This window comes from Rhizobium sp. SJZ105, assembly GCF_007828365.1.
Taxonomy (GTDB): Bacteria; Pseudomonadota; Alphaproteobacteria; order Rhizobiales; family Rhizobiaceae; genus Agrobacterium; species Agrobacterium tumefaciens.
Genome location: NZ_VIUP01000011.1, coordinates 1 through 115,343, shown reverse-complemented (window position 1 = coordinate 115,343; position 115,343 = coordinate 1). Strand labels below are relative to the sequence as shown.

Below are 115,343 nucleotides of genomic sequence, written 5' to 3'. Positions count from 1 at the left end.
GCCAGTTTCTCCGGCACCCGGGTGGGCGGACATTCTTTCAGCTTTACCAGCAATACGCTCGTCGTACGCGCCGTAGCAGGCGGGCCTGTCGTCCTGTCGGTAACGTCTTCGCCCAACCCATCCTTGCCCGGCCAAGAGGTGGAAGTCACGGCAACCGTCTCCTCCATGGGCTGCAATGCCGGCCAGTCGCCTCCGGGGAGCGTCAGCATTTCCATCGGTTCCCAATCGGCCAATCTCGGCCTGGCGCCGACCGGGCCGGTGAGCCCGGCATCTTCCGCCACCTTCCGGACGACGAGCCTGTCATCCGGAACATATCCGGTAAGCGCGTCCTACACAGGAGGCAGTGGCTGCAGCACATCTTCCGCAAGCGGCTCCAATCACACGGTCGAAACCAAACCCACTGTGACGATCAATCAGGCAACAGCGCAGGCGGACCCGACGTCTCGGTCGCCGATCCTGTTCGACGTCGCTTTCGACAAACCCATTGTTGGTTTTTCCGGCGCCGATGTGCAGCTGTCCGGCACGGCCGGCGCCACCACGGCCACGATTTCTGGTTCCGGTGCAACCTATCAGGTGGCGGTGTCGGGCATGAATCGGGCCGGAACCGTTGTCGCAACGATCCCAGCCGGAAGTGTCACGACACCGGCCGGCCTCGCAAACGAGGCGTCCACGAGTTCGGACAATTCGGTCTCATACGACCCGGTCAAAATCACCCCGGTCGCGATTGCCGATCCAGCCTATCAACAGGTCTATGGTCCGGTGGGCCTGACCGCGAGCGGCGGTAGTGCGCCCTACAACTTTGCGGTCTCAGCAGGCACGCTGCCGGGCGGGCTTTCTCTTTCCAGCAACGGTGAGTTGACCGGCACTCCAACTCAGACCGGCAATTTCAGTTTTACCGTGACGGCAACCGACTCTGGTGGGGCGACCGGAGAACAATCCTATTCCGTTTCCATCGCGGCACCCGTGATAGATATAAGTCCCACTTCCATCCCCAATGCGACGTATGACATAGCCTACAACCAGACCCTAACAGCCTCGGGCGGTGCATCACCACACAGCTTCTCAGTGAGCACGGGCTCGCTGCCGCCGGGCCTTTCATTGGCTGACTCAGGCGAGCTTTCCGGCACGCCGATCTTGTCGGGCACCTATAACTTCACAGTCACCGCATCCGACGTAAATGGCCAGACGGGCAGCCGCGCTTATTCCATCAGTGTCGCATTCACTCTGCCCGATGCGCCGGTGGGTCTGATGGCAACCGCTGGTGACACCCAGGCGGCCGTGTCCTTCCAGCCGCCGCCACGCAATGGTGGTGTGGCGATCACGGGTTATATCGTGACTGCGACCCCCGCAGATGTCGCGCCGGTAGCAGGGGTGAACAGCCCCATCGTTGTCACAGGCCTAACCAACGGCCAAAGCTACACGTTCGCGGTTACCGCCGAAAATGCTGCCGGTCAGAGTGTCGCCTCCGTTCAATCAAACAGCGTCACTCCGAAAGCGTCACAGACGCTCACGTTCAACAATCCGGGGCCGCAGACATTTGGAACGACGCCCACGCTGACGGCTAGCAGCGATTCCGGATTGACTCCGATTTTTACTTCCCTCACGACCGGCACCTGCACAATTACAAGCAGTGGCCTTCTGACCTTTGTTTCTACAGGCACATGTACGATCAATGCGGATCAGCCCGGCGACAGCGATTATCTTCCTGCGGGCCAGATCACGCGCTCGTTCACCGTCAATCCACAGGCACCTGTCGCCAACGCGGTCTCGGTCAGTGTCGCACCTGATTCGTCCGACAACGTCATCGCTCTCAATGTGACGGGTGGAGACCCGGCCAGCGTCGCCATCGCCACGGCTCCGTCCAATGGCAACGCGACAGCAACCGGAACCATGATCACCTATACGCCAAGATCGGCATATACGGGTCAAGACAGTTTCACCTATACGGCAACGAATGTCAGCGGTGTGTCTGCGCCTGCAACCGTCACGGTTCTGGTCACGGCCACGACACTCGTCTTCTCTCCCCCCGCAGGACGGCTGACGGATGCATTCGTCGATATGCCCTATAGCCAGACCGTCACAGTTTCAGGCGGCAATGCACCCTATCAATATACGAGCAGCGGCGCGCTGCCCGATGGCCTCAACCTGAATTCCGCCACCGGAGAGGTCACGGGCAATCCGACGACGGAAGGAAATGCGAGCTTCAATATCACCGCACGCGACACCAACGGCGTTACCGCTTCTGCTGCCTACACCATAGCTGTCCTGGTTGCCGCGCCTGTCGCAAGCGACAGCACAGTAACCGTCGTCGCAGATAGTACCGGCAATCCCGTACCTCTCGGTATATCGGGAGGCAGGCTGGACACAATCGCTGTTATCACCGGCCCATCACACGGAACTGTGAGCGTGATCGGCACCAGTGTTACCTACACGCCGAGCAGCGGCTATTCCGGCACCGACAGCTTTACCTATTCGGCGAGCAACTCTTCGGGCAATTCGTCCGCCACGGTCACGATCACAGTTACACCGCCAGCGGGCGCCCTCGCCCTTTCACCCCCAGGCGGAGCTTTGACGGAAGCGATGGCAGGAGAAGCTTACAGCCAGTCCATCACGGCTTCCGGCGGCACCAACCCGCTGCTCTACAGCCTTGCCGGCGGTATATTGCCAAAAGGTATGATCCTCAATCTTTCAACCGGCGAACTCACAGGTCCGCTGGAGACCGAAACCGAGGGCGACTATAGCTTTACCGTTCAGGTGCGGGACGCTCGAGGGGCAACCGCTGCAGCAGCCTATACGCTGAAAGTGAAGACCCGCGAAATCAACGTCGCCAACCGGGAGATCAGCGTAGCGCCGGGCGCAACACCGCCGAATATCAATCTCGCCACAGGCGCCACGGGCGGTCCCTTCACCGGCGCCGATCTCACCTTTGTCAGTCCTGCCAACGCCGGTCGGGCAAGCATCGTGAACGGCGAATTCGCTCAGGCCGGCGGTACGCAGGCGACGGGATTGTACCTCAAATTCATCCCCAATCCCGCATTCTCGGGTCAAGCCCGGGTGGGTTTTCGTCTCGTCAGTGCACTGGGTGCCTCCAACCAGGGGACCGTCACCTATAATCTCGGTTACGATGCTGCACAGGTGGCAGACGAGATAAATGATCTCGTGCATGGATTTGTCCGCGCCAGACAGAACATCATCGCGTCAACGATCAAGGTGCCGGGCCTTCTTGAACGGCGACAGATGGTCAACGCCACCAGTGCCGTCACTTCACGTGCAATGCCTTCCGGAGAGGGCATGGTTCTGAGTTTCGCCACCAGCCTTGCGCAGATCGAAGCTGCCCGAAACAACGCCGATGGCGTGACGAGAACGGAAATGCCGCTTTTCAACATCTGGCTTGACGGCTCGTTCCTTGTCCACAACCGGGATGAATCGGGAAGCAAATGGGGCAGCTTCGCCATGGTTTCAGCAGGTGTGGACTATTTGCTTTCCGACAAGGCACTGCTTGGTTTTTCCTTCCATTTCGACCGCATGACGGATCCGACGAACGGTGACAACAAGTTGACCGGTAACGGCTGGCTCCTTGGCCCCTATGCCTCGTTTGAAATCGCCAGAGGCGTTTTCTGGGACACCAGCCTGCTGTATGGCGGCTCTGCGAACGACATCGATACACCCTTCTGGGACGGTTCCTTCGATACCAGCCGTTGGCTTTTCGACACGTCGATCTCGGGACGCTGGGACATCAATGACGTCACGACCTTCACGCCCAGATTTCGAGGTGTTTATCTATCCGAGACTATCGAAAACTATACGGTCGGCAATGACGTTGGTGACCTGATCGAGCTGCGCGGTTTCAAGGAAGAGCAACTGCGTGTCAGCCTCGGCGCCGAGATTGCGCGCCAGATTTCCCTTGAAAACGGTTCCATCATGACACCGAAATTCGGCGGAACAGTTGGCATTTCGGGGCTGGATGGAGAAGGCGCCTTTGGCTCCCTCAGCACGGGAGTAACATTTGAGACTGCGGAAAACTGGTCCATTGACGCCGGCCTCCTTTTTAACATTGAAGGCGATGGGGAAACCTCGGCTGGTGCAAGAGTGGGTGTCAGCAAAAAGTTTTAGACCAGAGGCGTCGTCACCATCACAATCGTCGGATAACCCCTTGCAGACGATGGCACTCACCATTCGATCCTTGAACCGTCATAGGCAAAAAACTGCCCTGTTTGTGCCGGTGTGAGACCATCGATTGTTTCCATCAGGCGCGCGGCAGACTGCTGCGGGGTGAACAAGTCTTTGCCCTTCGAAAATTGCTGGGACAGCTCTGTTTCGACTGTTCCGGGATGAAGTGCCACGATGATGGCCTGTGGGTTTGTGCGGGCGATTTCGATGGCTGCGGTTCGGATGATCTGATTTTGAGCGGCCTTGGATGCTCTGTAGGAGATCCATCCGCCCAATCTGTTGTCGCCAATCGAGCCAACGCGCGCGGACAGGGAGGCGAAAATGCTTCGCCTGTCTCTGCGCAGAAGCGGGGTGAAATACTTGAGCAGCAAAGCGGGGCCTATGGCATTGACCGCAAACTGCCTCGCCATTTGAACTTCGTCGATCGCCCTTATCGATTTTTCAGGACCGGCACCATCGACCGTCAAGGCACCGGTTGCATTGAATATCAGGTCGAAGGAGCCGCGCTGAGCCTCCAGACGGGCGGCAACTTCGCGCACTCTGGTTTCGTTCGTTATGTCGAGACCATCGACGCTTCGCGAGAGCGGCAAGGCGAACGCGCAACGAGGGTCGGCCTCGAAGTACGACAACAGGGCTCCACCAATGCCGCCGGATGCGCCCAAGACGATCGCCCTGTAGCCATTTTCAAGCGACTGCATAATCGGTGCGCTCCATCAGCTGTTATTTCTGGACCGGGAATTCGAGCTTGCTGACGTCGTAGCCAAGCTCACGTGCTTTCGTGATCATTTTATTGAGCTTCGTTTTGGACGGGATGTTGCGGGCGTAGATCCACACATCGCCGGTCGACGGGTTGGCGCTGATGAACCAGGACTTATCAGGCGATTTGTAGAAAACCCAATAATTGAATGTGATGAAAAGAGGGTAGCGAACGCGCATCTTCGCATTGGTTGATCCGAAATCCTCGATCTTGCCGACGCCGTTCACCGTCTTGAGGCGACCATTCGGATTTCCTGCTCGACAGCCATCTTCTATCAGCACTTCATCCGCCGATGCTCCCTGCCGATAGGTGGAATATCCTGCAACACATCCATCTGTCAGCAACATGGGTGTACGGCCGATTTCAAGCCAGGTACCGCGGTAATGATCGAGACCCACGGCAACTGGTTTGGGGGCTGCGGAAACCGCAAAACCGGCAAACAGAAACAGCGAAAATGTCAGGGCACCAATCACGCGGTTACAATATCTAAGCATAAACTCCTCCTGTCGATGGCACGGCTCTTGTTCAGATTTCGGATCGCCGTGAAATGCCGGCATATCTAAGGGCGATAAAGACCATGAGGCTGGCGGCAGAGAACGCATTCAGATTGAGAAGCGTTGCAAGATCGTCTGCCGACCAGGATTGCAGCGGCGCGCCCAGAAACGTCCGCGAGAAAAAGAAAGCGATGAAGACGAGGATTGCCATCGCATATTGCCAGAGCTTCTCGTCTGCGCGGAACGACATGGCTGCAAGCATGATGCAGGCTGCGAAGAAAAATTCGGTGCCAGAAGCCTGGCCGAATAGTTTGGTTTCAAACAGCGTGTCGATTGTTCCCACCAAAGGGAGAGCGAGGCGCGCGGCCAACGGGGATTTTTTCGCCAGGAATGGTATCGCGAGAAAGAATGGCACCGACAATAGGGTGACAAGCGATGCCGCAGCTCCGTCATCGACCAGATACCACACGTAAAGCGGATAAAATGGCTTGTTGAGGATGATGACCCAGGCAACGGTTATGGTTGCTCGCGTCAGATCATCTCTTGCAGCAGACCCTGCATTTGCGGGCTGGCTAGCGCGGCTTTGAATCTCCATCGGACCCAGATTCGTCTCCCTTTTCGCCTGAACATTGAAGGCGCAAGCCATGTACGAAAGGCGAGCCAATTTGGTTTCATCCTGCCAAGAAAACTTTAGTCATCCTGTTCGTCACCATTGTTGCGACGCTGGGACCATACCCCGCCAATGAACCACGACTGAATAATCTCTTCAGCTTCCGTTCCAACGGGACCGTCTACAACAAAGACGTTCAACCGCGGTCTTATCCGCCTGAGGAGACAGTCATGATCCGTACGTCTTTCGTTGCAATTGCACTCTCCGCTCTCGTTGGCTTCACCGCCACGGCTCCCGCCATGGCCAACGATGTGCGCATCGAACAATATGGGTGGTCGAACTCTGCCGGTGGTGCACAGGAAGGTTATGGCAACCGGATCCGCACCTACCAGAACGGCGGCTATAACCGGATCGTCGGCCATCAATATGGTCGTCACAACCTTTCGGCTGTCGGTCAGGAGGGGCATGACAATTACGGCTCAACCTATCAGAACGGCAGCCGCAACGTGGCGGGCATCGGCCAGTTCGGCTCAAACCACACCACCATCCTGACTCAGGACGGCAACGGCAACATCGCGGCCGGTGTTCAGGTTGGCCGTGGCTGCAGCGCCAATGTGAACCAGGGCGGCAATGACAATGTAGCGGCTTTTGTGCAGGCCTGCCCTTAAGCCGCCGCAGGCCTTGACGTGCAACTGGTCGAGATCAAGTCAACAGATCATCAAGGAGACTAGCCATGCCCCATAGCGTCACACATCCACGCCGCCTGGCGGCTATCCTTGCCGTTGCATTGCTTCCCTTCGGCGCCATTGCAGCCATGTCGACCGCAAATGACCTGAGCGAAGGCAAGCTTTGCGAGATCAAGGCAACACCACAGGCGGGCATGGTCAGGCTGGAGGCCTTCGCAAAGGGCAATACCGGTGCTGGAGGTACCTATGCCTTTCACGTCGAAAATTCAGGAGGCAGCGGGAGTTCCGTCATCAACCAGGGCGGCGGCTTTGATGCCGCTGCCGGGCGTTCGCAACTTCTGAGTTCCGTAACGCTTGGCGCGAAGGGAGCGCAGTACAAGGCAGTGCTGGATCTCGAAATCGATGGCAGGCGCTTCAGCTGCACGAAGCAGGTTGGCGGCGACTAGGCTGACCTCAACTATACATTTCCACCAGAGAGGGCGCCAGTTGAGCGCCCTTTTCTTTGATCCTCGTGCAGCGACTGAACGACATGTGAATGGGCAATTCCGTTCGGGTTCAGTTGCAGGATGCGAGAGTGGATCATCGGCAAAGGCACTGACAGAATGGAGATCAGAATGACCCGCAACGTGTTGAAACTTCTCACCGTTACTCTGCTTGTCGGAGGCCTTGCGCCGCTCGGATTTACGGCTCCCGCCCATGCCGGTGGCCGCATTTCCTTTGACCTCGCGCCCGGCAATTCCGGGGATGGGGATCTGTTCTCAACCGGTCTGCGCGCCTACTCGCTTTATCGCGATCTGAAAGACGCAGACATCCGGCAATTGGGCCGGGGAAATGCGGCAGGCATCGCCCAGAACGGTCGCGGCAATCTCGGCTTTATCCGGCAGCGGGGCAACGGCCATTCCGCAACGCTGCAGCAAAACGGCAATAACAATGCCTATGGCATTTTCCAGTATGGGCGGAACACCGAAACCAACGTGGAGCAGAACGGAGACAACGGCAGCGGCCTGACATTCAGCTACGGCTGGTAAGTGATAGTTTAAAGTAAGCTGAGAAACGCGGCAGGCTTCACGTCGTTTCCGATAGCTCGCTTTCGTCGCTCTTATCATTGGCACTATTGCCGCATGGACCGGCGGCGCTGCCGGCACCACGCGGAGCTGGGTTTACGAGCCACGTCATGACCGAGACATGCGCAGGGACAGCTCTGATCGCGTATCCCGCCGTCGGCAAAAGCAGAGAAAGGGCCGCGTTAGCTCAGGCGGTTCAAAAACAGAGCCGCCTTTGCCCTGATATCATGGCGGACGTCTTCGCTCATCCGGTACCATGTGGCATAGGGCTGCGCCAGCCGATGGTTGGATTTCAGCCTTTCACGGTTGCGGGCCAGAAAATCCCAGTATAGCGCGTTGAATGGACAGGCCTTGTCACCGAGACGCTCCTTGGGATCATAGCGGCAACTACTGCAATAGTCCGACATGCGATTGATGTAGTTGCCACTTGCGGCATAGGGCTTTGTCCCGAGAAAGCCGCCATCGGCGAACTGGCTCATGCCGATCACATTCGGCAGCTCAACCCATTCATAGGCATCCGCATAGACCTCCAGATACCATTGATGAACGGCGTTCGGATCAATGCCGGCGAGAAGGGCAAAATTTCCCGTGATCATCAGGCGCTGGATATGGTGAGCATAGGCATTTTCGATGGTTTCCGTAATTACGGTCGCCATGCAGTTCATGTGGGTTTTGCCCGTCCAGTAAAAGCCCGGCAGCGGCCTGTCGTTTTGGAAGAAATTGCTGTCGACATAGTCCGGCCCCGCAAACCAGTAGATGCCACGCATATATTCCCGCCAGCCGATGATCTGGCGAATGAAACCCTCGACGGCATTGAGCGGTGCCGCGCCCTCGTAGTAGGCGCGCTCCGCCGCCCTGCAGACCTCCAGCGCGTCCAGCAGCCCGCAATTGATGTAAAAAGACAGAAGCGAGTGGTTGAGATACGGGTCATCCTGCAGCATGGCATCTTGCGTGGCGCCGAAATTCATCAGGAAATCGTTTATGAAGGCACTGAGCGCCCGCTCGGCATCGGCGCGGGTGACGGCGAAACCAAAGTTCTCAAGCTTGCCGAAATTGTCGGGAAACAGCCGCTCGACGGTGTCGATGACATCCCTTGTTATCCTGTCCGGTGCGAAGACAGGGTGTCTTGGCCTCAGCAGGTCCGGCTTGGCGGGGCTGCGGTTTTCCGAGTCAAAATTCCAGCGTCCACCGACCGGCTCTTCGCCATTCATCAACAGGCCAGTCTTGCGACGCATTTCCCGGTAGAAATATTCCATCGTCAGGCTTTTGCGCCCGGCCGCCCAGCGCTCGAACTCCTCATGGCCGGCAAGAAAGCGCCGATCAGGGCGGATATCGACCTCGATGTTGAAGGCACTGGCGAAGTGCTCGATCTCTGATTTGACGCGCCATTCTCCAGCTTCGGTGACGCAAATCCTGGAAGGGGTCAGGTCGTTTAACGCCCGCTGCACCTCGCCGGAGAAGGAGCCCGCATTGTCGCGATCATCAATCCGCGTGTAGCGAACCCGGTATCCTTCGCCACGCAGTTCCTCGGCGAAGTGGCGCATGGCGGAAAAGATGAAGGCGATCTTCTTTTTGTGATGGCCGACATAGGTAGCCTCCGCCATTACCTCGCAAAGCAGGATCGTGTCGCGCGTCTTGTCGACACCATCCAGCGAAGATAGGGAGAAAGATAATTGATCGCCGAGGATCAAGACCAGTTGAGACACCGACAATTTCCTTCAAACCCGACATAATCATCACCTGCGCAAGATCACGGGCTAGACGCCCACTCCCTCTTCAGGGTGGCATAGATGAATTCATCCCCCCAGGTGCCGCCAAACCGGTCATTCTCGATCAAATGCGCTTCTTTGCGCAGGCCAAGGCGTTCAACAACGCCGATCGATCCGTGGTTCAGGGCATCCAGCCGCGCGAAAATCCGGTGATATCCGAGCGTCTCGAAGCCGAGGCTTATCATGGCCCGGACGGCTTCCGTCGCATATCCCTTACCTGAAAAATCAGGATTGAAGACATAACCGACTTCCGCTTGCAAAGCCGCCTTGCTCGCGATTTTAAGCAGGACTTCGCCGATCAACGTGTCGTCGTCGCTGCGCGTAACGGCAAGTCGCAACGTATCGCCGTCCTCTGCGAACGGAGCCTCGAGCAGCGCTGCGAATTGCGTTTTCACCGCATCATCCGAAGGCGGTGCGGCATAGAGGAAACGGTAGACGTCATCGCGCGTGTGGTAATCGGCGTATGATGCGAGATCAGCGGCCTGGAATTTACGAAGGATCAGCCGGTCGGTCTTTATCGGTAGGTAGTTCTCAGGGTTCATTTATGCGCACTTTCAATAATGCGCGATATCTGGGGTCGCGGGCACCTGATCGCAAGAGAGACCTCCATCGAGATCGTTCAGAGTATCTGGTCCACCAATGCGCTAGTCGGAAAGGGTGGCCAGAAGCTTTCCGCCTCTGTTCAGCACGCTTGATCGAAGCGACACCGGTTCAGAACCGGACGCGGAAGATGGTGTTATCAACCATGCACCGGGATAATCAGTCCGGATGTGCCGGGGATTGAGGCGAATTCCACTGCCGGCTGCGAAGTGGAGCGCGCCCGCTGTTGCTTCCTTCGACAAAACCGCGCTTCGGATTTCATAGAGTTTTCTTTCGCCATCAAGGGCGAGCGTGACATCCTCAAGAGCGAAATCATCAATGCGGATAGCCTGGCCCGTGGGCGTGTCGAGAACCCACCTGTCGGAATCGATGAAACCGTCAGTATAGACATTGCCGGTGGAGGCACGCAGAAACGTCCCCTTCGGCAAGCCAATGCCATCGACGATATTCCCGTCGGCAAGGACACATCGGCTGAAAGCGGATACATCCCCGTCAGCCTTCAGGTCGAACTCCACCGGTTGTGCCGCATCGCAGCGCCAGCCGCTCTGCAGGGTCACGCCGTTGCCCGTCACCCGCATCGTCTCTGGAACAAAGCCGACGGTCTCATAATTCCCGTTGGTTTTTATCGCGATATAGCGTGCGATCTCGACGGCATCGACATTCGCGACCCGCACGGGATGGGGGAAGACCGCGCGGTTGAAGGATTCCCTGGTGTCGGCCACGGCCAGTTCAAGTTTCGTGCCTTCGGGCATGTCGATCTGGCCAAGGCGCACCGGCTCCCCAAGCTCCGGGCGATAGCTAGACGCCATTTCCCTGTCATAGGCACGCATCTGGAGATAGAAATTACCGAACTGCCAAAGTGTAAAAATCGCAATGGCGGTCGCCAGGCCATAGGGCAGCATCATCGGGCGCGCCCAGCGGCCTCCTGCGTATCGTGCAATCAAAACCATTGTCCAGATACCCCATACAAGTGTCGTGGCAAGAAGGAAGGCAAGCAAAAGCAGCGTTTCGACGGAGGGTAGTGCAACTGGGATCATGCGAACCAACGAAATGATGTGGATCGATTGCGATCCTGACAGGCAAGATAGCTCTATCCGACGAATGGTGCATTGTTCAACGGCCTGATCTGCCGGCAGGCACGCCATTGAATTCGATCCTGATGCCTCAGCCTATCGCAAAACGTCCGGTCAGGACGATGGGCGGGCGGCATATTGCTCGAATTCGACGAGGCTCGTCGGCCTCGCAAAAAGATAGCCCTGAAACAATCGGCAGCCGTAGGACAGCATCATCCGCAGTTCCGCCTCGGTCTCCACGCCTTCGGCCAGAACTTCCAGTGAAAGGTCGTGCCCCATCTGGACGATGTTTCGCGTGATTGTCGCCATACGCCCGCTTTCGGTCACCCCCGTCACGAAGCTGCGATCAATCTTGATCTGTTTGAGCGGCAATTGCCGCAGGTAGCTCAGTGAGGAGTAGCCAGTGCCGAAATCGTCGAGTGAAATCGTGAAGCCGGAACGATCAAGGAGCTTCATTTTCGCGATCGCTGCTTCTATGTCGAATAGGAAAACGCTCTCGGTCAGCTCCAGCTTGAGAAGCTGTGGCTTGATGCCCTGAGACGAGGCGGCATCAAGAAGCTGCCCGGAAAATCCCGCGTCGACGAAATGATCGGCAGTGATGTTGATCGACAAGGTGAGATTCTGGGTTGCCGGGTTCTCCTGCCATCTCGCAAGTGTCTTGCAGGCTTCGGCAATGACCCAAGCGCCGATTGTCGGCATGAAACCGGTTTGCTGCGCAAGCGCGATGAAATCGGCTGGCGGGATGTATCCCCTTTTCGGGTGGTTCCACCGCAACAGCGCCTCTGCGCCAAGCAGCGTGCCGTCTGCGCGGACCTGCGCCTGGTAGAAAAGTTCAAACTGGCCATTCGAAAGCGCGGAGCGCAGTTCCAGGGCTTTTTTCGTATGACTGCGAAACTGCGCCTGCATGGCGGCGACACCGCCACACAGCATCAACGCTGCGAAAACGCTGTTGAACCAGGCGCTGATGCTGCGCACATCCTGCGGCATGGGAGTGCTGAACGAAAAACGCGCGGCGGACGCGCAGAAATAAACAAAGGCCGCGAGACTTGCCGCGATGACCAGAAACTGGGTGGCGGAACGCTGGCGTTGAAAATTCATGTAGCCGACGAAGATGATGACGAGCAGGTAGAGATGCGTCGTCCTCGGTACGATATCGTCGGAGACATCGATAGCGACGGAATACCAGCAGACGAACAGGATGCAGGCGCTCTGAGCCAGGATGAGTCCGAGGGAAAAGTGGCCCATCAGGCAAGTCAGCCAGCACGGCACGATCGCAACCCCCAGAATGAGGAGGCTGAGCGCAATGCCCCATCTTTCCGTGAGAATGAAAAACACGAACCAGCCAGTCGCCAGCGCCACGCCCATCCAGGCTGCAACTCGACACAGGAGAAGAAGATGCTGCGAATATTCCTCTCGGTCTTTTGTTTTCTGAAAAGGCATGCTGACCCTTGGCTTGGACTACGGGGCGAGCCCGCTCCTTGATGCAAAAGCCTAACGGAAGCTAGACGAGGTCGCCGAACTTCGCAGATTTCAAAAAACGGGGTTAAGCAAACAGGAATGAAATACACAAATTTTGCACGATCAAATCATGCACAATCACTCGCATATCCATTTTTCCCGCTTCGCCGGCCTCAGCGGCCTGCGCCAACCGAGGAGACACCTTCGCCGCATCTCACCCAAGGGCGCAGCGGCGCCAGATTGGTTCACATGCGCGTGTTTGCGCGATCTAGACGCGCGCCATGAGGTAGTGTCCAACGCCCCAGACCTTACCGTCTTCGTGCCCGAAAAGACCTGCCGTCGCGAGGAAGAACAGTCTCCAACGCCGTTCCCACAAGCGCGCATCGTTGCCATAGACCCTCTGCAGGATCGGTCGGATACGGTCGATCTCCCGGTCGAAATTTCCAAGCCAGTCGAGGGCCGTCCGGCGATAATGTGATCCCGACCAGCGCCACTCCTGTTCCACGGTGAAAAGCGCCGGGAAACGGTGAGGAAGATCGAAGGCAGGCATAATGCCGCCGGTGAAGAAATGCTGCGCGATCCAGTCCGCCCGGTTGCCATGGTCGAAACGATAGGATCGATCCCGGTGATTGAAGACATGAAGGAAGAACTTGCCCTCGGGCGTCAGCCACGAGCGGACGCGCTCGAACAATGCCTGCCAGTTCGACATGTGCTCGAACATTTCTACCGATACGACACGGTCGAAACGCTCATCAGTTGTGAAATCATTCATATCGGCCGTCACCACCGAGAGGTTCGACAGGCCACGCTCATTTGCACGTTCGATTATATATTCGCGCTGCGAAGCCGAGTTCGAAACGGACGTGATCCGCGCATTGGGAAACCGGCCGGCCATATAAAGGGAGAGCGAACCCCAGCCGCAGCCGAGTTCGAGAATATTCATCCCGTCCTGCAATCGGGCATGGGAAACAGTCTCCTCCAGCGCCAATGTTTCAGCCTCATCCAGCGTTGTCTGAGCATTGGGATAAAAGCAGCAGGAATATTTTCTTTGCGCGCCAAGGACGATTGCAAAGAATTCAGCCGGCACCTCGTAGTGCTGCCTGTTCGCCTCGTCGGTGTGCGTGGCGACGGGAAATTTCGCCATATCAGACACAAAAGCGTTTTCTTCCGCCGCCGGAACGCCGGCAAGTCGCCGTTTGGTGCGCGCGCAGAGCATGTCGATGCCGGCAAGCGTCATATTGTCACTCAGCGGTGCGCGTTCGGCAGCATTGATGGCGAATGCGAGCATGTTCATGGCGTGTCCTCATTCTTGCGTGGCCCCGGAAAGAAGGCGTTGACGCGGTTTTGCAGGGCGCGGAATTTCTCTCCGCGTGATTTCAGCATGTGCTCTTCGAGCGGGGGAATGCCGGAGACGTGGACGAGCAGCCAGTACATCATGGCTGGCGCAGCAAGCGACAGCCATGACCACGGCTGCGCATGGATGGCCAACAACGGAAAGCCGCACCAGAAAAGCCACTCGAAAAAGTAGTTGGGATGACGCGAATAACGCCACAGACCAGTCTCGCAGACGCCGGTTTTGGCCTCCGGGGTTTTTCTGAACTGTGAAAGCTGTGCATCGGAGGTCGCTTCTCCGACAAGCGCACCAGCCGCGACGATCAACGCTATCACATCGATAATGCTTGGAAATGGCAAAGGATTGCTGGCGGCAAGATAGACGGCGAGAACCAGCACAAAGGCGGCAACGGCCTGGATCTGGAGAAAAGCGAAAAGCCGCCACGAGGCATTGCTGCCCCATTCTTCTATAAGCTTCGCGTAACGTGGATCTTCGCCACCTCCCCTCGTCCGCATGCCGATGTGTCCCGCGAGCCGCAGCGACCACACCAGTACAAGAAAGAGAACCGCTCCCCGGCGCCAGCTATCTCCATCGGAAAACGAGACGGCAACCACGCCGCCGAGCCCGACACTCGCAGACCAGACGGTGTCAATCCAGCCACTCGATCCTGTGTAACGCTGCAACGCCCAGGCTGCCGCCATCAGAAGCGACATCAGCACGGCAAGGGCCACCACAACAGACATCATCACCATTCCGCTCACTGTATTCGAAGGACTTCAGACCAAGTTTCCAGTGGCAACTACGGGCGAGACGGCAAAAGAGTTTCAAGCGCCTGACAAAATTCTGAAAAATTTGCGCGCCGCTGAAACTTATCGATCCGCTCCTTCGTATCTGTCGCAGGCCGTAAAACTGAATTGTGAATGCAATAGCGAGGAACCATGTTCGATACCGAAGCCAAAAGAAAAGACAGCCGGCGAAACATCGCCGTGATCGGAACAGGCATTTCCGGTCTGTCTGCGGCCTGGCTTTTGTCGAAACGGCATGATGTCACGGTTTTCGAGGCTGCGGACCGCGTCGGCGGCCACAGCAACACTGCGACGTTCAAAACTGAACAGGGGGCGGTGTCTGTCGATACGGGGTTCATCGTCTATAATGAGGTGACGTATCCCAATCTGACGGCACTTTTCAAAACGCTGGGAGTGACGACCGCAGCCTCCGACATGTCCTTTGCGGTTTCGCTGGATGATGGCGGTTTCGAATATTCCGGCGGCTCTGGCTTTGGCCTTTTGGCGCAGAAGAGAAATGCCGTGAGGCCGCGCTTCTGGGCAATGCTTGCCGACCTCTTGCGCTTTTATCGCAATGCCCCGCGCGATCTGCCGATGATGGGCGATATGTCGCTCGATGAGTATCTTTCTCAAAACAACTATGGCGACGCCTTTCGCAACGATCATCTTTACCCGATGGCAGCAGCCATATGGTCTACCCCGGCCATGGAAGTAGGCCGTTACCCGGCAGCACATTTCGTGAAGTTCTGCAGCAATCACGGCCTGCTGTTGCTGCGCAACCGGCCCGTCTGGCGCACCGTTGTCGGCGGCAGCCAGGAATATGTGAAACGACTCACTGCGCCATTCGCCGATCGCATTCGGCTCTCGACACCCGTGACACGCATCCACCGCCTGGCGGACGGGGTCGAGATCGCCAACACTAACGGCGAATTCGAACGGTTCGACGATGTGGTGATTGCCACACACGCAGATCAGGCGCTGGAGATGCTGACGGACGCGACGCAAGCCGAACGGCGCATTCTCGGCGCGTTTGGCTATACGAAAAACAGGGCGGTACTGCACACGGACAGCAGTTTCATGCCCCGCAGGCGCACCGCCTGGTCAAGCTGGAACTATGTGGCCGATACACGCATTGAAACGGGGCAGCCGAGCATCACCTACTGGATGAACAAGCTTCAGCCTCTGGGTGCAATCCCTGACACCTTCGTAACGCTGAACCCGACGCGCGAACCGGAAAAGGGAAAAATCATCACCGAGGAAACCTACCACCATCCTGTTTTTGATGCCGGCACCGAGCAGATGAGGCAGGAACTTTGGGCCTTGCAGGGTTTGAGAAACACCTGGTTCTGCGGCGCCTATTTTGGGTCGGGTTTTCATGAAGACGGCATTCAGGCAGGGCTTGCCGTCGCCGAGGATCTGGGCGGCCTGTCGAGGCCCTGGAAGGTTGCCGATGATAGCGGCCGGATCGTCCGTCTGAATTTGGCTTCGCGGAAAAGAACGATCAAACTCGTTGAGGCGATCCCATGACGTCTCATTTTTCCTCCGCCCTTTTTCCGGGACATGTCATGCATGCGCGCTTCAAGCCGAAAGCGCACCGGCTCGCCTATCGCATTTACTCGCTGCTTCTCGACCTTGATGAACTTGATGCGCTTGACCGTAAGCTGCGGCTGTTCTCCGTCGATCGTTTCAACCTGTTTTCCTTTCACCGCCGGGACCGCGGCGACGGGAGCAAGATGGAATTGCGCAACCAGATCGAGAACGCCATGACGGCCGCAGGCATGACCGTCGATGGTGGTCCGATCCGTCTGCTCACCATGCCGCGCATCCTTGGCTGGGCCTTCAATCCACTCAGCGTGTTTTTCTGCCACGGCCGGAACGGGTCTCTCAAAGCCATTCTCTGGGAAGTCGACAACACGTTCGGCGAGCGGCACTCCTACCTTATCCCGGTGGAGACAGAAGGTGCGGCCGAGATCGTCCAGCGCTGCGACAAGGCCTTCTATGTCTCGCCCTTCATGGACATGGATCTCCGTTATGTATTCCGTGTCATTCCACCCGGCGACAAGCTGAAGATCGTTATCGATACATTTGACGACGAGGGGCCAGTCCTGACTGCAAGGCATCTGGCGCGGCGTGTCGAGCTGACCGATGCCGCGCTGCTGAAGGCTTTTGTCACCATTCCCTTTCTTACCCTCAAGGTTGTTGCAGGTATCCATTGGGAAGCACTTAAAATATGGCTCAAGGGTGTGCGGTTGAGAAAACGACCGCGTCCACCGTCTGCCCCTGTCTCCTTCATTCACCCATCACCATCGCAAATCGAGGCCAAACTTCATGACCCCGTTTGACAATCTCAACGAACTATCGCTGGAAAACACGCAGATGCGGCAACGCACCGGTCCCGAAGGCTGGCTCATGGCCAAGCTCTTGAATAACGTCTCCAAAGGCAGACTGCGCGTCATGCTGCCAGGTGGCGGCGTGATTGAGAAATCCGGGGAACATGAGGGCACCGAGGCGACGCTTGTTCTCCATCGCTGGCGCGCGCTACGGCGGCTTATCCTCAATGGCGACATCGGTTTTGCCGAGGGTTACATCGAAGACGACTGGTCCACACCGGATCTGACGGCCCTGATCCGTTTTGCGGCACAGAACAACGACGCTTTCGGGGGATCGACGCGCGGTAGCTTGCCCATGCGCCTCATCAATCGTCTTGGCCACCGGCTGAACGCCAATACAAAGCGCGGCAGCCGCCGCAACATCGAGGCCCATTACGATCTCGGCAACGAATTCTACCGGCAATGGCTCGATTCCTCGATGCTCTATTCGTCGGCGATTTTCGACGATACGACGCCGACGCTTGAAGCGGCCCAACTCAAAAAACTCAACCGCATCGTCGACAAGCTGCAATTGAGCGGCGGTGAGAGCGTATTGGAGATTGGCTGCGGCTGGGGCGCGCTTGCAATCCACCTCGCGACCCAGGCGGATGCCAACGTTACCGGCCTCACCCTTTCGCCCTCACAGTTGAATTGGGCAAAGGCGGCAGCGGAGAAAACCGACAAGGCTGAGCATATCGATCTCAGGCTCGAGGACTACCGCGATGTCGAAGGCAAGTTCGACCGCATCGTTTCCGTCGAGATGTTCGAAGCGGTCGGTGAGGCCTATTGGCCGAGCTATTTCGAAACACTGAAACGCTGCCTGAAACCCGGCGGGCGCGCGGTGCTGCAAATCATCTCCATTGAACCTGCCCGGTTCGATAATTACCGGCGAAACGCGGACTTCATCCAGAAATACATCTTTCCGGGCGGCTTTCTGCCATCTGACGAAGCCCTTGAAAGAGCAATCGGCAGGGCGGGTCTGAGCCTCACCGATACCGAGCTTTTCGGCCAATCCTATGCCCGCACGCTGGCGGAATGGCGGCAGCGTTTCCATGCGCGCTGGCAGACAATCTCGCTGCTGGGTTTCGATGACCGCTTCAGACGGCTCTGGGATTATTACCTCTGCTACTGCGAAGCCGGCTTTACCGAGGGAACCATCAATGTTGGCTTCTACACGATCGAGCACAAATAAGGCGGGGCAACAACTGCGGAGAAAGACGATGAAAATCAATCCCTTGATAATCGCATCCGTCCTGGGTCCGATGCTTGCGGCCTCTGCTGCCGGAGCAGCCGACATCGACGGAAACTGGGCGCGCGGCGACGGCAACGCGAAAGTGCTGATCGCGCCATGCGGCGACAATATATGCGCCACCAATACCTGGATCAAACCGGGCACGCCCGAGGAAAAGACCGGTGACCGGCTGATCATGACCATAAAGCCAGATGAAACAGGCGTCTATTCGGGCACTGCCTTCGATCCGCAACGCGACAAATCCTACAAGATAACCGTGACGGTTGATGGCAACAGCATGACCACCAAGGGCTGCATCGTCGCTGGTCTCCTGTGCAAGGGCATTACCTGGGCCCGCATCAACTAGACTCTGGAAAGGACATACCGATGAAGACCTATATCTCAGCCTACTTCTTCACCCTCATCGCCTTTCTGGTGATCGACTTCATCTGGCTAAGCACCATGGCGTCGCGGCTTTATCGCCCGGCGATCGGCGATCTTCTGGCTGAGAACTTCCGGCTGGCCCCGGCGATAATCTTTTATCTCATCTACGCGGCAGGACTGACCTTTCTTGCGGTTCGTCCGGCCCTCATATCAGGCCAGTGGACGACCGCGTTGGTTTATGGTGCAGCCGTCGGCTTCATGGCCTATGCCACATATGATCTTACCAATCAGGCAACGTTGAAAAGCTGGTCCACGACATTGACCATCGCAGATCTTCTGTGGGGCACCTTCGTCTCCGCAGCCGCTGCCATCATCGGTTACCTCGTCACCGTACGGCTGGTCGGTCCACTGCAAAATCCGGCAGGTGTGTTATGACAGCGACCATCCCTGCCGGCTGCTTCCACCCGGCCAATTTTTGGCCGGGAAGACGTGAACTTCATTTCGCGCATGCCTTGCCTTCCCACAAAGGACAACCCTATATAGGAGGCGCAAGAAGGGATGTTCGAATGCAGGGTACAGAGATAGCAACGCTCATAAACCGCGTCGGCATGGGCGATCGCTCGGCATTCGTTTCCCTCTATCAAGCCACCAGCCCGAAGCTTTATGCGATCTGCCTGAAAATCCTGCGTGACAGGACCGAAGCCGAAGAAGCGCTTCAGGAAGTCTATATCAAGATCTGGCAACGAGCCCTCACATTTGCAGCAAGCGCCGGCACACCGTCGACGTGGCTCGCCGCAATCGCCCGCAACCATGCGATCGATACGATCAGGGCGCGCAAACCCGTGGGCGACGACATTGACGAAGCCTATGACCTTGCCGATGACAGCATCCGCAATCCGGAGCAGCAGGTCGTTCTGGCCGATGAGGGTCGCAGGATCGACAATTGCATGCAGGAACTTGAAACGGTTCATGCGCAGGCGGTGCGTCGTGCCTATATCGAAGGGCTGAGCTATATCGAACTCGCCAAAGAATTGCGGGTGCCACTCAACACGGTCAGAACCTGGCTGCGGCGAAGCCTTCTCAAACTCAGAGAGTGCATGCAGCGATGACAACGAGCGAAAACAGCGAGGGCATGCATTCGCGCGACGAAATCCTCGCTGGCGAATATGTGCTCGGCGTGCTGCCGTTTGAAAAGCGTCGTGCGGTCGAGCGGCGCATGCAGGACGACAGGGTCTTCGCGCAGCTGGTCCACCGTTGGGAAAGCGAATTTTCAGACTTCAACGTGGATTATGAAGAACAGGCGCCGAGTGCGGCCATTCTCGCCCGCATTGAAGAACGCCTGTTCGGCAGCAAGACCAGCAACGCCAATGGCAGCCTGTGGAGTTCCGCATCCTTCTGGCGATGGATATCTGTCGCCACGAGCGCGGCTGCCGTGGCAGCGATCGTTTACGCCGCATTTCCCGAAAAATGGCAGGGCACAGCTCCGCTGGTAGCCGAACTTTCGACAACGGACAGCCAGGTCAACCTGCTTGCATCCTATGATGCAGAGACCGGCAGGATGCACATTATACCGGTTGCGACCGGCAAGGCCGATGAGAAATCACTGGAATTGTGGCTTGTGATGGATGGCGGCAAGACCCGCTCGCTCGGTGTCTTCCAGCCCGGAACGAATGGCGATCTCATTATCCCGGCGGATATGCGTAACAACATTTCGGAAGGCACGACCTTCGCGATCAGCGTGGAACCCTTCGGTGGATCACCAACTGGTCAGGCAACCGGCCCTGTTATCGCAATCGGTACCGCACGAAGGCAGCTTTAAGGCGTCACGCCTTCATGCGCTTTTGCCAACTGCTGAAACATGATTTCAGTCTGCGCACCGTTTAGTGGTTGCGCAATCATCGAGCATTGCCAGCGCGTTCTTTATTGCGGCACCGGAGGCGCTATTGTCGAAAACGCACCAGGATTCGGCGGAAAGGCGTTTTCTAAACGAGAGGATTTCGCCGGCGCTGTAGTCGGAATAATAAATCCGGGGAGCGCCGTGCAGCCGGACATATTTGGGCGGCTCGGAGAAATCACTGGCCGGCCAGACCGGTGCAGGATCGGCCAGCACACGATCAATGGCATAGCGTTGCAGAACCTCTTGCGCTGAATGCGTAGCCCAACTTGTGTGACGCGGTTCGAGTACGAGCATGCCGGGAAAGGTCTGACGCATAGTATCAAACGCAGCCTCCGCGTCGGAGACATCAAATGCGAGATTGGGTGGCAACTGGCACAACAAGGGTCCAAGCTTGCCATCCAGCGCCGCAAGTTCCCCAACAAATGCCTTGAAGACTTGTCCGATTCCCCGCAACCGGCGCTCATGCGTGATCTCGCGCGGCAGCTTCACGGCGAAGCGGAAGTCATCGGGCACCGAATTTGCCCAACGCTCGAACGTCGTTGGCCGGTGGTGGCGATAAAAGGTGGAGTTGATCTCGACGCCGTTGAATACGGTAGCATATCGGCTAAGCCCACTTCCCGTTTCGGGAAAACGGTGCGCCACAGTCTTGGGGATCGACCATCCAGCTGTTGCAATGACCGGCACTTTCACCTGCCCCGAGGTTATCAAAGAGAAGGCCGGCATATGCCGACCTTCCCTATTTCTAACGCTTAGCGTCTGTAACGCAGACGTTCCTGTTCGATTTCAGTGGGCTCATAAGGATCGAGCGTGTCGTCAAACCGTGACCAACCGTCTTCTGCATAGGCCGCGCGCCGCTTGTCCGGATCAACCCAGTTGGATTGGCGCAGGACTTCTTCGGCGTCCGTGTAAAGGCTGTCCTCGACCTTCGCGGTCACGAGCGTGCCACCCCGGCGAACGCCTTCTGCGTAAACATGGGCATGGTCTTCGGAAACGCCGGCGTCCGTCAGCGCGCCGATAAGGCCGCCGGCGGCACCGCCTGCAACGGCACCGGCCACAGCGCCTGCCGCCGTCGCGGCAAGCCAGCCTGCCGCAACCACCGGTCCGACGCCGGGAATTGCCATGATGCCAAGGCCTGTCAACAGGCCACCGACACCACCGACGGCAGCGCCGATGCCGGCACCCGTGCCTGCGCCTTCGGCAGCTTTTGTATCATTGCCATGGCGTTCGTCTGCATTGTTGGAAACAATGCTGATATCTTTAGACGGCACGCCACGCTGTTCCAGCGCAGTAACGGCGGCGCTGGCATCGGAGTAGTCGTCGAAAAGTCCGGTAACGGTCTTCATAGGATTCTCCCAAAGATTGAATTAGTTAGCGACAATATTGCCCTGATAGTCGAGCGCCACGTTTACGGACTTGCCGTCCTTCGAGGCCTTGGCCTGCCACACGCCCTTGTCGTCGAGCGTAAGACCGGTCACTTCGGCATATCCGGCGTCCATAAGACGTTTGTTCGCCTGTTCCTCGGTAAAGCTGTTTGCGCCTTCCACAGGCGCAGTCGCATTCTTGGTGTCTGGCGTGGCGACGGCAGGCTTGCTGCCATCGGTGGCTGGAGCGGTGGACGTCTGAGCGAAGGCGCCAAGGGTCGACGCGCCGAGAAGCGCGGCGGCTAAAAGAAGCTTTTTCATGATTTTTCCTCGTTGTAGCCTTCAGTGCAGGCTCGACAGGGAAACAACATGTCGGGCCTCATGGTTCCGCCAATCTGAAAATAGAATTTGCAGGCCTTGCCGTTCCACCATCGTCGAAACGCCACCGAACTATCTCTGCCGGATGAGGAACGTCCGCCTATTCAACCGGTTACTGGCATCGCTGTGATGCCACCGCGAACCGGAATGTGAATTCTTTTCCGGGAGCAGGAACATCGTCTCCACTCAGGGGTTGTCCAAGTACATCATTCAAAGTTGATCGGATTCCCACATGCCTGCGGAAACTACATTGCATGACCTGTTCCTCGATACGCTCAAGGACATCTGTCTCGCCGAACAACAAGTGCTGAAGGCTCTGCCGAAGACCGTGCGGGGACCCTTCCAAGCTAAGGCCGCCTTTTAGGGCGGCTTTTTCATTTCCGGGTCGGATAGGCCCCTTCCAATTTCAGGAGCCACACCATGGCCAAGACCACCTCCACATCAACAAGCGACAAGACCGAAACCGTAACGATCCATGACCAGAAGCTGGAGCGCGGTGCTGGCGGCGAGCTGCATCAGACAGCCGAAAACGACGCGCCGGTGCTGACGACCGCTCAAGGGGGGCCGGTCGCGGACGACCAGAATTCTCTAAGGGTCGGGCCGCGCGGGCCGCTCGTCGTTGATGATTTCCATTTCCGCGAAAAGATCTTCCATTTCGACCATGAGCGCATTCCCGAGCGCGTCGTGCATGCGCGCGGTTACGGCGCGCATGGCTTCTTCGAAACTTACGAGTCCTTCTCCGCATACACAAAGGCGGATTTCCTGCAGCGCGCCGGGGAAAAGACACCAGCCTTCGTCCGTTTCTCGACGGTTGCGGGCAACAAGGGCTCGGCTGACCTTGCGCGCGACGTGCGCGGTTTTGCAGTGAAGCTCTATACACAGGAAGGCAACTGGGATCTCGTCGGCAATAATATTCCTGTCTTCTTCATTCAGGACGCCATCAAGTTTCCCGACCTGATCCACGCCGCCAAGCAGGAACCTGACCGGGCTTTTCCGCAGGCGCAGACGGCCCATGACAATTTCTGGGACTTCATCAGCCTGACGCCGGAAAGCATGCACATGGTCATGTGGGCCATGTCGGATCGTACGATACCGCGGTCTTTCCGCTTCATGGAGGGTTTCGGCGTTCATACCTTCCGTTTGGTCAATGCCAAGGATGAATCGACCTTCGTCAAGTTCCACTGGAAGCCGAAGCTCGGGCTTCAATCGGTCGCCTGGAACGAGGCGGTCAAGATCAATGGCGCCGATCCCGATTTCCATCGTCGCGATCTGTGGCAGGCGATCCAGTCCGGCAACTTCCCGGAATGGGAATTGCAGGTGCAGCTCTTCGATCAGGAGTTTGCCGACAGCTTCGATTTCGACGTGCTCGATCCGACAAAGATCATCCCCGAGGAAATCCTGAAGCCGCAGCCGGTCGGACGACTGGTGCTCGACCGCATGCCCGACAACTTCTTTGCCGAAACCGAGCAAGTTGCGTTCATGACGCAGAACGTGCCGCCGGGTATCGACTTCAGCAATGATCCGCTGTTGCAGGGTCGCAACTTTTCCTATCTCGACACCCAGCTGAAACGCCTTGGCGGGCCAAACTTCACCCATCTGCCGATCAATGCACCGAAATGTCCCTTCGCGCATTTCCAGCAGGATGGCCACATGGCGATGCGCAATCCTGTTGGCAGGGTGAATTACCAGCCGAACTCGTTCGGTGAAGGCCCGAGAGAGTCGCCGAGCCGCGGCTATCGCCATTTTCCGGCAGAAGAACAGGGGATCAAGGCGCGGCTGCGCCCCGAGAGCTTTGCCGACCACTACAGCCAGGCACGGCAATTCTACATCAGCCAGACCCCGCCCGAACAGCGTCATATCGCGGCAGCCCTGACATTCGAACTGAGCAAGGTGGAAACAGCCGTGATCCGCGAACGCATGGTGTCGCATCTCATGAACATCGACGAGACGCTGGCAAACACCGTCGCGCAGAAGCTAGGTTTCAAGTCCATGCCGAAGCCGGCGGATGCGGCCATGCCGACACGTCAGGATCTGGAACCCTCGCCGGCGCTCAGCATCGTCGAGCGTGGTCCAAAACGCTTCGAAGGCCGCAAGCTTGGTATACTCGTCACCGATGGTGTCGACGCCAAATTGCTGAACGGCCTGATGTCGGCGATCACCAAGGAAAAAGCCGTCTGCGAATTGATAGCCCCGAAGGTCGGTGGCGTCACCGCCTCAGACGGGAGCTGGTTTGCGGCCCATCACATGATCGACGGCGGGCCATCGGTTCTCTTCGATGCAGTTGCACTGTTGACTTCTGCCGAGGGGATAGACGATCTGGTCAACGAGGCGACGGCGCGTGACTTCGTGGCCGACGCTTTCCAGCACTGCAAGTTCATAGGTTACGACCAGTCGGCTCTGCCATTGCTGGAAAAGGCCGGTATCGCAGGCGATCTTGACGAGGGCACGATTATCCTCCCAGGTGAGGAAGGCCTCGCTGGCTTCGTGTCGAACCTTGGCAAGCTGCGTGTCTGGGGACGGGAACCTTCCGTAAAACTCGGCAAGGCTTCACCGCCAGTAAAGTGAAATCACAGGCGGGCGCGGCTACAATGCCGCGCCTTGATGACGCACGATCGCCCGCCCGAGGGCGTGAAAACGTTTCAGCGTGAACAACATCAAGATGGCTCATAAAGGATGTACTGAATGAAGATTCGCGCCGGGTTCGATATTGCTTATGAATGCGAGAATGAGACGGCAATGCTGCTTGTTCTCAATCTCCACCCCAGCCGGCGCGCAGATCTGCTCACCGAACAGGTGCTGACCTTCGACAGGCCGATCGAGGCCTGGGGTTATATGGATATCTTCGGGAACGCCTGCAGCCGCATAACCGCACCGCCAGGCGTGACGACGATCTCGACGCGGTTCGACATATACGACGGCGGGCTGCCAGATCCCGTTCCTGAAAACGCTTTCCAGCACGATATCAAGGATTTACCAGACGATGTTCTAGTGTTCCTGCTAGGCAGCCGTTACTGCGATACCGACCGCCTGGCGGACTTCGCCTGGAAAAACTTCTCGGCAACACCGCTCGGCTGGCCCCGTGTGCAGGCGATCCTCGATTTTGTGCATTCCCATATTGTCTTCAACTACGAGAAAGCCGATCCGCTCAGGACAGCATATGGCGGCTTCATCGACCGGACCGGGGTTTGCCGCGATTTCGCACATCTTGCGATCACACTCTGCCGTTGCATGAATATCCCCGCTCGCTATTGCACCGGCTATCTCGGTGATATCGGCGTGCCGAAAGACCCCAACCCGATGGATTTCAGCGCCTGGTTCGAGGTCTATCTCAGCGGCCGCTGGTATACGGTCGATGCCCGTCACAACAGGCCCCGCATCGGACGCATCTTGATGGCGACAGGACGAGATGCGACGGACGTCGCCCTGTCCACCGCCTTCGGGCCGGCTATCCTGAAGCGGTTCGAAGTCATTACGGAAGAACTGGCCGGATAGCGACGGGTAGCGTCAAGACGCTCAGGTCTCGCTAGACCTAGACAGAGGCGACCTGAATGACCTCGGGAGCGGAACCGTATGTCGACTTGTTCTGACGGTGAAAGGCGATGAATTCATCGGCTGGAAGCGGCTTGGAAAACAGCCACCCCTGACCAAAATCCACCCCATGTTCCCGCAGATAGGCCGCCTGCTCCGGCCTCTCGATACCTTCCGCAACGGAAAACAGTCCAAGCTCGCGCGCCATCTCGATAATATGGAGCGTCACGGTGCTGGTTGCCGTGTTCCTGCCGATCGTATCAACGAAGGACTTATCGATTTTCAAGGCGTCCAACGGCAGTCCCTGCAAATACTGAAGGCTGGAATAGCCGGTTCCGAAATCGTCAATTGCCACGGAATGCCCGGCCTTGCGTGCTCTGTCCAGCGTCACGCGCGCCGCGTCAATGTCGATGAAACCGCGCTCGGTCGCTTCAAGCCATATCTGCTCCTTGCGTATATCCGCGCGGACAAGGCGTTGATCGATGAAGTCTAATATCCGGCCTGATTTTACATCGTCGGCGCAGAGATTGATGGCGATATGTGCGCTGCGATCCCCAACGAGCATGGTACCAAGATCTGCAATAATGGCTTCAACGACCTGATCGGTGATGGGCTGTATCAGGCCTGTTTCTTCCGCTAGCGGAATGAAGAGGTCTGGCCTCACCAGCGTGCCATCAGGCCGCCGCCAGCGGACAAGCGCTTCGGCGCCCACGCATATATTGGTCTTGAGTTCGATGATTGGTTGATAGTGGACGATGAATTCACGGTTCTGGACTGCGATTTCCAGTTCCGTTTCCGGCGACAACCGCTTGCGCGACATCCAGATGACGATGCCGACGATAAAGAGCGCAATGAATGCGCCAATGGGCAAAAGGATAGTCAACTCCCGCACCAGCCTCGTTCGCAACGCCGCCCTTGGCTCGAGAACCACCGCCGTCAGCGCATTCTCCTTTACCACCGAATAAAGCCATGCGTCCGTCGTGCCCTGTCCCTCTTTTGTCGGCAACGTGGCCAGAACCCCTGTATCGGGAAGGTTCTGCGTGCTGATGACCGCAGCTTTATCGTTGAGGATCGCGAGAGACATCCCGTCCCGCAGCACAATATCAGCAAATCTGGAAGGTGCGACGAGCGCGTTGTGGTGGCCGAGATGCAGGCTCGTCATCTGGTCGCCGTGGCTGATGCCGGGTTGGATACGCAACGTCACTTCAAGGCCGTCCGGTGTGACGTAGTCGACATGGGATTTGGCTACGTCGCCAGCGGCGCGGCCCCAGGAGGTGCATTTGATGAAGCCGTTTTCGAAATAGCCAATCTCCTCGATTGAGGGGACGTTGATCGTCACCATCCGCATTTGTGCAATATGCTGATCCGAACATGCGGGAGCGTGCGCCGTTTCAATTGCTTCCAATGCCCCTTGCGCTTGCCTGAATGTATTTCCGGCACGAACAAGCGATCTTTCGGCGACGAGGTCGAGAATGAAGAGTTCTTTTTGAATGGCGACACGCCATGACGTCCAGGCCATGGCGGCAATGGGCAGCGCGGCGCCAACTATGGCCAGAAATATCCCCGCGGCTATCACACGCCAACGTCGTGACTGCATCATCACTCTCCAAAAGGTAGTCGAGACATCAGTGTCGCAATCTCCTTAATTTTTGCTGTGTGCGGAACGGTGAAAACCGGGTGATGCAAATTATGATTTCTGCCGTCGACGCAATCTGAACATCACCGTGACGGCAGGAACGCGGGGCCGATAATCCAGTTACCCCGAGAGGGCATCACGCCCCTGTTGAAGTTCAGTCCCGGTGCGATTACGATGCGAAAACAAAGCGTTCCAGTTTGCCGAGCGTCTGCTGACCCAGTTCGATAGCCCCAAAACCCTTCGCGTCCTGGAACTCGGCTTCCGTGCTGAACACCATGCCGAGCACGACCTTCGTCGCGCCGTCCTGATCCTCGAACGAAGCCCAGGCGTCGGCATGTTTCGGCCCGTTTTCGCCCCAGAGCAGCGTGTAGCCGATCCTCTCCTCAGGCCTGACCTCGATATATCGATGATGGTTCGGGAAGACAGTGCCGTCAGGTCCGATCATGTCGAACACCCACTCGCCGCCGGTTCGCAGATCGATCCTCTTCGTGCGACACGAAAACCCTTCCGGTCCCCACCATTGCGGCAGCGTCTCGGAATTCATCCAGGCCTTCCAGACGACGTTGCGCGGCGCCCTTATCGTTCGCTCCAGCACCATTGTCCGTTTGCCCACCTCGGTCAGATTGTTAAGACCAGCACCGAAGCCCTGCCGGTAACCCGCCTGCATATCCGCAGCCAAGGAGGAAAGCTGCACGGTTACGACAACGCGACTGCCCTGCTCCGTCGCCGAAAAATCAGCGGTCACCAGCGCCGCAGACTGCGTCACGTCACCGGACGACACCACCTCGTAATTGACGCTGCGCAAGGCTGGCTGCAATTCCAGCCACCCGCATTCGCAGCGAATATCAGGCTGCCCATCGACCTTGCAGAGCGAAACTTCGCGTCCGCCGACTCTGGTATCGGCTTCCAGAAACTCTACGGTCACGGCGGGCGTGGGCGCTGCCCAGACAGCCCGCGCGGCAGGCGACGTCCACACTTGCCAGAGGACCGACAATGGAACAGCGATCACCCTTTCGAAGCTCAGTGTTGCAAAGCGGCCATCGCCAAGATGGGGTTCAGCACGGGTGCCGTCCTGATTGAGTTTCGACATCATTCCGTGCGCTCCTTCGCAGCCTGCATTGCAAATGCCTCCAACCGGTCGAGCCGGCTCTCCCAAATGGCTCGCTGTTCATCAAGCCATGTCCGCACCGGCTCCAGAGCCTCGGGCACGATAGCGCAGGTGCGCACCCGCCCATCCTTGGAGGTGCGGATAAGTCCCGCCTCCTCCAGTACCGACAGATGCCGCATCACGGTCGGCAGACGCAGCCCCGTGGGAGCGGACAATTCCATGACGCGGGCAGGCCCTTGCGCGAGCTTCGTTAGAATAGACCGGCGCGTCGGATCGGCCAGAGCCTGAAAGATCAGCGATAGTTCGGGCGAATGCTTAGTCATATTGCTAACTATCATGCAGTACGGCTCTAACGCAAGGAAAACTTCGTCGATTAGCTAAGTGTTTGACCGCGAGCATTTGTTGGCCGCCGCGCAAAAGAAAAACGCCGGAGCATTGCCCCGGCGTTTCATTTTTTTTTAAGCCACCAGACCCTTGGTCAGTTCCAGCGCCTGCCGCTCGAACAGCCGGCGATAGATGCCGTCGTTCAGACGGATCAGCGCCTGGTGGTCGCCCTCTTCGACAATCTTGCCCTTGTCGAACACAAGCAGACGGTCAAGCGCCCGCACGGTGGAAAGCCGGTGCGCAATGACCAGCGTGGTGCGGCCATCCATCAGGCGTTCCATGGCCTCCTGGATCTGCACTTCGCTTTCGCTGTCGAGGCTCGATGTCGCCTCGTCCAGAATCAGCACCGGTGCATCCGCGAGGAAGGCACGGGCAATGGCGACACGCTGCCGCTCCCCGCCAGACAATTTAACGCCGCGCTCACCCACCATCGTCTCATAGCCCTTGGGAAGGGACATGATGAAGTCATGGGCGCTTGCCTGCCTCGCCGCCTGCTCGATCTGACGCCGCGAGGCGCTCGGCCGGCCATAGGCGATGTTTTCCGCCAGCGTGCGGTGGAACAGGATGGGTTCCTGCTGCACGATGGCGATCTGGCTGCGCAGGTTTGCCTGCCTGGCCTTGGCGATGTCCTGGCCGTCAATGCGGATCGAGCCGGAATTCACATCGTAAAGCCGCTGGATAAGCTTGACGAATGTCGTCTTTCCCGACCCCGAATGCCCGACCAGCCCCACACGCTCACCCGACCTGATGGTGACTGAAAAGTCCTCATAGAGCGGGCTGGGATGCGCGCCATATTGAAAAGTGACGTTGTCAAAAACGATTTCGCCCTTCTCTATCCTGATCGGCCTGGCATCCGGCCTGTCTTCGACACCCAAAGGCATCTTGTCGAGCAACACCAACTCTTCCATGTCGTTGACGGCACGTTGCAGGTTACGGATGTGTTGACCGACATCACGCAGATAGCCCTGCAGGACGAAGAACATCGCCAGCACGAAGGTGATGTCGCCCGGCGTCGCCAGTCCCTGCTGCCACATGACAAGGCCTGTTCCCAGAATACCGGCCTGCATGGACACCATCATGAAGCCCTGGATCGTGCCGTTCAGCGTGCCGCGTTTCCATGTCCTTCGCGTACGGTTGTCCCATTTGGCCAGCACATGGCGCAACCGCGCCTCTTCGCGGGTCTCGGCGCCAAAAGCCTTGACCACCGAATTGCAGCTGACGGCATCTGCCAGCGCGCCACCAAGCTTGGTATCCCAGGCGTTTGCAAGTCTTGCCGCCGGCGATACGAAGCCCATGGAGAGCAACACGGTGACGCCGACATAGATCAGCGACCCCGTGCCCACGATCAAGCCCATGATCGGCCAGTAACTACCCAGCACGACGGTTGCGCCCACCAGCATGACGATGGAGGGCAACAGGGCGATAAGAAGCACGTCATTGAGTGAATCAAGCGCCCACATGCCACGCGTGATCTTGCGAACCGTGGAACCGGCAAAGCTGTTGGCGTGCCAGTCGGTTGAGAACCGCTGCACCCGGTAGAAACCGTTATTCGCCACATCCGCCATGGTTTTCAGCGTCAGCCTGATGATGCCGGTAAACACGAACCAGCGCAGGACTACGCTGGTCAAGCCCAGCGCCACGACGACGACAAAGGCGCGCAGCGCCCGGTCAGCCCCGTTGCCCCCGGCAATGGCATCGACGATCTGGCCGGAGAAAACCGGCACCATGACTTCGGCCAGCGTGCTGGCAATCACCAGCACCACAATAAGGCCCACCAATGCCCACCGGTGGGTCCAATGGTGGAAAACAAAGCCGAGCACATGGCGATAGGCATCGGCGCGGAAATCGAGCTTCTTGCGAGACATTTTAACCAGCACGGCGCCATGCGTTCGGCAACCGGTCCTCAAAAACGGAAGTTGGATGGCACAGCCCGGGCGGAAAACAAAAATGATCCCGTCAGATCAATCGGGCTATGAAGGAAAACAAAACCGCATGTGGGGCGCGCTCGGGGCGGGCCACGAATGGAAATGACCTAGTGTCGGTTCATTCCACGCGGGAGGAACTTGATGAATGATGATGTCATGCAACGCCTCCCTATGTTCGATCTGACGCGGTGAGAAATTTGTACCTGAGCTGTTCGCCGTTGCCAACCGGGTAATTGCAACCTTATGGCAAGTGATGCGAAAACGACACATCAGCTGGTGTGACGGCAACGAACGTGGCCGATGCCAATGAAAGCTTCGGCCACGGTTTTTGCGTGGTGGCGCTTCCCGCCGCACCCAGGCTCCGGTGCGCGGCGAGAACATATCTGGTCAATCCATCTGGACGTTTGCGTTCTTGACGACCGGTTCCCATTTGGCGATTTCGGCTGCAACGTGGCTTTTCAGCTCATCGGGCGAAGAGCCGACGATCTTGGCGCTGAATTCGGCCATGCGGGCCGCCACACCCGGATCGGCAAGCGCTTTCTTGGCCGCCGCATTCAGTGTGTCCACCACATCGGCCGGCGTGCCGGCAGGCGCAAACAGCGCGTTCCACGTGTAGGTTTCATAACCGGGTACGGTTTCGGCAATGGTCGGCAGATCCGGGAATGATGACGCCCGCTCGGCGGTCGTTACGCCAAGCGCCCGCAATGTGCCGGATTTGATGTGGCCGGACGACGACGGCAGATTGTCGAACATGATCGAAATCTGGTTGCCAAGAAGATCGTTGAGCGCGGGGCCGGCACCTTTATAGGGAACGTGCTGCATGCTCACACCGGTCATGCTCTTGAACAATTCCCCTGAAAGATGCAGCGGCGTGCCATTGCCGGACGAGGCATAGGCATATTTGTCGGGTTCGGCCTTCAGAAGCGCGATCAATTCCGCGACGCTGTTGACGTTCAGCTTCGGATTGACAACAAGCACATTGGGAACCACGACCAGAAGCGAGACCGGGGCAAAATCCTTTTGCGGATCGTAAGGCTTTGTCTTGAGAATGAGCGGGTTCAAGGCATGGGTAGCAACGGTGCCCATCAGGATCGTGTAACCGTCAGGCTCTGCGCGTGCGACACGGTCGGCACCGAGATTACCGCCTGCACCGGCAACATTTTCAACGACGATCTGGTGACCAAGCTCATCACCCATTTTCTGTGCGATGACGCGCGCAACCACATCGGTTGAGCCACCTGCCGCAAAGGGAACGACCAGCGTAATCGTTCGATCAGGAAAACCCTGCGCGCTCGCCGTCAGTCCCATCATGCAAAAAGAAGCAGCCGTAGCCGCAAGTTTCAACACCATCCGCCGTTTCAAAGACCGGTAATTCATGAACCCTCCTGTAGAATGGCCTCCCCGCCATCAGCGCATAGTAGCTCAAATGGACTTGAGAGCAAGCAACCGGCATCGCAAACCATGCGCGAAGGCCACGCGACACGCCTGCCCTGCAACGCTTGGCGGAACCGCGCGTTATATCGGGCACAAAGCATTGAAATACCGGGGGCAACATGGACGACAGCGTAAACATTCCCAAGATCAACCGGCTCGTGTTGCAAAACCTCATAGCGGGCCTCAGCGACGGGTTGATCCTGCTCGAAAACGACGGAACGATTGCCTGGGCCAACAAGGCCGCCCTTCAGATGCACCGTATAGAAGCGATGCCTGAGCTTGGGGAGGATGCCGCTGCCTATCGGCGAAATTTCACGCTTCGATACCGCAACAACCACCTGCTCGACGAGGGGCAATATCCGCTTGAACGGCTTCTGGCGGGCGAGACCTTCGAAGATGTGACGGTAGAGATATCGCCAAGCGGCGATGAAGCGGAATGCTGGGTCCACACGGTGCGCGGGCTCGTTCTTGAAGATGCTGGCGCAAAACCGGATGTTCTGGTCCTGATCATCCGGGACGAAACGCCGCGTTTTGAGGCGGAGGCGCGCTTCGAGAGCGCCTTCAATGCAAATCCGGCGCCGGGGCTGATATGCCGGCTGGAGGACAAGCGTTTCATCCGCGTCAATCAGGGTTTTCTTGAGATGACCGGGTTCAGCCGTGAAGAGATCATCGGCATCAGTGTCGAGGAACTCGGACTGTTTTCCGAGTGCGACACAGGCGAGGACGCCCTGAAAAAGCTGGAGGATGGCCGGCTCATCCGTCAGCGCGAGGCGCTCATTCCCATCCCCGGCGGCGACAGGCTGGTCATCGTGGCCGGCGAAACGATCGCCGTTGCCGAAGAACCGTGCATGCTGTTCACCTTCGCCGATCTGGACGGCCGCCGCAAAGCCCAGAACGCTCTGCGACAGAGCGAGGAGCGCTTCTTCAAGTCCTTTCGCCTGTCGCCTGTCCCGGCAGCGATTTCGAGGCTGGACGACTTCGTGCTGATGGAAGTCAATGACGCGTTTCTGGTGCTGTGCGGACGCAACGAGGCCGAAGTCGTGGGCAAGACGGCCAGCGAATTGCGGCTGTGGGAGGACGCGGGCGCGCGCCGCGATCTCGAAAAGCGGCTGAAGGACAACATCCCCATCCGCGATGAGAACATGCGCATGAATCTTTCCGGTGGCGGTTTGGCCGAATGCATCGTTTCCGCCGAACGCGCCGAGATCAACGATCAGCTCTGTGTCATCTGGGCGATACAGGACGTGACTGAGCGGCGTAGAACCGAGAACGAACTGATTGAAGCGATCGAAAGCGTCATGACCGATACATCCTGGTTCAGCCGGACGGTTGTCGAGCGGCTGGCGGGGCTGCGTCAAAACTCCCGCGGCACAACGTCTTCAGCCTCCCTCAAGGATCTCACCGAGCGCGAGGAGCAAATCCTGTCACTGATCTGCGATGGATGCAGCGACAAGGAAATGAGCGACAGGCTGAACCTGTCCAAGCATACGATCCGCAACCATATCGCCTCACTCTACGGCAAGATCGGCGTCAACCGCCGTACCGCCGCCGTGATCTGGGCACGTGAGCGCGGTTTTACCGGCCATAGGGAAAAATAACCGCAGCCGAACGCGAAAATAGGTCAGTTTGTACCAGTTCAACTAGTAGCTATTGCTCTGCAAACTGTGATTTTCCCGAACTACCTTACCATCATGCCGTTACCAACAGCGGCACCCTCTAACGATGGAAGGAGTTCGTCATGGACAATAACCGTATCGAAGGTATCGCCCGTCAAGCCAAGGGCACAATCAAGGAAGCAGCTGGCAAGATCACCGGCAACGACAAGCTTCAGGCAGAAGGCAAGGCCGAGAAACTGGCTGGCCAGGCGCAGGAGAAGCTCGGACAGGCAAAGGACGCCGTCAACAAAGTTCTCAAGTGAACCACCTATGTTCAAGGCAGGAGGTTTCACGATGATGCTCTCGTGCGATGCAAACCAGGTGTCAAGCTGCGATCCCCAGGAGATCAGCCTGTGCGCCGCGTTGCAAGCCGTGATCGCCTATGCGGACGGGCAGGAAAAAAGCTCGATTTCCGTCACCTCCGTGGAGGGCCGTATCGTGCTCTCCGGAGAGGTGGAAACACTCTCTGCCTTCGAACATGCGGTCATCATCGCAGAATGTTTCGCGTCGCGGCCCATCATCGCCGATCTGGCGATACGGCAGCGGCCTTGCACCTATCTGGAGACGCCGTCCCGGCGCATCCATCTAGCGAATAACAACAGGAGTGAAAAACAATGAAGACATTCGTTCTCGCAACCGCGATTGCAACCCTGGCCCTTGCCCCGATTGCTTCAGCCGAAACGAAGCACAATGCAAAGCGCCCCATGGAAACCGCGCAGAAGGAACGCGTCGGCACCCTGTCGTGCGAAATTGCCGGCGGCATCGGCCTTGTGGTCGGCTCCAGCAAGAGCGTGGCCTGCGAGTTTCGCCAGCGCTCCGGCAAGACCGAGCGTTATACCGGCACGATCGGCAAGCTCGGTCTCGATATCGGCGTAACCGGCAAGACCTATATGAGCTGGATCGTGCTGAACACCGCAGCCAGCCGCGTGGGTGACGGTGCGTTGAGCGGCAACTATGTTGGTGCCTCCGCTGCCGCATCGGTCGGCGTGGGCTTGGGCGCCAATGCACTGATCGGCGGCAATGCCAAGAACTTCGCGCTTCAGCCGCTCAGCGCCGAAGTCGGCACCGGCGTTAACATCGCTGCGGGTGTCTCGCGTCTGCAGTTGAAGCGCGCGGGCTAAACCTTAAAAAAACCGGCGGCGCGGGCTCGGGACGGTTATCGTCTTCGAGCCCGCGCCGTCTGGCGCAGATCAGGCCCCGATATCAGGGTTTGGGGTGAGGCATCATTTCACCCATCGGGCCGTCGCCTTTTGGCCCGCGCATCATATCTTCTTTAGGACCATGATGCGGCGGACGGCCTGCCGGTCCAAGTGCCTCGATACTACCATCCTGACGGACGACATAGCTCGCCCGCAGGACACCCCTGTCGAAACGGCCCTGAACGCTGACCGCTTCATCGACAGTCACGACCTTCCCATTATCGCCCTCGGGGCCGGTATCGATGAGTGCGCGGCCGCTATCATCCTGAACGATGAACTTGTTGCCGAAAATCTCGGCGACCTTGCCCTTCAGGGTCACGAGATTTCCTTCCTTGACGGTGGAAATGGCAACGGGTGTCATCGGCGCCATCTCGGGTGTCGGCCGTGTCAGCTTCACCGCACCGGCTCCGGCAGCTGCCCCAACGGCCAGCATGGCAACGGCCGCAAAGGCGAACGCGGCGGTTTTACGGCGATGTTTCCGGTGCGGCGGCACGGGAGTGTCAGAAGTGGCCTTCGGTGCTGCGATTTCGTTATTCTCTTCAGAGTGGGACATGGTGGTCTCCTGTTTGATTGACAGGGCCTTTTTACCTGCCAGGCACCACCAGCAGCCTGAACCTTGTGGTTCAGGTTGAGTTAAGCCTTCCGGGCCTAGTTAAAACACCGCCCACGAAAACGAAACGGCAGGATCATGCGCATACTTCTCGTTGAAGACGATACCGATCTTTCCCGGCGCATCGCAGCCAGCCTGCGGGCGGAAAATTTTGTCGTCGACATCGCGCAGAATGGCGAGGATGCCGAACATGCCGGGCTTACCGAACTTTACGACGTGGCCGTTCTCGATCTGGGATTACCGAAAATCGATGGCGTATCGGTTCTGAAATCATGGCGGGCAGCGCAGCGGAACCTGCCCGTGCTCGTTTTGACCGCGCGTGACGGATGGCCGGACAAGGTGGCGAGTTTCAAAGCGGGAGCAGACGATTTTCTCACCAAGCCGTTCAAGGTAGAAGAACTGGTGCTGCGGCTGCGTGCACTCGTTCGCCGCGCCACCGGCCACGCCGCCTCCGCCATCACCTGCGGTTCGCTCATCTTCGATGCGCAGCTCGGAACCTTCGAACAGGACGGCTTGCCGCTGAAGCTGACCGCGCTGGAGTGGCGGGTCCTCTCCTGCCTCATCCTGCGCAAGGAAGTGGTGGTCGACCGCCGCGAACTTATCGAACGGGTCTATGAGGGCGATGCGGAAGTGGATTCCAATTCCATCGAAGTGATCATTGCCCGCCTGCGACGCAAGATCGGTGCCGGGCATATAGAGACCGTTCGCGGGCGCGGTTACATGCTGAAGGCAGAGCCATGAGGGAGTTTTCGGCCATTCCGGGTTCGTCGATCTCGCGCCGCCTCACGGTTTTTTCCGTGGTTTTCGTCACCGCGACCGTGATCGTCGCCTCCATCATACTCTATCTCATCGTTGCCGCCGTGGTGCGTGAACAGATCGACCAACGGCTCGACACGCAGATAGAGGGATTGCGGAGCGCGCTCTCCGGCAGCGCAAGCGGCGGCGTGACACTCAACGCCGCGCTGGACGGCCCGCCATTCGACAGGCGCGGCTCCGGCTGGTACTGGCAGATCACCGGCGAGGGTGTAGCTATCGTCTCTCGGTCGCTCGCGGGGCAAACCATAACCAACCCGCCCTCCCCGTTCGAATGGCGCAAAATGATGGGCCACGGCCCTCGTCCCGGCGCGAATGCCGATTTTCACGGCGAGAAGCTCTATCTCAGATCCATTCAAACCATGGTTGGACAGCGCCTCGTCGAAATCACTGCCACTGCGCCGCAATTCGCGCTGGTTGCACCCGCCCGAAGCGCGCTTCTGTGGTTGATACCTGCCATGACCCTCTTGGGCGCGAGCCTCGTCGGCGGTATTTTCCTGCAGGTCAGATATGGTCTGCGACCACTGCGGCAACTCACCGCCGATATTTCCTCGATTTCGGCAGGCACACTCGACAGGTTGCCGGAGGCGGATGTCGAGGAACTGCGTCCCGCCTCGGGCGAAATCAACCGTCTCGTGGAGCAGAATAGCGAGAGGCTTGCGGAAACACGTCTGCACTTTGCAAATCTCGCCCATGGTCTGAAAACTCCCGTGACAAGCCTCTACCTTGCGCTCAACGAAACCAACGACCCGGACCGCGAAATGCGTGCGCTGGTGGACAGGATCGACCAGCGCATCCGCCACCATCTGGCTAGAGCCCGCAAGACCGCGGCAGGCGGCACGGCCACGGTGACCGCCCTCAAACCGAGGATAGACGATATCGTTGATATCATGTCGCGTATTCATGCCGACCGGGGGATTGTCGCTACAGTCGATGTGGACCCCGAGTTGCTATTTCAGGTCACCCCTGAGGATCTGGACGAGATCGTTGGCAATATCATCGACAACGCATTCAAATGGGCAAAAAGCGCGGTTCGTATTTCCGCGAAAAAGACCGGACGCGACGTCTGGATCGTGATCTCGGACAATGGACCTGGCATCGAGGACAACCGTATTTCGGAGGCTTTCCAGCCGGGCAGACGCATGGACGAGACCGTTCCGGGTGACGGCTTCGGTCTTACCATCGTCAAGGAACTTGTGGAGCTTCATGGCGGCAGCATCAGGCTGGAGCGCGGCGAAAATGGCGGGCTTACCTGTTCGCTGGCCCTGCCGGCAGGATCTTGAGGAAAGCCCGCCTTTCCCTTTGTTGACCCTGCTGCGCAGCAGCGGTAGATACAGGTTTCGAAGCAGGGAGATTTATGCGCAGAGGTTGAAAATCTGACCGCCCATCGCGGTTTCAGCCGGCTCTGAAAACGGAGCTGACCCTTTGGCATGTCTAATTCTGCGGAATTTCCATGAATATCAAATCTATCGACATCCGGCCGTTTGACGCGGCAGCGGATACGCAAATCCTGTCACGCATCTGGCTCGATGCCTCGCTGCTGGCGCATCCCTTTATCGGCACGCAGCGTTTGCGCGAGCAGCAAAGGCTGATCGAAGATACCTATCTGCCGCTATCGGAGACTTTCGTCGCGGCGCAGGCCGGCGACCCTGTTGGCTTCATCAGCCTGCTCGACAGTTTCATCGGAGGCCTGTTCGTCGCACCGGCACAACATGGCAAGGGTATCGGGCGCAGGCTCATCGCCCACGCGCTTGATCTCAAGGGTGAATTGTCGCTTGAGGTCTATACCGCCAATGAGCAGGCGATGCGGTTTTACCGTTCGCTTGGCTTCCTTGAAGTCTCGCGCAGGTCGACTGACGATGACGGCCTGCCCTTCGAGAATGCCCGCCTGTCACTCAAGGCCTGAAAACAAATCCGGGCAGCCACAGGGCTGCCCGGACGATCTGATGTTTGTTGCAATCAGCCAAACAGCACAAGGCTGCTTTTGACCGTGACCCACACGCCCCAGAGAAGTGGTATGCCGACGGCTGCCCAGGCGAGTGCGGCCTTGGCGTCCAAACCACCCCTGCCGATACCGAAGGAACCGGTGGGCCCTGCATTGGCAGCTGCAGTCTTGGCCTGAAGTGTCGCAACCTCCGCATCCGACATGAACCATTTCTCCGGCAGCGGTCGGACAAACGCGTTGGCGACGAGGCCGATCGCGAGCATCCCCGCCAGGATGTACATGGTGCTGGTATAGAGTGCGGGACCCGGCGCGACACCGGCCGCAATCTGTGCCTCGCGGATGTAGTTGACGACAACAGGCCCGGCGATACCCGCCGTTGCCCATGCCGTCAGCAGGCGGCCATGGATCGCGCCGACGAACTGCGTGCCGAATATGTCGGCAAGATAGGCGGGAATGGTTGCAAAGCCGCCGCCATACATCGACAGGATGATGCCGAGGGCAAGAACGAAGAACGCCTTGGAACCCATCGTTGCCAGCGTCGGGGCAAGCGCATAAAGAATGATGCCAAGCACGAAGAAGCAGAAGTAAGTGTTCTTGCGGCCGATTTTGTCGGACATGGAAGCCCAGAAGAAGCGGCCACCGATGTTAAACAGCGACAGCAGGCCCGTGAACCCGGCCGCGATGGCGGCGATCGATGCTTTCTGCTCGATGTTGAGGTCCGCAAAACCAACGCCGGGCAGACCGATCAACGAACCCGCGAAAATCTCCTGCAACATTGGCGATGCCATGCCGATCACGCCGATACCCGCTGACACGTTGAGGCACAGAACCGCCCAGATGAGCCAGAACTGCTTCGTCTTGTGCGCATCACGCAGATGAACGTGACGATTGGTGATCATGGCACTTTTGGCCGCCGGGGCCGTCCAGCCTTCCGGACGCCAGCCCGCCGGTGGAATGCGGTAACCGAAGGCACCCGCCATCATGAAGACGAAATAGATCAATGCCATGACGACGAACGTTTGCCAGACACCGACTGATGTATCCGTCTTGAAGGTATTCATGAGCAGATTGGCAAGCGGTGCGCCGATCATAGCGCCGCCGCCGAAGCCCATGATGGCCATGCCGGTTGCCATGCCGCGCCGGTCCGGAAACCATTTGATCAATGTCGAGACCGGCGAGATGTAACCGAGACCAAGACCAACGCCGCCGATGACACCTGCCCCGACCCACATCAGCCAGAGCTGATGCGTCATCACGCCAATCGCTGCAACCAGAATGCCGCCGCACCAGCAGCAGGCGGAAACGAAGCCGGCCTTGCGCGGTCCGACCCTTTCCAACCAACCGCCCCAGATCGCCGCCGAGCATCCGAGCAAGACGAAGAAGAGCGTATAGATCCAGCCAAGATCGGCCACACGCCAGTTGCACTCCGTGGTGAACAGTGCCCCGACAAGGGTAAGGCTGGAGCAACTGGGGTCCGTTGCCGGCAATGCCTTGGACAGCGGCAGCCAGAAGACGCTGAAGCCGTAGGCCATGCCGATACACAAGTGAATGGCCAAAGCCGCCGGCGGTACCAGCCAGCGGTTGAAGCCGGGTTTTGCTATGATCCGTTCGCGGTCTAGAACCCCGGCTTGCACCGGCCCTCCCGCAGATACGCCTGCTACTGCCATCGACACTACCTCCCTCGTGAATGTCTGGACAACCATGATACGCCCGCATTGGCCGCATCGACCGGGCGTTACCGAGAACGCCGGATGTCCCCCATCCGGCAATACCTGTTTGCGGCGTGTTACCGTCTGGCTTTACGTGGTTTCGGGAATGCTCGGTTCGGACAAGGACTCGCCCGCAGCAACGCCCTTGCCCTCCGGCGTTCCCGTGGCATCCTTGCCAAGCCCGACCGCATCGGCGGCGGGCACCCCCGGCCTCTTGATCTTGAGCGCTGCTGCGAGCACCAGCGGCAAAAACTCCCCGGCACCGGCATCAACCATCTCGAAAAACCGTTTGCGCATACGGGGTTCCCAGAATTTGTTAATGTGCGTGGCGACCCCCTCAACGCGGATATCCTCCGGCTGGGAAAGAAAAAAAGTCGCGATCTGGTTCGCCATTCTCACCAGTTTTTCGTCGGTGTGATTAAGCAACATGGCTGTTTTCCCCGCGCCGCCTGACGGACGACGTTCACGTTTTCAAAAGGCCGGGATTGCCCCGGCCCCGATTATTCGGCCGCCTCGAGCTTGCCTGCGATCCGCCGCGAACGGCGGCTGAGCGCGTCATATCCTTCCTGCCATTCGGTCGGCCCGTTCGAGGGCGAGACCTGAACCGCAGTTACCTTGTATTCCGGACAGTTCGTCGCCCAGTCGGAGTAGTCGGTGGTGATGACGTTTGCCTGCGTGCCCGGATGGTGGAAGGTGGTATAGACCACCCCCGGCGCAACGCGATCGGTGATCAGCGCCCGTAGCGTCGTATCGCCCGAGCGGCTGGCGAGCTTGATCCAGTCACCATCCTTGACGCCACGCTGTTCGGCATCATGCGGATGGATTTCGAGACGATCCTCCTCATGCCAGACGACGTTTTCGGTGCGCCGTGTCTGCGCGCCGACATTGTACTGCGACAGAATGCGGCCGGTGGTGAGCAGCAGCGGAAAGCGCGGGCCGGTACGCTCGTCCGTCGCCACATATTCGGTGCGGATGAACTTGCCCTTGCCGCGCACGAACCCGTCCACATGCATGATCGGCGAGCCTTCCGGGAATTTTTCGTTACACGGCCACTGCACCGAGCCTCTGCTCTCCAGATAGTCATAGGAAACGCCGGCAAAGCTCGGCGTCGTGGCGGCGATTTCATCCATGATCTGCGACGGGTGCGTATAGTTCCAGTTCAGCCCCATGGCCTGAGCCAGCTTCTGGGTGACCTCCCAATCCGAATAGCCGTTTTTCGGCGACATGACCTTGCGCACACGATTGATGCGGCGTTCGGCATTGGTGAACGTGCCATCCTTTTCGAGGAAGGTGGAACCCGGCAGGAAGACATGCGCGTAGTTCGCCGTCTCGTTCAGGAACAGGTCGTGCACGACAACACATTCCATCGCGGCAAGACCGGCTGAAACATGCTTGGTGTCCGGGTCCGACTGGAGAATGTCTTCGCCCTGAATGTAGATGCCCTTGAAACTGCCATCGACGGCTGCATCCAGCATGTTGGGGATGCGCAGCCCCGGCTCGTTGTTGAGGGTAACGCCCCAGAGCTTTTCGAATATTTCCCGGGTGGCATCGTCGGATATATGACGATAACCGGGAAGCTCATGCGGGAAAGACCCCATGTCGCAGGAGCCCTGCACATTGTTCTGGCCGCGCAACGGATTGACGCCGACACCGGGGCGACCAATGTTGCCGGTCGCCATGGCCAGATTGGCAATCGCCATGACGGTCGTGGAGCCCTGGCTGTGTTCGGTAACGCCAAGTCCGTAATAGATTGCGCCATTGCCGCCCTTGGCAAAGAGCCTGGCGGCACCGCGCAGCTCATCGGCGGGAACGCCGGTAAAGACTTCGGTTTCCTCCGGGCCATGCTGCGGTTCGGCCACGAACGCGGCCCAGTCCTCAAATTCCGACCAGTCGCAACGCTCGCGGATGAAGGCCTCGTCGAACAATCCTTCGGTGACGATGACATGGGCAAGCGCTGTCAGCACCGCCACATTCGTTCCGGGCTTCAGCGGCAAATGGAACGACGCCTCCACATGCGGCGTGCGAACGAGATCGATGCGGCGCGGATCGATGACGATCAGCTTTGCGCCCTGGCGCAGGCGCTTCTTCAGGCGTGAGCCGAACACCGGGTGCCCGTCCGTCGGGTTGGCGCCGATGACGAGGACAACATCCGAATGTTCGACGGAATCGAAATTCTGCGTTCCGGCAGAGGTGCCGAACGCCTGCCCCAACCCGTACCCCGTCGGCGAATGACAGACGCGGGCGCAGGTATCGACATTGTTGTTGCCGAAACCGGCGCGGATGAGCTTCTGGACCAGAAAGGTCTCTTCATTGGTGCAGCGGGACGAGGTGATGCCGCCGATGGATTCGCGGCCATAGGTTCCCTGAATGCGCTGGAATTCGGAGGCGACATGGGCAAACGCCTCGTCCCACGTCACTTCGCGCCACGGGTCGCTGATCTTTTCACGGACCATCGGGTTGAGAATGCGGTCGCGGTGGCTGGCATACCCATAAGCGAAGCGACCCTTGACGCAGGAATGGCCACGGTTTGCCTGACCGTCCTTCCACGGCACCATGCGAACCAGCTCTTCGCCACGCATTTCCGCCTTGAACGAACAGCCGACACCGCAATAAGCGCAGGTGGTGACCAGCGAATGTTCGGGCTGGCCGATGTCGATCACCGATTTTTCAGTCAGCGTCGCCGTCGGACAGGCCTGCACGCAGGCGCCGCAGGAAACGCATTCGGAATCAAGAAATGCCTCGTGGGCGCCGGGCGAAACACGGCTTTCAAAGCCGCGCCCTTCGATCGTCAATGCGAACGTTCCCTGCACTTCCTCACAGGCGCGCACGCAGCGGGAACAGACGATGCACTTCGACGGATCGTAGGTGAAATACGGGTTGCTCTCGTCCTTTGGCATCCAGTTGGCGTTGAGGTCGCCATCGCCGGCACGGGCCTTCACATGGTTGTCGCCATCATAGCCGTAACGCACGTCACGCAGGCCGACGGCGCCGGCCATATCCTGCAATTCGCAATCGCCATTTGCGGCGCAGGTGAGACAGTCGAGCGGATGGTCGGAGATATAAAGCTCCATCACACCCTTGCGGATCTGCTTCAGGCGTTCCGTCTGGGTGTGGACGACAAGACCGGCCGCCACTGGCGTGGTGCAGGAGGCGGGGGTGCCATTGCGGCCCTCCACCTCGATGAGACAGAGGCGACAGGAACCGAAGGCATCGACCATATCGGTGGCGCAGAGTTTGGGAACATCGATGCCCGCTTCTCTCGAAGCACGCATGATGGACGTTCCCGCCGGCACGGTGATCTCGCGGCCGTCTATCGTTAGCGTGACCATCTCTGTCGAGGTGGATTTTGGTGTTCCGTAGTCGATTTCAGATATAAGGGCCATGGTCTCACTCCGCCGCTTCGACACGTGGGATGGGTGCAAAATCCTGCGGGAAGTGCCTGAGCGCGCTCATCACGGGATAAGGCGTGAATCCGCCTAGCGCGCAGAGCGAACCGAACTTCATGGTTTCGCAGAGATCCTCAAGCAGCGCCGTATTTCGCTCTGCTTCTATTCCAAGGGAAATCTTGTCCACCGTCTCGACACCGCGTGTCGAACCGATCCGGCATGGCGTACACTTTCCGCAACTTTCGACGGCACAGAATTCCAGGGCAAAACGCGCCTGGCGCAGCATATCGGCGGTGTCGTCAAAGACGACAATGCCGGCATGACCGATCAGGCCGCCAGCGGCGGTAAATGCCTCGTAGTCGAACAGCGTATCAAACAGCGACACCGGGAAATAAGCGCCCAATGGGCCGCCGACCTGAACCGCCTTGACCGGCCGGCCAGTAATGGTGCCGCCACCGATTTCGTTGACCAATTGCCCGAGCGGCAGACCGAAAGCGGTCTCGTAAAGTCCGCCATGTCTGATGTTTCCGGCAAGCTGGATCGGGATTGTGCCGTGCGAACGACCAATGCCGAAATCCCGGTAGAACGCCGCGCCGCGATCCATGATCACAGGGATCGAAGCGAGAGAAATGACATTGTTGACTACCGTCGGTTTGCCGAACAGCCCCTGCAGGGCGGGAAGCGGCGGCTTGGCGCGCACCGTGCCGCGCTTGCCTTCGAGACTGTTGAGCAGCGAGGTTTCCTCACCGCATACATAGGCTCCGGCGCCCATGCGCACCTCGAGATCGAACGCGCGACCCGAACCCAGCACAGACGCGCCGATCACCCCTTCTCGCCGAGCAATGTCGATGGCCTTTTCCATCGTCCTAACGGCATGGGGATATTCGGAGCGGGTGTAGATGTAGCCCTTCGTTGCACCAACCGCGAGGCCGGCAATGGCCATGCCCTCGATAAGGACAAAGGGATCGCCTTCCATGATCATACGGTCGGCAAAGGTGCCGCTGTCGCCCTCATCCGCATTGCAGACAATGTATTTCTGATGGGCGGTGGCATCCGCCACGGTTTTCCACTTGATACCGGTCGGAAAACCGGCGCCACCCCGTCCGCGAAGGCCGCTATCGGTGACCTGTTTGACGATCTCCGAGGGGGTGAGTGCAACGGCTCTCTCCAACCCCTTCATGCCCTTGTTGGCACGGTAGTCTTCCAGCGAAAGCGGATCGGTCACGCCGCAGCGCGCAAACGTCAGGCGCGTCTGAGCCTTCAGGAAAGGGATTTCTTCGGTCAGCCCAAGACAGAGCGCATGTTCGCCGCCATCAAGAAAATCCGCATCGAACAGCCCGGAAACATCAGAAGCTTTGACCGGACCATAAGCAACGCGGCCATGATGGGTGTCGACCTCTACCAGCACTTCAAGCCAGAGCAGGCCGCGCGAACCGTTGCGGACAAGGCGAATATCAAGATTGCGGGCCGCGGCCTCACTCTGGATTGCTTCGGCAACGCGGTCAGCACCAACGGCGAGTGCTGCGGAATCGCAAGGCACGAAAACGGTCACGCTCATCGACGCACCTCCGCCAGAATGTCGCCAAGACAGTGCTCATCCACTCTGGCATGAACCTCGCCATCCAGCATCAGCGCGGGTGCCTGGGCGCAGAGCCCGAGACAGAAGACCGGCTCGAGTGTGACCGAGCCATCCTTTGCCGTCTGGTGCCAGTCGAGACCAAGTTTCCCCTTGATGGTGTCGGCAAGAGACTCGCAGCCCATCGACTGGCAAGCCTCGGCCCGACAGAGCTTCAGCACATGGCGCCCGCCGGGATGGTCGCGAAAATCGGGATAGAAGCTCACAACACCATGCACTTCGGCACGCGATACGTTGAGGGCCAGGGCGATCACCTGTTTGACGCTATCAGGCACATAGCCGAATTCTTCCTGCACCCTGTGCAGGATGGGCAGCATTGGCCCTTCCATATGCAGACAGTCGTCAATGATAGCCTGCACACGCGTCGCCTCATCTGCGGCGACAGCACGAATATTCATGAGCCAGTCCTCCCAAACTGACAGGTGGCGGGCGTTTGAACCGGAGGACCTCCACATCCTTGTCCGGCGCGCCGCGCTGCCTGATGGCGAAAGAATGGCGAGCGGAGCAAGATCAGGTCAATATCGTCTTTCCGTCAGTCGATAGGAAATTTCTATCAAAAGCGGAGGCCGCGACGCGCAATCGGGCCTCATGCAGCAGTGCGGAAACAAGTGGCGTATGCGGTTCACGATAGGTGGCGATGAGGCCGACAAGATGCTCGGCATCGGGCTCGACAATCGGGATCATTCGGATCTGCTTTGGAAAACCAAACGATTCCGCGATGTTACGCGGCATAATTGAAGCCCATTGTCCGGTTCGGATATGGGAAAACAGTACAATCATCGAATTGGATTCGAGCGTGGGTTTCGCTTCAACACCCGCTTCGGCCATGTGCTTGTTGATAATGCGGCGGTTTTGCATGTCGGAAGTCAATAGGCAAAGCCGAAGACCAGAAACCTGCTTCCAGGTCACGCTCTCTTGATCGGCAAGAGGCGTGCCTGCGGCCGCAATCAGGTGATATCGCTCCGAGTAAAGCGGAACCGTCGTCACCCGGCCCAGAGGTTCGTTGTCGAGATAGGTGATTCCCGCGTCGATTTCGAGATTTTCGATCTGGCTGAGAACCTGCAACGACGTGCGGGAGGTGACGGAAAACGTGACTGCCGGGTGACGCGCCTGAAAGGGTTCCGTGAGCCTGGGCACCATGGCGAGAGCGGTGGGGATGACGGCAAGCCGGATATGGCCGGCGAGACCTTTGCGCGCAGCCCGCATTTCCTCCCGCATCGTGCGTGTATCGGCAACGATGCGCCTTGCCCATTCGAGAACCCGCTGCCCCTCCGGCGTCAGGCCCTGATATCGCGCCGCACGCACGACGAGCACGACACCGAGCTGATCTTCCAGTTGCCGGATGGCCGCAGACAGCGTCGGCTGCGAGATGCCGCACTCCTCCGCGGCCCGCCCGAAATGCTCCGCGCGCGCAAGTGCAATGAAAAACTCCAGCTTGTCGATCATCCTGCCTCCCATCCCGCGCGGCCATTCTGCGGACCGGCGCGAAAGCAGACACTAGAGCGAGGCGGGCTTTGTCGCAAACGCCGTGGAGGCGCTTTGCCGCACCCGCCTTTCCCGGTCAGGCGACGAGCTTGGTTTCCTTCACCCGCGGATAATCATAGGCATTGACCTTGGATGTCACGTAACCCGCGCCCACCAGGGCTTCGGCCAGCTTGACGGCGGCCGTGACACCATCGATGACAGGGACGCCGGTTGCCTCGCGCAGCCTGTCGCACAGTGCGGACATGCCGGCGCAACCGAGGATGATGGCTTCTGCCGCATCTTCTTTCCTGGCCGCTTCGATTTCGCGGATCAACATCGCCTCGGCTGCAAGAGGATCCTCATCAAGACCCAGCACCGGCAGATTGATGGCACGAACCCTGCGGCAATGCCGCTGTGCACCGTAGCTATCGACGAGATCTTCGATAATGGGGATGGAGCGCGGCAGCGTTGTGATGATGGAAAAGCGGCGGCTGATCGTCATCGCCACCTGAATGCCGGCCTGGCAGATGCCGATCACGGGACCACGCGCGACTTCACGCGCCGCATGCAGGCCCGGATCATCAAAGCAGGCAATGACATAGGCATCGACGCCCAGCCGCTCGCCCTTGCGGATTTCCTCCAGCATGCCGGGAACAGCCAGCGCCTCATCGGCCCCGCCTTCGATACTGACCGGCGTATCGACAGGGTTTGCAGCGGAAATCTTCGTATCCGCCTGCCTGACGCGCAAGGCGCTCTCGAGCGCCTGCGCCGTCATCGAGGCGGTTGAGTTCGGGTTGATCAGACGAATATGCATTCAGGTCAGCCTTTCGGGACTGTCACTTGCCATCTGGCTTGATGAAGTCGGTAATGGGGGGCGCCTTCAAGACGAACTGGCGATCCGAGGTAATGTAATTGTCGGCATGGAGGCGTGCGATCGGCTGGTATCGGTCCGGATCGACATAATGCCCCTCCTTGTCGAGGCAGTCCCTGTGGACATGCATGTGCACGACCTCCCCCAGCACCAGCGTCCGGCGCGGATAATCGATCAGACGCTCCACCCGGCACTCGAAGGCGCAGGGCGATTCCGCTGCAAAGCTTGCATCGATCTTGTTGCAGGGCGTCGGCGTCAGCTGCGCCATGGAAAGTTCGTCGACCTCGCTGTCGAAACCGAGGCCGCAGACAAGCATATGTTCGGAAATAGTCATATCGACCATGTTGACGACAAACTCGCCGGTGCGGCGAATATTGGCCATCGTGTCCTTCTCCTCGCCATTCAGACGCGGCTGGATTCCGAGAACAACGATGGGCGGATCATGGGAGAAGACGTTGAAAAAGCTCATCGGCGCTGCATTGTTGTGGCCCGCTTCCGAGCGGGTCGTGACAAGCGCTATCGGCCGTGGACCAATAAAATTCGTCAGCAACCGATAGCGGCTCTGCGGCTCAAGCGTGGTGAAGTCGAATTCCATGACGTTGTCCCGTTTATAGTATACAATATTGTTTCATATTGTTGACAATTATGCAACCAAAACCCTGTTGAAACAGTTGACTTTTTCGGCGGCATCACGCTTTTCTAACCCTAATGGAGAGCGAACAAAATGACCGAGCAGAACGGCCAGTCCACACAGCAAATTGTCGAGAAAGTCTGGCTGTCCATCGCTGAGCGGCGGCTGCGTCCCGGCGTGCAGCTGAAGGAAGAACAACTGGCGACAATTTTCAGTGTCAGCCGTGCACGTATCCGTCAGGCCCTGTCCGTTCTGGAGCGCGACGGTCTCGTCACCATCGTTCCCAATCGCGGCGCCTTCGTTTCGAAACCATCGGTCGAAGAAGCCAGAGATGTGTTCTTCGTGCGTCGCACCGTGGAGCAATGTGTCGTTGAACGTCTGTGCAAATCGGCCACCAAGGCCGATCTGAAACGGCTTCGCGACCATGTCGCCAAGGAGCGCGTGGCCAATGCTCACAACATCACCACAGATATCATCAAGCTCTCCGGCGGGTTCCATCTGCTGCTTGCGGAAACGGCCGGTTCCGATTTCCTGTTCACCACCATGCGCGACCTCATTTCGCGTTCCTCTCTCATCACCGCCGTTTACCGCAACACCGACCGCTTCAATTGCGGACCGGACGAGCATGCGGAAATCGTCGATGCGATTGCCAATAACGACCCGGCGAAAGCCACGCATCTGATGACCCACCATCTGGAACATGTGGAAGCGGAACTCGATCTCAGCGAAATCCGCGACCTTTCCCACGATCTGCGCGCCGCACTCGCCTGACCCGACGGTCAGACGAGTTCTCTTTCCTTCACAACCAGCTCTTCTTCGTCCGCCACGAGATGGCAGGCGACACGTGTGCCGCCGGCAAGCGTGCGCACCTTTGGCACCTCCGCCGAACAGCGCGCCGTTGCAAGCGGGCAACGCGGATGAAACGTGCATCCCGATGGCGGTTTGAGCGGGCTTGGAACTTCACCGGCAACCAGTTCCCGGTCACGGCGCGGCGCGTCGATATTGGGAATGGTCTGCAGCAGAAGCTGGGTATAGGGGTGACGCGGGCGGGCGAACAGCTCCTCCGTGTCGCCCTCCTCCACAATGCGGCCAAGATACATGACCGCGATGCGATCCGACATGTGGCGAACCACGCTCATGTCATGGCTGATGAACAGGTAGGTCAGCCCCAACTCGTCCTGGAGGCGTCGCATCAGGTTCAGCACCTGCGCCTGCACCGATACATCGAGTGCCGATGTAGGCTCGTCACAGACCAGAAACTCGGGCTCACTTGCCAAAGCGCGAGCAATGGAGATGCGCTGACGCTGGCCGCCTGAAAATTCATGCGGAAACTTTTCGCCGTCCGAAGCAGACAGACCAACCGTCAGCAACAGTTCCTCCACCCGTTCCATGGTCTCGGCCCGGGTCGCACGAAGTTTCAGTTCGCGGATGGGTTCGGCAATGATATTCTTCACCCGCCAGCGCGGATTGAGCGAGGCATAGGGATCCTGAAAGATCATCTGCGCCGAAAGCGGTGTATCCTTTCGACCCTTGGCGAAGTGGAAATCACCCGCGCTTGGCCGGAACAGCCCGGTCACCAGACGGGCAACCGTGGACTTGCCGCAGCCGCTTTCCCCTACGATGCTGAGACAGCCGCCCGCCGGAACCGTAAAATCGATGTCGTTCACGGCCTGGACGAATTGCCGTGGCTTCCGCTCGATGACCCGATTGAGCCATGGTGCAGAGACATCGAAAGTCTTGGTGAGGCCCTTGACCGTCAATGCGGGTGTTCTTTGAACGGGCGTGTTCATGCTGTACCTCCTGCATTCATCCAGCAAGCGCTGGCGCCATCACCCACCGCTTCCAGTTCCGGCCGCTCTCGAAGACAGCGCGGTCCTGAGAAGCCGCAGCGCGGATTGAAGGCGCATCCGGGCGGGATGGCGTCGAGACGCGGCATGGCCCCGTCGATCTGGTTGAGCCGTTCCACTCGCGCGCCGAGCGAAGGAATGGAGGCCATCAGGCCCTGCGTATAGGGGTGCCTCGGCGCATGGAGAACCTGCTCGACCGGCCCCACCTCTATCAACCTGCCGGCATAAAGCACGGCAACGCGGTCGGCTGCCTCGGCAATGACGCCCATATCATGGGTGACCAGCATGACAGCCGTCTGCTTTTCCTTGCAGAGCTTGCGCAGCAGCGAGATGATCTGCGCCTGGATCGACACGTCAAGCGCCGTCGTCGGTTCGTCGGCGATGATCAGTTTCGGCGACGCCGCAAGTGCGAGCGCTATGACGACGCGCTGGCGCATACCACCGGAGAATTGATGCGGATGGTGATCGACGCGCTCTTCCGGAGATGGAATACCGACATCACGCAAAAGCTGGACTGCGCGTGCCTTTGCATCCCTTTTCGAAAGCGGCAGATGCTGGCGGATTGTCTCCACAAGCTGCGCGCCAACCGTGAACAGCGGATTGAGCGAGGTGAGCGGATCCTGAAAAATCGCGCCGATTTCCCGGCCACGGATGCTTTCCATCGCCCTGTCATCGAGTTGATCGATACGACGCGACCCAAGCCATATTTCGCCATCCGCGATGCGGCCCGGTTTTTCGAGCAGGCCCTGTATCGCAAGGCCGGTCATGGATTTTCCGGCACCGGACTCCCCGACCACACCGAGAATTTCGCCGGGGCGGATGGAAAGGCTGATATCCGAAAGTGCCGTCACCGTTCCCCGGCGGCCAGGGAACTCGACTTTCAAATTGCGGACATCGATAACCGACTGGTTCATGTCATCCATTCGTATTCACCTCCACCGGGTAGCTCGGGGGGAAGATTTCCGAAACGGGCGGATTTGCCCAGCTTCGCTCGGGATATTTCGCGATCAGCCCATCGAATTGTGCCTGCGCCTGAATGCGGGCGCTCGCCATGTCGATGTTCGCGACCTGTCTTTCCCGCATGGAGAGACGGCCATCGACAAACACGGCGCGCGCGATTTTGCCCGAACCGCCAGTGACAATCGTCGTGATCGGATCGAGGCTCGGTGCCATGACCGTGTCATCCAGACCGAAGACCGCGATATCGGCGCGCGCACCCTTGGAAAGATGTCCGAGATCGGAGCGACCCAGCGCCCGAGCGCCGCCGAGTGTGGCGGCGTCGAACAGATCGGCCGAGCGGATCTTATCTGGAGCACCGTCATTGATGCGGCAGGTGATGAGACCGACAAGCAGGTTCATCAGCATGTCGGCGGGCGCCGTATCGGTGCCCATCGCAATGTTTATTCCGAGCTGCCGGCACGCGGAGAAGGACGACAGCGTACTGCCGCTTCTGGCAGACACCAGCGGACAGTGGACGATCGACACGCCGTTTTCCGCATAGAGCGCCAGATCTTCCTGCGTCGCATTGGTGGCATGCGGCGCGATAAGGCGGTCGCTCAGCAGGCCTGCTTTTGCGAGCCATACCGGTGCAGTCGAGCCATGCAGCTTGCGAACCGTGTCAACTTCCATGGTGCCCTGCGCCATGTGCAGCCGGAATTTGCAGCCGAGATCACGGGCGGCCGCATCGGTTCTTTCGAGCAGGGTGAGCGTCGATGTTTCAACCCTATCAGGTGCGAGAAGGCCGCGGACGAGGTCGCCGTGTCTTCCGGTCTGCCGTTCGATGAACGACACTGCTTCCTTCAGCCCCTGAAGACCGCGTTCCTCATCGAACACGGGCACCATGCGCCCCGGCTCTTCCAGCACCATGCCGCCGGAGCGGAAGGCGGGGCTGAGATAGACCCGGAGACCAAGTTCGCCGGCAGCATCGGCCGCAGCCTCGAATTCAGCGACCGTTTCTCCCCATTCACGATAAAACAGCGAGGCAATGGGTGCCGCCGTGGTGATGCCGTTGAGGAGAAGCTGGCCAAAGGCGAAACGTTTCTGGAAGGCAAGGTCCTCCTCGGAATACATCTCGTAAGGACCGGCCTCGACATAGGAGCGCGGCCAGACACGGCCCTTCGCCCAGCCGGGGTGATTGTCGATCCCCAAAATAGTCGTATCGAAATCGGAAAGCGCATCGAGGTCGATCAGGCCGGGGCTGATCAGGGCATTGCCGAAATCGACGCGCCGCGCGACCTCGCCCGGAAAGCCATGGCCGACAAAAAGGATTTCGCCGTTCTCGAAAACCACTTCGCCGTTTTTCAACAGCCGGTGAGACCCGTCCTTATGACCGACCACCCAGTTTGCGGTGAGCAGCGTGCGACCGGAGGGCCGTTCACCGAGAGCGATAGACTGTAGCGGATTGCTCATCATGGCGCCTCCACCACAGCCTTGCCGCCTCTGGCGGTCACGCGTCCGCCCTTTACGACCAGCGGCCGCGGCGCGACATCGACAACGGCATGGGCCAATGTTTCGCCGGTCAGCAGCGTGAAGTCTGCGGCACAGCCAACCTCAAGACCGTAATCCTTGAGGCCCATGACATCGGCACCGCCCTGCGAGACGATATGGAGGACATGCGCAAGCTCGATATCCGAGCGCAAGCCGTTCTTCATGCCGATGATCTTGGCCCGGTCGAGCATATCCGGCTGGCCCCAGGGTCCCCAGGTATCGCGAATGCCGTCGCAACCGCCGCCAACGCGAACGCCGGCTTCCTTTAGCCGCATTATCGACGGCACGGTTGCCGAGGGCGCGCCCGTCGTCAGGATCGCCACATCGAGCCGGGCGATTTCATCGATCAGCTTGCCGACCCTGATGTAATCATTCATGCCCAGCGCAAAGGCGTGGCTGATTGCGACCTTGCCTTCCATGCCATTGGCACGAACACGCTCGAAGATCAGCTCCATCGTGAAGGCGCCGAGATCGGCAGCCTCATGCAGGTGAATGTCGATCGGCACGCCGTGCCTGACCGCGAGTTGAAAGAGGATATCGAGCTGACCTTTGGGATCGCGATCGATGCCGCAGGGATCGATGCCGCCAAGGACTTCGCATCCCTGTTTCAGGGCCTCGTCCAGCAACTCCACCGTGCCGGGCATGACCATGACGCCGGACTGCGGGAAGGCAACGACCTCGATGTCGATGATGCCTTTCAGCTTCTCACGTGTTTCCCATATGCCTTCGACAAGCTTCAGGCCGTGGGTCGGATCGATATCCACATGGCTGCGGATATGCGTGCCGCCGTTTGCAGCAAGGCCGATGGCGTGGCGCATGGACTGGCGGTGCGGATCGATACCGATCTGGGTGCGGTTCTCGCGCTCGAAATCGATCCGTCCGCGCAGGATGGCGGCACGGTTGTTCTCATGCCAGGGCATGCCCCATGTCGTCTTGTCGAGATGGGTGTGTGCATCGATGAGACCGGGCGCGACGATTGCACCGTTGCCATCCTCGACCGCCATGCCGGGTTCGGCCTCGAACTTTCCAAAACCGGCAATCTTTCCCTGTCTTACCAGAATATCGCAGGTGTCGCCCGCCATGGGCCTGACGTTGCGGAGCAGAAGATCGTACATGGAACTCACCTCAGTTTCGGATTGAGCGCATCGCGCAGCCAGTCACCCAGAAGGTTGACGGTGACGACGAGCAGGCAGAGCTGGAAAACGGGAAACAACACGATCCACCAGGAACCGGAAAACAGGAACTGGTTGCCGATGCGGATCAGCGTTCCGAGCGACGGCTGGCTAGGTGGCATGCCGATGCCGAGGAACGACAACGTCGCTTCAGTCAGGATCGCCATGCCGAAGTTGAGCGTGGCGGCAACCATGATTGGCGTCAGCGTATTGGGCAGAATATGGTTTGCCATGATGCGGCGCGCGGGAACGCCGATCAGCTTCGCTGCCTGCACATAGTCCTTGCCGGTTTCGACAATCGCCTGGGCACGCACGGTGCGCGCATATTGCACCCAGGCGGAAAGCGCGATGGCGAGAATGAGCACGGCAGACGCGCCGACCTCGCGAAGATTGTCCGGAAGCATCTGTCTGACGACCGTGGAGACGAGAATTGCCACCAGAATTGTCGGAATGGAGAGCGTGATATCGCCGATGCGCATCAGGAGATTATCGGCAAAACCGCCAAAATAACCGGCCACAAGCCCGGCAGTCATGCCGATGACCAAGGAAAGCGCCACCGAGGCAACACCGATGACTATCGATATGCGCGTGCCGTAGAGGATAGCGGAGAGCATGTCGCGCCCTTGCGTATCCGTGCCGAGCAGAAAGGGCCATTCGCCGCCCTCCTGCCACACCGGCGGCAGTTCGGCCTTCCACATGTCGAGCGAAGCGCCGTCATAAGGGTTCTGCGGTGCGATCAGGGGCGCGAAAACGGCGGCGAGGATGAGGACTGCAAGGATCAGCGCGCTGATCTTGGCCGATCTGCTGTGGCTGAACGACCAGTAGAGATCGCTGTTGCGTATGCGCTTGATGAGCGACGGGCGGGCAGGTTTTGCCGTTTGCGGAAGGTCTGTGGCCATGAAACCGGCTCCCTTCGGTTAGCGCGCAGTGCGCAGACGCGGATCGATCACCGCATAGGCAATGTCGACGAACGTGTTGAGGACAACGAAGATGAAGGAAATGATGCAGAGATAGGCCGCCATGACGGGGATATCGAGAAACGTCACCGCCTGTATGAACAGCATGCCCATGCCCGGCCACTGAAACACCGTCTCGGTGATGAGCGCAAAAGCGATGAGCGAACCGACATTCATCGTCGTCAGCGTCACAACAGGCATAAGACAGTTGCGCAGCGCATGGCGGAAATAAATGCGCCAGCGGGGAATGCCGCGTGCACGGGCGAACTTCACGAAATCGGACCGCAGCACCTCCAGCATCTCAGCGCGGACCAGACGCATGACGAGCGTGATCTGGTAAAGCGAGAGCGCGATGGCAGGCAGAATGAGTGCGGCACGCCCCGATGAGGTGAGCAGGCCGGTGGACCACCAGCCGAGCTGCACGACATCACCGCGACCAAAGGCCGGCGCCCAGCCGAGGCTGACCGAAAAGACAAGAATAAGCAGAATGCCGACAACAAAGCTTGGCAGCGAGACGCCGACAATCGACAGGAATTGCAGGCCCTCCGTATACCACTTTCCGCGCCTGATCGCCGTCAGCACCCCAAGCGGCAGGCCGACGACAAGCGATATGATTGTGGCCACCAGAACCAGTTCCAGCGTGGCTGGAAACCGCTCCGCGATCAGCGGCAGCACCTGCTGGCCGTTGCGATAGGAAACGCCGAAATTGCCCTGGGCGGCATCTTTGACAAACCGCAGATATTGCGTTGGCAGACTGTCGTTAAGACCAAGACGCTCACGCAACGCGGCGCGATCTTCCTGCGATGTCTGCTCCCCCACCATCAGCTCTACCGGGTCTCCGGCAAGCCTGAAAATGAGAAATGCAATAAGCGCGACGGAAAGCATGACCAGAATGGCATTTCCCATACGCTTGATGATGAAAACCAGCATTGTAACCTCTCGGATGCAAACCCGTGGCCAAAAGGCAGGCAGGTTTGCCCATTTTTGCAAGAGACGGGGTACGGGCCGCATGCGCCCGTAACATTGTCAACAATTGCACCGGCAGCGGAGCATTCAGGGAGGCGTTCAGCGAAATGCCCAATGCCTCCCTGATATTTCCGGATTACTTGCCGACCTGCGTCAGCCAGTGGCGCGGCTTGTTGTCGGCGCGGAAATCAACGCTCTTGACCTTTCCGAGCATGGCCCAGGCGATGGGCTGCTGGTGCAGCGGAACAAGCATCGTCTCGTCCTTGGCGATTTTCAATGCAGCTTCTTCAAGCGCGAGACGCTTGTTATTGTCCTGCTCGTGTGCTGCCTGATCCACCAGCTTGTCGATCTCGGGGTTAGACCAGCCGCCATAGTTGGATACGCCCATCGCGCCCTTGCGGGTCGACAGGATCTGCGACAGGAACGAGAAGGCATCGAGCGTGGGCTCGTTCGCCCAGCTGAGGTTGAAGACATCGGCCTTGCCACCATTGCGCTTGGGAGACTGTACCGAACGCGGGGCGATGTCGATTGTCGGCTGGAAACCGCCGCGTTTGAGCATGTTGGCAACGCCGGAGCAGATGTCTTCCTCGTTGATGCTTTCGTCATTCATGCAGGTATAGGTGAATGCAAGGTTCTTCATCCCCGCATCGGCAAGCAGCTTCTGCGCCTTTGCCGGATCGGCAGGCTGGTAGGTATCAAGCGACTTGGCATAACCCGCAATCTCAGGCGCAATAAGCGAGCCGGACGGTCTTGCAAGATCGCGCATGACCTTCTTGTTGATGAGATCACGATCGATCGACGCCTCGAATGCCTGGCGAACGCGAAGATCGTTGAAGGGGTTGGGCTTGCCGTCTTCCAGCTTTTCGCGGCGATTGAAGCCAATGAACAGCGTGCGCAGCTCGGTGCGCTTCTTCACCGTGATGTTGGGCGAGGATTCCAGACGCGGCAGATCCTGGATCGGCGCGGAATCGATCAGGTCGATTTCGCCGGAGAGCAAAGCTGCAACGCGGGTTGCGGCCGAGGCAATCGGCACGAATTCGATGCGATCGAGATTGTGTTTTTTCTGATCCCACCAGGAATCGTTCGCGACAAGAACCGTCTTGCTATCGGGAACGCGGCTCTCAAGCTTGAACGGGCCGGTGCCGTTGGTGTGCATCGTCGTGTAGCCATCCACCTTGGAAGCGAAGTCGGTCGGCTTTTCGCTGTTGTTATCTTTCAACCACTTGGCGTTGAAGATGAAGATATTGGTGATGTCGTTGAGGAAAAGCGAGGTGGGCGCGGTGACGTTCAGATCGACGGTGTAATCATCGACCTTCTTCACGCCGGCGAAAACCGGAATATTGCCGCGCAATGGTGAGGTGGCATCCGAAGCGCGCGTGAAAGATGCAACGACATCGTCAGCGGTAAACTCAGCACCGTCGTGGAACTTCACACCTTTGCGCAGGGTGAAACGCCATGTTTTTTCATCAACAAGTTTCCACTCCGTCGCAAGCGCCGGCTCGATCTTGAAGTCCGGCCCGTAACGCACCAGCCCTTCATAGATATGATTGAGAAAGGCGAGGTTGGAGGTGGAAGGCACCGAATACGGATCAAGCGAGTAGAGATCCGCGCGGCCGCCCCAACGCAAGGTTTCTGCGTTTGCGGGAACAGCAATGGCGGCGGCGGCCATGGCGGCCAGAACGAAACTTCTAATTCGGGACATTTGATCCCCCCTTTTTATAAATCATTGGATAGCCGGCAGACCTACCGGCCGGGCAAGGCGGAGTATTGTTTCGCACAGGCGTATTGTCAATAATATTGTTGACAATTATCGTATCCAAAATCGCGAAGTTCTGGATACAAGCTACGCTTCAATGAGGGAGAGGACGAAATGGGGAATTTTCTGCTGCTGCACGGCACGATGGTGACGGTGGATCGCGAAAGACGCATCATCGAGGATTGTGGCCTTGCCATTCAGGGCGACCGTATTGTCGACATCGGTACAGCAGCGCAGCTGGCGCCACGTCACACCGACAAGCAGATCATAGATTGCCGGGGAAAACTCATCATTCCCGGCCTCATTGACGCCCATGGCCATGCAGGGCACGCGCTGATCCGCAGCATTGCGGCCGACACCAACGCCATGTGGATGAAGGTCGTGACGCCGACCTACTATCACTACGTCACACGCGATTACTGGTATGCGGACGGCCTGGTCTCCGGCATCGAGCGGCTTCGCGCCGGCGTGACGACCGGTACCAGCATCATCACCTCGATGCCACGCGCCGACGACCCCGTCTTTGCCATCAACCACGCCCGCGCTTATGACGAAATCGGGCTTCGTGAAATCATCTGCGTTGGACCTTCCGGCCTGCCCTGGCCGCACCCGGTGACCCGATGGGAAAGCGGCTCTCCGGAGCGCCGAAATGTAAGCTTCGAGGAAATGATTGAGGGCAGCGAAGCCACGATCGACGCCCTGAACGGAACGGCAGACGGACGCATCAGTGTTTTTCTGACACCCTTTACCATCGTTCCCTCGGTGGAACCCTCCAACGCTTCAAGCCCCGACCAGGCGGTGAAACTGACGGAAAACGACCGCATGCAGGCACGCCGAATACGCGAGACGGCCCGGAAAATGGGCGTCAGGCTACATTCGGATGCATTTGCGGGACAAATCCGCATGGCGTTTCAGGATAAGGAAAATGCGCTTCTCGGCCCGGATATCCACCTCCAGCACTGCTGGGGCATCTCGCATGAAGAAATCGACATTCTGGCGGAAACCGGCACGCGCGTGACCCACGCCCCGCCGGGCCGCTCAACGCCGATCATGGAAATGATCTCCAAGGGGATTCGAGTAGCCATCACCACCGACGGCGCGGCACCCAGCCGTCACTTCGATATGCTCCAGACCGCCCGTCTGGCGCAATTCACGCAGCACCTGCTGCACAATCACGATCGCTACCTTTTGCCGCCGGGCAAGATATTCGAAATGATTACCATCGACGCCGCCCACGCCATCGGCATGGAAGATGAAATCGGCTCGCTCGAAATTGGCAAAAAGGCCGATGTCGTCGTCATCGACATGCGCAAGCCACATCTGATGCCGATGTGGATGCCGGTGCACCGTCTCGTGCATCAGGTTCTGGGAAGCGACGTCGATACCGTTTTCGTCGATGGCAAGATGCTGATGGAAAACGGCCGTGTTCTGACGACCGACGTCGATGCGGCTCTCTCCTTTGGACAGGAAGAGGCACTGGCACTCGCCGCCCGCGCGGGTCTTGAAGCGCATATGCATGATCCGGGCTGGGGCCGTTTGCTGCGAACCTTCGAAGAGCCAGTGCACCCTCCCCAGCCGCCGGTACCAATGCCTGGCGAGCGATAGCGCAACCTGATCTCCAGGACCGGCAACCCGCCAACCCAGCGACCCGCCCGCAAATGCCCGCAACGACATTGTTGACAAAAATCTGCCGGAACTTTCCTCAAAACAAAATCTCCCCGGCCTGGAGGGGTCCGGGGAGCAAACCTGACATCATGTCAGGAACTTTGACTGGAGCTAGCACTCACCCGCTCAAGAGCGGGGTGGATCTGAGTCATCTAACCCGGTTTATGCTTTTTTCTTGTGTCGGGTATTAGAACGAACGCTCGAGACGAAGGAAGCCGGTCCAGCTGTCGCCACCGCCGTTTACACCCTTCTTGCCGTCCACGTCCTGATAGGTCACTGCAACCTTCGTGGAGAGGCCGGAGGTGATCTTGTAGCTTGTAGCTACGCCAGCGCGCCATGCATCGCGGTTGCCAACGAAGTCGTTGTTAGCACCGATATCGATCGTGCCGAAGTACTGGAAACCGGGGGTTATGGTCAGCTTGTCGGTTGCCTTGATGGCATATTCGGCAGCAACCGACCATTCGGATTCTTCGTAGTAGTAGTTGGCGCCGGAAGCCCATACGCCGGAGAGGCCAAGGGTGCCCGGACCGATGTCAGCCGTGACGATTGCACGGATTGCACCGTTTTCCTGGTTGGTGTCGTAAGCGCCGAGCAGGTTGGCCTTAACGCCGCCGAACTTGCCGCCGATGATGGCGCTTACGCCGACATCGTTCGTGTTGGTCTTGAACTTGCCGCCCTTTGAAACGCCAAGCTCAGACGTGCCCTTGCGCGAGCCTTCCAGCTCTTCAGCAGCGGCACCAACGTAGAAGGAGCCTGCGTCGTAGGTGTAACGGATGGCGTTCAGACGGGTGCGGTTGGAGCTGAGCTGGTCATACTCGCCAGAGAGACCGTCATCCCACCAGTTGTAGTAGAAACCGACCTTCAGGCCGCTGAGTTCGATGAAAGCCTGATCGAGAACGACGTTACGGTCAGTGTCGTTGTCGGCCTGGCCGCGCAGACCGATGTAGCCGCGCAGAGCGCCGAGTTCGGTGTCGGTGCGGGTGTCGATGTTGAACTGACCGCGCGTCGTGGCATCCCAGTCGGAAGTGCCGGACTGGTTACGACCGAAGTCGGTCTGGAAACGAACATAACCGTCGAACTTCAGGCAAGTTTCGGTGCCGGGGATGTAGAAGAAGCCGGTGCCGAAGGCGTCGCAGACGCGAACATATTCCATGGGCTCGGGTTCGGCAGCGACGATAGCGTCAGCGGCCTGTGCGCCGGATACTGCTGCGAGAGCGGCAGCGGAGCCGATGAGGAGGCTCTTGATGTTCATTTTTAATCTCCAGTCAAAAATTTTTCAACGAATGCGCAAAACCGAGGGCTGGTCTTTTCCCTGCCGCCCGCTTCTCTGCGCTGATTCAGCAAATGGCAGAAATTACGGGAGACTCGCAATTCAAATCTAAAGAATACAAATACACTTAGAGAATACATTCAAATAACGTAGTAAAATTACAACAAATTAATAGTTCAATATATAATATATAAATGTTTTATTTGGTGATTTCGATATTTATTACTTAGTTATAGTGCAAATTATTTCTAATATTTTTGAATTACAATACTAGAACAAACTTGCGCCCAATCCCGCAATCGCTTGGGAAAGGCATCAAGTTTCATGGATGAAGATGAGGGGATGCGGGCTTTTGATGCCGCGTGGAGTCGCAAGAAGGGTGATATAGCCGCACTCCCTCCCGGCGCCACTATGCGGCAAAGACAGCGCAACGTGCCTTCCGCCAATTCGCGCCCGGCGAATCCGGTTAGAGGCAGTCCACCGAGGTGGAAATTATTGCATGTCGTTCGATAGACCAGCGGGGAAAGTCATCATAGTCCCCAACATTGCCTCGATCGCATCCGCCTGCACCGGGCGGCTGAAGTAATAACCCTGCCCATAGGGGCAGCCGGCAGTGCGCAGAAACGCTGCCTGTTCGCCGGTCTCGACGCCCTCGGCAATGACATCGATGCCCAGAGACCCCGCAAGCTGGATCATGATGGAGACGATGGCGCTGTCCTTGGTTTTTTCCGGCAGATGGGTGAGGAACGACCGATCTATCTTCATGCACGACAGGGGGAAGGTCTTAAGCATGCCGAGACAGGAATAACCAATGCCGAAATCATCCAGTGCCAGGCTGACGCCCATCTCCTTGATGACGCGCATGATCCGCACGGATGTTTCCACATCCTGAATGATGAGGGTTTCGGTGATCTCGATTTCCAACAGAGACGGTGCAAGGCCGGATTGCGTGAGCGCAGACCTGATCTGCTCCACAAGGCCGCCCTGAAATTGCCTGGGTGAAATGTTGACCGCCATTTTGACGGGCGGCAGCCCGGCATTGCACCATGCCTGCGCCTGAAGGCAGGCTTTCTTCAGAACGCTTTCCCCAAGTTCCACGATGAGGCCGGTTTCTTCCGCAAGGCCGATGAATTCCGCGGGGCCGAGCAGACCTTCCACCGGGTGCCGCCAGCGCACCAGCGCCTCCACGCCGCTGATGCGACCGGTCAGAAGGTCGACCTGCGGCTGATAGTGTAGAACGAATTCGTCGCTTTGCACCGCCTTGCGCAATTCCTCGATACGGGTGAACTTCTTCCTCAGATCATCCGCCATGCGCGGCGTGAAGGTTGCAATGCCATCTCGCCCGCTATGCTTGGCCTCATACATCGCAAGATCGGCCGCAGCGACAATTTCCGCCGTGGTTTCCCCGTGCTCCGGGAAAAATGCCATGCCAATGCTGCATGTGACCTTGATATCGTAGTTGCCGAGGCGCAGCGGCTGCGAGACCGCAGCCCGGATATGTTGCAGGCGGCTTTCGAAATCGTCCTTGTGCTTATGCAGGATGATGACGAACTCATCCCCGCCCACCCGCAGCACCAGATCGTTTCGACCGAGACTGCGCGAGATGCGCTCAGCCGTTTTGGACAACAAAGCATCGCCAACGCTGTGGCCGAGCGTATCGTTGATCTGCTTGAAATTATCGAGATCAAGAAAGCCGATGCCGACATGCCGCTTCGCTTTTGCCGATGCTGCCAGTATCTCCGGCAGTCTCGTATCCAGAAAGCGGCGATTGGGCAGCCGTGTCAGCATGTCGTGATCGGCAAGAAACGCGATATGTTCCGCCGCCCGTTTGCGATCGATCGCAAGACCCGCCATGCGCGCGGCGGCGGCGATGAACTCCAAAAGCCCCGCATCCGGTGTGCGGCCCGCCAACATGCACCAGACGAAACCGTGCGCATTGCCTTCGCTGGCGGGAATATCGAAACTGAAGGCCACATTACCTGCGGGATAGGTCAGGCTTTCGGGATCGCTGACGCTGGAGATGAGTGCTGTCACCCCCGCATGCTGTGAAAGCGCCGGTGAGGCATAGACCGAGGGTTCGCCGGCCGCGGCATCGAATACGCGAACAGCGCAGGCAAGACCCGTAGCGAGGTTTTCGATGGCTTTCACAAATTCTTCGAGAAAATCCTCGATACGCGCCGCCCCAACAATCATTTCGAGAATATGCGCCTGCGCCTGAAGCAGGCGCTCCGAGGCTTTCTTCTGGGTAATATCCCTGGATGCACCAACCACACCGATGATCGCGCCGTTCTTGTCCTTAAGCGGCACGCGCGACATCATCAGCCAGCGGTCGATATCGCCGCGCATTGCGCGTTCCTCAAAACCGAGATCCGGCTCTCCCGTGCGCATCACCCGCGCCTCGGTCTCTGGAATGCCGGCACGCTGCGCCGCATCGCCGTTAATATCGTAATCGGTGAGACCGATCAGTTCCTCGACTGTGTCAAAGCCGTTTTCGGTGACGATGGCACGGTTGGCGAAGAGAAAGCGGCCTTCCAGGTCCTTGGCGTAGATGAAATCCGGCACATGATCGATCATCGCTTCAAGCAGCGCATGCCGGTCGGATGGCGGCGCATCGGACTTCGTCCGCGGCGGCCGGTTCTGCAAGCGTGACTTCGGGCCTTTGGAACGCAACTATCCGCCTCGTTACTGTATAAGGAAGCAGAATAGTAGGATTATACATATTATATAAATATGAACGGCGGCGGGGGATTGAAGCGAAATGGCGCGACAAATACCGCGCGATCAGATTGTCGGCAAAGGCAAAACCTCTCCTGCAACATACCGGCCTTGAGCCCGCATTGAGCCACGGCGCATCTGCGCCGTGAAACAAGCTTTTCCCATTCAATACTTCATAGCACTGAACCGTGAGCTGCAGGACTTCGTAGCCAATCTCATGAGTTGCAACGGCTGCAGCGTTTGACTGCAACCGTCAATGCTTATCCATCACACGACAGGTGTGGGGAGCTCTTTACCGGCAAAATGCGCGTCGAGATTGGCGAGAACCAGATCGGCCATGGCGCGCCGGGTCTGGTGCGTGCCGCTGCCGATATGCGGCGCGAGCGTGACGTTTTCGAAGGTGAAAAGCGCCTCCGGCACACGTGGCTCATCTTCAAAGACGTCAAGCGCTGCGCCACCGATCGTGCCACTCGAGAGCGCCTCGACCAGTGCCTTTTCATCCACAAGCGAACCACGCGCCACGTTAACGAGCACACCCTGGGGACCGAGAGCCTTCAGCACATCCGCATTGACGATATGACGCGTTTCGGCGGTGGCGGCGGCGGCGATGATCAGCACGTCGCAATTGGCGGCCAGCGCTTCGATGCTGTCGTGATAATCATAGGGAACATCGCGACGGTTTCTGGCGGTGTAGGAAATGCGCGCATCAAAGCCTTCCAGTCTTTTGGCGATCGCCTGACCGATGCGGCCGAGGCCAAAAATGCCGTAGCGGCGGCCGGCCACACGGGTGGAAAGACCCATATCACCCTTCAGCCATTGCCCCGTGCGCACATGCTGGTCAGCCTGCGGCAGCTTGCGCGCCTGCGCCAGAACAAGACCGAGCGCGAGGTCAGCGACATCCGCCGTCAGAACATCCGGTGTGTTGGAAACGCGGAAACCGCGTCGCTTGGCTTCCGCCAGATCCACCTTGTCGAAACCGACGCCGTTGATGGCGACGATCTCGAGATTGGGGAGTGCGGCGCCGATATCCGCCGGAAGGCCGATATGGCCACCGGTGACGACGCCGCGGATTGCAGCACCCTTTTCAGAAAGGAACGCCGCCTTGTCTGCCGCCTCAAACAGGCGATGAACAGTGAAGCGCTGCGCGAGTTCTTTTTCCAGTGCCGGGATCAGCGGGCACAGTTGTACGATTTCAGTAGTCATGGATATGTCCTTGTGGATCAGGCGCTATTTCACATCGGCCTTGACGAATTGCCGGAGTTCCGGTGTTTGCGGATTGGCGAAGAGTTCTGCCGAGCGGCCCTGTTCCCAGATCTTACCCTTGTGCATGAAGATGGTTTCGGTCGCCACACGGCGTGCAAAGGCCATTTCATGGGTAACAAGGATCATGGTCATGCCGCCCTTGGCGAGGTTTTCCATGACCGTCAGCACTTCCTCCGTCAGTTCGGGATCGAGTGCAGAGGTCACCTCGTCGAACAGCATCACCTTCGGCCGCATGGCAAGCGAACGGGCAATCGCCACGCGCTGCTGCTGGCCGCCGGAAAGCTGGTCGGGATAGGAATCGAATTTCTCCGACAGGCCGACGAGTTGCAGAACCTCGCGGGCAATGTCCTTCGTTTCCGACTTTGCCACGTCCTTGACGATGCGCGGAGCGAGCATGATGTTTTCGCCGACCGTCAGATGCGGGAAAAGATTGTAGCTCTGGAACACGATGCCGACATCGGTGCGCAGCTTGCGCAGCGCTGTGGCATCTCCGCCCAGCGCATGGCCGGCAATTTCGATGCGGCCCGAATTGATCTTCTCCAACCCGTTCATGCAGCGCAGCAGCGTGCTCTTGCCCGAACCGGAGCGGCCGATGAGGGCGAAAACTTCACCACGGCCGACTGTCAGCGACACGCCTTTGAGGACTTCCAGAGCGCCAAAGCTCTTGTGAACGTTTTCAACGATTACTTCCGGCATGAAGCCTCCTTTCCAGCCAACGAGACAGCTGGGACAACGGGTAGCAGACGATGAAATAAAGCACGGCCACCGCGACGAAGACGCGGAACGGCTGGAACGTGGCATTGTTGATAAGCTGCCCCGCTCTCGCCAGTTCGACGAAACCGATGATCGATGCGATGGACGTATTCTTGACGACCTGAACGGCAAAACCGACGGTCGGCGGCAGAGAAATGCGGATCGCCTGCGGCAGGATGACGTAGCGATATTGCTGGGCGCGGGTGAGAGCCAGCGACTCCGACGCCTCCCATTGCTGCTTCGGCACCGCCTGGATGCAGCCGCGCCAGATTTCGGCGAGATAGCCCGACGTATAGATCGTCATCGATGCGCCGGCGGCAATCAGTGGTGGCAGTTCAAGTCCGGCAAGGCTTAGGCCGTAATAGGACAGGAACAGGATCATCAGCACCGGAATGCCCTGGATGACCTGGATATAGGTGCCGGCAGCGATACGCAGCGCCTTCAGATCCGAGGTGCGGGCAAGCGCCACGAAGAAACCGACGAGGCCGCCGCCGATGAGCGCAATGATCGTCAGAAGCACGGTCCATTGCAGGGCGGTGAGCAGGAAGCCGAACTCGTTCCAGCCGAAAGTTCTGAGTGTCATGACTGCACCTCCGGCAAGGCGGTCATCGTCTTGCGCGCCACGCGGCGGCCGAACAGCCACATGCCGACAAGGGCAAGGATGAGCCGCAGGCTGAGCGCCAGCGCAAGATAGATGAGCGTGACGACGATATAGACCTCGAAGGAGCGATAGGTCTGCGATTCCACGAAGGCAGCGGCGGCCGCAAGCTCATGGGTGGAGATGGCCGAACATATGCTCGATGCCAGCATCATCAGCACGAACTGGCTGCACAGCGAAGGATAGACCTTGGCGATAGCAGGCACGATGATGACGTGACGATAGATCTGATATTTGGTGAAGCCCAGAGCCTCACCCGCCTCGATCTGCGACTTGTGAACCGCCTCGATGCCGGCGCGGATGATTTCCGTGGAATAGGCGGCAAGATTGATCGTCATGCCGATCAGAGCTGCCGTATCGGCTCCAACGCGAAAGCCGAGCCCCGGCAGACCGAAATAGACGATGAAAAGCTGCACCAGAAATGGCGTGTTGCGGATCACCTCAACATAGCCGTCCACGATAATGCGGACGATGCCGCCATTGATGGAACGCAGCGAGGCTAAAAGAATGCCGAAAGCGCAACCGAGCACGATGGAGAGGACCGATAGCTTGATCGTCAGCCATATGCCGCTCAACAATTCGTTCTGATATTGGGCAAGTGCGCCGAATTGAAATGTATAGGACATGCGTCACTCCGTGGACATTTCCCGGCCCGCCGGAATTTCTCCCGGCGGGCGCGTTGAATGGCTCAATCAGAAGCTAGGCAGTTGCGGCAGCGGACGGCCGGTCCACTTCACCGAGATGCGGTCGAGATCGCCCGACATCTTCATGAGATAGATGGAGGTGTTCAGCCACTGACGCAGCTCGAAATCCTCAATCTTCGTCGCCATGGAATTGCCCTGCTGGAAGAAGGTGAAACCGACCTGCAGACCGGCTTCCGGACGCTGCTTGATGATCGCCTCACCCACCGTGGACGGCAGGGCGACGGCATCCACCTGACCGGCAAGCAGAGCCTGGGCGCTGGTGGAATCGTCTTCGTAGACGACGATTTCGAGACCTTCGACATTGGCCTTGCGCAGCGCGGTTTCCTGCGAGGAACCGCGGTTGACCGAAACGCGCTTGCCCTTGAGGCTGTCGAGATTTTCGAATTTCTGGTCCTTGCCGGAAATGATGTCCATGTTGAAGGCGCTGTAGGGCTGCGTGAACATGACGGTCTTGGCGCGTTCACCGGTCGGAGCGAGCGTCGCGACAAGGAAATCGACCTTGCCGGTCTGGAGCGCCGGAATGCGGGCCGGCGGCGTCAGCGGCACCAGTTCGACCGGCAGCGACAGGTAAGAGCCGATCAGATTGGCGACATCAACGTCATATCCGGAAGGATTGCCCTTCTCGTCCACCATACCCATCGGCGGCGCGCCGGTGAGAACGCCGATCTTGACCTTGCCGCGCGCGGTGATCTCGCTGAGCGAGACGGCATGGGCCGAAGTGGTCGCGGCAAGCGTTGCTGCGGCAACACCGACTGCGACGGTCATGTTCTTCAAAAATCTGGAAATGCTCATGGTTTCTCCTCCAACCCTTTATTTGCCGTCCGCACGGGAACAGCGGCCTTTGCGCAAACCGAAAAATGTTCTCGATAACATTTCGACCCGATTTGCAAAAAACTCCTCCCAAGAAGACGCGAAGATCCAAAACTGTTAGAATTCCCCATGAAATTCAATGATTTTGGCTGGTTATCGATTTTCCTCTGGTCGACACCATTTCGCGTTCTTGGCAGGATCAATAATGCATGTTATCGGTATCATTGCAAGTCCGATCTACAGAACTGTTGCATCGGGCATTCATTCGGGAGGGAACCATGTATACACGCTCGGCAATTTTTGAAGGCAAGATCCACGCCGGTCGGGAGGAGGAGTTTTTCCGCATTGTCGAGGAAAAGCTTCTGCCGGTCTGGAAACGCATGCCGAACGCGCAGGCCGTGCGCGTCATGCGCACCGAGCGTACGGACCCGGACGCGGCGGCCATCATTATGGTGCAGGAAATCGACTATCCGTCGATTGAGGCTGTGGAAGAAGCGCTGGTTTCGCCTGTTAGACTGGAAGGCCGGGTGCTGACGGACGAGATGATGAGCATGTGCGACGGGCGTTTCTATCACCTCGTCTACCGTCGCATCGCATAAATCCGGTGCACGCCGCACCGATCTGCAATCATGCGGCGTGCTTTCCCTTGATATCTTCGTGTATGTCTTGTCCTGAACCGGTTCTAATTCAGGGAGACATGCTTTGGTGGAGCGCACGCCCTTGGCCGCAGCGTTAGTCACGTCAAAAAAAGCAACCATGAGCGACGTCTCGAAACTCGCGGGCGTCTCCAAGATGACCGTTTCGCGGGTGCTGGCCGATCCGGCGCTGGTGTCTGAGGACACGCGCCAGAAGGTGATGAAGGCCATCGAGAAGCTGGGCTATGTTCCAGATAGAATCGCCGGTTCGCTGTCTTCCCGGCGCACCAATTTCATCACCGCCATCCTGCCGACGCTCACCAACTCCAACTTCGCCGACAGCGCACAGGGGCTCGCCAATGCTCTGCGCGCCGCCGACTATCAACTGCTGATCGGCTATACCATGTACGATCTCCAGGAGGAGGAGCGCGTCATCCGCACCATGATGGAGCGCCGGCCCGACGCCATAGTCGTTGCCGGAACGGTGCATACCAAGATGGCGAGCGAAGTTTTGATGCGCGCCGGCATCCCGATTGTGGAAATCTGGGACGTTCCCGAACATCCCATCGACCACGCGGTCGGCTTTTCCAACTACGAAGTGGGAAGAAACGCCGCCAAATATTTAATATCGCTTGGATTTAAGAGAATTGGCGCACTGGGATCGCGTGCGGATGGCGATGTAAAGGACTGGCGCGGCGAAAGCCGTCTGCTCGGTTTTGGTGCTGCACTTCGCGAAGCCGGGATTGCCGACGACCTCATCATCCGCGAGGGCAGCGCCCCAGTCTCCTACGACCATGGGGCCAAAACGCTCGGCTCGTTGCTGGCGAAGGCGCCGGATGTCGAAGGCATTTTCGCGGTCTCCGATATTTCCGCCGTCGGCGCACTGATGGAGTGTCATCGTCGCGGCATTCGCGTTCCCGAACAGATTTCCATCCTCGGCTTCGGCGATTTCGACATCGGCCGGCAATGTTATCCGGCGATTTCAACGATCCGTGTAGACGCCCAGATGATCGGCCGCAAAGCGGGCGAATTGCTGCTTTCCATATTGGAAGCGGAAAAAGGCGCTGCCGTTCCCGAAGGTGCGCGGGTGGATGTCGGGTTCGAGTTGATCGTCAGGGAGACAACGAAGCGGGTGGGCGGGTGAGGCGCTCCCTCCCTCATCCCTGTGCTGGTCACAGGGATGAGGTAAGTACAGTGTATCGTCCTTATCGAGCGCCCCAAGTGTCCGTCAGACGATATCCTTCCGGCCATGGATCGGAAGGATCGAGCATGTGCTGGTGAATGCCGGTGATCCAGCCGCGGCCGGAAATTTCCGGCAGGATGGCCGGGCGGTCGCCCACCGTTGTCGTTCCCAGAATGCGACCGGTAAAGGTGGAGCCGATGAGCGACACGGCCGTCAGCGTCTGGCCTTCTTTCATCTCACCGCGTGCATGCAGCACCGCCATGCGGGCCGAAAGCGCCGTACCGGTCGGTGAGCGATCCACCTTGCCAGGCTGGATGGCGACGGCGGCACCTGCCCGCAGGCCCTCAACCGTGCGCTCCGCCTTGCCCGCAAACAGGCAGAAGGAAAAATGACGCCAATCGGGGTTTTCGGGATGCTCGAAACCCAGAGCCTTGTTGGCGGCATTGGTGATGCGCACGCCGAGACGGGCAATCTCGTGCGCTTCATTCGGCTTCAGGCTGAAGCCCATCGCCTCGGCGTCGACGATGACGAAACTGTCGCCGCCATAGGCCGTATCCACCTTCAACGTACCGAGACCCTCGACCTCGAGTTCTACATCGAGCTTCGCGGCAAAGCTCGGCAGGTTCTGCACGAAAATGCGTTCGGCCTTGCCATTGCGGCATTCGGCACGCACCTTCACAAGCCCGCCCGGCGCTTCAAGCAGCATATGGGTTTCCGGCTCCTGCATTGGCACGATACCGCCATCCAGAAGCACGGTGGAAACGCAGATGGAGTTGGAGCCCGACATGGGCGGGGTATCTTCCGGCTCCATGATAATGAAGGCGGCATCCGCGTCAGGATGTTTTGGCGGCACCAGAAGATTGACGTGGCGGAACACGCCACCGCGCGGCTCGTTGAGCACGAAATTGCGCAGGGTCTCATCGCGGGCGATGAAACGGCTCTGTTCCCAGATCGTCTCGCCGGGCGGCGGCCTGACGCCGCCTACGATCACATCACCCACCTCGCCTTCCGCATGGGCGGAGATGACGTGAACTGTCTTGATACTGCGCATTTAGTGCTCCTCAGGAAAGCCAGGATGGAAGACGGGAAATAGCACGGCCGGTCAGTGCGCTTTCAACACAGTCGGCAAGGCTGCCGAAACGCACCGCGCGGCCGCTGAGGCCAGGACCGTAGTGGGCGTACTTGCCCGAATTGGTCATCAGCGCGCGCGTCCTGGTCGGAAAGACCGGTTCGGAAATCGAGCACCAGCACAAATCAGGCAGTACCTGGACGCCACTGTCATGCAGGCTTTGCAGGGTGCCGTCCCGTTCTGCTGCGTCGATGACCTGCTGTCCGGCAGTGACGATGACGGCAACATTTGCATGACGCCTGCGTCCGTTGAAGGCGGACGCCAGCGCGCGGCATTCCTCCAGCGAGGCATGCGGGCTGCCGATGGCAACCAGTTGCACATCCTCTGGTCCTTCATTCAGAAGCGACCAGCCTGCGGCCATATCAGCAAGCGAAACTGTGACGGTTTCCGCCGTTTCGACCGGCTCCAGTCTCGCTTCCGGGGTGACGCCACCGATATGCAGCATGGGAGCCGCAGACGTGGTGCCGAAAGCGGCGCAGAGCGCCTTCAGATCATCCCGCGAAGGCTTTGCTGCACCAAGACCGCGCAGAAGCGGAATGCAATCGGGGGCTGCCTTGCCAGCGAGATAACCGATGAGCGGCCAGAAGGCGTCATTGATATCCTCAGGCAAAGCGACATCGACAATGCGTTGCGGTCGGCGGTTTTCCTCAAGATAGACGCCGGACAATGGCGCCCTGCCCGTCAAGGCAATGCAGAGATCGAGAAAATCCGGATGTTTAGCCGTGCGTGCGCCGAGAACCGTATTTGCGAAAATCACGGCATTCGATTCGGCCCAGGCGATCATGTCGCCGGCCTGCGGCGCGCTGTCGAGCAGATATGGCGAACAGGTGAAGGTGGGGCGACAACCCATGCGTACATAGGCATCCGCCAGCCTTGCGGCGGGATCGCCGAAATCCTCCGGCACGCCCTGCGCGCGCCAATGCGCCTTGTCCACCGAGATGGCGTTCATAGTCGTCGGCACGCGCACGCTTGCGCCCATCTCCGCCATCTTCTCCGCAAAGGTGAGATTGGCGGGACTGGCATAAATGCAGCCGTCAATATGACCCTGCGTGACATCGACGAGCGCTGATGCCCCCTGCTGGGCGGCCATGGCGACAATGATGCGCATTGCCTGCTGCACGGCGATGCCATCGCGGCCCTCGAGCATTGCCCTGTCGTCATTCTTGAGATCGAGATGCGTCGTCGCAGGCGGCGCGATCGCGAGGGAAACGTCATCAGCCTCAATGGTATTTTCATCGATACGCACATGAGAGGCTTGAGAGAACCGCGCGAAATTCTCCGCGTCCAGGCGCAGAACCGGCAAAGGCTTGCCGAACATTTCCGCAGCGATCAGCGCGCCGAGCGTCAGCACGTCTTCGGCCTCGCAGAAGACAAGCGCTGAGGGTGCGCGGCCAGTCAGGATGAGATCGAGCAAAACGCCAGAACCGGTGCAGGAGCCACGGCTTGACGGCATGAACAGCACACCGCCGGTGAGACAGACGCCGTGCAGCGGGTGGTGCACGTCAATCACCTTGCCTGTGGCGGGATCGACACCGCCCCAGAAACTCAGCGCCTCTGTCGTGGCGATCACCACGCCTTCAGCCGCGCCCGGCAGGATGCTGCGCGCCTGAGGAACGGCTGTTGTCGAACCGGAAGAAGACATCGAAAATCTCCCCAAAAGCATTTCCAGTAAAAGTGCGTAGCGGTTTTACGTCTGGAAAATGCGTAAAAAAAACTAGAGAATTTTTGCGTTTCGGAGAAAAGCCAAAATCCTCTAGAAACGTTGTGGCGAAAATGCCCTTGTATCGATGGCGGGTTTTTGCCCCGTCAGTAGATCGGCGACGATGCGGGCCGTGCCGGCCGATTGCGTCAGCCCCAGATGGCCGTGGCCGAAGGCATAGACCACCCGCGCCGTGTGGCGCGCCGCACCAATCGCGGGCAGGCTGTCGGGCAGCGACGGGCGAAAACCCATCCATTGTTTGCCGCCTTCGGTTTTCAGGCCTGGCAGAAAACTTGCCGCCTTGGCGAGAAGCGCCTCGGAGCGGGCGAAATTGGCCGGAAGCTCGAGCCCGCCCAGCTCCACTGCACCGCCGACGCGAATGCCGGTCGAAAGCCGCGTGACAACGAAACCATGGCCACCGAAGGTCACCTGCGTGCGCAGATCGAAGGCGCCTGAAGGCAGGGTAGTATTATAGCCCCGTTCCGTTTCGAGCGGAATTTTTTCCCCAAGCGAACGGGCAATGCGATGCGAAAATGCGCCCGCCGCCAATACCACCTTCCCGGCCTTGCGGGTGCGCCCGTCATGGCTCACCACTTCCACACCGTCTTCCAGCGGCCTGAGCGCTGCGATGTCGAGACGTTCGATACGACCGCCGATGCTGCGGAAATGCTCGGCTAGAGCCAGCGTATAGAGCTTTGGGTCGGCGATGGAATGCCAGCCGGGCGTGAAGGTGCCGCAGGTGAAACGCGGTGCGATGCCCGGCTGTATCTCGGCCATCTGCTCGGCATTCAGGTGCCGGAACTCGATGCCATGACGCTCGCGCGCCTTCCAGCCGGCAAGCGAGCCTTCGAATTCGGCTTCGCTTTCATAGACCTGGAGATTGCCCTCCTTGCGCAGCATGGCAATCGTGTCGGTTCTCCTGAGAAACGGCTCAAGTTCAGATTTCGACAGGTCCATCAGCGCCGTCTGGGCGGCGGTGGAATGTTCAACCTTCGAGGCGGCACAGGCGCGCCAGAACCGGAACATCCATGGTGCAATCTTCAGCGCATAGGCAGGCGGGACGCTGAGAGGCCCGAGCGGGTCGAGAAGCCACTTCGGCGCTTTCCAGAGAATGCCGGGGGATGCGAGCGGCAGGATATCGGTGAAGGCGAAGGCACCGGCGTTACCGGCGGAAGCGCCGGCCGCCGGGCCTTCGCGATCGATAACCGTGACCGAAAGGCCGCGTCCCTGCGCGGCAATAGCTGCCGAGAGGCCGACAACGCCGGCCCCTATGACGATGACATTGTTTGCAGACATTACCGCACGCTCGACAGGAATTTCTGCGTCTCGGGGTGCTGCGGCGCGCCGAAAAGCTGATCCGGCGTGCCGATTTCCGCCATCACACCCTGATGGAAAAAGGCGACACGGTTCGACACATCGCGGGCGAAGGCCATTTCATGGGTGACGCAGATCATCGTCATGCCCTCGTCGGCCAGCATCTTCAGCGTATCGAGCACTTCGCCCACCAGCATCGGATCGAGCGCTGAGGTGACTTCGTCGAACAGCATATATTCCGGCGACATGGCAAGAGCGCGGGCAATCGCCATACGCTGCTGCTGACCGCCAGACATGCGGTTCGGATAGACCTTCAGCTTCTCGGCAAGACCTACATGGGTCAGTTGCTTGACCGCGATTTCCTCGGCCTGCTCTTTCGAAATGCCAAGCACCTTGCGCGGCGCCAGCATGACGTTTTCGAGCACCGTCAAATGCGGAAAGGCATTCCATTGCTGGAAGACGATGCCGACCTTGCGACGCAGCTTGTTGAGGTCGGTCGATTTGGCATGCACCTCGGTGCCGTCGATGACGATCTTGCCGCTATCGATCGGCTCCAGGCCGTTGATGCAGGTCAGCAGCGTCGACTTGCCGGAGCCGGAACCACCGATGATAGTGACGACCTCGCCGTTGTTGACGGTCAGGTTGATCCCTTTCAGAACCTCCAGCGGGCCGAAGGATTTGCGGACGTTTTCGATCTCAATCATTGGGGGACCACCGTCTTTCGAGATACCCGCCGAAACGGGCGATGGGGAAGCTGATAAGGAAATAGATGGCGCCGCAGATCATCAGAATGGTCAGCGGTTCCTGCAGGCGGGTGACGAGGATCTGCGAGGCACGCAGAAGCTCGATAAGTCCGAGCCACAGCACCAGCGCCGAATCCTTCATGACGCCGAGTGTCAGGCCGATCCAGGCGGGCAACGACACGCGAGTTGCAAGCGGCAGCACGATGTAGCGCATGTCCTGCGACCAGGTCATGCCGAGTGAACGGCAGGCGCGGCGCGTGTTCGACGGCACCGCTTCGATGCCGCCACGCACGATCTCGGTGCAGTAGGCCGCCGTATAAAGCGACAGAACCACGCATGAGGTGGTGAATGGCGGCCAGCCGAGCTTGGCGATCGACTGGAAGGCATTGCCAAGCACCAGCTGGATGAGGAGCGGCACGGAGCGGAAAACATCCAGCACGAAGGTCAGCGGCAGCGACCAATAGGCCCCGAGCTGGAAGCGGATGACACCGAAGATGATACCCATGAGGGTGCCAGCCGTCACGGCAACGGCGGTGACGGCAAGCGTCATCCCCGCGCCCTTGGCAAGGAAGGCAAGATCACTCCAGGTGAGAGCGGTTTCAAACATGGCGCACCTCTCTCAGTAACGAAACAGACGAGCGGCCAGCAATCTGGCGGCAAGCGTGACGATCTTGGCGATCACGTAATAGATGACCGCGGCAAGCGCGAAGAATTCGAAGGTGCGGAACGAACGGGCGTTCAAGGCCTGCGTGACACCGGCAAGATCCGTATTCATGCCGACGGTGACACCGAGCGAGGTCATCAGGATTGCCCAGACCATCTGGTTGGTGGCAGGCAGAAAGGCGACGCGCAGCATCTGCGGCATGATGATGAGGCGGAAGGTCTGCATCGACGTCATGCCGAGCGAACGGCCGGAGCGCGTTTGCGTATCCGGTATCGCCTTCAGCGCTCCACGGAAGTTCTCCGCAAGATAGCCCGCATTGTTGAAGGCGATGCCGGCCAGAAGTGCCGTATAGGGGCTAAGATGAATGCCGAAATTGCCAAGGCCGAAATGGGCCATGTAAATCTGGAACAGCGCCGGCGTGTTGCGGGCGATTTCCACCCAGACGGCGGCAATGGCACCCAATATCCGGTTACCGGAAAGCCGGAACAGGGTCAGCACGATGGCGCAGGAAAGACCGATCACCATCGACAGGATCGCGATCTGCAGCGTCACCACCGCACCGTCCAGCAGCTGCGGCAAAGCCTTCAGCGCCTGATTCCAGTGGAATGTATAATTGAACATAACCGTCTCACCTTTTCAGAAACGATCAACGGCGCGATCGATCCGACCGCGCCGTTTGGGAAAAGTTCTGATCAGCGATAGACGCCGTTGACGGTGAGCGAAGGAACTTCGCCGCCAACCCATTTTCCGTAGAGTTCGGCGTAACGACCGGTGCGAACCTGCTGGTTGATGAACAGGTTCAGGTAATTGATGAAGCCATATTCATCGCGGTTGGTGAAGAGAGCGACATAATCGATGTCATAAGGTGCCTTGCCGACCACCGAGATGCCGGCAAATTTGCCGGTCTTGACGTTGGCCTGTGCAACGGTCGAGGTCGAAACGGTGGCGTCGATCTGGCCCTGGCTGAGCGCGAGGAACACATCGGCCTGCGTCTGGTAAGGACGGAACTCGCCTACGCCCCATTCCTTGACGGTCTTTTCGAGCGCAATGGCTTCAAACGTACCGGCAGTCGCGCCGACGGTCTTGCCCTTCATGTCCTCAAAGGACTTGACGCCGGACTTGTCGTTGGCGGTGACAGCCATTTCGAAGGCGAAGTAAGGCACGGTCATGCCAACCGTCTTGGCGCGCTCAAGCGTATCGGACGTGGAGGCAACGCCAACATCGACGCGGCCGGACATCAGCGCCGGAATACGTTCCGGGAAAGGTGTCTCGACGATTTCAGCCGTGACGCCGAGCGCCTTTGCGAGATCGTTGCAATAATCGACATCGAAGCCGATCGGGTTGTTGGCGTCATCACGCGCGCCCATGGGCGGGAAGTCGAGCACGACCGCACAGCGCAGCGTACCGGACGAAATGATGTCGTCAAGCTTGTCGGCCTTGGCCGGAGTAATAGCGAAAGTGGCGGCCAGCAGGCCGGCGACGATGACCGATTTTTTCATTGTTGATTTGCTCCCAGAATTGCTCTGCCATTGAAGGCGAGGTCACTATTTCCCCATGGAGGCGATAAATCAACATAAAAATACAATGAGTATACAAAAAGAATTTTTGCAACAGCGAACAGTGCTACGGCAGCGAGCTTGCAATTCGGGACCGAAGAGCACGTGAAAATGACGCCCTGGTTGGGCAGTTCCGCCCTACTCTCATCCCGGCGCTTGTGGCAGGCATGGGCACCGGACGCAGAATGCCGAAAAGACAAGTTGCAATAGAATGACCGTTGTATACTTTATGTATTCAAAATGTGCGAGCCCAATATCGGAGGATTATGATGAGCGACAACACCACATTGACCATCGACGGGCTTTTTCAGCGGGTCGAAGCTATTTTCCGCAAGGCGGGGCTCAATGCCGTGCAGGCGGGAGCGCTTGCGCGGGTTATTGTTGCCGGTGAGCGCGACGCCTGCAAATCGCACGGCATCTACCGCATCGAAGGCGCCCTGCGCACCGTCAAGGCAGGCAAGGTTAAGCCCGATGCGATGCCGGAGGTGGCCGCAGACGACGGCACAGCGATCGTGAAAGTCAGCGCCAATGGCGGTTTTGCCAACCCCGCTTTCGAGCTTGGCCTGCCTGTTCTGGTGGAGCGGGCGAAACGCACCGGCATCGCCGCGCTCGTCATCAATGACTGTACGCATTTCTCGGCGCTCTGGCCGGAAGTCGAGGGGCTGACAGCGAACGGTCTAGCGGGTCTGGTCATGTGCCCGAGCTATTCCACCGTCGCCCCCACTGGCGGAACCAAGCCGCTGCTCGGCACCAACCCCTTCGCCTTCGGTTGGCCCCGTAAGAACACTTCACCCTATGTCTTTGATTTCGCGACATCTGTTGCGGCGCGCGGCGAGATAGAACTGCACCGTCGCGCGGGCAAATCTTTGCCTGAAGGCTGGGCCGTGGATGCCGACGGAAACCCGACGACCGACCCAGAGGCTGCGCTTGCCGGCGCCATGCTTCCGTTCGGCGGCCACAAGGGTTCGGCGATCGGCACCATGATCGAGCTTCTCGCGGGTATCATGATTGGTGACCTGACCAGCCCTGAAGTACTGGAGTATCTCGGAACCACAACGCTTGCGCCGTTCCATGGCGAGCTTATCGTCGCCTTTTCCCCGGAAGCCTTCGCCAAGGGCCGTCCGGGCGATCCTTTCCAGCGGGCGGAAATCCTGTTCGACGCCATTATCGGCCAAGGTGCCCGCCTGCCCTCCGGCCGCCGCTTCACTGCACGCGCCAAATCGGAAAGCGAAGGCATCACCTTGACCGCCGCCGAAATCGCCGGTCTCGACCGGCTGCTGGAACAGGGGATGGACGCCGTCTCCTGACATCAGTCCTTCGTCATGCCGAACCCAATCAGGCATGACGAAGGATATCTATCGAACCTCATAAAACGAAAAAAGGCCCGCAAATGCGGGCCTTTTTCACTGCAGAAAGTAATCAGGCAGCCTTGCAGGCCTGAACCGCACCCGGAAGCTTGCTCCAGTCGGCGTACCAGCTGTTGAACAGCTTGAACTGCGCCTCGACATAACCGCGCTGGCTGTCGCTGAGGGCATCGGTCTCGTTGAAGTGCAGCGTATATTCCTTGTCGCCCTTCAGCACCATCATGTGCTTGAAATAGAGAACCAGATCCGGGCCTTCATCGAAGGAGGAGAGGACGGCGAGCGCCTGCTCCAGTTCCAGCGCGCGGGCGCGGGCGTCCGCATCGCCCTTGGCGGCGGCCTGCGACAGCTTGCAGAGATGGATGACTTCCTTCGGCAGGACATTGCCGATGCCCGTGATCGCGCCGGTTGCGCCGCAATTGACGAAGCCGTGGACAACGGCAGTATCGACGCCGATCATCAGGGTGACTTCATCATCGCGGCTGGTGATGTTTTCAGCAGCGTAACGCATATCCGCCGGACCACCGAATTCCTTGAAGCCCACGAGGTTCTTGTGTTCCGCACGCAGCGCGAAGAAGAGATCGGCGCGGGTGGCGAAACCGTAATAGGGGCTGTTGTAGATGACAGCGGGCGTTTCGGGAGCGGCCGCAAGGATGGCCTTGAAATGCGCCTTCTGGGCAGCGATGACCGAGCCGCGCGAAAGAACACGCGGAATGACCATCAGGCCCTTTGCGCCAACCTTCTGGGCATGGGCGGCGTGCGCAACGGCAGATGCCGTGTTGACCGCGCCGGTGCCGACGATGACCGGAATGCCGGCTTTCACCAGACGTTCCACGCCTTCCATGCGCTGCTCATCGGAAAGAAGCGGCCAGTCGCCCATGGAACCGCAATACACGACGGCAGACATGCCATCGGCGATCAGCTCTTTGCCCTTGCGGACAAGCGCGTCGAAATCGGGGGTGCGATCATCTTTGCAGGGGGTCATCAAGGCGGGAATCACGCCGGAAAAAATGCTGGCCGTCATTACTAGCTCCTAAGGGACAGTTTTTCGGGAATGGACGCACCTCCGCGCCACCCTTTCAACAAGGACATTACAATCTTGTATTTTATTTGTCGACAAGAAATCGACAAGCTACAGATTTATTTCCAGCCGCTCATTGCGCACCAGTAGTTTCTGCACCTGCTGCACGATCTGTTCGGCATGCTCGCGGGCCAGTTTCTCGGACAGAACAGTGTCGCGCGCGGCGATCGCCGCTATGATCGCATCGTGATCGTCGACGAAACGTTTCGGCAGGCGATCATCATAGGACTGGTAATACAGCCGCAAGATGCGCCGTCCCTCATCCAGCAGACGCTTGAACAGACTGGTGAAATAGGGGTTGCGCCCGGCTTCGGCGATGGAAAGGTGCAGGGCCGCATTGGTGGAAATCATCGCCAGCGCGTCTTGCTCTTCCACCGCAATGGCAAATTCCGCATTATGGGCGCGGATGCCGGCCAGATCTTCCGGACGGTGATATTGGGCAGCAAGCTGGGTCGTTACCCGGTACATCAGCACCAGCGCATCGAAATAGGTATGCATATTGAGGAAATCGATGGTCGACACCATGGTCGAACGGTTCGGCAGCGTATCGATCAGCCCCTCGCCCGAGAGCCGCACCAGCGCTTCGCGAATGGGCGTGCGCGACATCTTGAACCGCTCGGCAAGCTGCACCTCATCGATTGGACTACCCGGTGGCAGAACCAGATCGAGAATCTCGTCGCGCAGCAGATCGTAGACCATCTTCACGCCGGAGCCACGCTTACGCTCGGCAGAAGCAATTATATCCGTCATAACCAAATCCCTTTTGTCGACATAAAGAGTACTATTATATTTTTTCCATATCAACGCCGCGTTGCAGCACCTGCCCCTCGAATGGCGGAATAATTGTTCAAAAACAACAAAAAGCCGTCACGAAAATTACCCGCGACGGCTTCAATAATTCAATTTGTGACATCGCTGCTTTTGTACAAAGCACCGCTTCGAGGTAGGGACCTCAGTTACGCAGGCCGGTGGCCACGACGGAAATCTTGAAAGCGCCGTCCAGCGTCGGATCGAAGGACGCGCCCATCACCACATCGGTCTCTTCGCTGACTGCCTCGCGCACAAGCGTCATCGCCTCGTCGATCTCGTAAAGCGTCAGGTCGTTACCGCCGGAAATCGACACAAGTGCGCCGCGTGCCTCCTTCAGCGACGGTTCGCCGAGCAGCGGGTTGGCGATGGCGGCTGCTGCCGCTTCCGAAGCGCGTTTTGGACCCTTGGCCTGCGCCGTGCCCATAAGCGCGCGTCCGCCATTCTTCATGACGTAACGCACATCGGCGAAGTCGAGATTGACCAGGCCTTCGCGCAGGATGAGATCGGTAATGCAGCGCACGCCGAGGGACAGGACCTTGTCCGCCGTCTTCAGGGCACTTTCAAAGGTCGTGCCGGCATCCGCAATACGCAGCAGGTTCTGGTTGGGAATGACGATGACGGTATCGGCGGTATTAAGCAGATTGGCGAAACCATATTCGGCAGCACGCATGCGGCGCGCGCCCTCGAAGCTGAACGGCAGGGTGACGACACCGACGGTCAAGATGTTCTTCGCACGGCACGCTTCCGCGATGACGGGCGCAGCACCGGTGCCGGTACCGCCGCCCATACCGGCGGTGATGAAGCACATGTCGTAACCGTTGAGGTGATCCATGATCTCGTCAAGCGAATCGATTGCCGCCTGCCGGCCAACCTCCGGATCAGCCCCGGCACCCAGCCCGCCTGTAAGTTCGGAGCTGAGTTGCACGAGCCTTGGCGCGTTGGTTTTCTTCAGCGCCTGCGCATCCGTGTTGGCGGCGATGAAATCAACGCCGCCGATGCCCTCGTCGATCATGTTGTTGATCGCGTTTCCGCCGCCGCCACCGACGCCGATAACAGCGATATTGGGCGTATTGCGGGCGATTGGAGCGCGCGGAGACTGGGTCATCGTCTTATTCTCTTTCTAAACTCATAGGGTCTCGCGCCGTTTTTTAACCGCGGCACGCGAATGATCGGCAACGTTCCTGCATGTCCTTCCTGGCGCGTGAAGGACGCTGTAACGCTTTGAATTTGCATGCAAGCCTTTGCCCCGCTTGCGGCTAAAGGCTTGTGCTCCAGGGGCGAAAGATGCGCTACGGCGACTGTCTCCGACCCCTTCCCCGGATGAAAACCAAACCGAATCAACTGCTTCGCTATCTAGAGGTGATAGCCGAAAAGCCGGTCCGTTTACACTGTATTCACCATGTTTATCTCACTTTGGAACGAGTTGCTTCGGCAGGTGTTTGCCTTCCGACCGCGCTAAAGCGCATGGAATGGAGGCAGTCATATGTCCGCATACATCCTGCAAAACGAACCGGGTTTCCGCACGGAACAACCGCGTGTGCTGATCGTGGAGGACGAATTTCTCATCGCGATGGATATCGAAGATTCCATTATGCAGGCGGAAGAGGAAGCTGACGTCATCGGCATCGCCAACCGGCTGGATCAGGCCGTGGCACTCGGCAGCCGCGCAGATATTGCCTTTGTAGACGTCAATCTCGCCGACGGCCAGACCGGCCCGGAGATCGGGAGGCGGCTTTCGCAGGATCACGGCGTCGTGGTGATCTTCATGACGGCAAATCCGGAAGTGGTGGTCAATCTCGGTATCGGCGCAGGCGTTATCGTAAAACCTGTGCCGCAGGACGCCGTGGAACAGTGCCTTTCCTACGCACTTGCCAAGCGCGCGGGCACCCGTGCCGTTACGCCCATCGGCATGATGGCTTTCGACTGAACCATTCTCGTGGAGATAAAAAGCGGGTTGCCTGAAAACGGCGCCCGGCGCTGAAAACAAAAAAGCCTGCCGCGGGAGGAGGTGCGGCAGGCTTCTTGAAAGATTGAACAGCGATATGGGAGGAGGAAACCGCTGTCCCCGGGGCAATCCTTGGGAGGAGGAGTAGGATCACCCGCATTACCGAAAGAATGTGGGAGGAGGTACATCCGTTTCGATGATTTGAAGATATCATTTTTTTCTGCATTTCACAGACACAAGCTTGCACCTCAGACATGCATCAAACGCATGGCGATTTTTCCAACCCGAAACATCAATGCAACAGGCTGATTTTCGCCTTTGCACGGCATGCCCCGTGGGAGACACAAGCGTCGACGGTTCGCCAAAAACAAAAACGCCCGCGAAGCGGGCGTTTAGTCATTCAAAAGCGGCAATAGCTGCCTGATTACTTGCCGACGGCGGCGCGGGCGACGCTGTTGATCTGGCTACGGTCGATACCGAGATCGTGCAGTTCGCGGCTGCTCATGCGGCCCAGTTCGTTGACGGTCTGACGATACTTGCGCCAGTTATTAAAGCTGCGTGCTACGTTCATGACATTACCCTTTCAAGGTGTTGGCGACGTCAGTAACGTTTCGTTCCGGCGTCCTTTGATGTCCCTTATATGCGCCTTGTCGGGACCAAAGAACAGACAGAATAAGGCAGGCCACCCATGCGCTGAGTGCAAGGGTCATCCTCCGAGGGGCGCGGAAAAACAGAAGTATGGCGTAAATTCAGTCATATCGGGGGCCACTACCGACACCACGTCGTCAGAACTTGTAGCGAACGCCAAACACATTGGCATTCGTCGCGCCCTTCATATTGCCCAGCGTCATGCCGCCGCCGGAACGGTGGTGAAGCCGCCAGAAGAACTCCGTCGAGGATTCTTCGCTGAAGGAAACGTTGATTTCCGGGCCGAGGTAAAACAGGACATTGGCGTTGCCGTTGTCCTTGATTTCTTCTTGCCTCTCCCGCCCCGGCTGCGCATCCGAGACGAGGCTCAGACCCGCCGTGAAACTCGGCGAAACGAACAACCGTTCCCCGAGCCTGATCTTGTCATAACGCGCGACAGGCCCTGCCCAGACTTCACCGGTGAACCCCTTGCCAAACCTGACGGCAACGCCGATTTCACCGCCCAGCTTCACATTGCCGATGCGATAGGGATAGAACTGATAACCGCCACCCAGAATGGCATTCTTTTCGTATTCCACGGGAACGAGGGCAGCGCTTTTCAACATGTCTTCTTTCGTTAAAACACCACCGAAACCAAATATCGCTTCACTCGTCTGCGAAGCCATATCCTCCGATGCGAGGGATGGTGTCGTGGCCAGTGCGATCATGGCCGTGAGTGACAGACGTCCTGCGATATTCATTTGCTACTCCTCAACAAAGCCCTCTTTTACCCAACCGTCCTCATAGGCATATTCCCGGAGGGCGAACATACCGTTACCGAACACAATTAATTCAACTCGTTCGCAAATGCTGGAAAACGGGCTAATGTCCGCCGGTCAGCGCAGGAACCGCCGGAAGCGGCGAAGCGCAAAAATGAAGAGTGCAGAGCCTATCGCAAGCAGCGCCAGCAATTGCGGCCAGACCACATCCAGCCCCGCCCCCCTGAAAAGCACCGATTGCGCCAGAATTACGAAATGAGTGTTGGGTGCGAGCAGCATGAGGTACTGGATGATATCCGGCATGCTTTCGCGCGGCGTCATGGCGCCGGACAGCACCTGCAGCGGCAGCAGGAACAAGATCAGCAACATGCCGAATTGCGGCATGGAACCCGCCACTGTTGCCAGGAAAATACCCATCGAGGTCATCGCAAAGAGCTGCAACGCCGTTCCAAGTAGGAAAAGGGAGAGCGAGCCTTCGATGGGAATAGCGAGCAGCCCCTTGACGACAACGAAAAGGGAAAATGCCGAGGCCACCAACACGACAAGGCCCATGGACCAGACCTTGCTGAGCATGATTTCCAGCGGCGTGACCGGCATGACCAGCAGATGCTCGACCGTTCCATGTTCACGCTCGCGAATGAGCGCCGCGCCCGTCAGCACGATCGACAGCATGGTGATGGCGGTGATGATATTGTTGATCGAGCCGAACCAGGATTTGTCCAGTTCAGGGTTGAAACGAGAACGCAGCGTCAGATCGACTGGCACCGTCGTCGCGCCGCGATAGCGGTTGACATATTCCTCAACTTCGCTCGTCACGATGTTCTGCACGTAACCGCCGCCGCTGAAGGCCTGGCTCATGCGAGTGGCATCGATATTGAGCTGGATGGCAGGGTACTGCCCGGCCATTAGCTGACGCTGGAAATCCGGCGGAATGTTGAGCGCAAAGGTGTCGAGCCCTGCATCCATGCGCTTGTCCATTTCAGCAATGGAAATCTGCTTCGGCGGCGCGAAATAGGGCGGATAAAACGCCGTGCTGATGCGACCGGAAAGCGGCGACTGATCCTCATCAACAATGGCGATGGCGGCGTTGTTTAGGGTTTCGGGCAACGCGCTGGAACCGGTGTAGATTTGCAGCGTGAAAGCGTAAACGATCAGCAGCAACAACATGCCATCACGCGCAAGCCCGCGCAGTTCCTTGATGCCGAGCTGGAAGATGTTGGATGAAAACAAACTCATGACGCCTGTTTCCTCAAAAGAGTAGCACCAGCGATGAGCAGCAGCGGAATGGCGATGAGAAGCGGCAGAAAGGAACCCGAAAGACCGTCGAAATCCAGCCCCTTGGAGAAGGTGCCGCGTGAGATCGTCATGAAATAGGTGGCGGGATAGATATTGCCGATAAAGGCCCCCGCCCCCTGCAGCGACGAAACGGGATCGATCATGCCCGAGTATTGTGTGGCCGGAATGAGCGTCAACAGGGCCGTGCCGAAGATCGCCGCGATCTGGCTCTTCATGAAGGAAGACATGACGAGCCCGATGGATGTGGCGATGATGACGAAGAGTAAAGCGCCCGTCGCGTAAGCGAGATAACTCCCGGTAAACGGCACCCGGAAGATGAAGATCGCAAATGCCGTCAAGAGCAGGAAATTGAGCATGCCGAGCGCCACATAAGGAAGCTGTTTGCCGATCAGGAATTCCAGCCGCGTGGTCGGCGTCACGTAAAGATTGACGATCGAGCCAAGTTCTTTTTCCCGAACGACGCTGAGCGCCGCCAGCATAGCGGGAATGAGCATCAGCAGCAGCGGAATGACCGCCGGCACCATGGCGACGAGGCTCTTGACATCGGGGTTGTAACGATAGCGCGTTTCGATGCTGAAGCTGCTTTGCGTCGCTGCATTGCCATAGATTTCGCTCGCCTTGCGCGCCAACCATGTCTGGTGCATGCCCTGCACGTAACCGCGCACGGTTTCTGCCCGTTGCGGCATGGCGCCATCGATCCAAGCGCCGACCTCCACCGTCTTGCCGCGCAGCACATCGCGGCCGAAACCGGGTGGAATTTCAATGGAAAGGCTGAGTTCCCCGTCACGCATGCGCCGGTCCATATCCGCATAGTCGCGGATCGGCATTTTCTCGATGAAGTAACGGGAACCGGCTATATCGAGCACATAATCGCGGCTGATGGTGGAATCGTCGCGGTCCAGTACCGCGAAGGTCAGGTCCTCAACATCGAGATTGATGCCGTATCCGATCACGAACATCAGGATGACGCTGCCAAGAACCGCTAAAGTGCCGCGAATGGGATCGCGTTGCAGTTCCAGCGCCTCGCGGCGCGTATAGCTGAACATGCGCCTGACATCGAAAAACCGTTTGCGGGCTGGTGCAACATGCTGCGTCGGGACCACCTCCGTTGCCGGAGCGGGCGCTATTGAAGGTTCCGCCTTTTTGACACCCGAGGCATCCTCGAGATAGGCGACGAAAGCCTCTTCCAGCGTTGCGGCATTACGGCTTTTGGTGATCGCGTCAGGCGTATCGCTTATCAACACCTTGCCGGCATGCATCAGCGAAATCCGATCGCAACGCTCCGCCTCATTCATGAAATGGGTGGAGATGAAGATGGTGACATTATCGTTGCGGGAGAGATCGGCTAGGATTTGCCAGAACCCGTCCCGCGCCACGGGATCGACGCCTGAGGTCGGCTCATCGAGGATGAGAATGTCAGGAGAATGGATCATCGCCACCGCAAGCGACAGTCTTTGCCGGATGCCGAGCGGTAGGTCGTCCGGCAGCGTGTCCCTGACCGTGCCGAGATCAAAGCGCTCTGCCATCTCGGCGATGCGCGGCTGAATGGTCGCTTCCGGCAGCTTGAACAGCCGCGCGTGAAGATCGAGGTTCTGTCGCACCGTGAGTTCGGAATAGAGCGAAAAGGCCTGGCTCATGTAGCCGACGCGGTGGCGGATCGCCATGTCGCTGGCATCCACCTCGTGGCCGAATAGCTTCGCCTCGCCTTCACTGGCGGCCAGAAGACCGGTCAGCATCTTCATGGTGGTGGATTTCCCGCAGCCGTTCGAGCCGAGAAAACCGAAAATCTCGCCACACGGAATTTTGAAGCTGACATTGTCGACGGCGGCAAAATCACCGAAACGCATGCTCAGATGCGAGGCCTCAATGGCATAATCGCCCTCGCCGGTCACCGTGCGCGGCGCGATATTCACCTCGTGGTAACCCTTACGCTTTTCTTCCGGAAGAAGCGCGATGAAGGCTGCATCGAGATTGGCGGCGGAGGTGCGGTAGAGCAACTCGGTGGGCGAGCCGGTGGCAAGAATTTTGCCGCCATCCATGGCGACCAGCCAGTCGAAACCGGCGGCCTCTTCCATATAGGCCGTAGCGACAATCACGCTCATACCCGGACGACCGGCGCGGATGGAATCGATCAGCTCCCAGAATTGCCGGCGCGACAGCGGATCGACACCCGTCGTCGGCTCATCGAGAATGAGCAGGTCAGGATCGTGGATCAGCGCACAGCAGAGCCCGAGCTTCTGCTTCATGCCGCCGGAAAGCTTCATTGCCGGCCGGTCGGCAAAAGGTTCAAGGCCGGTGCTCTTCAGCAACTCGGCAATGCGTGCCTTTCTCTCCCTGCCGTCCTGCCCGAACAGCCTGCCAAAAAAGTCGATATTTTCGAAGACCGAGAGGGTTGGATAGAGGTTCTTGCCGAGGCCCTGCGGCATATAGGCGATGCGCGGGCAAGTATCCTCGCGGTGGCGCGGATCGGACATATCGCCGCCGAGGACCTCCACCTTGCCTTTCTGTATGGCCCGGGCGCCGGAAACCAGAGAGAGGAGGCTGGACTTGCCGACACCGTCAGGCCCGATAAGGCCGATCATCCGTCCGGCGGGAATTTCGACCGATATATCGGCAAGCGCAACCGTGCTGCCAAACGCCAGCCGTACATCCGTCAACCGCGCGACTGGCGCGCCGGGATTTTTAGTATTCGTCGCGGAGGGTGTGACCATCGCGGCCACTCTCACTTCACAAGATTGCGTTCGAGATTCTCCGGCCAGACGGCCTGCGGATCAAGCCGGACATAGGCCATGCCGGGAAGACCGGTTTTGACATACTGAATATATTTCTGCAGCAGCTCCTGCGGAATTTGCGCCCGCACCCGGAAGGTAAGCTTCTGGCGCTCCTCCTCGGTTTCCACCGTCTTTGGCGTGAATTGCGCCACATCGGCGACGAAGGAAACCTTGGCGGGAATGGTATATTGCGGCGCTGCGTCCAGTATCAGGCGCACATCCGAGCCCATGGATGTACGGCCAGCCTCAGCCGTGGGCAGGAAGAACGTCATGTAGACGTCACCGAGATCGACGAGGTTGAGAACCCGCCCGCCGGCGGAAAGCACCTCGCCGGGCTGGGCGATGCGATATTGCACACGGCCGTCGCGGGGTGATTTCAGCGTCGCATCGGCTATGTCTGTCTCGATGCTCTCAATATCGGCCTGCGCGGCATCGACAGCCGCTTCCGCATCGACGATCTGTGCCTTGGCGGCGTTGATTGCCGCATCAGAGGCGGCAAGCGAGGCCTGCGCCGAGGCAAGAGTGGCGCGGGCGGACTGTTCTGCCGCCTCACTGTCATCGACGATCTGCTGCGACACGGCATTGCCGGTCAACAGCTGTCTTGAGCGCGCATAGGTCTTGGACGCCGAATCAAGCTGGGCCTTGCGCTGTTCCACCACCGCAAGCGCCGAGGTCTTTTCCGCCTCCCGCTGGGCAACGAGGCTATGGGCGGTATCGATTGCGATCTTTGCGCGACGAAGCTGCGCTTCCGCCTGACGCTTTTTGGCCTCCAGCTGGGCAGTATCCATCTGGGCAAGCACCTGCCCTGCCTTCACGAAATCGCCTTCGCGCGCCATGATGTCCTGAAGACGGCCGGCGGTTTTGGTGGAAATATCGATCTCGACCGCCTCGATCCGGCCGTTACTGGAAACGAAACCGGAGGGCAGACCCTCTGCCGTCAACTTCGACCAGGCGAAATAGGCAGCAACGGCAATAACCCCAACCGCCAGACCAATGAGCAAGCCTTTTTTAGACATCCGTCTTCCCCATGAACCCTTCGAGTTTCAACCGTAATACGATAAAACCGAAGAAGCCATCCACCTTTACGTTCATAAATCCCACCTGATATTTCCCATATTGGAGCGAGAAGACAGGTTGCTAGGGACTGTTTAGGTGAGGGAGCGCTTCGAGGCTTTGACACACGTCAAGTGGATGAAGGACTAAAACCCACTTCGTCATGTTCGGCCCTGTCCCGAGCATCTGCTAGCTATCATTTTCTGCTAGGTGGTTGGTTCCTCGGGACGAGCCCGAGGATGACGTTAAATCTATAGCGGAATGACAACCGGCGAACGCCACGCAAGGTGCGCCAGCCTGCCGTCAACGCAGCCGTTGCGTTCCTTACACCGCCCGCGCCCGCTTCATCTCCACCTGCGTCCATTCCGGCAACCAGTCCCGGTGCGCGACAAGAAGATCGTCCACCAGCGACCAGATCTGGTCGAGATCGAGTTCCGCTGCCGTATGCGGGTCCATCATCGCCGCGTGGAAGATATGCTCACGGTTTTCGCTCATCAGCGCCCGCACCGTCAGCTCCTGCACGTTGATGTTTGTGCGCATCAGCGCGGTCAGCTGCGGCGGCAATTCCCCGATGAAAGTTGGTTGCACGCCGTTATGATCGACAAGGCAGGGCACTTCCGCCGCGCAATCTGATGGCAGCGAGGTGATGCAGCCATTGTTGCGCTGGTTGCCGTAGATGACAGACGGTTCGCCGGTCCAGACCGAGTTGATGATGGAGGAGGCATATTCCTTGGATTGCTTGACCTCGATCTTTTCGGCTGAGCGATAGGCCGCCGCCTGCCCCTTCCAGCGCTCGATCTGCTCGATGCAGCGCTTGGGATATTCATCGAGCGGAATACCGAATTTCTCGATCAGGTCCTCGCGCCCCTCCTTGATGAAATAGGGTGTGTATTCGGCGAAATGCTCGGAACTTTCGGTAACGAAGTAGCCGAGACGCGTCAGCATCTCGTACCGCACCTTGTTGGGGCAGCGCGGGTTCCAGCCGGGCTTCGGCGCACGGCCTTCGCGATAGCCTCGTACGAGATCGGGATAGAGGTTCTTGTAGCTGCCATCAGGCTGGCGGTGCTCGAATTCCAGGAAAAACGCCATGTGGTTGATGCCGGCCGAACGATAGCGGATTTCCTCGTAGGGAATATCGAGGTCATGGGCGAGTTCCATGGCCGTGCCCTGCACCGAATGGCAAAGGCCGACCTGCCGGATTGTCGGGTATTTCTCCGCAATCGCCCAGGTGTTGATCGCCATCGGGTTGACATATTGCAGCATGATCGCATTGGGGCAGACGGCGAGCATATCCTCGCAAATCTTCCACAGATGCGGCACGGTGCGCAGGCCCCGCATGATGCCGCCGACACCAAGCGTATCGGCAATGGTCTGGCGCAGGCCATATTTACGCGGCACCTCGAAATCGGTGACTGTGCAGGGCTCGTATCCGCCGATCTGGAAGGCGACGACGACGAAATCGGCACCGGCGAGCGCCTTTTTCTGGTCTGTAAAAGTCTCGGCTTTCGCCTTTGCCCCGAGCGTCGAAATCAGCTTGTTGACGACGATGGCGCTTTCTTCCAGCCTTTCGCGGTTGATGTCCATCAGCGCGATCGTTGCGCCGGAAAGGGCCGGACGTTGCAGCACGTCGCCGATGATGTTCTTCATGAACACCGTGGAACCTGCGCCGATAAATGTGATCTTGGGATCTCGTGCCATATTTGCCTCCGGCATCTTGAACTATGCGATTTCAAAGGCGGCCCGGACGAGCCGCTGGGTGTATTCGGTTTTCGGGCGGTTCAGCACCTCCTCGACGGGGCCTTCCTCCACGATCCTGCCGCGCTGCATGACGATGACGCGGTGGCAGAGAGCCCGAACGACCTTCAGGTCGTGCGAGATGAACAGGTAGCTCAAGCCCCGCTCGTCCTGCAGCTTGCGCAGCAGGTCTATGATCTGCGCCTGAACGGAAAGGTCGAGCGCCGAGGTCGGCTCATCGAGCAGGATGAATTCCGGCTCCAGCGCGACTGCACGCGCGATGGCGATGCGCTGGCGCTGGCCGCCTGAGAACTCGTGCGGGAAACGCGAGAGGATGTTGCCGGGCATGCCTGCCGCTTCCAGCGCGTCGCGCACCCGCTCCAGCCTTTCGGCCTTGGTTTTACCAAGCCCGTTGATAACCAGCCCTTCCTCGATGATCTGGCCGATGGTCATGCGTGGATTGAGCGAGGCGAAAGGGTCCTGAAAGACGACCTGCATGCGAGAGCGCAGAGGCCGCATTTGAGACCGGGAGCGGCCGTCGACCCTCTCGCCATCGAAAATCACCTCTCCGGCCACCGGCTCGTTCAGCCGCAACAGGGATTGGCCAAAGGTCGTTTTGCCAGACCCGGATTCGCCGACAATTCCCAGCGTTTCATGGCGCTTGAGGGTAAGACCAAGATCGTCGACGGCAACAAGTTCCTTCAATTCCGGCTTGAACAGGCCACCGTAGCGCATCATGAACGACACCCGCACGCCATTCGCCGTCAGCAGCACACCGGAATTTTCCGGCAATGGTTTGGCGGTGCCATGCGGCTCGGAAGCAAGCAGCTTTCGGGTATAGGGGTGGTTCGGCGCTGCAAACAGCCGCTCAGTGGTGTTGTGCTCACGCATCTCGCCATGCTGCATGACGTAGACGTAATCGGAAAACTGCTTCACGATCGTCAGGTCATGGGTGATGAGCACCACGGCCATGCCGCGCTTCTTCTGCAGATCGCGTATGAGGTTGAGGATCTGCGCCTGTACTGTCACATCCAGTGCTGTGGTGGGTTCGTCGGCGATCAGCACATCCGGATCGTTGGAGAGCGCCATGGCGATCATGACACGCTGCCGTTGACCGCCTGAAAGCTGGTGCGGATATTGCTTCAGCCGCGCCTCGGGTTCCGGAATCTGCACCTGCCGCAAAAGATCGAGCGCCCTCGCTTCGGCCTGCTTCCTGCTCAGCTTCGAGTGGACGCGGATCGCCTCGACGATCTGACTGCCGATCGTATAGATCGGGTTCAGCGAACTCATCGGCTCCTGAAAGATCATCGAGATACGGTTGCCGCGCAACGCCCGCCGCTGGCGGCTTGAAAATTTCAGGATGTCGTCGCCGTTGAAGCGCACGGTCGCGGTTTTCGAAACCGAGGCCCGCTTCGTCAAAAGCCCCATGATGGTGCGGGCGGTCACCGATTTTCCCGAACCGGATTCGCCAACGATGGCGATCGTCTCCCCCCGGTAAAGCTGGAAGGAAATGTCCTTCACTGCCTCCACCGTGCCGTGCTCAACCTTGAAAGTCACGGCAATATTGCGTGCATCGATGATGGCCTGGTCGTTTCGATTATCAGCATCGAAGCGGATGGCAGGGGCGTAGGTGTTCTGTGCAGCAACCATGTTACGCTCCTCTCAATAGGGATCGACAGCATCGCGAAGGCCATCGCCCAGCGCGTTGAAGGCAAAAACGGTGACCAGCACAAAGCCGACCGGCGCAAGGATCCATGGATAGGAACCAATGACTGAATAGGTGGCCGTATCCTGAAGCATCAGCCCCCAGGAGATCAGCGGCGGCTTGACCGCGAAACCGAGAAAGCCAAGGAAGGATTCGAGCAGCACGACGCTTGGAATATGCAGCGTGACGGCAACGATCACATGGCTCATCACATTCGGCAGGATGTGCTGGAAAATAATGCGCCGGTCGGTGGCGCCGACGGCAATCGCGGCGCGGACATAATCGATACGCGCCAGCGCCAGCGTCTTGCCGCGCACTTCGCGAGACATCTGCGCCCAGCCGAGCGCCGACATGACGCCGACCACGAAGAGGAGGAAAACAGTCGTCGGGGCGGTCACCGGAATGAGCGACGTCAAGGCGAGATAGAGCGGCAATTGTGGAAAGGCCAGAACCACTTCCACGAAACGCTGCACCCAGGCATCCAGCGGCCCGCCGAAATATCCTGAGATCAACCCGACGCTGGTGCCGATGACGGTAACGATGGTGACGACACTGAGCGCGATGGCAAGCGAGATGCGCGATCCATAAATGGCGCGTGACAGCACATCGCGTCCGAACTTGTCGGTTCCGAGAAAATGCACCGGCTGCCCGTCCGTGGTGCCGAAGAAGTGCCGGTTTGCCGGGATGAGGCCGAACAGCCGATATTCCGCGCCTTTCACGAAAAAGCCGAGATAAAGCGGATTGTCGTAATCCGGGCCGACGATAGGCTGGAAGGTCACCGGATCGAGCTCGTCCGTTTCAGCGGTAGCATAGACCCGAGGGAACAGGCTGATATTGCCGTCCTTGTCGGAGAACCGCACCACCTTCGGCGGGGAGAAACTGTCATTGGTTTCGAGCGGGTTCATCGGCGCGAAGAAATCGGCGAAGACTGAGATCGTGATCAACAGCACCACCAGCACCAGCCCCACCACGCCGGTGAAAGAGCGTCTGAGGCGCCGCCACACCAGAGCGAGATAGGTCTCGTTACCCTGAACACCTCGCTCGGGCTTCGGTGCGGCAGCCGATTCATTCTTGAGTTCGTCAACGGCCACCATCTCAAGCCCTCCCGAATTCGCGCACACGCGGGTCGAGCATGGCGAGCAGCATGTCGGCGATGATGTTGCCGATGATGAGCGTGGCGGCCAGCACCATCATGAAGGTTGCGGTGACATAGACATCGCCGACCGCCATGGACCCGACGATGGCGGGACCGACGGTCGGCAGCGCAAAGATGATCGCAGTTTCGATTTCGCCGCTCAGCATATAGGGCAGCACGACGCCCTGATACATAATGAGCGGATGCACGGCGTTCGGCACGGCGTGGCGCATGATGACCGCGCCTTCCGAAAGGCCCTTGGCGCGCGCCGTCTCCACATATTGGGCGTTCAGCGTATCCAGCAGATTGCCGCGCATCACCCGCATATTATACGCAAGTCCACCGAAAACGGCGATGGCAACCACCGGCCAGACATGGCTGACGAGATCGACGAACTTCCCCCATGACCATGGCGCACCGCCATATTGCGGCGAAAAGAAGCTGCCGATTTCCGACACGTCGAAATGAAACACCATCAGGTAGACGAGGATCAGCGCCATCAGGAAGCGCGGAATGGTCATGCCGAGGAAGGCGACGGTCGAAAGCAGATTATCGATCCAGGAATATTGTCTGGTGGCAGCCCAGATGCCGAAACCGATGCCGAGAAGCGATGAAAGAATGTGGCAGACAAGGGCGAGTGCGATGGTGCGCGGCAGGCGTTCGCCGACCACATCGGCAACCGGCTTGTTGTAATAGAAGCTGTAGCCGAAATCGCCGCGTGTGATGATACCCCCGATCCAGTTGAAATATTGCACGACGATCGGCTTATCGAGACCGTGTTCGATGCGGTAGGCCTGCGCCTGCGCTTCCGCCTGTTCGAAGGACGCACCGCCCTGGTTCATCAATTGCGAGCGGATGTAGTCAGCATAGTCGCCAGGTGGCGCCTGAATGATGGCGAATGTCACCACGCTCAGGATAAGCAGCACCGGAATGGCGGAGCCTATGCGTATTGTCAGGAATCTCAGCATCGAACGGGTATCCTCCGCTTGGCTAGTCCGTGTGTCTCCGGCCGCGCTTCACGCGCGACCGGTACCGGGTTTTCTCCGGGAGGAGTTCTAGTTGATCGGGCCGCCCTCACCCGGCTTGCCGGGAAGCTGCTCGGGGAAAAGCTCGTATTTGCCCTGCTTGTCGGCCGCGACCCAAAGGCGTTCGCGGATGATGGCGTCTTCAGCCCAGTTGAACATGAAGATCGGCGTGCCCTGCGGCACATTCGAGAACCGCTTGTTGACGATAAGCGCGCCGGGATATTCGGTAAGCCCGATCGTGTAGAGGTTCTGCGTGTAGACCTTCTGATATTGCTTCATCAGTTCCGCCCGCTCGGCATTGTCCTGCGAGGAGATGAATTTGCGCACGATATCGGCCATCTCCTTTTCGAACGGCATCAGATCCAGTTCCTTGCCTTCAGGTGCGCGATGGTTCCAGCTGGTGCGCGGGCCAACGGGTGCCAACTGCTCGGTATTCTGCACCACGGACGAAAGCTCGGTGGAGTTGCGGCGCACCAGCCAGTCGAACTGACCGCCATAATGGGCCGCATCGCGCTGGTTGGAATCAAGGCTGTTGATGACGAGGCGAAGGCCAAGTTTCGCCATTTGCCCGACAAGGCCTTCCGCAATGCTCTTGTCCGTCGTGTAGCCGTTATTGACCAGAAGAATGATCTCGACGTTTCGTCCGCCCAGTGTCTCCTTCGGGAAGTTCAAGAAGCCGTCGCCATCGGTGTCCTTCAGGCCGATTGATGCAAGGGCGGCTTTCGCTTCCTTAAGGTTGAAGGGGTAATAGACCGTGGAATTGCGATCGTAAAAACCGGTGCCCGAGGAAATGCCACCCGGATAGATCGCCGTGAACGGGCCCTTGACGAGCGAGTCGCCGATTGCCTTGCGGTCGAGGGCCGAGGTCACCGCCTGACGGAACACCTCGTTGCGGTTCAGCTCGCGAATGGCCTGCCCGCGCTCGTCCGGATTGCCCCAGCCATTGGCGGAAAAGTTCATCTGCAGGTTATAGCCGATCAGGCGTGGCCCGAAGGCAAGGCGAGCCGGCGCATTCGGGTCAGCTGCGCGTTTCAGCGAAGCGACGAAATTCTCCGGCTGCTCGAGATTGGAGAAATCCCCCGATCCCGCCACAGCCTGCACATCGCGATCGGCCCAAGTGGAGAGCTTGTAATGAAGCTCGTTGAGATAAGGCAACTGCTGGCCCTTCTCGTCGACCTTCCAGTAGTATGGATTGCGCCTGAGCACGATGATGTCGTCGGGGCGATATTCCACCGGCACCCAACCACCCATGACAGGCATGTTCATATATTCCGGCGGAAAGGCGTTCTTGAACTGGTTATAAGTGTTCTTGGAATATTTCGGGTGCTGTGGTCTCAGAATATGCGCCGGTCCGGGGCAGAAGCTCGGATAAGCCATGGTATAGAGATATTGCTTCGGGAAAGCGGTCTTGAAAGTCCACTCCACCGTATAGTCATCGATCTTTTTGAGCGTGGTGCCTTCGCCGAAGGCTTCAGGCGAAGCGCCGCCGCCGAGCGGCGACACGTTGGGATCGAGAACCGCGTCTTCCCAGTAGAACATGACGTCATCGGCGTTGAACGGCACACCGTCAGACCATTTGGCACCCTTGACCAGATGCATCGTCAGCTTGTGGCCATCCTGCGACCATTCCCAGCCTTTGGCGAGATTGGGCAGCGGTTCGGTGTCCTTGGCATTCACCTGAAACAGCGGCGCTGTGCGCGTCAGGCATTCGGAAAGCGCAATATCGATGCCGCCCCAGCCCTGGCTCTGGCCGGCAATGTAGTTCCAGCCTTCGGGCCGTCCGCCGATCACATGACGCATCGTATCGCCATAAACGCCGATGCCATCCACCATGTTGCCGGTCTTGTAGACCAGCGGCTCCTCAGGCAAGCGTTCCTTCAAGGGCGGCAGTTTGCCTGTCTTCTCGAATTTTTCGGTGATCCAGTCCGGCTCGCTGTAGCTCGGCAGGGCCTTGAATTCGAGGATCGAGTCGCGCGCTACATAATTGATCTTGCCTTCCGCCGGAAACTGCGGCGGCTCCGGCGGCGTGGTGGTTTCGAAGGCGTTCGCACTGAGTGCGATCATCGAAACACCAAGACCCAATGCCGAGATGATACCGATCTTGCGTTGAAGTTGCATCGTCATTCCTCCCAAATGGCAGCTCTTCGACCGCCCACCGTCTGTCATCACCAAGACCGAAGCGGCGAACTCCCTTTCGCCGCCGGCCTGTTCCCATGCTTTTTCATTTATACGGCCTTCTTCAGAGCCGATTTCTCAGCCCGCAATTCCTCGATGGAACGCACATTGCGGCGTGCAGCCCCCGCCCAGTCACGGGTCTTGACCGTCGATTTCGAAAGGCGCTCCTTGGCATCAGGCACGGCATCCGCATATTGCGGCAACCAGCGCGCCTGCGCGACGACCATCTCGTCCACCATCTGCCAGACCTCCTCCGGCGTGGCGACGGCACCGACCAGCGGATCGTGCAGCACGGCAAGCCTCAGAAGATCGATATCGCCGCTGACCGCCGCATGTACCGACATGCGCTGCACGTTGATAGACGCCATGCAGGTCGCTGCGCAGGCTTCCGGCAGCGTGATACCCGAGACCATGTTGATGCCGAAACGATCCACGAAACCGGGCGACTCAATGATCGCATCAGAAGGAAGGTTGGTTATGACGCCATTGTTCTTGACGTTGAAGTGGCCGCGATAGACACGCCCGGTTTCAAGCGCTTCCAGAATGTGGCTCGCATGTTCGTTGGAGCGCTTCTCCGGTTCGATGGGCTTGGCGGCTGACGCCAGGAACTGCGGGAATTCCGTTTCGAACCAGTTCCGCGTCTCGGTGGAGTGGCGCAGATAACCGCCGGTTTCGCCGTGAATCCAGTCCGACATATCGATCCAGCGGGCGATTTCATCCGGGCGCTTGCGGTACCACGGCAGATATTCGGACAGATGGCCGTTGCTCTCCGTCGAATAGACACCGAAGCGCTTAAGCACGTCGATGCGCAGCTTTTCCTGCTGTGAGAAAACCGGATGCGCCTCGAAAGCGGCGACCAGCTCTTCTTTGCCGATCTTGCGGCCATTCAGCCTTAGATCGATGAACCATGTCTGGTGGTTGATGCCCGAGCAGATGTAATCAAGTTCGGACGGGGATTTTGCGCCGAGAATTTCAGCGATCTGCTCCGCGCCGTGCTGCACACCGTGGCAAAGACCAACCGTATCCACCTTGCCATATTCGATGGCTGCCCATGTATTCATGGCCATGGGGTTGGCGTAATTCAGGAACTTGGCACCGGGTGCGGCGACCTCGCGGATATCCTTGCAGAAATCCAGAATGACCGGAATGTTACGCTGGCCATAGAGAATGCCGCCGGCGCAGATGGTGTCACCGACGCACTGGTCGATCCCGTATTTCAGCGGAATACGGATGTCGTCCGCATAGGCTTCCAGACCGCCGACCCGCACACAGCTTATGATGTATTTCGCACCCTCAAGCGCGAGACGGCGGTCGGTATGCGCTGTCACTTTCACCGGAAAACCGTTGGCCTCCACGACCTTGTCGAGGATCGCCCTGATCATATCCAGATTGTGCTGGCTGATATCCGTCAGCGCGACCTCGATGTCGCGAAACTCCGGCACGCACAAAAGATCGGTGAACAGTTTTTTCGTGAATCCGACGCTTCCGGCGCCGATTATAGCGATTTTGAAACTCATAACGCCACCTCTGTTGCAAATCGAACGGGTGAAACGGGCCAAACGATCATAATAAGGCGATGCGAGAATATACCTGTAAGAACCCCGGAAAACCGGCACTCCTGAAAAATTCTCCGCAACAATATCGCGCTGGCTGTCTCCTCGGTTCGGGATTATGCGTATAATGACGAGCGGAACCAGAGAAGGATTATGCTTTCATGGGTAATTTTGTGCTGCGCGATTTGATCGATCAGGGGCCGGGGATGCGGACCGTCTCGCTGCCCCGCGGCCGCCAGACCCTGCACACAATGCCCACCAGCAGCGGCTATGAAATCCGCAGCAGTGGCAATTATGACTGGGACGGACGAAAGCGCGGACAGACACCATTCACTGTGCTGCAATATTGCATTGGCGGACAGGGAAACCTTCGTTACGAGAACCGTCATTACGTGGTGAAGCCGGGCGAAACCCTCCTGTTGCTCATCCCGCACAATCATCGCTACTGGCTGGAAGCGGGAAAGCAATGGGAGTTCTTCTGGATCTCCATGAATGGCGAAGAGGCCTTGCGCATTCACCGCAATATTCTTGCCGTCACTGGGCCGATCCTCAAGCTGCAACAGGAAACCGTCGATCATCTCGCCCATTGTTGCTCGCGCCTCGTCAACGGCGCGGAAACACCAGGGGCGGCCTCCGCCGTCGCCTATGAGGCGGCGATGACGCTTTATGACGACGTGTTCGGCTCGCATCCCTCCTTTGGCGGTGAATATCGCACCATGCAGCAGGTGCTGAGCTATATAGACGGGCATCTCGGAGAGCGTCTTTCCGTCAGCGATCTTGCCGCCGTCGCCGGCCTCAGCCGTGCGCATTTTTCCCGCATCTTCACGGCAAGCGAAGGCCTGCCACCGGCCGAATTTGTATTGCAGCGACGGTTGAGGCGGGCAGCCAAGCTTCTCACCACAGCCGAAAACATCCCCATCAAGGAGGTATCCGTGCTATGCGGCTTCGAAGACCCGAACTATTTCTCGAAGGTCTTCCGCAGGCTATATGGCATCAATCCAAGCGAATTCCGCACCACCGGCATGTATGCGAGCGTTCAGCAGAGCAGATCGTAAAAAACAACTTCGTTTTGCCACGTTTCAGGCGATTAAGAATTGGCCATACAGCCCCTTTTGGAGACCGAATGAGGTGAACAACAAAATCAGGAAGATCCTCATCTTTCCGCTTCGGGCAATCATCGTGTTTGCCCTGATCCTCGACGGCATTTTTCGCCCGCTCTATCGGCCGATCATCAAGGCGATATCCAGACTGACATTCATCAGGAAACTTGAAAGCCGGATTGGCGGATTACCGCGTCTTGCCATTCTTCTTTTGTTGGCGGTGCCATTTGCCATCGCCGAACCGATGAAAATCATCGGCCTGCTCCTCATCGCGCACGGCACCGTCAAAATGGGAATTGCGCTGACGATCCTCGCTCACCTCGCCACATTCCTGATTGTCGAGCGCATTTACCACGCCGGTCGGGAGAAGCTCCTCACCTACGCCTGGTTCGCATGGATCATGAGATATGTGCGCTTTGCCCGTTCGCTTTACGATCGCTTCAAGCGCGCGACACTGGGCTGGATCCGGCTGAGCGTTCTGGCGCGTCAAAGATAAAAGCGGCACTTCTCACCGCCGGCCGCGCAACTTCTTCAAAAGATATTCCGCAAAGGCGGTTGCCTGCAAGGAGACGAGAATGATGGCAATGCCAAGAACAACACGGGCTTCGGGCACCTCGTCAAACAGGAAGTATCCCACAGCGGTCACGAACAATATCGACAGATATCCAACGGGCGCCAGAACACTGGCGTCAGCGATGCGATAGGCCCGCAGGAAGCAATATTGCCCCATTTGCGCAAGCAGTCCGATGGCGAGCAGCGCCACCCAGTCGAGCGGCATGACCGGTTTCCACGTCCAGATCGCCGGAACGGCGGTAATGACGGCAAGACCCACCGTGTAGAACACCATCATGACAGTGGTGTTTTCCTGCCGCAGCGCCCGGGTCTGGATCACCGCAAGCGCGCCGAACACGACGGAGACGAGGACGACGAGCACGCCTGCGTTAATCTCCGCGCCGCCCGGCCCGATGACTACAAGAACGCCAACAAATGCGAGGCAAGCGCCGACCCAGCGATATCGGCTTACCTTTTCACCGAGAAAGACAACCGCCATGGCCATCGTCACCAGCGGGCGTGAGAAGCCGACAGCATTGACGGTGGCGAGCGGCAAGAGGGTGATGGCGACGAAGTTGCTGGTGAGTGCAATGGCGTTGCAGCAGATTCGGAAAAGGTTGCGGCAGGGATATTTGAAGCGCGCCATTTCCCCCCGGTGTCGCCAGATAAGCGGCAGGATGAAGATCAGGCCGATCATCGCTCTTATGAAGACGAGCTGGAATGCCGGATAGGTCACACCCTGCGCCTTGACCAGGGCTGTCATTCCGCCCGAAACGAGGGCCATATCCATGAGCAGCCAGCCGATGCCCGCGCGAGCATCGTTTTCGCGCGGGTTTTCCTGTTTTTCACTCTGGTCCTGGCCATTCACGCGGGTTGCACAAGGTTTGCCATGAGGCGGAATGCCCCCGGCACCAGCTTGTCCATCTGGTGGTGCAGCACGAGGCTCGTATGCGTATGCCGGCCCCTGCCAATGGCTGCCGAGACCAGCGCCCCTTTCAGAGGCTGTTCATCGACATCGTGCATGGCGAGCAGGGGTTCATAAGCATCATCCCAGCGCGCAGCGAAATAGAGCCCGCGCTCCTTGTCCCAGCCCGTCCAGTCGGCAGCACCGATCGTGTTGGGCCCGACAAGCAATGGATGATCGGGCAATAGCACCGTCACCTCCGCATTTGGGTCCGTCACCCGCCAACGCAGGGAAGGCTTACCGATCTCAAGCCGCCTGACGGGCGTCGTCTCGGGATTCCATCCGTCGGTCGGCCGGTGATAGAGCGTGACAAGATGGCCGCCTTCTTCGACGAAGCGGTGAAGCCTTTCGGTTGCCGCAGCCAGATCCTTGCGAATGCCGAAGGCGAAGATGCCGACAACGATTGTCGTGAAGGATGAGAGATCACCGCCAAGCGCCTGCGCATCGAGTTCGGTGACATCAAGACCCATGCGCGAAAGCCATGACCCGACCCGGTCGGCACCGCCGCCGACATAACCGACGCGCGCGCCCTCGGGCAGCTTGAGATCGAGCGAGAGGATTTTCAGAGCGGAGGGTGCCAGAAACCGCGCCCGGCCTATATGCGGATATGCGATGGGCGTGATCTGGAAGGCAGGTTGTGAACCGACAAGCGCTTTGATCTGGGCAAGGCCGACCGCTGCCTCACCGGTACGTTCGGCAATCCAGTCATTGCCGGTCTTGCGCAGGTTCCAGCCATCCGTACTCCTGAACGACAGCGGCGCATCGGTACCCTTTATGTGTGCCTCAAAAACATGGGAATCCTGCCCTTTTCCAAGTGGAACCAGAAGCGCATCGGGCGAAATCGTCAGCGACTGCGCCGGCGTCACGAAAAACGGCTCCTCCAGATCGAAAGCGGCCGAAACCTCCCTGCCTCCAATCCTTACGGACAGGCGCACCGAGGCATGACCATTGCCGCCTGAGGCTTTCCAGTCGGGCTGGTAAAGCCCGGAAACGGCCGCGTCCTGATCGGCGGCAAGCGAGAAGACCATTGTCTGGCCACGCGACTGAACCGAAGACGATACTCCAGCCGGAAGGACCGGGGTAACCTCGACGTCAAATTCAGCCGCCTTTCCAGCGAGTTCCACATAGAGAGATGACGTCCCACCCGGAACGATCTCGGCTGGCTCGGCATAGGCCCGCTCGAAAAGATCGAGTGCCGTCAGGATAGCGGCATCGACCTGCGCCCGTTTGCGCGCGATCCGGTGCCCATGCAACTCCCTGAAGTCCGGCGCTGCGGCCTCGTCGACCTCTTGCAAAAGGGCTGCCGCCGTCAGAAGTGAGGCCGTGATCCGCTGCGTGTCGGGAAAGGCATCGATTGCGTCAGTGATTGCCTGTTCGGCTGCAACCAGCGCCTTTGCCAAATCGGCGGCAAGACGCGGAAAAGCCGAGAGATCAGCCAGCGACGACGGCAGGCTGTCGAGGATCGAGCCTTCCTCACCGCCCGCGACGTTGGAGAGCTCGAGATGCAGTGGCCATGCTTCCTGCGCCCGCTTCGGCCAATGCCCCATTCCCTGTGAGGCATGATAATAACGCGACCATTCGCCGATGCGGTCATACTGCGCGCCGGTTGCCCGCTCCTTGCCCACCGCATTGACTGTCAGCGTCGTTTCCGGCGGAGGCACCTCGTCATCATAGGTGTCACCACCACCAGACCATGCAGGAAGATAATATTTGGCCACCTTCCACGGCTTCAGCCCCTCGGAGAAATGCTCGGGATAGGCGGCAGGATCAGCCGCCAGCGCGATTGCGCTTTTCGCCGCGCGCGTCATGGCGCGGTGGTGCCCGTGTTGTCCCGGCACATCGAGAAATGTCGGAATGACGATATCGGGCCGTTCCTTGCGATAGGCGCGCACCAGCCGCTCGACGATGCGCTGCTGCCCCCATCGACCAAAGGTCTGGTCGCCATCCTTGGAGAAGCCGAAGTCGTGGATGATATCCGCCGGGCCATGGCCGAGCCAGCTTATGTCCGCATCGATGATGCGGGCCGCCTCCTCCAGCTCCCGCGACCGGATGACGCCAAGCGCGCCCAGCCGCTCCGGCCCAAGCGCATTCTGCCCGCCTTCACCGCGCGTCGAGCAGGCGATGATGATCCGCATGCCCAGTTCCATCCGGAAATAGGCAAGAAGACCGTTCTGCTCGTCGTCCGGGTGCGCACCGGTGTGCATGATGGTGACAGTGGATTTCAGTGCGCTCAGTTTACGGTGCAGACGCACGAGCCATGGATCGGCCATCTGCCGTTCGATGCGCTCCCGGGGGTTAAGCATGGGCGGTCTCCTCCAATATTCAGCCGGGCACCTGCGCTGCGGCGCCCAGGGACGTCTCGAGTTTTGGTGTGACAATGTCGAACAGCGGCAAGGCGGCGGCACCAAGCGCCGCCGTCAACTGTCCGGACTTGCCGTGGATGACGCGCGGCAACTCTCTTTGCCGCCGGCTTGCGACCGAAGTCGGCAGATGCCCCATCCGCGCAATGATCTCGCTGATGATGTTTTCAGGCAGCGCACCGCCGAGAATGACCGTCTGCGGATCGAGAATGTTCTCGAGCATCGCCACCATGGGCGCCAGATGGACGGCCGCCTCGTCGATCCACTCCATCACGACCGGATTGCCCGCGCTGAACAGGGCTTCAAGATCATCAAGCTCCGTGTCCGCAACACCGGCGCAGACGAGCTTTTCCTTGAGCACATAGACGGAAGCATAGGCCTCCAGGCAACCTCTTTGCCCGCAAGACGGGCAAGGCCTTCCCTTGGGCGAGACCGTCACATGGCCGATTTCGCCGGCGTTGCCGAAAGCGCCGCGATAGGGCGAACCATCCTGGATGATGCCGAGACCAATACCGACGCCGAAATAGATCATGCAGAAATTCGGGATAGCCAGCCCTGCGCCGAACAGGCGCTCGCCGACGGCAGCGGCCGTCGCATCGTTTTCCACCACGACCTGTTGGCCGCAGGCATCGCTCAGCATCTGGCGGGCATCGATACCCACCCAGCCGGAAAGCGTCGTCGGACCGACAGACGTCATGCCGTCAATCTCGAAAGGCCCGGGCATGACGACGCCGGTGCCAAGCAGCCTGCACCCGACATTCTTCGCAACCGCTGCATGTTCCGCCGCAAAGGTTTTGAGTATGGCGTCCGGCGTGGTGTCCTTGAGCGGGGTAACGCGCTGCGTGCGCAACACGCCGGCCAGATCAAGACCGACGGTGACCATATGGTCTGCGGCAATCTCCACCCCGATCGTTGCGCCACCATCCGGGTTGACAGCAAACTGTATCGGCGGCTGGCCCCTGCCGGTGCGCCGGCGACCAAGCTCTTTCAGGAGCCCCTCGCCCACCAGCTCATCGACGATATTGGCGACCGCCTGGGGTGTGAGATGCGTGATCTTGGCTAACTGGGCGCGACCGAGCGAGCCGTGCCGCCTGACGATGTCGAGGACGACTCGCCTGTTGTGTTCGCGGCTGCGCTCAGGATTTTTTCCGATTGCTACGGGATAGGTATCCACCGTGTGCACCGTCACCTCTTCAACTTCCCGTCCGTTAGAAAATTCATAGCGTCGAAGTGAGGATAAGCGCAATATAATAATTCAAGTAAATTATGTTATTGACAAATGCTCGCCTTCAGAGAACCGTAGAGAGCGACCGGGGGTCAGAATTGCAAGGGGCGGAACGCGTAAAAATCCCGCTGCCGGCAAATCGATGAGCGCGCGCGAAAGCGCGGATAAAGGGAACGATCACTCCGCATCCGGAAGACCGGGCGGAGAAAATGGAGGCTTACATGCGCAGGGCAACTTTGTTCGCCGGCTTGGTCGCCGGTTTCAGCACATTTGCATTCAACGCCGCGCAGGCGGTTGAAATCGAATATTGGCAATATGTCTTCGACACACGCGTCAAAGCGATGGACGAGCTTATCGCCGAGTTTCAGAAGGCCAATCCGGATATCACCGTCAAACAGGTGACCTTCCCTTATGCCGACTACCAGACGCGAGTGATTGCCGCCAACATGTCCGGTAAAGGCCCTGACGTGATGCAGCTCTTCTACGGCTGGCTCGACAAGTTTGCAGCCGGCGGTATCTTGCAGCCGCTGCCGACAGACGCTTTCCCGCATGACAAGATCGAAAGCGAATTTTTCCCCATCGTCGGCGCCATGAAGCGCGGCGACGATTATTACGGCCTGCCGACGGCGGTTCGCTCGCTCGCACTTTTCTACAACAAGAAGCTCTTCACGGAAGCCGGTCTTGATGCCGCCAATCCGCCGAAGACGCTGGACGAATTTGTTGCCGCGGCGGAAAAGATCGCCAAGCACGATGCCGCCGGAAACCTGACCGTTGCAGGCTCCACGCTCGATATGGGCGGTCAGGACCACCAATGGTGGCGCGAAGTTCTTATCCGCCAATATGGCGGCGAGCCCTACACCGACAACGACCAGAAAGTCACCTATGACAGCGAGGCGGGCATCCAGGCGCTGAAGTTCTATACGAGCCTGCAGCTTGAAAAGAAGATCGGTCAGGTGGGCTTTATGGACGAAGGCCAGGCTGCCTTCCGTGCGGGCAAGGCAGGCATGACCATCGACGGCACGTTCAGGCTTGGATCTTTCAGAACCATCAAGGACTTCGAGTGGGGCGTGACCGAGCTTCCCACCAATGACAAGAATATCCGCTCCAACTATGCCAGCTATTTCGCCAATGGCATCAGCGCCAAGACAACCGGTGAAGAACTGGAAGCGTCGAAGAAATTCCTCGCTTACATCTCCTCACCGGAAGCCATGGCGATCTGGCTGAAGACGGTTGGCGAGTCGGCGCGGCGATCTGCGGCGTTGACCGAGGAGAACCTGAAAGACCCGATCTATGCACCGTTCCTGAAGGGTCTCGAATACGCCCATACGACACGGTTCATGGATGAGGCAGCCCAGCGGCAGAACGCCATCGACATGACGAACCGGATTTTGCTCGAGGGTCAATCCGTCGAGGAGTCCATCAAGCAGGCCGCCAGCGCCGAGCAGGAAATCATCGACGCGGCCAAACCGTAAAACCGCAGGTCCAATCATGACAGCGATCGATCAACAGGGGGCGGCATCCGGCCGCCCCGGCGGCTCCTTCGGGGATCGCTTTTCCATGCGCACGAAACGGCTTGTGTGGATCTGGAGCTTTCTTGCTATCCCGATCCTGTTTTACAGCATCATCCGTTTTTACCCGACGTTGCAGGCCTTCTGGTTGTCCTTCACCAACTGGGACCTGCTGCGCCCGGCAAAGTTCATCGGCGTTGCCAATTACGTCAAGCTGTTCAAGGATCCGCAATTCTGGAAGGTTTTCAAGAACACCTTCACCTATCTCATCGTCGGCACGCCCATCAGTCTGGTTCTGGCTTTCGTCATCGCCTTTTATCTGGATCGGGTGCGCATCCTGCACGGTTTCATCCGCGCGCTTTATTTCCTGCCCTATCTGACGACGGCAGCGGCAATGGCATGGGTCTGGCGCTGGTTCTATCAGCCGCCGCCGATCGGCATCATCAACGACGTGCTTGGCATGATCGGAATTCCGCAACAGCCGTTCATCCGTTCTACCGATCAGGCGCTTTATTCGGTCATGGTGACGTCCATCTGGGCGGGGCTTGGTTTCCAGATCATCATCTTCATGGCGGGCCTGCGCTCCATTCCGACGACATTTTATGAGGCCGCGCGCATCGACGGACTTGGCGAATGGGCGATCCTTCGAAAGATCACGCTGCCGCTCCTGAAACCAACTACCGTTTTCCTGGTCGTCTTCTCCTCAATCGGTTTCCTGCGCATTTTCGATCAGGTCTACAACATGACCACCAACGATCCGGGCGGACCGCTCGGCTCAACCAAACCGCTGGTGCTGATGATCTACCAGACCGCGTTCAACTCCTATGCGATGGGTTATGCCGCCGCGCAGACGGTTGTCCTGTTCACCATTCTTCTTGTCGTGTCGCTGGTCCAGCTCTGGGTTCTGAGGGAAAAGAAATGAGCGAAGCGTTGCCACTCTCCCACGCCCGCGTCCGCCCCGGCCGCATCCTTGCCTGGACGCTGCTGTTCATCGGCGGCCTGATCATGATTTCGCCGCTGCTCTTCATGTTTTCGACCTCGTTCAAGACCGCGGATCAGGTCTATGATCTCAGGCTCCTTCCCGCAGCACCGACGCTTGCGAATTACATGACTGTCATGGCCGACGGCCGTTTTCTCCGCTGGTTCTTCAACTCGATGTTCGTTGCGGTCATCGTCACCGTCTCCAACTGCTTCTTCGACAGTCTGGTCGGTTATACGCTGGCCAAATTCGAGTTTCGCGGTCGCTACTTCATCTTCCTCGCGATCCTTTCCACGCTGATGATCCCGACCGAAATGCTTGTTATCCCCTGGTATCTGATGTCCAGCCAGCTTGGCTGGCTCGACAGCTACTGGGGCATCATGTTCCCGGGAATGATGACGGCCTTCGGCACCTTCCTGATGAAGCAGTTCTTTGAGACGGTTCCGAACGACTTCCTGGAGGCAGCGCGTGTCGACGGGCTGAACGAATTCCAGATCTGGTGGAAGGTAGCCCTGCCGCTGGTGACGCCTGCCCTTTCGGCGCTTGCAATCTTCACATTCCTCGGCAACTGGACAGCATTCTTCTGGCCCCTGATCGTGACTACCAGCAAGGAGCTGTACACGCTGCCCGTCGGCCTATCGAGCTTTGCGGTGGAACAACAGATCCAGTGGGAAATGATCATGACCGGCGCTGCCATTGCGACCATCCCAACCCTTATCGTCTTCATCGTCCTGCAACGCTACATCGTTCGCGGTGTGATGCTGGCAGGCCTGAAAGGATAACATCATGGCCGATATGAACCCGCGCCTGTCGGATACCAGCAAGTTTCCCGACCCAGTTTACAAGGAAACCGTGCTGCGTCCGCTTTTCGATGGCGCCAAGAACCACCATGTCGACGGTTTCCGCCGCATCGACCGCGCCCATCTGGTCATGCTGCGCGAGACCGGCATTCTCGATGCGGACACGGCAGCAAAAATCGCCGAAGCGCTTGATGACATCGACAGGACCATCAATCCATCGGAGCTGGTCTATACCGGCGAGGTCGAGGATTTCTTCTTCCTGATCGAAAAGGAGCTGAAAGCCCGCATCGGTGTCGATGTGGCAGGCCGCCTGCACACCGCACGCTCGCGCAACGACATCGATCACACGCTTTTCAAAATCGGCCTGAAAGACAAGATCGACACGCTCACTGCCAAGGCGCGGCTTCTGCTGGCCGCCCTGATCGACGCCGCCGAGCGCAATGAGAAGACGTTGATCGTCGCCTATACGCACGGACAACCGGCCCAGCCCACCACCTTCGGCCACTATCTTTCCGCCGCCATCGAAGTGCTGATCCGGGATATTGACCGCTTCACTGAGGCCCGGCGCATCGTCGATCTCTCACCCATGGGCGCTGCGGCCATCACCACGTCCGGCTTTCCCATCGACCGGGCACGTGTCGCCGAACTTCTCGGCTTTGCGGCACCCTTGCGCAATTCCTATTCCTGCATCGCCGCCGTCGACTATACGACAGCGACCTATGGCGCCATCGAATTGATGTTTCTACATCTCGGCAGGCTCATTCAGGACTTCCAGTTCTGGACGAGTTTCGAAGTCGGGCAGATCTACGTACCGAATTCGCTGGTGCAGATTTCGTCGATCATGCCGCAGAAACGAAACCCGGTCCCGATCGAACATATGCGCCACCTTGCTAGCCAGACATTCGGGCGGGCAAGGACCATGCTCGACGTGATGCACAACACGCCCTTCACCGACATGAACGACAGCGAGGGCGAAACCCAGGGCATGGGTTACGAAGCCTTCGCCTCTGCCGGCCGGGTGCTCGATCTCCTTGCCAGCCTCGTCGGCAAGATCAGTATCGATCCGGAAAGGGTCGACCAGAATATTCGCCGTTCCTGCATCACCATCACGGAACTGGCAGATTCTCTTGTCCGCATCGAAGACCTGTCATTCCGCCAGGCCCATGAAATTGCCGCAACCGTCGCCAAAAGCGTTGTCGCGCTGAAGGGTGACCTGCCGAACGACGGTTACCAGCCGTTCCGCAAGGCGTTCGAGGAACTGGCAGGACGCGAGACCAGTGTCGATGAGGAAAAGTTCAGGCAGATCGTCTCGCCTGAGCACTTTGTCGCCGTGCGCAGCCGCTTCGGCGGCCCTGCCCCGGAGCCGATGCGCGAGGCGATTGCGGCCTATCGCGATAAACTTGCTGCGTTTGAAGCAGAAGCACAGCGATCCGCCGACTACGCAGCGACAAAAGCCGCTGAGCTTGCAGAGAAATTTACCGCCCTGACGGGAGCGCGATAATGGCGACAATCGAACTCAATCAACTCGTAAAGCGCTACGGCAAGGTGGAGGCAGTCAAAGGCATCGACCTTGCCATTGAAGACGGCGAATTCGTCGTATTCGTTGGCCCTTCCGGCTGCGGCAAATCCACGACACTCAGAATGATCGCGGGTCTGGAAGAGATTTCGGGCGGAACGCTGAAAATTGCCGGAAACGTCGTCAACGAGAAAGAACCGAAACAGCGCAACATCGCCATGGTCTTCCAGAACTATGCGATCTACCCGCATATGACGGTTCGCCAGAACATCGGCTTCGGGCTCTATACCTCAAAGCTCGACAAGGCGGAAAAGAACCGGCGTATCGAAGAGGCCGGTCGGGTGCTCGGACTTGAGGCATTGCTAGACCGTCGGCCCGCGGCTTTGTCCGGCGGACAGAGACAGCGCGTCGCCATCGGCCGCGCCATGGTGCGCGATCCCTCAGCCTTCCTTTTCGATGAGCCGCTCTCCAATCTCGACGCCCAGTTGAGATCGCAGATGCGCATTGAAATCAAGCGCTTGCACCAACGTCTTAAGACAACCACCGTCTACGTCACTCACGATCAGGTGGAAGCCATGACCATGGCCGACCGGATTGTCGTGATGAAGGACGGCCATATCCTGCAGGTCGGCACGCCCTCGGAACTTTACGAGACGCCGGTGGACGTCTTCACTGCGCGTTTCATCGGCAGCCCGTCGATGAACCTGCTGCGGGGCAAAAGAACGACGAACAGCGTTACACAGTCTGCCGATGGCGATCTGCTGATTGGCATTCGCCCCCATGATCTGCTGGTTGGAGAAGGCGAGACAACTCAAGGGTCCTTCTCGCTGGAGGGAACAGTGACAGCCGTGGAGCCGCTCGGCCCGGAAACGCTGGTTCATCTGGACACGCCCACGACCTCGGTCATCGCGACAGCAAGGGGCAAGGCCATTCCCCAGGTGGGTAGCCGCTTGCAATGCGAGGCGCAGGCAGGCGCGCTCTATCTTTTCGATGCCAAGACGGAAAAGCTTCTGGGTCGCGCATGATGACGACAGACACGGAAAAGTCAGCGGTCATCAGTATCGGCCGGATCTATTGCGACCTCATTTTCACCGGGCTTGACGAATTGCCGGTGCTCGGCCGGGAGCTGTTTGCCAGCGACATGGAAATCGCCGCCGGTGGCGGGGCTTTCATTGCGGCTGCGCATTTCGCCCATATCGGCCGCACGGCCACGCTGCTGGCAAGGCTCGGCACCGACACCTTCTCACGCGCCATCGGCGAGAAAATGCAGCAAAGCGGTGTAGACCTGCAATTTCTGGAACACTCGGCAGATGCGGGCCCGCAGGTCACCGTCGCGACGGTGGTTGGCCATGACAGGGCGTTTTTGACACGGCGCGCCGGTATCGCCCGGCCATCGACCCTTGATGCCGCATTTTCGTGGAACGGGGCCTGCCATCTGCACATCGCAGAATTCGCCACACTGCACGAAATCCCCGATCTCGTCGCCCGCGCCAGGGACAGCGGACTATCCGTCTCGCTCGATCCCAGTTGGGATGCCTCGCTGATTTATGACAAAGGCCTGCTCAAGGCGTGCGATGGCGTCGACGTGTTTTTGCCCAACCTCGAAGAAGCCGAGGCGATCACAGGCCATTCTGACCCTGAGTCGGCGGCCAGAGCCTTGTCGGGGTCGTTTCCTGTCGTCGCCCTGAAAGGCGGGGCAGAGGGCGCCTGGGTGTCCTCGCAGACAGGCCTACACCATGCGGCGGCGAAGAAGGTACCCGTCGTCGACACGACGGGCGCGGGTGATGCCTTCAATGCCGGTTTCATCGATGCCTGGCTTCGGCAGGCGGACGAGAAGCAATGCCTTGAGGCAGGCGTCGCGGCGGGTAGCCTTGCCGTGCAGGCCACGGGCGGCGCGCCGAGAACGACCGCCGCCGCATAATCCCTGCCAGCGTTATTCCCCGCGTGGAAAACGCTGGTTTTCCTCCAGCACGTTCAAGTCCATGTGGTTGCGCATGTAGCGTTCCGAGGCTTTCTGCAATGGCTGATAATCCCACGGGAAATAGGCGCCGTTTCGCAGCGCCTTGTAGACCACCCAGCGCCGCGCCTGACTTTCCCGCACCGATGCGTCGAAAACGGGCAGCTGCCAGCGTCGGCCGATTTCAGCCGAAAGCGATGACAGCACATCAGCGAATTCAGGATTGCCGGCAAGGTTTATCTGCTCTTCAGGATCCGTCTCGAGGTCGTAGAGCAACGGCGGATCCGCTTCGCAGACCGAGAGCTTGTAACGGCCATCCCTGATGGCGACGAGTGGCGCGATCGAACCTTCGGCGGCATATTCCATCGGCACTGGCCCGCGCTCGCCTGTTCCCGCAGCCAAAGCCGCAAGGTCTTCGCCATCCGTCCAGCGTTTCAGTGAGGTAATATCCAGGCCTGCCAGACCGCACAGCGTCGGTGTGACATCCAGCGTCGAAACCGGCGCGTCGATAAGCGCCGGTTTCCAGCCGGGTGCTGCGATCATCAAGGGCACGCGGGCCGAACCCTCGAAAAAGCACATCTTGAACCACAGGCCGCGCTCGCCCAGCATATCGCCATGGTCGGAGAGGAACAGGATGATCGTGTCCTCCTCCATCCGCGTCGCCTTCAATACGTCGAGAATTTCGCCGACCTTCTCGTCGATATAGGAGATATTGGCGAAATAACCGCGCCGCGCCCGGCGTATCTCGTCGGGTGAAATATCGAAGGCCTGATGATCACAGGCTTCCAGCAACCGTTTTGAATGCGGATCCTGCTCCTCGAAGGGAAGCGCCCCTATCTGCGGATCGAGTGCCGGGCAATCCTCATAGAGATCCCAGAATTTCCGCCGTGCCACATACGGGTCATGCGGATGTGTGAAGCTGACGGTCAGGCACCACGGTCGGTCATCGAGCCGGCGCGACAGATCGTAGAGCTTGCGGGTTGCGTGATAGGCAACCTCATCGTCATATTCCATCTGATTGGTGATTTCGGCAACGCCCGCGCCGGTGACCGAACCGAGATTGTGATACCACCAGTCGATCCGCTCGCCCGGCTTGGTATAATCAGGCGTCCAGCCGAAATCCGCCGGATAAATATCCGTCGTCAGACGCTCTTCGAAGCCGTGCAGCTGGTCCGGTCCGACAAAATGCATCTTTCCGGAAAGGCCGGTGTAATAACCAGCTGCCCGCAGGTGATGCGCATAGGTCGGAATATCCGACGCGAATTCGGCGGCATTATCGTAAACCCGCGTCCGGCTGGGCAATTGACCGGACATGAACGAAGCCCGGGCCGGCGCGCAAAGCGGACTTGCCGTATAGGTATTGGCGAAACGGACAGACCGCTCCGCCAACGCTTTCAGATGTGGCGCATGAAGAAAGTCGGCCGGGCCATCGGGAAAAAACGTCCCGTTGAACTGGTCGGCCATCAGGATCAGGATATTGGGACGCGGCATTTCACCCTACAGTCTCAGAGGCCAAGCTTGCCTTTGACGGCATCCGCACCCGGCTTGCCATCCAGCGTGGTAACGCCCTGCAGCCAGCCATCCAGCGATGTCGGATTGGCTTTCAGCCACGTCGCTGCCGCCGCCTTGGAATCCTCGCCACCGAGAATGGAACCCATCAGGGCATTTTCCATGCCGATATCGAATTTAAGGTTCTTGAAAAGCGTCGCCGCATTCGGGCATTGCTGCGGCCAGCCGGTACGGGCAAGTGTATAGACCTCGGCGCCACCGAAATTCGGGCCGAAATAGGCGTCACCGCCGGAGAGATAGGCGATATCGATCTTCTCGTTCATCGGGTGCGGCGCCCATGCTAGGAAGACGACCGCCTTTTTGTCTTTTCCGGCCCGTTCCACCTGCGCCAGCATCGCCTGCTCGCCGGATTCGACAAGCTGCCAGCCCTTCAGGCCGAAATCATTGGCATCGATAATCTTCTGAATGTTCTGGTTGGCGGGTGCGCCCGGCTCGATGCCGTAAATCTTGCTTTCAAATTCGTCAGCGTGTTTGGCAAGATCCGAAAAATCCTTCACGCCCTTTTCGGCCATATAGGAAGGCACTGCCAGGGTGAACTTGGCGCCTTCGAGGTTTTTCGTCATCACGTCGGCCGCCTTGGCGGCATTGAGGTCGTCAACGAAGGATTTCTGGGCGGGCATCCAGTTGCCGAGAAAAACGTCGATCTCGCCGTTTTTCATGGCCTGATAGCCGATCGGTACCGACAGCGTCTTGACGTCAGCCTCATACCCCAAAGCATCGAGCAGAACCGAGGTGACGCCATTGGTGGCGGTGATGTCGGTCCAGCCGGGATCGCTGAGGCGGATGGTCTTGCAGGCCGCATCATCGGCGGCATAAAGCGGGGTGGAGAAGGCCGCCACGGACAAAAACAGTCCGGCGGCGATGCGGTGCATGCGAGAAACGGTTTTCATTGCGGCTCCCCTTTTATTAGTCCAGTTTATTGAACACCACATTGTTTTTGCCTGTGAAGCGGGTATTTTTCGATGACTGATATAAGGAATTTCTATGACAGAGCGGCCGCTCGATCTTGGATGGATGCGCATTTTTACCGAGGTCGCCCGGCGCGGCAGCCTGACGGCAGCGGCGGCGTCCCTGCGGCTGACCCAGCCAGCTGTCAGCTATCAGATCCGCCGGCTGGAAGACGATCTGGGCGTTGCACTGGTGCGGCGTAAACATCGCGGCATCGAGTTGACGGCCGAGGGGCTAAAGCTGTTCGAGATCGTCTCGCGCAATGTCGATGCCATCGATCTTCTGGCCCAGCAACTTCGCAGAACGGAGGAGCGGCAGACAATCCGCCTGCACACGGACTATGCCTTCTCCTCTCTCTGGCTCATCCCGCGCATGCATGGTTTTCGCGCGCTCAATCCTGACATCAACATCCAGATCGTCGCCACGCAGGATCCGCTCGGACAGGGCAAACACGACAGCGACGTGATGATCATCTTCGGCACGCGGCAGGATGCCGGCGACGGCGCGGTGCTGCTGCTTTCGGAGAAGGTCACGCCCGTCTGCTCGCCGGCGCTTTTGGCGGAGCAGTCGGCACCCGAAACCGTGGCTGATTTTTCGCGGCTGAAACTCATCCACCTCGAAAATACCTCACAGGCGCACTGGTTCGACTGGGCGTCCTATTTCAAGCATTTCGGCGTGCTGAGGGGCGCGGAAAACGAAAGCGGAGACATCAGTTTCAACAATTACACCATGGTGGTTCAGGCAACGATCGGCGAACAGGGTTTTGCCCTCGGTTGGGCGGGACTGGTCGATCCGCTGGTCGAGGCAGGCGTCCTGGTGACCGCAGGCCCGAGTCTGGATGCGCCGGGTCGCGGCTACTGGTTGCTGAGGCCGAAAAGCAGCGACAGTGCGGTCAGAAAACTCACCGGCTGGCTGATCGACGAGAAGCGTTGACGTGACCAGCCAGCCGGTGATGCTTCCGGCTTAAATCGGGTAATGCAACGGTCCGTCCTGCAGCGTGACCCATCGCAGTTCGGTGAATTCCGCAATGCCCGCCGTGCCGCCAAAACGGCCGTAACCGGAGGCCTTCACTCCACCGAACGGCATCTGCGCCTCGTCGTGAACGGTGGGTCCGTTGATGTGGCAAATGCCGCTTTCGATGCGCCCGGCTACCGCGAGTGCTTTTGCCTGATCCCTGCCGAAAATAGCTGCGGAAAGACCAAACTCGGTTTCGTTGGCGATACTGACTGCCTCATCGACGCTGCCGGCGCGAATGATGGAAACGACCGGGCCGAAGCTTTCTTCGGAATAGAGCCGCATCGCAGAGGTCACGCCATCGACGGCAAGCGCATCCAGCATGGTACCATTGCCGCCTCCGCCGGCCACAAGGCGTGCGCCTTTGGCAACGGCGTCATCCACCAGCGCCCGGATGCGGGACGCGGCCTCGGCGCTGACCAAGGAGCCAAGCGGCATTTTTCCCTCGCGAGGGTCTCCCGCCTTCAGGCTCGCCGCTTTTTTGGCAAAGGCCCCGACAAAGGTGTCGGCAACGCTGTCGAGTACGATGATGCGTTCCGTCGACATGCAGATCTGGCCCTGGTTCATGTAAGCGCCAAAGGCGGCCGCAGCCACTGCTGCATCGATATCGGCATCATCAAGCACTATGAAGGGTGCCTTGCCGCCAAGCTCCAGAAGCGCTGGCTTCAGGTAACGGCCCGCCGTTTCCGCAATGACACGACCGACGCGGGTCGAACCGGTGAAATTCACCCTTCTGACAGCCGGATGGGCGATCAGTGTTTCAACGATTTTCGCCGCATCTTCCGGCGCATTGGAGACGGCGTTCAGCACACCTTTCGGCAGACCTGCCGAAGCGACGGCCTCGATGATCAGCGCATGGGTGCGCGGGCAAAGCTCCGAGGTCTTCATCACCACGGTGTTGCCACAGGCAAGTGGCGTGGCGATGGAGCGTACGCCGAGAATGACCGGTGCATTCCATGGCGCGATGGACAGAACCACGCCCGCCGGCTGGCGAAGTGCCATCGCCGTGGTTCCCGGGCGGTTGGAGGGAATGATTTCGCCCTTTATCTGGGTCGTAAGGCTGGCCGCCTCGACCAGCATGTCGCTGGCCAGCATCACGTTGAAACCGGCCCAGGCATCCGTCGCGCCAATCTCCTCTTTCATCGCCAGCGTAATCTGCGGCCCGGCATCGCGGAGCGCCTGCGCCGCGGCAAGAAGCAGGCGACGGCGTTCGCCGGGCGGCGTTGCCGACCAGACGGGAAAGGCTGCGGCTGCGGCATCGGCCGCACGTGTGGCATCCTCAGGCGTTGCCGCCGCCGCACTGGTTGCCAGGTCCCCGGTGATCGGATTGTTGCGCTCGAAACGCTTGCCGTTTGCGGCTGGGCAATGGTCGCCACCGATGAAAAGATTGACAGTCTGCATAGTCTTCCTCCAATGAAAGAACTCAAGGGGCAAAATGCTTATTCTGCGTCGCATTCCCTGGGCTCTGTTATGTTGAGACCGGCATTTTCGCCGATCGGCTAA

At 58.8% G+C, this 115,343-nt stretch carries 102 protein-coding genes and 1 pseudogene (1 of these 103 running past the window's edge); 36 read left to right on the top strand and 67 right to left on the bottom strand.

The genetic code is table 11. The annotated features are described in order from the left end of the window. Positions 1-4,113: the 3' portion of a putative Ig domain-containing protein gene (locus tag FB593_RS23385; protein ID WP_145167037.1), read on the top strand. Its footprint begins 330 nt before the window's first position; only the last 4,113 of its 4,443 coding nucleotides appear in the window; its start codon lies off the left edge, out of view; its stop codon occupies positions 4,111-4,113. A 56-nt stretch (positions 4,114-4,169) separates the two neighbouring features. Here the strand turns inward: FB593_RS23385 and FB593_RS23380 are convergent, their stop codons facing one another. The 3 genes from FB593_RS23380 to FB593_RS23370 are packed head-to-tail and all read right to left on the bottom strand — an operon-like array spanning position 4,170 to position 6,016. Beyond that, positions 4,170-4,871, bottom strand: a complete 702-nt coding sequence (locus tag FB593_RS23380) for an SDR family NAD(P)-dependent oxidoreductase (protein ID WP_162719897.1) — start codon at positions 4,869-4,871, stop codon at positions 4,170-4,172. A 19-nt stretch (positions 4,872-4,890) separates the two neighbouring features. Further along, positions 4,891-5,421, bottom strand: a complete 531-nt coding sequence (locus FB593_RS23375; RefSeq protein WP_035200449.1) for a lipocalin family protein — start codon at positions 5,419-5,421, stop codon at positions 4,891-4,893. Positions 5,422-5,452: 31 nt separating this feature from the next. Further along, positions 5,453-6,016 (bottom strand): hypothetical protein, encoded by a 564-nt coding sequence (locus FB593_RS23370; RefSeq protein WP_076845953.1) that lies wholly within the window; start codon positions 6,014-6,016, stop codon positions 5,453-5,455. A 245-nt stretch (positions 6,017-6,261) separates the two neighbouring features. Here FB593_RS23370 and FB593_RS23365 point away from each other — a divergent pair, with 245 nt between their 5' ends. The 3 genes from FB593_RS23365 to FB593_RS23355 all read left to right on the top strand — a co-directional run bounded on the left by FB593_RS23365 (position 6,262) and on the right by FB593_RS23355 (position 7,745). Then, positions 6,262-6,699 (top strand): curlin, encoded by a 438-nt coding sequence (locus FB593_RS23365; protein WP_013761025.1) that lies wholly within the window; start codon positions 6,262-6,264, stop codon positions 6,697-6,699. Between the two features lie 65 nt (positions 6,700-6,764). After that, positions 6,765-7,163 carry a curli-like amyloid fiber formation chaperone CsgH gene (gene csgH, locus FB593_RS23360; protein WP_065661939.1) on the top strand — a complete coding sequence of 133 codons (399 nt, stop codon included), beginning with the start codon at positions 6,765-6,767 and terminating at the stop codon, positions 7,161-7,163. A 168-nt stretch (positions 7,164-7,331) separates the two neighbouring features. Next, positions 7,332-7,745 (top strand): curlin, encoded by a 414-nt coding sequence (locus FB593_RS23355; protein WP_162685982.1) that lies wholly within the window; start codon positions 7,332-7,334, stop codon positions 7,743-7,745. A gap of 218 nt (positions 7,746-7,963) precedes the next feature. Here the strand turns inward: FB593_RS23355 and phrB are convergent, their stop codons facing one another. The 6 genes from phrB to FB593_RS23325 all read right to left on the bottom strand — a co-directional run bounded on the left by phrB (position 7,964) and on the right by FB593_RS23325 (position 14,760). After that, positions 7,964-9,487 (bottom strand): (6-4)DNA photolyase, encoded by a 1,524-nt coding sequence (gene phrB, locus FB593_RS23350; RefSeq protein WP_076845934.1) that lies wholly within the window; start codon positions 9,485-9,487, stop codon positions 7,964-7,966. A gap of 44 nt (positions 9,488-9,531) precedes the next feature. Beyond that, positions 9,532-10,092 carry a GNAT family N-acetyltransferase gene (locus tag FB593_RS23345; RefSeq protein ID WP_035200443.1) on the bottom strand — a complete coding sequence of 187 codons (561 nt, stop codon included), beginning with the start codon at positions 10,090-10,092 and terminating at the stop codon, positions 9,532-9,534. A 102-nt stretch (positions 10,093-10,194) separates the two neighbouring features. Further along, positions 10,195-11,187: a hypothetical protein gene (locus FB593_RS23340; protein ID WP_035200441.1), complete on the bottom strand. Its 993-nt coding sequence runs from the start codon at positions 11,185-11,187 to the stop codon at positions 10,195-10,197. A 150-nt stretch (positions 11,188-11,337) separates the two neighbouring features. Then, positions 11,338-12,663, bottom strand: a complete 1,326-nt coding sequence (locus FB593_RS23335; RefSeq protein WP_035200440.1) for a putative bifunctional diguanylate cyclase/phosphodiesterase — start codon at positions 12,661-12,663, stop codon at positions 11,338-11,340. Positions 12,664-12,949: 286 nt separating this feature from the next. Beyond that, positions 12,950-13,975, bottom strand: a complete 1,026-nt coding sequence (locus FB593_RS23330; protein WP_025594881.1) for an SAM-dependent methyltransferase — start codon at positions 13,973-13,975, stop codon at positions 12,950-12,952. After that, positions 13,972-14,760, bottom strand: a complete 789-nt coding sequence (locus FB593_RS23325) for a DUF1295 domain-containing protein (RefSeq protein WP_035200679.1) — start codon at positions 14,758-14,760, stop codon at positions 13,972-13,974. The genes FB593_RS23330 and FB593_RS23325 overlap by 4 nt, the downstream gene beginning before the upstream one ends. Before the next feature lie 192 nt (positions 14,761-14,952). Between FB593_RS23325 and FB593_RS23320 the strand changes: the two genes are divergently transcribed. The 7 genes from FB593_RS23320 to FB593_RS23290 all read left to right on the top strand — a co-directional run bounded on the left by FB593_RS23320 (position 14,953) and on the right by FB593_RS23290 (position 20,602). Further along, a complete protein-coding gene (locus FB593_RS23320) occupies positions 14,953-16,326 on the top strand; it encodes an NAD(P)/FAD-dependent oxidoreductase (RefSeq protein WP_035200438.1) in 1,374 nt (457 codons plus the stop codon). Continuing rightward, complete coding sequence (locus FB593_RS23315; protein WP_035200437.1) at positions 16,323-17,141, top strand: DUF1365 domain-containing protein; 819 nt, start codon at positions 16,323-16,325, stop codon at positions 17,139-17,141. The genes FB593_RS23320 and FB593_RS23315 overlap by 4 nt, the downstream gene beginning before the upstream one ends. Next, positions 17,128-18,360, top strand: coding sequence for an SAM-dependent methyltransferase (locus FB593_RS23310; RefSeq protein WP_004431399.1), 1,233 nt, complete (start codon positions 17,128-17,130; stop codon positions 18,358-18,360). Before FB593_RS23315 ends, FB593_RS23310 begins: the two co-directional genes overlap by 14 nt. Positions 18,361-18,388: 28 nt before the next feature. Then, positions 18,389-18,766, top strand: a complete 378-nt coding sequence (locus tag FB593_RS23305; RefSeq protein ID WP_004431397.1) for a DUF2147 domain-containing protein — start codon at positions 18,389-18,391, stop codon at positions 18,764-18,766. Between the two features lie 20 nt (positions 18,767-18,786). Beyond that, positions 18,787-19,218 carry a DUF2177 family protein gene (locus FB593_RS23300; RefSeq protein ID WP_025594888.1) on the top strand — a complete coding sequence of 144 codons (432 nt, stop codon included), beginning with the start codon at positions 18,787-18,789 and terminating at the stop codon, positions 19,216-19,218. A 131-nt stretch (positions 19,219-19,349) separates the two neighbouring features. After that, the gene (locus FB593_RS23295) at positions 19,350-19,892 is read left to right on the top strand and encodes a sigma-70 family RNA polymerase sigma factor (protein ID WP_004431393.1); all 543 of its coding nucleotides are present in this window, start codon (positions 19,350-19,352) and stop codon (positions 19,890-19,892) included. Further along, positions 19,889-20,602 (top strand): anti-sigma factor domain-containing protein, encoded by a 714-nt coding sequence (locus FB593_RS23290; protein ID WP_035200434.1) that lies wholly within the window; start codon positions 19,889-19,891, stop codon positions 20,600-20,602. Before FB593_RS23295 ends, FB593_RS23290 begins: the two co-directional genes overlap by 4 nt. A 45-nt stretch (positions 20,603-20,647) precedes the next feature. Here FB593_RS23290 and FB593_RS23285 read toward each other — a convergent pair whose 3' ends face one another. The 3 genes from FB593_RS23285 to FB593_RS23275 form a co-directional block, all read right to left on the bottom strand. Next, positions 20,648-21,364, bottom strand: coding sequence for a DUF72 domain-containing protein (locus FB593_RS23285; RefSeq protein WP_145167036.1), 717 nt, complete (start codon positions 21,362-21,364; stop codon positions 20,648-20,650). A gap of 65 nt (positions 21,365-21,429) precedes the next feature. Then, on the bottom strand, positions 21,430-22,023 hold the full coding sequence (locus FB593_RS23280) for a general stress protein (protein WP_013761044.1): 594 nt from the start codon (positions 22,021-22,023) through the stop codon (positions 21,430-21,432). Positions 22,024-22,044: 21 nt separating this feature from the next. Beyond that, entirely contained in the window at positions 22,045-22,362 is a 318-nt protein-coding gene (locus tag FB593_RS23275) for a PepSY domain-containing protein (protein ID WP_013761045.1), read from the bottom strand. Positions 22,363-22,651: 289 nt separating this feature from the next. Here FB593_RS23275 and FB593_RS23270 point away from each other — a divergent pair. The 3 genes and pseudogenes from FB593_RS23270 to FB593_RS23260 form a co-directional block, all read left to right on the top strand. Further along, positions 22,652-22,753 (top strand): annotated as a pseudogene (locus FB593_RS23270) (DUF892 family protein); the annotation flags it as partial. A gap of 86 nt (positions 22,754-22,839) precedes the next feature. Next, positions 22,840-24,984, top strand: a complete 2,145-nt coding sequence (catE, locus tag FB593_RS23265) for a catalase C (protein ID WP_035200433.1) — start codon at positions 22,840-22,842, stop codon at positions 24,982-24,984. A gap of 117 nt (positions 24,985-25,101) precedes the next feature. Further along, a complete protein-coding gene (locus FB593_RS23260) occupies positions 25,102-25,911 on the top strand; it encodes a transglutaminase-like domain-containing protein (RefSeq protein WP_004431379.1) in 810 nt (269 codons plus the stop codon). A gap of 37 nt (positions 25,912-25,948) precedes the next feature. Here FB593_RS23260 and FB593_RS23255 read toward each other — a convergent pair whose 3' ends face one another. From FB593_RS23255 to FB593_RS23235, 5 genes are all read right to left on the bottom strand, one after another. Then, positions 25,949-27,544 (bottom strand): EAL domain-containing protein, encoded by a 1,596-nt coding sequence (locus tag FB593_RS23255; protein ID WP_035200675.1) that lies wholly within the window; start codon positions 27,542-27,544, stop codon positions 25,949-25,951. 208 nt (positions 27,545-27,752) lie between these two features. Then, positions 27,753-28,676: an SRPBCC family protein gene (locus FB593_RS23250; RefSeq protein ID WP_112675458.1), complete on the bottom strand. Its 924-nt coding sequence runs from the start codon at positions 28,674-28,676 to the stop codon at positions 27,753-27,755. Beyond that, on the bottom strand, positions 28,673-29,014 hold the full coding sequence (locus FB593_RS23245) for an ArsR/SmtB family transcription factor (RefSeq protein WP_025594895.1): 342 nt from the start codon (positions 29,012-29,014) through the stop codon (positions 28,673-28,675). The genes FB593_RS23250 and FB593_RS23245 overlap by 4 nt, the downstream gene beginning before the upstream one ends. A 135-nt stretch (positions 29,015-29,149) precedes the next feature. Then, a complete protein-coding gene (locus tag FB593_RS23240; RefSeq protein WP_112675456.1) occupies positions 29,150-30,940 on the bottom strand; it encodes an ABC transporter ATP-binding protein in 1,791 nt (596 codons plus the stop codon). Positions 30,941-31,387: 447 nt separating this feature from the next. Next, on the bottom strand, positions 31,388-32,377 hold the full coding sequence (locus tag FB593_RS23235) for a Bug family tripartite tricarboxylate transporter substrate binding protein (RefSeq protein ID WP_025594897.1): 990 nt from the start codon (positions 32,375-32,377) through the stop codon (positions 31,388-31,390). A gap of 176 nt (positions 32,378-32,553) precedes the next feature. On the opposite strand from FB593_RS23235, the gene FB593_RS23230 reads away from it, so the two are divergent. From FB593_RS23230 to FB593_RS23215, 4 genes are all read left to right on the top strand, one after another. Then, on the top strand, positions 32,554-34,032 hold the full coding sequence (locus tag FB593_RS23230) for a PAS domain S-box protein (RefSeq protein ID WP_004431372.1): 1,479 nt from the start codon (positions 32,554-32,556) through the stop codon (positions 34,030-34,032). A 140-nt stretch (positions 34,033-34,172) separates the two neighbouring features. Then, on the top strand, positions 34,173-34,352 hold the full coding sequence (locus tag FB593_RS23225) for a CsbD family protein (protein ID WP_004431371.1): 180 nt from the start codon (positions 34,173-34,175) through the stop codon (positions 34,350-34,352). Positions 34,353-34,359: 7 nt separating this feature from the next. Then, positions 34,360-34,707, top strand: a complete 348-nt coding sequence (locus FB593_RS23220) for a BON domain-containing protein (protein WP_019566731.1) — start codon at positions 34,360-34,362, stop codon at positions 34,705-34,707. Then, positions 34,704-35,210 carry a DUF992 domain-containing protein gene (locus FB593_RS23215; protein ID WP_013761056.1) on the top strand — a complete coding sequence of 169 codons (507 nt, stop codon included), beginning with the start codon at positions 34,704-34,706 and terminating at the stop codon, positions 35,208-35,210. Before FB593_RS23220 ends, FB593_RS23215 begins: the two co-directional genes overlap by 4 nt. Positions 35,211-35,292: 82 nt before the next feature. On the opposite strand, the gene FB593_RS23210 is transcribed toward FB593_RS23215, so the two are convergent. Then, positions 35,293-35,841 (bottom strand): hypothetical protein, encoded by a 549-nt coding sequence (locus FB593_RS23210; protein ID WP_035200427.1) that lies wholly within the window; start codon positions 35,839-35,841, stop codon positions 35,293-35,295. 135 nt (positions 35,842-35,976) lie between these two features. Between FB593_RS23210 and FB593_RS23205 the strand changes: the two genes are divergently transcribed. The 3 genes from FB593_RS23205 (at position 35,977) to FB593_RS23195 (ending at position 38,617) form a co-directional block, all read left to right on the top strand. Continuing rightward, positions 35,977-36,639, top strand: a complete 663-nt coding sequence (locus FB593_RS23205; protein ID WP_019566729.1) for a response regulator transcription factor — start codon at positions 35,977-35,979, stop codon at positions 36,637-36,639. Continuing rightward, complete coding sequence (locus tag FB593_RS23200) at positions 36,636-37,994, top strand: sensor histidine kinase (RefSeq protein WP_035200425.1); 1,359 nt, start codon at positions 36,636-36,638, stop codon at positions 37,992-37,994. The genes FB593_RS23205 and FB593_RS23200 overlap by 4 nt, the downstream gene beginning before the upstream one ends. A gap of 170 nt (positions 37,995-38,164) precedes the next feature. Then, a complete protein-coding gene (locus FB593_RS23195) occupies positions 38,165-38,617 on the top strand; it encodes a GNAT family N-acetyltransferase (RefSeq protein WP_035200424.1) in 453 nt (150 codons plus the stop codon). Positions 38,618-38,670: 53 nt separating this feature from the next. Here the strand turns inward: FB593_RS23195 and FB593_RS23190 are convergent, their stop codons facing one another. From FB593_RS23190 to FB593_RS23155, 8 genes are all read right to left on the bottom strand, one after another. Next, complete coding sequence (locus FB593_RS23190; RefSeq protein ID WP_035200423.1) at positions 38,671-40,323, bottom strand: OFA family MFS transporter; 1,653 nt, start codon at positions 40,321-40,323, stop codon at positions 38,671-38,673. Between the two features lie 132 nt (positions 40,324-40,455). Then, positions 40,456-40,794 (bottom strand): formate dehydrogenase subunit delta, encoded by a 339-nt coding sequence (locus tag FB593_RS23185; RefSeq protein ID WP_019566726.1) that lies wholly within the window; start codon positions 40,792-40,794, stop codon positions 40,456-40,458. A 71-nt stretch (positions 40,795-40,865) separates the two neighbouring features. Next, complete coding sequence (fdhF, locus tag FB593_RS23180; RefSeq protein ID WP_035200422.1) at positions 40,866-43,748, bottom strand: formate dehydrogenase subunit alpha; 2,883 nt, start codon at positions 43,746-43,748, stop codon at positions 40,866-40,868. 4 nt (positions 43,749-43,752) lie between these two features. Continuing rightward, complete coding sequence (locus FB593_RS23175; RefSeq protein WP_035200420.1) at positions 43,753-45,309, bottom strand: formate dehydrogenase beta subunit; 1,557 nt, start codon at positions 45,307-45,309, stop codon at positions 43,753-43,755. After that, complete coding sequence (locus FB593_RS23170; protein WP_004431359.1) at positions 45,306-45,785, bottom strand: formate dehydrogenase subunit gamma; 480 nt, start codon at positions 45,783-45,785, stop codon at positions 45,306-45,308. Before FB593_RS23170 ends, FB593_RS23175 begins: the two co-directional genes overlap by 4 nt. Before the next feature lie 112 nt (positions 45,786-45,897). Then, on the bottom strand, positions 45,898-46,833 hold the full coding sequence (locus FB593_RS23165; RefSeq protein ID WP_004431358.1) for a LysR family transcriptional regulator: 936 nt from the start codon (positions 46,831-46,833) through the stop codon (positions 45,898-45,900). 115 nt (positions 46,834-46,948) lie between these two features. Further along, positions 46,949-47,665 (bottom strand): aspartate/glutamate racemase family protein, encoded by a 717-nt coding sequence (locus tag FB593_RS23160; RefSeq protein ID WP_035200418.1) that lies wholly within the window; start codon positions 47,663-47,665, stop codon positions 46,949-46,951. Positions 47,666-47,687: 22 nt separating this feature from the next. Further along, on the bottom strand, positions 47,688-48,317 hold the full coding sequence (locus tag FB593_RS23155) for a flavin reductase family protein (RefSeq protein ID WP_004431356.1): 630 nt from the start codon (positions 48,315-48,317) through the stop codon (positions 47,688-47,690). Positions 48,318-48,446: 129 nt separating this feature from the next. On the opposite strand from FB593_RS23155, the gene FB593_RS23150 reads away from it, so the two are divergent. Further along, positions 48,447-49,124, top strand: a complete 678-nt coding sequence (locus FB593_RS23150) for a GntR family transcriptional regulator (protein ID WP_004431355.1) — start codon at positions 48,447-48,449, stop codon at positions 49,122-49,124. Between the two features lie 8 nt (positions 49,125-49,132). Here FB593_RS23150 and FB593_RS23145 read toward each other — a convergent pair whose 3' ends face one another. The 7 genes from FB593_RS23145 to FB593_RS23115 form a co-directional block, all read right to left on the bottom strand. After that, positions 49,133-50,143: an ABC transporter ATP-binding protein gene (locus FB593_RS23145; protein ID WP_004431354.1), complete on the bottom strand. Its 1,011-nt coding sequence runs from the start codon at positions 50,141-50,143 to the stop codon at positions 49,133-49,135. Further along, entirely contained in the window at positions 50,140-51,123 is a 984-nt protein-coding gene (locus FB593_RS23140) for an ABC transporter ATP-binding protein (protein WP_004431353.1), read from the bottom strand. The genes FB593_RS23145 and FB593_RS23140 overlap by 4 nt, the downstream gene beginning before the upstream one ends. Beyond that, positions 51,116-52,609, bottom strand: a complete 1,494-nt coding sequence (locus FB593_RS23135) for an amidohydrolase family protein (protein WP_145167028.1) — start codon at positions 52,607-52,609, stop codon at positions 51,116-51,118. Before FB593_RS23135 ends, FB593_RS23140 begins: the two co-directional genes overlap by 8 nt. Then, positions 52,609-53,802 (bottom strand): amidohydrolase family protein, encoded by a 1,194-nt coding sequence (locus FB593_RS23130; RefSeq protein WP_145167027.1) that lies wholly within the window; start codon positions 53,800-53,802, stop codon positions 52,609-52,611. The genes FB593_RS23135 and FB593_RS23130 overlap by 1 nt, the downstream gene beginning before the upstream one ends. Before the next feature lie 5 nt (positions 53,803-53,807). Further along, positions 53,808-54,758, bottom strand: a complete 951-nt coding sequence (locus FB593_RS23125) for an ABC transporter permease (RefSeq protein WP_025594911.1) — start codon at positions 54,756-54,758, stop codon at positions 53,808-53,810. 18 nt (positions 54,759-54,776) lie between these two features. Beyond that, complete coding sequence (locus tag FB593_RS23120; RefSeq protein WP_004431345.1) at positions 54,777-55,745, bottom strand: ABC transporter permease; 969 nt, start codon at positions 55,743-55,745, stop codon at positions 54,777-54,779. 172 nt (positions 55,746-55,917) lie between these two features. Continuing rightward, positions 55,918-57,483: an ABC transporter substrate-binding protein gene (locus FB593_RS23115; RefSeq protein WP_035200413.1), complete on the bottom strand. Its 1,566-nt coding sequence runs from the start codon at positions 57,481-57,483 to the stop codon at positions 55,918-55,920. A 168-nt stretch (positions 57,484-57,651) separates the two neighbouring features. On the opposite strand from FB593_RS23115, the gene FB593_RS23110 reads away from it, so the two are divergent. Continuing rightward, positions 57,652-59,142: an amidohydrolase family protein gene (locus tag FB593_RS23110; protein WP_145167026.1), complete on the top strand. Its 1,491-nt coding sequence runs from the start codon at positions 57,652-57,654 to the stop codon at positions 59,140-59,142. 247 nt (positions 59,143-59,389) lie between these two features. Here the strand turns inward: FB593_RS23110 and FB593_RS23105 are convergent, their stop codons facing one another. From FB593_RS23105 to FB593_RS23075, 7 genes are all read right to left on the bottom strand, one after another. Next, positions 59,390-60,454 (bottom strand): porin, encoded by a 1,065-nt coding sequence (locus tag FB593_RS23105; RefSeq protein WP_035200411.1) that lies wholly within the window; start codon positions 60,452-60,454, stop codon positions 59,390-59,392. 510 nt (positions 60,455-60,964) lie between these two features. Next, the gene (locus tag FB593_RS23100) at positions 60,965-63,115 is read right to left on the bottom strand and encodes a GGDEF and EAL domain-containing protein (RefSeq protein WP_145167035.1); all 2,151 of its coding nucleotides are present in this window, start codon (positions 63,113-63,115) and stop codon (positions 60,965-60,967) included. 339 nt (positions 63,116-63,454) lie between these two features. Then, positions 63,455-64,390, bottom strand: a complete 936-nt coding sequence (locus FB593_RS23095) for a 2-hydroxyacid dehydrogenase (RefSeq protein ID WP_035200409.1) — start codon at positions 64,388-64,390, stop codon at positions 63,455-63,457. 24 nt (positions 64,391-64,414) lie between these two features. Further along, positions 64,415-65,146: an amino acid ABC transporter ATP-binding protein gene (locus tag FB593_RS23090; RefSeq protein WP_004431334.1), complete on the bottom strand. Its 732-nt coding sequence runs from the start codon at positions 65,144-65,146 to the stop codon at positions 64,415-64,417. Then, the gene (locus tag FB593_RS23085; RefSeq protein ID WP_003505666.1) at positions 65,127-65,786 is read right to left on the bottom strand and encodes an amino acid ABC transporter permease; all 660 of its coding nucleotides are present in this window, start codon (positions 65,784-65,786) and stop codon (positions 65,127-65,129) included. The genes FB593_RS23090 and FB593_RS23085 overlap by 20 nt, the downstream gene beginning before the upstream one ends. Beyond that, positions 65,783-66,487: an amino acid ABC transporter permease gene (locus FB593_RS23080; RefSeq protein ID WP_004431329.1), complete on the bottom strand. Its 705-nt coding sequence runs from the start codon at positions 66,485-66,487 to the stop codon at positions 65,783-65,785. The genes FB593_RS23085 and FB593_RS23080 overlap by 4 nt, the downstream gene beginning before the upstream one ends. 66 nt (positions 66,488-66,553) lie before the next feature. Further along, positions 66,554-67,357 (bottom strand): transporter substrate-binding domain-containing protein, encoded by an 804-nt coding sequence (locus FB593_RS23075; RefSeq protein WP_004431321.1) that lies wholly within the window; start codon positions 67,355-67,357, stop codon positions 66,554-66,556. A 296-nt stretch (positions 67,358-67,653) separates the two neighbouring features. Here FB593_RS23075 and FB593_RS23070 point away from each other — a divergent pair, with 296 nt between their 5' ends. Both FB593_RS23070 and FB593_RS23065 read left to right on the top strand, forming a co-directional pair. After that, positions 67,654-67,974: a hypothetical protein gene (locus tag FB593_RS23070; RefSeq protein WP_004431319.1), complete on the top strand. Its 321-nt coding sequence runs from the start codon at positions 67,654-67,656 to the stop codon at positions 67,972-67,974. A 157-nt stretch (positions 67,975-68,131) separates the two neighbouring features. Next, on the top strand, positions 68,132-69,154 hold the full coding sequence (locus FB593_RS23065) for a LacI family DNA-binding transcriptional regulator (protein WP_019566709.1): 1,023 nt from the start codon (positions 68,132-68,134) through the stop codon (positions 69,152-69,154). Between the two features lie 61 nt (positions 69,155-69,215). Here FB593_RS23065 and FB593_RS23060 read toward each other — a convergent pair whose 3' ends face one another. From FB593_RS23060 to FB593_RS23030, 7 genes are all read right to left on the bottom strand, one after another. Then, positions 69,216-70,244: a trans-3-hydroxy-L-proline dehydratase gene (locus FB593_RS23060; protein WP_145167025.1), complete on the bottom strand. Its 1,029-nt coding sequence runs from the start codon at positions 70,242-70,244 to the stop codon at positions 69,216-69,218. Between the two features lie 10 nt (positions 70,245-70,254). Next, positions 70,255-71,964 carry an aconitase X gene (locus FB593_RS23055; RefSeq protein ID WP_035200406.1) on the bottom strand — a complete coding sequence of 570 codons (1,710 nt, stop codon included), beginning with the start codon at positions 71,962-71,964 and terminating at the stop codon, positions 70,255-70,257. A gap of 111 nt (positions 71,965-72,075) precedes the next feature. Next, the gene (locus FB593_RS23050; protein WP_025594922.1) at positions 72,076-73,317 is read right to left on the bottom strand and encodes an NAD(P)/FAD-dependent oxidoreductase; all 1,242 of its coding nucleotides are present in this window, start codon (positions 73,315-73,317) and stop codon (positions 72,076-72,078) included. Then, positions 73,317-74,039: an amino acid ABC transporter ATP-binding protein gene (locus FB593_RS23045; protein ID WP_004431309.1), complete on the bottom strand. Its 723-nt coding sequence runs from the start codon at positions 74,037-74,039 to the stop codon at positions 73,317-73,319. Before FB593_RS23045 ends, FB593_RS23050 begins: the two co-directional genes overlap by 1 nt. Further along, entirely contained in the window at positions 74,032-74,685 is a 654-nt protein-coding gene (locus FB593_RS23040) for an amino acid ABC transporter permease (RefSeq protein WP_004431304.1), read from the bottom strand. Before FB593_RS23040 ends, FB593_RS23045 begins: the two co-directional genes overlap by 8 nt. Positions 74,686-74,697: 12 nt before the next feature. After that, on the bottom strand, positions 74,698-75,363 hold the full coding sequence (locus FB593_RS23035; RefSeq protein ID WP_019566704.1) for an amino acid ABC transporter permease: 666 nt from the start codon (positions 75,361-75,363) through the stop codon (positions 74,698-74,700). Between the two features lie 71 nt (positions 75,364-75,434). Next, a complete protein-coding gene (locus FB593_RS23030; RefSeq protein ID WP_013761084.1) occupies positions 75,435-76,241 on the bottom strand; it encodes a transporter substrate-binding domain-containing protein in 807 nt (268 codons plus the stop codon). Positions 76,242-76,567: 326 nt separating this feature from the next. Between FB593_RS23030 and FB593_RS23025 the strand changes: the two genes are divergently transcribed. After that, on the top strand, positions 76,568-77,605 hold the full coding sequence (locus FB593_RS23025; RefSeq protein ID WP_019566703.1) for an Ldh family oxidoreductase: 1,038 nt from the start codon (positions 76,568-76,570) through the stop codon (positions 77,603-77,605). Positions 77,606-77,717: 112 nt separating this feature from the next. Here the strand turns inward: FB593_RS23025 and FB593_RS23020 are convergent, their stop codons facing one another. The 3 genes from FB593_RS23020 to ftsZ all read right to left on the bottom strand — a co-directional run bounded on the left by FB593_RS23020 (position 77,718) and on the right by ftsZ (position 80,655). Continuing rightward, positions 77,718-78,683, bottom strand: coding sequence for a dihydrodipicolinate synthase family protein (locus FB593_RS23020; RefSeq protein WP_013761087.1), 966 nt, complete (start codon positions 78,681-78,683; stop codon positions 77,718-77,720). Between the two features lie 108 nt (positions 78,684-78,791). Next, on the bottom strand, positions 78,792-79,490 hold the full coding sequence (locus tag FB593_RS23015; protein WP_145167024.1) for a GntR family transcriptional regulator: 699 nt from the start codon (positions 79,488-79,490) through the stop codon (positions 78,792-78,794). A gap of 202 nt (positions 79,491-79,692) precedes the next feature. Beyond that, positions 79,693-80,655, bottom strand: a complete 963-nt coding sequence (ftsZ, locus tag FB593_RS23010) for a cell division protein FtsZ (protein WP_019566702.1) — start codon at positions 80,653-80,655, stop codon at positions 79,693-79,695. A 378-nt stretch (positions 80,656-81,033) separates the two neighbouring features. Here ftsZ and FB593_RS23005 point away from each other — a divergent pair, with 378 nt between their 5' ends. Continuing rightward, positions 81,034-81,477, top strand: coding sequence for a response regulator (locus FB593_RS23005; protein ID WP_004431292.1), 444 nt, complete (start codon positions 81,034-81,036; stop codon positions 81,475-81,477). A 442-nt stretch (positions 81,478-81,919) separates the two neighbouring features. Here the strand turns inward: FB593_RS23005 and FB593_RS23000 are convergent, their stop codons facing one another. From FB593_RS23000 to FB593_RS22950, 11 genes are all read right to left on the bottom strand, one after another. Then, positions 81,920-82,066 (bottom strand): DUF1127 domain-containing protein, encoded by a 147-nt coding sequence (locus tag FB593_RS23000; RefSeq protein ID WP_004431290.1) that lies wholly within the window; start codon positions 82,064-82,066, stop codon positions 81,920-81,922. A 214-nt stretch (positions 82,067-82,280) separates the two neighbouring features. Beyond that, positions 82,281-82,883: a hypothetical protein gene (locus tag FB593_RS22995; protein ID WP_035200405.1), complete on the bottom strand. Its 603-nt coding sequence runs from the start codon at positions 82,881-82,883 to the stop codon at positions 82,281-82,283. 135 nt (positions 82,884-83,018) lie between these two features. Then, the gene (locus tag FB593_RS22990; RefSeq protein WP_065705613.1) at positions 83,019-84,137 is read right to left on the bottom strand and encodes an ABC transporter permease; all 1,119 of its coding nucleotides are present in this window, start codon (positions 84,135-84,137) and stop codon (positions 83,019-83,021) included. Beyond that, on the bottom strand, positions 84,134-86,908 hold the full coding sequence (rbbA, locus tag FB593_RS22985; protein ID WP_145167023.1) for a ribosome-associated ATPase/putative transporter RbbA: 2,775 nt from the start codon (positions 86,906-86,908) through the stop codon (positions 84,134-84,136). The genes FB593_RS22990 and rbbA overlap by 4 nt, the downstream gene beginning before the upstream one ends. 11 nt (positions 86,909-86,919) lie before the next feature. Further along, a complete protein-coding gene (locus FB593_RS22980; RefSeq protein WP_004431283.1) occupies positions 86,920-87,984 on the bottom strand; it encodes an HlyD family secretion protein in 1,065 nt (354 codons plus the stop codon). Between the two features lie 361 nt (positions 87,985-88,345). Then, positions 88,346-89,719, bottom strand: a complete 1,374-nt coding sequence (locus tag FB593_RS22975) for an alpha-glucosidase/alpha-galactosidase (RefSeq protein ID WP_035200672.1) — start codon at positions 89,717-89,719, stop codon at positions 88,346-88,348. Between the two features lie 21 nt (positions 89,720-89,740). Continuing rightward, on the bottom strand, positions 89,741-91,405 hold the full coding sequence (locus FB593_RS22970; RefSeq protein ID WP_035200401.1) for an ABC transporter ATP-binding protein: 1,665 nt from the start codon (positions 91,403-91,405) through the stop codon (positions 89,741-89,743). A 12-nt stretch (positions 91,406-91,417) separates the two neighbouring features. Next, complete coding sequence (locus FB593_RS22965) at positions 91,418-92,554, bottom strand: ABC transporter permease (protein WP_145167022.1); 1,137 nt, start codon at positions 92,552-92,554, stop codon at positions 91,418-91,420. A 1-nt stretch (position 92,555) separates the two neighbouring features. After that, positions 92,556-93,563, bottom strand: coding sequence for an ABC transporter permease (locus FB593_RS22960; RefSeq protein ID WP_004431273.1), 1,008 nt, complete (start codon positions 93,561-93,563; stop codon positions 92,556-92,558). An 87-nt stretch (positions 93,564-93,650) separates the two neighbouring features. Beyond that, a complete protein-coding gene (locus FB593_RS22955) occupies positions 93,651-95,738 on the bottom strand; it encodes an ABC transporter substrate-binding protein (protein WP_065705615.1) in 2,088 nt (695 codons plus the stop codon). A gap of 107 nt (positions 95,739-95,845) precedes the next feature. Then, positions 95,846-97,312: an alpha-glucosidase/alpha-galactosidase gene (locus FB593_RS22950; protein WP_035200671.1), complete on the bottom strand. Its 1,467-nt coding sequence runs from the start codon at positions 97,310-97,312 to the stop codon at positions 95,846-95,848. Between the two features lie 197 nt (positions 97,313-97,509). Between FB593_RS22950 and FB593_RS22945 the strand changes: the two genes are divergently transcribed. Next, positions 97,510-98,403: an AraC family transcriptional regulator gene (locus FB593_RS22945; RefSeq protein ID WP_013761096.1), complete on the top strand. Its 894-nt coding sequence runs from the start codon at positions 97,510-97,512 to the stop codon at positions 98,401-98,403. A 73-nt stretch (positions 98,404-98,476) separates the two neighbouring features. After that, positions 98,477-98,944 (top strand): hypothetical protein, encoded by a 468-nt coding sequence (locus FB593_RS22940; RefSeq protein ID WP_173997785.1) that lies wholly within the window; start codon positions 98,477-98,479, stop codon positions 98,942-98,944. A gap of 12 nt (positions 98,945-98,956) precedes the next feature. Here the strand turns inward: FB593_RS22940 and FB593_RS22935 are convergent, their stop codons facing one another. From FB593_RS22935 to FB593_RS22925, 3 genes are read right to left on the bottom strand one after another with little or no spacing between them, the layout of a single operon-like run. Beyond that, on the bottom strand, positions 98,957-99,868 hold the full coding sequence (locus FB593_RS22935; protein WP_145167020.1) for a DMT family transporter: 912 nt from the start codon (positions 99,866-99,868) through the stop codon (positions 98,957-98,959). Next, on the bottom strand, positions 99,865-102,267 hold the full coding sequence (locus FB593_RS22930) for a PIG-L family deacetylase (RefSeq protein ID WP_145167019.1): 2,403 nt from the start codon (positions 102,265-102,267) through the stop codon (positions 99,865-99,867). The genes FB593_RS22935 and FB593_RS22930 overlap by 4 nt, the downstream gene beginning before the upstream one ends. 19 nt (positions 102,268-102,286) lie before the next feature. Next, on the bottom strand, positions 102,287-103,513 hold the full coding sequence (locus FB593_RS22925) for an ROK family transcriptional regulator (protein ID WP_013761100.1): 1,227 nt from the start codon (positions 103,511-103,513) through the stop codon (positions 102,287-102,289). A 245-nt stretch (positions 103,514-103,758) separates the two neighbouring features. On the opposite strand from FB593_RS22925, the gene FB593_RS22920 reads away from it, so the two are divergent. From FB593_RS22920 to FB593_RS22895, 6 genes are read left to right on the top strand one after another with little or no spacing between them, the layout of a single operon-like run. After that, positions 103,759-105,021 (top strand): extracellular solute-binding protein, encoded by a 1,263-nt coding sequence (locus tag FB593_RS22920; protein WP_145167018.1) that lies wholly within the window; start codon positions 103,759-103,761, stop codon positions 105,019-105,021. Positions 105,022-105,037: 16 nt separating this feature from the next. After that, on the top strand, positions 105,038-105,979 hold the full coding sequence (locus tag FB593_RS22915) for a carbohydrate ABC transporter permease (RefSeq protein WP_004431252.1): 942 nt from the start codon (positions 105,038-105,040) through the stop codon (positions 105,977-105,979). After that, positions 105,976-106,818, top strand: a complete 843-nt coding sequence (locus tag FB593_RS22910; RefSeq protein ID WP_145167017.1) for a carbohydrate ABC transporter permease — start codon at positions 105,976-105,978, stop codon at positions 106,816-106,818. Before FB593_RS22915 ends, FB593_RS22910 begins: the two co-directional genes overlap by 4 nt. A gap of 4 nt (positions 106,819-106,822) precedes the next feature. After that, positions 106,823-108,337, top strand: a complete 1,515-nt coding sequence (gene argH, locus FB593_RS22905; RefSeq protein ID WP_035200392.1) for an argininosuccinate lyase — start codon at positions 106,823-106,825, stop codon at positions 108,335-108,337. Beyond that, positions 108,337-109,377: an ABC transporter ATP-binding protein gene (locus FB593_RS22900; protein ID WP_004431247.1), complete on the top strand. Its 1,041-nt coding sequence runs from the start codon at positions 108,337-108,339 to the stop codon at positions 109,375-109,377. The genes argH and FB593_RS22900 overlap by 1 nt, the downstream gene beginning before the upstream one ends. Further along, entirely contained in the window at positions 109,374-110,273 is a 900-nt protein-coding gene (locus FB593_RS22895) for a carbohydrate kinase family protein (RefSeq protein WP_035200391.1), read from the top strand. Before FB593_RS22900 ends, FB593_RS22895 begins: the two co-directional genes overlap by 4 nt. 12 nt (positions 110,274-110,285) lie before the next feature. On the opposite strand, the gene betC is transcribed toward FB593_RS22895, so the two are convergent. After that, entirely contained in the window at positions 110,286-111,800 is a 1,515-nt protein-coding gene (betC, locus tag FB593_RS22890; RefSeq protein WP_035200389.1) for a choline-sulfatase, read from the bottom strand. 14 nt (positions 111,801-111,814) lie between these two features. After that, on the bottom strand, positions 111,815-112,768 hold the full coding sequence (gene choX / locus FB593_RS22885; protein ID WP_065705621.1) for a choline ABC transporter substrate-binding protein: 954 nt from the start codon (positions 112,766-112,768) through the stop codon (positions 111,815-111,817). Positions 112,769-112,862: 94 nt separating this feature from the next. Here choX and FB593_RS22880 point away from each other — a divergent pair, with 94 nt between their 5' ends. Further along, complete coding sequence (locus tag FB593_RS22880) at positions 112,863-113,759, top strand: choline sulfate utilization transcriptional regulator (RefSeq protein WP_004431240.1); 897 nt, start codon at positions 112,863-112,865, stop codon at positions 113,757-113,759. Between the two features lie 30 nt (positions 113,760-113,789). Here the strand turns inward: FB593_RS22880 and FB593_RS22875 are convergent, their stop codons facing one another. Continuing rightward, positions 113,790-115,241: an aldehyde dehydrogenase gene (locus FB593_RS22875; protein ID WP_065705623.1), complete on the bottom strand. Its 1,452-nt coding sequence runs from the start codon at positions 115,239-115,241 to the stop codon at positions 113,790-113,792. Between the last annotated feature and the right edge of the window lie 102 nt (positions 115,242-115,343).

Coding starts and splice junctions, on each gene's coding strand:
- FB593_RS23375 (WP_035200449.1), bottom strand. CDS start 5,421: ATGCTTAGATATTGTAACCGCGTGATTGGTGCCCTGACATTTTCGCTG.
- FB593_RS23370 (WP_076845953.1), bottom strand. CDS start 6,016: ATGGAGATTCAAAGCCGCGCTAGCCAGCCCGCAAATGCAGGGTCTGCT.
- FB593_RS23365 (WP_013761025.1), top strand. CDS start 6,262: ATGATCCGTACGTCTTTCGTTGCAATTGCACTCTCCGCTCTCGTTGGC.
- csgH (WP_065661939.1), top strand. CDS start 6,765: ATGCCCCATAGCGTCACACATCCACGCCGCCTGGCGGCTATCCTTGCC.
- FB593_RS23355 (WP_162685982.1), top strand. CDS start 7,332: ATGACCCGCAACGTGTTGAAACTTCTCACCGTTACTCTGCTTGTCGGA.
- FB593_RS23345 (WP_035200443.1), bottom strand. CDS start 10,092: ATGAACCCTGAGAACTACCTACCGATAAAGACCGACCGGCTGATCCTT.
- FB593_RS23340 (WP_035200441.1), bottom strand. CDS start 11,187: ATGATCCCAGTTGCACTACCCTCCGTCGAAACGCTGCTTTTGCTTGCC.
- FB593_RS23335 (WP_035200440.1), bottom strand. CDS start 12,663: ATGCCTTTTCAGAAAACAAAAGACCGAGAGGAATATTCGCAGCATCTT.
- FB593_RS23330 (WP_025594881.1), bottom strand. CDS start 13,975: ATGAACATGCTCGCATTCGCCATCAATGCTGCCGAACGCGCACCGCTG.
- FB593_RS23325 (WP_035200679.1), bottom strand. CDS start 14,760: ATGATGTCTGTTGTGGTGGCCCTTGCCGTGCTGATGTCGCTTCTGATG.
- FB593_RS23320 (WP_035200438.1), top strand. CDS start 14,953: ATGTTCGATACCGAAGCCAAAAGAAAAGACAGCCGGCGAAACATCGCC.
- FB593_RS23315 (WP_035200437.1), top strand. CDS start 16,323: ATGACGTCTCATTTTTCCTCCGCCCTTTTTCCGGGACATGTCATGCAT.
- FB593_RS23310 (WP_004431399.1), top strand. CDS start 17,128: ATGACCCCGTTTGACAATCTCAACGAACTATCGCTGGAAAACACGCAG.
- FB593_RS23305 (WP_004431397.1), top strand. CDS start 18,389: ATGAAAATCAATCCCTTGATAATCGCATCCGTCCTGGGTCCGATGCTT.
- FB593_RS23300 (WP_025594888.1), top strand. CDS start 18,787: ATGAAGACCTATATCTCAGCCTACTTCTTCACCCTCATCGCCTTTCTG.
- FB593_RS23295 (WP_004431393.1), top strand. CDS start 19,350: ATGCAGGGTACAGAGATAGCAACGCTCATAAACCGCGTCGGCATGGGC.
- FB593_RS23290 (WP_035200434.1), top strand. CDS start 19,889: ATGACAACGAGCGAAAACAGCGAGGGCATGCATTCGCGCGACGAAATC.
- FB593_RS23280 (WP_013761044.1), bottom strand. CDS start 22,023: ATGAAGACCGTTACCGGACTTTTCGACGACTACTCCGATGCCAGCGCC.
- FB593_RS23275 (WP_013761045.1), bottom strand. CDS start 22,362: ATGAAAAAGCTTCTTTTAGCCGCCGCGCTTCTCGGCGCGTCGACCCTT.
- catE (WP_035200433.1), top strand. CDS start 22,840: ATGGCCAAGACCACCTCCACATCAACAAGCGACAAGACCGAAACCGTA.
- FB593_RS23260 (WP_004431379.1), top strand. CDS start 25,102: ATGAAGATTCGCGCCGGGTTCGATATTGCTTATGAATGCGAGAATGAG.
- FB593_RS23255 (WP_035200675.1), bottom strand. CDS start 27,544: ATGCAGTCACGACGTTGGCGTGTGATAGCCGCGGGGATATTTCTGGCC.
- FB593_RS23250 (WP_112675458.1), bottom strand. CDS start 28,676: ATGATGTCGAAACTCAATCAGGACGGCACCCGTGCTGAACCCCATCTT.
- FB593_RS23245 (WP_025594895.1), bottom strand. CDS start 29,014: ATGACTAAGCATTCGCCCGAACTATCGCTGATCTTTCAGGCTCTGGCC.
- FB593_RS23240 (WP_112675456.1), bottom strand. CDS start 30,940: ATGTCTCGCAAGAAGCTCGATTTCCGCGCCGATGCCTATCGCCATGTG.
- FB593_RS23235 (WP_025594897.1), bottom strand. CDS start 32,377: ATGAATTACCGGTCTTTGAAACGGCGGATGGTGTTGAAACTTGCGGCT.
- FB593_RS23230 (WP_004431372.1), top strand. CDS start 32,554: ATGGACGACAGCGTAAACATTCCCAAGATCAACCGGCTCGTGTTGCAA.
- FB593_RS23225 (WP_004431371.1), top strand. CDS start 34,173: ATGGACAATAACCGTATCGAAGGTATCGCCCGTCAAGCCAAGGGCACA.
- FB593_RS23220 (WP_019566731.1), top strand. CDS start 34,360: ATGTTCAAGGCAGGAGGTTTCACGATGATGCTCTCGTGCGATGCAAAC.
- FB593_RS23215 (WP_013761056.1), top strand. CDS start 34,704: ATGAAGACATTCGTTCTCGCAACCGCGATTGCAACCCTGGCCCTTGCC.
- FB593_RS23210 (WP_035200427.1), bottom strand. CDS start 35,841: ATGTCCCACTCTGAAGAGAATAACGAAATCGCAGCACCGAAGGCCACT.
- FB593_RS23205 (WP_019566729.1), top strand. CDS start 35,977: ATGCGCATACTTCTCGTTGAAGACGATACCGATCTTTCCCGGCGCATC.
- FB593_RS23200 (WP_035200425.1), top strand. CDS start 36,636: ATGAGGGAGTTTTCGGCCATTCCGGGTTCGTCGATCTCGCGCCGCCTC.
- FB593_RS23195 (WP_035200424.1), top strand. CDS start 38,165: ATGAATATCAAATCTATCGACATCCGGCCGTTTGACGCGGCAGCGGAT.
- FB593_RS23190 (WP_035200423.1), bottom strand. CDS start 40,323: ATGGCAGTAGCAGGCGTATCTGCGGGAGGGCCGGTGCAAGCCGGGGTT.
- FB593_RS23185 (WP_019566726.1), bottom strand. CDS start 40,794: ATGTTGCTTAATCACACCGACGAAAAACTGGTGAGAATGGCGAACCAG.
- fdhF (WP_035200422.1), bottom strand. CDS start 43,748: ATGGCCCTTATATCTGAAATCGACTACGGAACACCAAAATCCACCTCG.
- FB593_RS23175 (WP_035200420.1), bottom strand. CDS start 45,309: ATGAGCGTGACCGTTTTCGTGCCTTGCGATTCCGCAGCACTCGCCGTT.
- FB593_RS23170 (WP_004431359.1), bottom strand. CDS start 45,785: ATGAATATTCGTGCTGTCGCCGCAGATGAGGCGACGCGTGTGCAGGCT.
- FB593_RS23165 (WP_004431358.1), bottom strand. CDS start 46,833: ATGATCGACAAGCTGGAGTTTTTCATTGCACTTGCGCGCGCGGAGCAT.
- FB593_RS23160 (WP_035200418.1), bottom strand. CDS start 47,665: ATGCATATTCGTCTGATCAACCCGAACTCAACCGCCTCGATGACGGCG.
- FB593_RS23155 (WP_004431356.1), bottom strand. CDS start 48,317: ATGGAATTCGACTTCACCACGCTTGAGCCGCAGAGCCGCTATCGGTTG.
- FB593_RS23150 (WP_004431355.1), top strand. CDS start 48,447: ATGACCGAGCAGAACGGCCAGTCCACACAGCAAATTGTCGAGAAAGTC.
- FB593_RS23145 (WP_004431354.1), bottom strand. CDS start 50,143: ATGAACACGCCCGTTCAAAGAACACCCGCATTGACGGTCAAGGGCCTC.
- FB593_RS23140 (WP_004431353.1), bottom strand. CDS start 51,123: ATGGATGACATGAACCAGTCGGTTATCGATGTCCGCAATTTGAAAGTC.
- FB593_RS23135 (WP_145167028.1), bottom strand. CDS start 52,609: ATGAGCAATCCGCTACAGTCTATCGCTCTCGGTGAACGGCCCTCCGGT.
- FB593_RS23130 (WP_145167027.1), bottom strand. CDS start 53,802: ATGTACGATCTTCTGCTCCGCAACGTCAGGCCCATGGCGGGCGACACC.
- FB593_RS23125 (WP_025594911.1), bottom strand. CDS start 54,758: ATGGCCACAGACCTTCCGCAAACGGCAAAACCTGCCCGCCCGTCGCTC.
- FB593_RS23120 (WP_004431345.1), bottom strand. CDS start 55,745: ATGCTGGTTTTCATCATCAAGCGTATGGGAAATGCCATTCTGGTCATG.
- FB593_RS23115 (WP_035200413.1), bottom strand. CDS start 57,483: ATGTCCCGAATTAGAAGTTTCGTTCTGGCCGCCATGGCCGCCGCCGCC.
- FB593_RS23110 (WP_145167026.1), top strand. CDS start 57,652: ATGGGGAATTTTCTGCTGCTGCACGGCACGATGGTGACGGTGGATCGC.
- FB593_RS23105 (WP_035200411.1), bottom strand. CDS start 60,454: ATGAACATCAAGAGCCTCCTCATCGGCTCCGCTGCCGCTCTCGCAGCA.
- FB593_RS23095 (WP_035200409.1), bottom strand. CDS start 64,390: ATGACTACTGAAATCGTACAACTGTGCCCGCTGATCCCGGCACTGGAA.
- FB593_RS23090 (WP_004431334.1), bottom strand. CDS start 65,146: ATGCCGGAAGTAATCGTTGAAAACGTTCACAAGAGCTTTGGCGCTCTG.
- FB593_RS23085 (WP_003505666.1), bottom strand. CDS start 65,786: ATGACACTCAGAACTTTCGGCTGGAACGAGTTCGGCTTCCTGCTCACC.
- FB593_RS23080 (WP_004431329.1), bottom strand. CDS start 66,487: ATGTCCTATACATTTCAATTCGGCGCACTTGCCCAATATCAGAACGAA.
- FB593_RS23075 (WP_004431321.1), bottom strand. CDS start 67,357: ATGAGCATTTCCAGATTTTTGAAGAACATGACCGTCGCAGTCGGTGTT.
- FB593_RS23070 (WP_004431319.1), top strand. CDS start 67,654: ATGTATACACGCTCGGCAATTTTTGAAGGCAAGATCCACGCCGGTCGG.
- FB593_RS23065 (WP_019566709.1), top strand. CDS start 68,132: ATGAGCGACGTCTCGAAACTCGCGGGCGTCTCCAAGATGACCGTTTCG.
- FB593_RS23060 (WP_145167025.1), bottom strand. CDS start 70,244: ATGCGCAGTATCAAGACAGTTCACGTCATCTCCGCCCATGCGGAAGGC.
- FB593_RS23055 (WP_035200406.1), bottom strand. CDS start 71,964: ATGTCTTCTTCCGGTTCGACAACAGCCGTTCCTCAGGCGCGCAGCATC.
- FB593_RS23050 (WP_025594922.1), bottom strand. CDS start 73,317: ATGTCTGCAAACAATGTCATCGTCATAGGGGCCGGCGTTGTCGGCCTC.
- FB593_RS23045 (WP_004431309.1), bottom strand. CDS start 74,039: ATGATTGAGATCGAAAACGTCCGCAAATCCTTCGGCCCGCTGGAGGTT.
- FB593_RS23040 (WP_004431304.1), bottom strand. CDS start 74,685: ATGTTTGAAACCGCTCTCACCTGGAGTGATCTTGCCTTCCTTGCCAAG.
- FB593_RS23035 (WP_019566704.1), bottom strand. CDS start 75,363: ATGTTCAATTATACATTCCACTGGAATCAGGCGCTGAAGGCTTTGCCG.
- FB593_RS23030 (WP_013761084.1), bottom strand. CDS start 76,241: ATGAAAAAATCGGTCATCGTCGCCGGCCTGCTGGCCGCCACTTTCGCT.
- FB593_RS23025 (WP_019566703.1), top strand. CDS start 76,568: ATGAGCGACAACACCACATTGACCATCGACGGGCTTTTTCAGCGGGTC.
- FB593_RS23020 (WP_013761087.1), bottom strand. CDS start 78,683: ATGACGGCCAGCATTTTTTCCGGCGTGATTCCCGCCTTGATGACCCCC.
- FB593_RS23015 (WP_145167024.1), bottom strand. CDS start 79,490: ATGACGGATATAATTGCTTCTGCCGAGCGTAAGCGTGGCTCCGGCGTG.
- ftsZ (WP_019566702.1), bottom strand. CDS start 80,655: ATGACCCAGTCTCCGCGCGCTCCAATCGCCCGCAATACGCCCAATATC.
- FB593_RS23005 (WP_004431292.1), top strand. CDS start 81,034: ATGTCCGCATACATCCTGCAAAACGAACCGGGTTTCCGCACGGAACAA.
- FB593_RS23000 (WP_004431290.1), bottom strand. CDS start 82,066: ATGAACGTAGCACGCAGCTTTAATAACTGGCGCAAGTATCGTCAGACC.
- FB593_RS22995 (WP_035200405.1), bottom strand. CDS start 82,883: ATGAATATCGCAGGACGTCTGTCACTCACGGCCATGATCGCACTGGCC.
- FB593_RS22990 (WP_065705613.1), bottom strand. CDS start 84,137: ATGAGTTTGTTTTCATCCAACATCTTCCAGCTCGGCATCAAGGAACTG.
- rbbA (WP_145167023.1), bottom strand. CDS start 86,908: ATGGTCACACCCTCCGCGACGAATACTAAAAATCCCGGCGCGCCAGTC.
- FB593_RS22980 (WP_004431283.1), bottom strand. CDS start 87,984: ATGTCTAAAAAAGGCTTGCTCATTGGTCTGGCGGTTGGGGTTATTGCC.
- FB593_RS22975 (WP_035200672.1), bottom strand. CDS start 89,719: ATGGCACGAGATCCCAAGATCACATTTATCGGCGCAGGTTCCACGGTG.
- FB593_RS22970 (WP_035200401.1), bottom strand. CDS start 91,405: ATGGTTGCTGCACAGAACACCTACGCCCCTGCCATCCGCTTCGATGCT.
- FB593_RS22965 (WP_145167022.1), bottom strand. CDS start 92,554: ATGGTGGCCGTTGACGAACTCAAGAATGAATCGGCTGCCGCACCGAAG.
- FB593_RS22960 (WP_004431273.1), bottom strand. CDS start 93,563: ATGCTGAGATTCCTGACAATACGCATAGGCTCCGCCATTCCGGTGCTG.
- FB593_RS22955 (WP_065705615.1), bottom strand. CDS start 95,738: ATGCAACTTCAACGCAAGATCGGTATCATCTCGGCATTGGGTCTTGGT.
- FB593_RS22950 (WP_035200671.1), bottom strand. CDS start 97,312: ATGAGTTTCAAAATCGCTATAATCGGCGCCGGAAGCGTCGGATTCACG.
- FB593_RS22945 (WP_013761096.1), top strand. CDS start 97,510: ATGGGTAATTTTGTGCTGCGCGATTTGATCGATCAGGGGCCGGGGATG.
- FB593_RS22930 (WP_145167019.1), bottom strand. CDS start 102,267: ATGCTTAACCCCCGGGAGCGCATCGAACGGCAGATGGCCGATCCATGG.
- FB593_RS22920 (WP_145167018.1), top strand. CDS start 103,759: ATGGAGGCTTACATGCGCAGGGCAACTTTGTTCGCCGGCTTGGTCGCC.
- FB593_RS22915 (WP_004431252.1), top strand. CDS start 105,038: ATGACAGCGATCGATCAACAGGGGGCGGCATCCGGCCGCCCCGGCGGC.
- FB593_RS22910 (WP_145167017.1), top strand. CDS start 105,976: ATGAGCGAAGCGTTGCCACTCTCCCACGCCCGCGTCCGCCCCGGCCGC.
- argH (WP_035200392.1), top strand. CDS start 106,823: ATGGCCGATATGAACCCGCGCCTGTCGGATACCAGCAAGTTTCCCGAC.
- FB593_RS22900 (WP_004431247.1), top strand. CDS start 108,337: ATGGCGACAATCGAACTCAATCAACTCGTAAAGCGCTACGGCAAGGTG.
- FB593_RS22895 (WP_035200391.1), top strand. CDS start 109,374: ATGATGACGACAGACACGGAAAAGTCAGCGGTCATCAGTATCGGCCGG.
- betC (WP_035200389.1), bottom strand. CDS start 111,800: ATGCCGCGTCCCAATATCCTGATCCTGATGGCCGACCAGTTCAACGGG.
- choX (WP_065705621.1), bottom strand. CDS start 112,768: ATGAAAACCGTTTCTCGCATGCACCGCATCGCCGCCGGACTGTTTTTG.
- FB593_RS22880 (WP_004431240.1), top strand. CDS start 112,863: ATGACAGAGCGGCCGCTCGATCTTGGATGGATGCGCATTTTTACCGAG.
- FB593_RS22875 (WP_065705623.1), bottom strand. CDS start 115,241: ATGCAGACTGTCAATCTTTTCATCGGTGGCGACCATTGCCCAGCCGCA.